This is a genomic window from Kribbella sp. NPDC050281, from assembly GCF_040655855.1.
Lineage (GTDB): Bacteria > Actinomycetota > Actinomycetes > Propionibacteriales > Kribbellaceae > Kribbella.
In genome coordinates this window covers 1-109,808 of the sequence record NZ_JBFAKS010000018.1, presented here as the reverse complement: position 1 = coordinate 109,808, position 109,808 = coordinate 1, and the positions used below count along the sequence as shown (strand labels likewise).

At 67.4% G+C, this 109,808-nt stretch carries 115 protein-coding genes and 1 tRNA gene (1 of these 116 running past the window's edge); 44 read left to right on the top strand and 72 right to left on the bottom strand.

Translation table 11 applies throughout. The features are described 5' to 3' along the window. Positions 1-1,122, bottom strand: partial view of a SulP family inorganic anion transporter gene (locus AB0I34_RS20990; protein ID WP_360447295.1) — the 5' portion only. 405 nt of this gene lie to the left of the window's left edge; the window shows 1,122 of its 1,527 coding nt (coding positions 1-1,122); the start codon lies at positions 1,120-1,122; its stop codon lies beyond the left edge, outside the window. Positions 1,123-1,309: 187 nt separating this feature from the next. Between AB0I34_RS20990 and AB0I34_RS20985 the strand changes: the two genes are divergently transcribed. Next, the gene (locus AB0I34_RS20985) at positions 1,310-1,642 is read left to right on the top strand and encodes a hypothetical protein (RefSeq protein WP_360447293.1); all 333 of its coding nucleotides are present in this window, start codon (positions 1,310-1,312) and stop codon (positions 1,640-1,642) included. A 19-nt stretch (positions 1,643-1,661) separates the two neighbouring features. On the opposite strand, the gene AB0I34_RS20980 is transcribed toward AB0I34_RS20985, so the two are convergent. Then, the gene (locus AB0I34_RS20980) at positions 1,662-2,150 is read right to left on the bottom strand and encodes a GNAT family N-acetyltransferase (RefSeq protein ID WP_360447291.1); all 489 of its coding nucleotides are present in this window, start codon (positions 2,148-2,150) and stop codon (positions 1,662-1,664) included. 111 nt (positions 2,151-2,261) lie between these two features. Here AB0I34_RS20980 and AB0I34_RS20975 point away from each other — a divergent pair, with 111 nt between their 5' ends. Beyond that, positions 2,262-3,023 carry a class I SAM-dependent methyltransferase gene (locus tag AB0I34_RS20975; protein ID WP_360447289.1) on the top strand — a complete coding sequence of 254 codons (762 nt, stop codon included), beginning with the start codon at positions 2,262-2,264 and terminating at the stop codon, positions 3,021-3,023. Here the strand turns inward: AB0I34_RS20975 and AB0I34_RS20970 are convergent. From AB0I34_RS20970 to AB0I34_RS20955, 4 genes are all read right to left on the bottom strand, one after another. Next, positions 3,016-3,447 (bottom strand): hypothetical protein, encoded by a 432-nt coding sequence (locus AB0I34_RS20970; RefSeq protein WP_360447287.1) that lies wholly within the window; start codon positions 3,445-3,447, stop codon positions 3,016-3,018. The genes AB0I34_RS20975 and AB0I34_RS20970 overlap by 8 nt on opposite strands. 5 nt (positions 3,448-3,452) lie before the next feature. Next, positions 3,453-4,826, bottom strand: coding sequence for a DUF4331 domain-containing protein (locus AB0I34_RS20965; protein ID WP_360447285.1), 1,374 nt, complete (start codon positions 4,824-4,826; stop codon positions 3,453-3,455). Between the two features lie 36 nt (positions 4,827-4,862). Further along, complete coding sequence (locus AB0I34_RS20960) at positions 4,863-5,138, bottom strand: hypothetical protein (protein WP_131350022.1); 276 nt, start codon at positions 5,136-5,138, stop codon at positions 4,863-4,865. 67 nt (positions 5,139-5,205) lie between these two features. Continuing rightward, the gene (locus AB0I34_RS20955) at positions 5,206-5,853 is read right to left on the bottom strand and encodes a TetR/AcrR family transcriptional regulator C-terminal domain-containing protein (protein WP_360447283.1); all 648 of its coding nucleotides are present in this window, start codon (positions 5,851-5,853) and stop codon (positions 5,206-5,208) included. A gap of 97 nt (positions 5,854-5,950) precedes the next feature. On the opposite strand from AB0I34_RS20955, the gene AB0I34_RS20950 reads away from it, so the two are divergent. After that, positions 5,951-7,432 (top strand): FAD-dependent monooxygenase, encoded by a 1,482-nt coding sequence (locus AB0I34_RS20950; RefSeq protein ID WP_360447281.1) that lies wholly within the window; start codon positions 5,951-5,953, stop codon positions 7,430-7,432. A gap of 21 nt (positions 7,433-7,453) precedes the next feature. After that, positions 7,454-7,993 carry a DinB family protein gene (locus tag AB0I34_RS20945; protein ID WP_360447279.1) on the top strand — a complete coding sequence of 180 codons (540 nt, stop codon included), beginning with the start codon at positions 7,454-7,456 and terminating at the stop codon, positions 7,991-7,993. 17 nt (positions 7,994-8,010) lie between these two features. Here the strand turns inward: AB0I34_RS20945 and AB0I34_RS20940 are convergent, their stop codons facing one another. After that, positions 8,011-8,499 (bottom strand): NUDIX domain-containing protein, encoded by a 489-nt coding sequence (locus tag AB0I34_RS20940; protein WP_360447277.1) that lies wholly within the window; start codon positions 8,497-8,499, stop codon positions 8,011-8,013. A gap of 166 nt (positions 8,500-8,665) precedes the next feature. Between AB0I34_RS20940 and AB0I34_RS20935 the strand changes: the two genes are divergently transcribed. Together AB0I34_RS20935 and AB0I34_RS20930 are read left to right on the top strand one after the other, a co-directional pair. Next, on the top strand, positions 8,666-9,928 hold the full coding sequence (locus tag AB0I34_RS20935) for an ATP-grasp domain-containing protein (RefSeq protein WP_360447275.1): 1,263 nt from the start codon (positions 8,666-8,668) through the stop codon (positions 9,926-9,928). Continuing rightward, on the top strand, positions 9,925-11,145 hold the full coding sequence (locus tag AB0I34_RS20930; RefSeq protein ID WP_360447273.1) for an MFS transporter: 1,221 nt from the start codon (positions 9,925-9,927) through the stop codon (positions 11,143-11,145). The genes AB0I34_RS20935 and AB0I34_RS20930 overlap by 4 nt, the downstream gene beginning before the upstream one ends. A 177-nt stretch (positions 11,146-11,322) precedes the next feature. On the opposite strand, the gene AB0I34_RS20925 is transcribed toward AB0I34_RS20930, so the two are convergent. Beyond that, complete coding sequence (locus tag AB0I34_RS20925; RefSeq protein ID WP_360447271.1) at positions 11,323-12,081, bottom strand: alpha/beta hydrolase; 759 nt, start codon at positions 12,079-12,081, stop codon at positions 11,323-11,325. Between the two features lie 228 nt (positions 12,082-12,309). Between AB0I34_RS20925 and AB0I34_RS20920 the strand changes: the two genes are divergently transcribed. Then, complete coding sequence (locus tag AB0I34_RS20920) at positions 12,310-13,194, top strand: alpha/beta fold hydrolase (RefSeq protein WP_360447269.1); 885 nt, start codon at positions 12,310-12,312, stop codon at positions 13,192-13,194. A gap of 9 nt (positions 13,195-13,203) precedes the next feature. Here AB0I34_RS20920 and AB0I34_RS20915 read toward each other — a convergent pair whose 3' ends face one another. Then, a complete protein-coding gene (locus AB0I34_RS20915) occupies positions 13,204-14,070 on the bottom strand; it encodes an aminoglycoside phosphotransferase family protein (protein ID WP_360447267.1) in 867 nt (288 codons plus the stop codon). A 128-nt stretch (positions 14,071-14,198) separates the two neighbouring features. Between AB0I34_RS20915 and AB0I34_RS20910 the strand changes: the two genes are divergently transcribed. Further along, complete coding sequence (locus AB0I34_RS20910; protein WP_360447265.1) at positions 14,199-14,717, top strand: hypothetical protein; 519 nt, start codon at positions 14,199-14,201, stop codon at positions 14,715-14,717. Between the two features lie 16 nt (positions 14,718-14,733). Here AB0I34_RS20910 and AB0I34_RS20905 read toward each other — a convergent pair whose 3' ends face one another. The 5 genes from AB0I34_RS20905 to AB0I34_RS20885 form a co-directional block, all read right to left on the bottom strand. Then, positions 14,734-16,557: a long-chain fatty acid--CoA ligase gene (locus AB0I34_RS20905; protein ID WP_360447263.1), complete on the bottom strand. Its 1,824-nt coding sequence runs from the start codon at positions 16,555-16,557 to the stop codon at positions 14,734-14,736. A 143-nt stretch (positions 16,558-16,700) separates the two neighbouring features. Then, entirely contained in the window at positions 16,701-19,466 is a 2,766-nt protein-coding gene (locus AB0I34_RS20900; protein ID WP_360447261.1) for a BTAD domain-containing putative transcriptional regulator, read from the bottom strand. 91 nt (positions 19,467-19,557) lie between these two features. Then, entirely contained in the window at positions 19,558-20,583 is a 1,026-nt protein-coding gene (locus AB0I34_RS20895; protein ID WP_360447259.1) for an aspartate-semialdehyde dehydrogenase, read from the bottom strand. A 96-nt stretch (positions 20,584-20,679) separates the two neighbouring features. Beyond that, the gene (locus AB0I34_RS20890) at positions 20,680-20,865 is read right to left on the bottom strand and encodes a tautomerase family protein (RefSeq protein ID WP_360447257.1); all 186 of its coding nucleotides are present in this window, start codon (positions 20,863-20,865) and stop codon (positions 20,680-20,682) included. A 53-nt stretch (positions 20,866-20,918) separates the two neighbouring features. After that, positions 20,919-21,122 carry a hypothetical protein gene (locus AB0I34_RS20885; RefSeq protein ID WP_360447255.1) on the bottom strand — a complete coding sequence of 68 codons (204 nt, stop codon included), beginning with the start codon at positions 21,120-21,122 and terminating at the stop codon, positions 20,919-20,921. Positions 21,123-21,270: 148 nt separating this feature from the next. Here AB0I34_RS20885 and kduI point away from each other — a divergent pair, with 148 nt between their 5' ends. From kduI to AB0I34_RS20870, 3 genes are read left to right on the top strand one after another with little or no spacing between them, the layout of a single operon-like run. Next, positions 21,271-22,107, top strand: coding sequence for a 5-dehydro-4-deoxy-D-glucuronate isomerase (gene kduI, locus AB0I34_RS20880; RefSeq protein WP_360447253.1), 837 nt, complete (start codon positions 21,271-21,273; stop codon positions 22,105-22,107). Next, positions 22,104-22,865, top strand: a complete 762-nt coding sequence (locus tag AB0I34_RS20875) for an SDR family oxidoreductase (protein ID WP_360447251.1) — start codon at positions 22,104-22,106, stop codon at positions 22,863-22,865. Before kduI ends, AB0I34_RS20875 begins: the two co-directional genes overlap by 4 nt. Before the next feature lie 32 nt (positions 22,866-22,897). Next, positions 22,898-23,662, top strand: coding sequence for an IclR family transcriptional regulator (locus tag AB0I34_RS20870; RefSeq protein WP_360447249.1), 765 nt, complete (start codon positions 22,898-22,900; stop codon positions 23,660-23,662). Here AB0I34_RS20870 and AB0I34_RS20865 read toward each other — a convergent pair. From AB0I34_RS20865 to AB0I34_RS20855, 3 genes are read right to left on the bottom strand one after another with little or no spacing between them, the layout of a single operon-like run. After that, positions 23,659-24,432 carry an ABC-2 family transporter protein gene (locus tag AB0I34_RS20865; protein WP_360447247.1) on the bottom strand — a complete coding sequence of 258 codons (774 nt, stop codon included), beginning with the start codon at positions 24,430-24,432 and terminating at the stop codon, positions 23,659-23,661. The two genes, AB0I34_RS20870 and AB0I34_RS20865, sit on opposite strands and share 4 nt — an antisense overlap. Continuing rightward, positions 24,433-25,200, bottom strand: coding sequence for an ABC-2 family transporter protein (locus AB0I34_RS20860; RefSeq protein WP_360447245.1), 768 nt, complete (start codon positions 25,198-25,200; stop codon positions 24,433-24,435). Beyond that, on the bottom strand, positions 25,197-26,027 hold the full coding sequence (locus AB0I34_RS20855; protein ID WP_360447243.1) for an ATP-binding cassette domain-containing protein: 831 nt from the start codon (positions 26,025-26,027) through the stop codon (positions 25,197-25,199). Before AB0I34_RS20855 ends, AB0I34_RS20860 begins: the two co-directional genes overlap by 4 nt. A gap of 50 nt (positions 26,028-26,077) precedes the next feature. On the opposite strand from AB0I34_RS20855, the gene AB0I34_RS20850 reads away from it, so the two are divergent. Further along, a complete protein-coding gene (locus AB0I34_RS20850) occupies positions 26,078-26,815 on the top strand; it encodes a MerR family transcriptional regulator (RefSeq protein WP_360447242.1) in 738 nt (245 codons plus the stop codon). On the opposite strand, the gene AB0I34_RS20845 is transcribed toward AB0I34_RS20850, so the two are convergent. The 4 genes from AB0I34_RS20845 to lepA all read right to left on the bottom strand — a co-directional run bounded on the left by AB0I34_RS20845 (position 26,800) and on the right by lepA (position 31,635). Continuing rightward, positions 26,800-28,011: an MFS transporter gene (locus tag AB0I34_RS20845; RefSeq protein ID WP_360447240.1), complete on the bottom strand. Its 1,212-nt coding sequence runs from the start codon at positions 28,009-28,011 to the stop codon at positions 26,800-26,802. The genes AB0I34_RS20850 and AB0I34_RS20845 overlap by 16 nt on opposite strands. Then, on the bottom strand, positions 28,008-28,634 hold the full coding sequence (locus tag AB0I34_RS20840; protein ID WP_360447238.1) for an MOSC domain-containing protein: 627 nt from the start codon (positions 28,632-28,634) through the stop codon (positions 28,008-28,010). Before AB0I34_RS20840 ends, AB0I34_RS20845 begins: the two co-directional genes overlap by 4 nt. A gap of 209 nt (positions 28,635-28,843) precedes the next feature. Then, on the bottom strand, positions 28,844-29,749 hold the full coding sequence (locus AB0I34_RS20835; RefSeq protein ID WP_360447236.1) for an aminoglycoside phosphotransferase family protein: 906 nt from the start codon (positions 29,747-29,749) through the stop codon (positions 28,844-28,846). After that, on the bottom strand, positions 29,749-31,635 hold the full coding sequence (lepA, locus tag AB0I34_RS20830) for a translation elongation factor 4 (RefSeq protein ID WP_360447234.1): 1,887 nt from the start codon (positions 31,633-31,635) through the stop codon (positions 29,749-29,751). The genes AB0I34_RS20835 and lepA overlap by 1 nt, the downstream gene beginning before the upstream one ends. 114 nt (positions 31,636-31,749) lie before the next feature. Between lepA and AB0I34_RS20825 the strand changes: the two genes are divergently transcribed. Continuing rightward, entirely contained in the window at positions 31,750-32,649 is a 900-nt protein-coding gene (locus tag AB0I34_RS20825) for a hypothetical protein (protein ID WP_360447232.1), read from the top strand. A 107-nt stretch (positions 32,650-32,756) separates the two neighbouring features. Here the strand turns inward: AB0I34_RS20825 and AB0I34_RS20820 are convergent, their stop codons facing one another. Further along, positions 32,757-35,753 (bottom strand): S8 family serine peptidase, encoded by a 2,997-nt coding sequence (locus tag AB0I34_RS20820; RefSeq protein WP_360447230.1) that lies wholly within the window; start codon positions 35,751-35,753, stop codon positions 32,757-32,759. A 93-nt stretch (positions 35,754-35,846) separates the two neighbouring features. Here AB0I34_RS20820 and AB0I34_RS20815 point away from each other — a divergent pair, with 93 nt between their 5' ends. Next, positions 35,847-36,299: an SRPBCC family protein gene (locus AB0I34_RS20815; RefSeq protein WP_360447228.1), complete on the top strand. Its 453-nt coding sequence runs from the start codon at positions 35,847-35,849 to the stop codon at positions 36,297-36,299. 215 nt (positions 36,300-36,514) lie between these two features. Next, positions 36,515-36,775 carry a 30S ribosomal protein S20 gene (rpsT, locus tag AB0I34_RS20810; RefSeq protein WP_360447226.1) on the top strand — a complete coding sequence of 87 codons (261 nt, stop codon included), beginning with the start codon at positions 36,515-36,517 and terminating at the stop codon, positions 36,773-36,775. Positions 36,776-36,951: 176 nt separating this feature from the next. Here rpsT and holA read toward each other — a convergent pair whose 3' ends face one another. Further along, a complete protein-coding gene (gene holA, locus AB0I34_RS20805) occupies positions 36,952-37,950 on the bottom strand; it encodes a DNA polymerase III subunit delta (protein ID WP_360447224.1) in 999 nt (332 codons plus the stop codon). A 73-nt stretch (positions 37,951-38,023) separates the two neighbouring features. Between holA and AB0I34_RS20800 the strand changes: the two genes are divergently transcribed. Then, entirely contained in the window at positions 38,024-38,587 is a 564-nt protein-coding gene (locus AB0I34_RS20800) for an isochorismatase family protein (protein WP_360447222.1), read from the top strand. A 23-nt stretch (positions 38,588-38,610) separates the two neighbouring features. On the opposite strand, the gene AB0I34_RS20795 is transcribed toward AB0I34_RS20800, so the two are convergent. The 3 genes from AB0I34_RS20795 to AB0I34_RS20785 all read right to left on the bottom strand — a co-directional run bounded on the left by AB0I34_RS20795 (position 38,611) and on the right by AB0I34_RS20785 (position 42,931). Further along, positions 38,611-41,064, bottom strand: a complete 2,454-nt coding sequence (locus tag AB0I34_RS20795; RefSeq protein WP_360447220.1) for a ComEC/Rec2 family competence protein — start codon at positions 41,062-41,064, stop codon at positions 38,611-38,613. After that, positions 41,051-41,971, bottom strand: a complete 921-nt coding sequence (locus AB0I34_RS20790; RefSeq protein WP_360447218.1) for a helix-hairpin-helix domain-containing protein — start codon at positions 41,969-41,971, stop codon at positions 41,051-41,053. The genes AB0I34_RS20795 and AB0I34_RS20790 overlap by 14 nt, the downstream gene beginning before the upstream one ends. Positions 41,972-42,088: 117 nt before the next feature. Further along, positions 42,089-42,931 carry a DegV family protein gene (locus tag AB0I34_RS20785; protein ID WP_360447216.1) on the bottom strand — a complete coding sequence of 281 codons (843 nt, stop codon included), beginning with the start codon at positions 42,929-42,931 and terminating at the stop codon, positions 42,089-42,091. 48 nt (positions 42,932-42,979) lie between these two features. Here AB0I34_RS20785 and AB0I34_RS20780 point away from each other — a divergent pair, with 48 nt between their 5' ends. Further along, a complete protein-coding gene (locus AB0I34_RS20780) occupies positions 42,980-43,507 on the top strand; it encodes a pyridoxamine 5'-phosphate oxidase family protein (RefSeq protein ID WP_360447214.1) in 528 nt (175 codons plus the stop codon). Between the two features lie 663 nt (positions 43,508-44,170). Here the strand turns inward: AB0I34_RS20780 and AB0I34_RS20775 are convergent. The 5 genes from AB0I34_RS20775 to AB0I34_RS20755 all read right to left on the bottom strand — a co-directional run bounded on the left by AB0I34_RS20775 (position 44,171) and on the right by AB0I34_RS20755 (position 50,940). Beyond that, the gene (locus AB0I34_RS20775; protein WP_360447212.1) at positions 44,171-46,732 is read right to left on the bottom strand and encodes a helix-turn-helix domain-containing protein; all 2,562 of its coding nucleotides are present in this window, start codon (positions 46,730-46,732) and stop codon (positions 44,171-44,173) included. Positions 46,733-46,901: 169 nt separating this feature from the next. Then, on the bottom strand, positions 46,902-47,108 hold the full coding sequence (locus AB0I34_RS20770; RefSeq protein ID WP_360447210.1) for a hypothetical protein: 207 nt from the start codon (positions 47,106-47,108) through the stop codon (positions 46,902-46,904). Positions 47,109-47,208: 100 nt separating this feature from the next. Then, entirely contained in the window at positions 47,209-47,628 is a 420-nt protein-coding gene (locus AB0I34_RS20765; RefSeq protein WP_360447208.1) for a YjbQ family protein, read from the bottom strand. A gap of 48 nt (positions 47,629-47,676) precedes the next feature. Further along, positions 47,677-50,157: a leucine--tRNA ligase gene (leuS, locus tag AB0I34_RS20760; RefSeq protein ID WP_360447206.1), complete on the bottom strand. Its 2,481-nt coding sequence runs from the start codon at positions 50,155-50,157 to the stop codon at positions 47,677-47,679. A gap of 168 nt (positions 50,158-50,325) precedes the next feature. Next, complete coding sequence (locus AB0I34_RS20755) at positions 50,326-50,940, bottom strand: TetR/AcrR family transcriptional regulator C-terminal domain-containing protein (protein ID WP_360447204.1); 615 nt, start codon at positions 50,938-50,940, stop codon at positions 50,326-50,328. 81 nt (positions 50,941-51,021) lie between these two features. On the opposite strand from AB0I34_RS20755, the gene AB0I34_RS20750 reads away from it, so the two are divergent. Then, positions 51,022-51,480: a hypothetical protein gene (locus tag AB0I34_RS20750; RefSeq protein WP_360447202.1), complete on the top strand. Its 459-nt coding sequence runs from the start codon at positions 51,022-51,024 to the stop codon at positions 51,478-51,480. Between the two features lie 4 nt (positions 51,481-51,484). Here AB0I34_RS20750 and AB0I34_RS20745 read toward each other — a convergent pair whose 3' ends face one another. The 6 genes from AB0I34_RS20745 to AB0I34_RS20720 form a co-directional block, all read right to left on the bottom strand. After that, positions 51,485-52,369 (bottom strand): LLM class flavin-dependent oxidoreductase, encoded by an 885-nt coding sequence (locus AB0I34_RS20745; RefSeq protein WP_360447200.1) that lies wholly within the window; start codon positions 52,367-52,369, stop codon positions 51,485-51,487. 34 nt (positions 52,370-52,403) lie between these two features. Then, on the bottom strand, positions 52,404-53,303 hold the full coding sequence (locus AB0I34_RS20740; RefSeq protein WP_360447198.1) for an AraC family transcriptional regulator: 900 nt from the start codon (positions 53,301-53,303) through the stop codon (positions 52,404-52,406). Continuing rightward, a complete protein-coding gene (locus AB0I34_RS20735; RefSeq protein WP_360447196.1) occupies positions 53,300-54,067 on the bottom strand; it encodes a phytanoyl-CoA dioxygenase family protein in 768 nt (255 codons plus the stop codon). The genes AB0I34_RS20740 and AB0I34_RS20735 overlap by 4 nt, the downstream gene beginning before the upstream one ends. Positions 54,068-54,246: 179 nt before the next feature. Continuing rightward, positions 54,247-54,516, bottom strand: a complete 270-nt coding sequence (locus AB0I34_RS20730; RefSeq protein WP_360447194.1) for a hypothetical protein — start codon at positions 54,514-54,516, stop codon at positions 54,247-54,249. 14 nt (positions 54,517-54,530) lie between these two features. Continuing rightward, complete coding sequence (locus tag AB0I34_RS20725) at positions 54,531-56,210, bottom strand: sodium:solute symporter family protein (protein WP_360447192.1); 1,680 nt, start codon at positions 56,208-56,210, stop codon at positions 54,531-54,533. Positions 56,211-56,345: 135 nt separating this feature from the next. Continuing rightward, positions 56,346-57,341 carry an endonuclease/exonuclease/phosphatase family protein gene (locus AB0I34_RS20720; protein ID WP_360447190.1) on the bottom strand — a complete coding sequence of 332 codons (996 nt, stop codon included), beginning with the start codon at positions 57,339-57,341 and terminating at the stop codon, positions 56,346-56,348. A gap of 151 nt (positions 57,342-57,492) precedes the next feature. On the opposite strand from AB0I34_RS20720, the gene AB0I34_RS20715 reads away from it, so the two are divergent. Beyond that, positions 57,493-58,107, top strand: coding sequence for a hypothetical protein (locus tag AB0I34_RS20715; RefSeq protein ID WP_360447188.1), 615 nt, complete (start codon positions 57,493-57,495; stop codon positions 58,105-58,107). Between the two features lie 74 nt (positions 58,108-58,181). Here the strand turns inward: AB0I34_RS20715 and AB0I34_RS20710 are convergent, their stop codons facing one another. The 5 genes from AB0I34_RS20710 to AB0I34_RS20690 are packed head-to-tail and all read right to left on the bottom strand — an operon-like array spanning position 58,182 to position 65,163. After that, complete coding sequence (locus AB0I34_RS20710; RefSeq protein ID WP_360447186.1) at positions 58,182-59,198, bottom strand: iron-siderophore ABC transporter substrate-binding protein; 1,017 nt, start codon at positions 59,196-59,198, stop codon at positions 58,182-58,184. Between the two features lie 26 nt (positions 59,199-59,224). Then, positions 59,225-61,507 carry a glycoside hydrolase family 95 protein gene (locus AB0I34_RS20705; protein ID WP_360447184.1) on the bottom strand — a complete coding sequence of 761 codons (2,283 nt, stop codon included), beginning with the start codon at positions 61,505-61,507 and terminating at the stop codon, positions 59,225-59,227. A 6-nt stretch (positions 61,508-61,513) separates the two neighbouring features. Next, the gene (locus AB0I34_RS20700) at positions 61,514-63,175 is read right to left on the bottom strand and encodes an ABC transporter substrate-binding protein (RefSeq protein WP_360447182.1); all 1,662 of its coding nucleotides are present in this window, start codon (positions 63,173-63,175) and stop codon (positions 61,514-61,516) included. Between the two features lie 48 nt (positions 63,176-63,223). Then, a complete protein-coding gene (locus AB0I34_RS20695) occupies positions 63,224-64,168 on the bottom strand; it encodes a carbohydrate ABC transporter permease (protein WP_360447180.1) in 945 nt (314 codons plus the stop codon). Then, positions 64,165-65,163, bottom strand: a complete 999-nt coding sequence (locus tag AB0I34_RS20690; protein ID WP_360447178.1) for an ABC transporter permease subunit — start codon at positions 65,161-65,163, stop codon at positions 64,165-64,167. Before AB0I34_RS20690 ends, AB0I34_RS20695 begins: the two co-directional genes overlap by 4 nt. Before the next feature lie 435 nt (positions 65,164-65,598). Between AB0I34_RS20690 and AB0I34_RS20685 the strand changes: the two genes are divergently transcribed. Continuing rightward, positions 65,599-66,372 (top strand): GNAT family N-acetyltransferase, encoded by a 774-nt coding sequence (locus AB0I34_RS20685; RefSeq protein ID WP_360447176.1) that lies wholly within the window; start codon positions 65,599-65,601, stop codon positions 66,370-66,372. On the opposite strand, the gene AB0I34_RS20680 is transcribed toward AB0I34_RS20685, so the two are convergent. Then, positions 66,369-67,106, bottom strand: coding sequence for an SDR family oxidoreductase (locus AB0I34_RS20680; RefSeq protein WP_360447174.1), 738 nt, complete (start codon positions 67,104-67,106; stop codon positions 66,369-66,371). The genes AB0I34_RS20685 and AB0I34_RS20680 overlap by 4 nt on opposite strands. 343 nt (positions 67,107-67,449) lie before the next feature. Between AB0I34_RS20680 and AB0I34_RS20675 the strand changes: the two genes are divergently transcribed. Continuing rightward, on the top strand, positions 67,450-68,724 hold the full coding sequence (locus AB0I34_RS20675) for an MFS transporter (RefSeq protein ID WP_360447172.1): 1,275 nt from the start codon (positions 67,450-67,452) through the stop codon (positions 68,722-68,724). A gap of 68 nt (positions 68,725-68,792) precedes the next feature. Here the strand turns inward: AB0I34_RS20675 and AB0I34_RS20670 are convergent, their stop codons facing one another. Beyond that, a complete protein-coding gene (locus AB0I34_RS20670) occupies positions 68,793-69,779 on the bottom strand; it encodes a TerC/Alx family metal homeostasis membrane protein (protein WP_360447170.1) in 987 nt (328 codons plus the stop codon). Positions 69,780-70,381: 602 nt separating this feature from the next. Between AB0I34_RS20670 and AB0I34_RS20665 the strand changes: the two genes are divergently transcribed. The 5 genes from AB0I34_RS20665 to AB0I34_RS20645 all read left to right on the top strand — a co-directional run bounded on the left by AB0I34_RS20665 (position 70,382) and on the right by AB0I34_RS20645 (position 73,119). Then, entirely contained in the window at positions 70,382-70,615 is a 234-nt protein-coding gene (locus tag AB0I34_RS20665; protein WP_360447168.1) for a hypothetical protein, read from the top strand. Positions 70,616-70,628: 13 nt separating this feature from the next. Beyond that, positions 70,629-71,231: a cell wall protein gene (locus AB0I34_RS20660; RefSeq protein ID WP_360447166.1), complete on the top strand. Its 603-nt coding sequence runs from the start codon at positions 70,629-70,631 to the stop codon at positions 71,229-71,231. Between the two features lie 13 nt (positions 71,232-71,244). After that, positions 71,245-72,081 carry a MauE/DoxX family redox-associated membrane protein gene (locus tag AB0I34_RS20655; RefSeq protein ID WP_360447164.1) on the top strand — a complete coding sequence of 279 codons (837 nt, stop codon included), beginning with the start codon at positions 71,245-71,247 and terminating at the stop codon, positions 72,079-72,081. 88 nt (positions 72,082-72,169) lie between these two features. After that, positions 72,170-72,517, top strand: a complete 348-nt coding sequence (locus AB0I34_RS20650; RefSeq protein ID WP_360447162.1) for a helix-turn-helix domain-containing protein — start codon at positions 72,170-72,172, stop codon at positions 72,515-72,517. Further along, on the top strand, positions 72,514-73,119 hold the full coding sequence (locus AB0I34_RS20645; RefSeq protein ID WP_360447160.1) for a mobile mystery protein B: 606 nt from the start codon (positions 72,514-72,516) through the stop codon (positions 73,117-73,119). Before AB0I34_RS20650 ends, AB0I34_RS20645 begins: the two co-directional genes overlap by 4 nt. Here AB0I34_RS20645 and AB0I34_RS20640 read toward each other — a convergent pair. Further along, on the bottom strand, positions 73,112-73,636 hold the full coding sequence (locus AB0I34_RS20640) for an NUDIX hydrolase (protein WP_360447159.1): 525 nt from the start codon (positions 73,634-73,636) through the stop codon (positions 73,112-73,114). The genes AB0I34_RS20645 and AB0I34_RS20640 overlap by 8 nt on opposite strands. Before the next feature lie 39 nt (positions 73,637-73,675). Between AB0I34_RS20640 and AB0I34_RS20635 the strand changes: the two genes are divergently transcribed. Beyond that, complete coding sequence (locus tag AB0I34_RS20635) at positions 73,676-74,071, top strand: VOC family protein (RefSeq protein WP_360447157.1); 396 nt, start codon at positions 73,676-73,678, stop codon at positions 74,069-74,071. Here the strand turns inward: AB0I34_RS20635 and AB0I34_RS20630 are convergent. From AB0I34_RS20630 to AB0I34_RS20620, 3 genes are read right to left on the bottom strand one after another with little or no spacing between them, the layout of a single operon-like run. After that, on the bottom strand, positions 74,056-74,601 hold the full coding sequence (locus AB0I34_RS20630; protein ID WP_360447155.1) for a GNAT family N-acetyltransferase: 546 nt from the start codon (positions 74,599-74,601) through the stop codon (positions 74,056-74,058). The genes AB0I34_RS20635 and AB0I34_RS20630 overlap by 16 nt on opposite strands. Beyond that, entirely contained in the window at positions 74,598-75,464 is an 867-nt protein-coding gene (gene sigJ, locus AB0I34_RS20625) for an RNA polymerase sigma factor SigJ (protein ID WP_360447153.1), read from the bottom strand. Before sigJ ends, AB0I34_RS20630 begins: the two co-directional genes overlap by 4 nt. A 53-nt stretch (positions 75,465-75,517) precedes the next feature. Further along, positions 75,518-76,042, bottom strand: coding sequence for a cupin domain-containing protein (locus AB0I34_RS20620; protein WP_360447151.1), 525 nt, complete (start codon positions 76,040-76,042; stop codon positions 75,518-75,520). Between the two features lie 134 nt (positions 76,043-76,176). Between AB0I34_RS20620 and AB0I34_RS20615 the strand changes: the two genes are divergently transcribed. Next, positions 76,177-77,283, top strand: coding sequence for an FAD-dependent oxidoreductase (locus AB0I34_RS20615; RefSeq protein WP_360447149.1), 1,107 nt, complete (start codon positions 76,177-76,179; stop codon positions 77,281-77,283). A 2-nt stretch (positions 77,284-77,285) separates the two neighbouring features. Here AB0I34_RS20615 and AB0I34_RS20610 read toward each other — a convergent pair whose 3' ends face one another. Continuing rightward, positions 77,286-77,891, bottom strand: a complete 606-nt coding sequence (locus tag AB0I34_RS20610) for a TetR/AcrR family transcriptional regulator (protein WP_360447147.1) — start codon at positions 77,889-77,891, stop codon at positions 77,286-77,288. Positions 77,892-77,926: 35 nt separating this feature from the next. Continuing rightward, positions 77,927-78,931 (bottom strand): NAD-dependent epimerase/dehydratase family protein, encoded by a 1,005-nt coding sequence (locus AB0I34_RS20605; RefSeq protein WP_360447145.1) that lies wholly within the window; start codon positions 78,929-78,931, stop codon positions 77,927-77,929. Positions 78,932-79,098: 167 nt separating this feature from the next. Here AB0I34_RS20605 and AB0I34_RS20600 point away from each other — a divergent pair, with 167 nt between their 5' ends. Beyond that, positions 79,099-79,545, top strand: coding sequence for a DUF1801 domain-containing protein (locus AB0I34_RS20600; RefSeq protein WP_360447143.1), 447 nt, complete (start codon positions 79,099-79,101; stop codon positions 79,543-79,545). Between the two features lie 3 nt (positions 79,546-79,548). Here AB0I34_RS20600 and AB0I34_RS20595 read toward each other — a convergent pair whose 3' ends face one another. Then, positions 79,549-80,040 carry a cupin domain-containing protein gene (locus tag AB0I34_RS20595; protein WP_360447141.1) on the bottom strand — a complete coding sequence of 164 codons (492 nt, stop codon included), beginning with the start codon at positions 80,038-80,040 and terminating at the stop codon, positions 79,549-79,551. A gap of 98 nt (positions 80,041-80,138) precedes the next feature. Here AB0I34_RS20595 and AB0I34_RS20590 point away from each other — a divergent pair, with 98 nt between their 5' ends. Beyond that, complete coding sequence (locus tag AB0I34_RS20590) at positions 80,139-81,023, top strand: LysR substrate-binding domain-containing protein (protein WP_360447139.1); 885 nt, start codon at positions 80,139-80,141, stop codon at positions 81,021-81,023. Positions 81,024-81,200: 177 nt separating this feature from the next. Continuing rightward, a complete protein-coding gene (locus AB0I34_RS20585) occupies positions 81,201-84,326 on the top strand; it encodes a BTAD domain-containing putative transcriptional regulator (protein WP_360447137.1) in 3,126 nt (1,041 codons plus the stop codon). 28 nt (positions 84,327-84,354) lie between these two features. Here the strand turns inward: AB0I34_RS20585 and AB0I34_RS20580 are convergent, their stop codons facing one another. Both AB0I34_RS20580 and AB0I34_RS20575 read right to left on the bottom strand, forming a co-directional pair. Beyond that, positions 84,355-85,104 carry an ABC transporter permease gene (locus AB0I34_RS20580; protein WP_360447135.1) on the bottom strand — a complete coding sequence of 250 codons (750 nt, stop codon included), beginning with the start codon at positions 85,102-85,104 and terminating at the stop codon, positions 84,355-84,357. Then, positions 85,101-86,036, bottom strand: a complete 936-nt coding sequence (locus tag AB0I34_RS20575; protein WP_360447133.1) for an ATP-binding cassette domain-containing protein — start codon at positions 86,034-86,036, stop codon at positions 85,101-85,103. Before AB0I34_RS20575 ends, AB0I34_RS20580 begins: the two co-directional genes overlap by 4 nt. A 236-nt stretch (positions 86,037-86,272) precedes the next feature. On the opposite strand from AB0I34_RS20575, the gene AB0I34_RS20570 reads away from it, so the two are divergent. Continuing rightward, positions 86,273-87,559, top strand: coding sequence for an MFS transporter (locus tag AB0I34_RS20570; protein WP_360447131.1), 1,287 nt, complete (start codon positions 86,273-86,275; stop codon positions 87,557-87,559). An 18-nt stretch (positions 87,560-87,577) separates the two neighbouring features. Further along, complete coding sequence (locus AB0I34_RS20565) at positions 87,578-88,162, top strand: dihydrofolate reductase family protein (protein WP_360447129.1); 585 nt, start codon at positions 87,578-87,580, stop codon at positions 88,160-88,162. A 46-nt stretch (positions 88,163-88,208) separates the two neighbouring features. On the opposite strand, the gene AB0I34_RS20560 is transcribed toward AB0I34_RS20565, so the two are convergent. The 3 genes from AB0I34_RS20560 to AB0I34_RS20550 are packed head-to-tail and all read right to left on the bottom strand — an operon-like array spanning position 88,209 to position 90,659. Next, entirely contained in the window at positions 88,209-89,690 is a 1,482-nt protein-coding gene (locus AB0I34_RS20560; RefSeq protein WP_360447127.1) for a serine hydrolase domain-containing protein, read from the bottom strand. Positions 89,691-89,706: 16 nt separating this feature from the next. After that, positions 89,707-90,141 carry a VOC family protein gene (locus AB0I34_RS20555; RefSeq protein WP_360447125.1) on the bottom strand — a complete coding sequence of 145 codons (435 nt, stop codon included), beginning with the start codon at positions 90,139-90,141 and terminating at the stop codon, positions 89,707-89,709. A 32-nt stretch (positions 90,142-90,173) separates the two neighbouring features. Then, positions 90,174-90,659, bottom strand: a complete 486-nt coding sequence (locus AB0I34_RS20550; protein ID WP_360447123.1) for a CGNR zinc finger domain-containing protein — start codon at positions 90,657-90,659, stop codon at positions 90,174-90,176. A gap of 64 nt (positions 90,660-90,723) precedes the next feature. On the opposite strand from AB0I34_RS20550, the gene AB0I34_RS20545 reads away from it, so the two are divergent. The 3 genes from AB0I34_RS20545 (at position 90,724) to AB0I34_RS20535 (ending at position 93,198) form a co-directional block, all read left to right on the top strand. Beyond that, a complete protein-coding gene (locus AB0I34_RS20545; protein ID WP_360447121.1) occupies positions 90,724-91,404 on the top strand; it encodes a hypothetical protein in 681 nt (226 codons plus the stop codon). Positions 91,405-91,508: 104 nt separating this feature from the next. After that, positions 91,509-92,642, top strand: coding sequence for an FAD-dependent oxidoreductase (locus AB0I34_RS20540; protein ID WP_360447119.1), 1,134 nt, complete (start codon positions 91,509-91,511; stop codon positions 92,640-92,642). Between the two features lie 169 nt (positions 92,643-92,811). Beyond that, the gene (locus AB0I34_RS20535) at positions 92,812-93,198 is read left to right on the top strand and encodes a PLDc N-terminal domain-containing protein (RefSeq protein ID WP_360447117.1); all 387 of its coding nucleotides are present in this window, start codon (positions 92,812-92,814) and stop codon (positions 93,196-93,198) included. Between the two features lie 104 nt (positions 93,199-93,302). On the opposite strand, the gene AB0I34_RS20530 is transcribed toward AB0I34_RS20535, so the two are convergent. Then, positions 93,303-93,971 carry a GPR1/FUN34/YaaH family transporter gene (locus AB0I34_RS20530; RefSeq protein WP_360447115.1) on the bottom strand — a complete coding sequence of 223 codons (669 nt, stop codon included), beginning with the start codon at positions 93,969-93,971 and terminating at the stop codon, positions 93,303-93,305. Between the two features lie 424 nt (positions 93,972-94,395). Here AB0I34_RS20530 and AB0I34_RS20525 point away from each other — a divergent pair, with 424 nt between their 5' ends. Together AB0I34_RS20525 and AB0I34_RS20520 are read left to right on the top strand one after the other, a co-directional pair. Next, a complete protein-coding gene (locus AB0I34_RS20525; RefSeq protein WP_360447113.1) occupies positions 94,396-94,848 on the top strand; it encodes a hypothetical protein in 453 nt (150 codons plus the stop codon). A 28-nt stretch (positions 94,849-94,876) separates the two neighbouring features. Further along, positions 94,877-95,320 (top strand): hypothetical protein, encoded by a 444-nt coding sequence (locus AB0I34_RS20520; RefSeq protein ID WP_360447111.1) that lies wholly within the window; start codon positions 94,877-94,879, stop codon positions 95,318-95,320. Positions 95,321-95,380: 60 nt separating this feature from the next. Here the strand turns inward: AB0I34_RS20520 and AB0I34_RS20515 are convergent, their stop codons facing one another. Both AB0I34_RS20515 and AB0I34_RS20510 read right to left on the bottom strand, forming a co-directional pair. Beyond that, complete coding sequence (locus tag AB0I34_RS20515) at positions 95,381-95,845, bottom strand: DUF4395 domain-containing protein (protein ID WP_360447109.1); 465 nt, start codon at positions 95,843-95,845, stop codon at positions 95,381-95,383. 128 nt (positions 95,846-95,973) lie between these two features. After that, a complete protein-coding gene (locus AB0I34_RS20510) occupies positions 95,974-96,561 on the bottom strand; it encodes a GNAT family N-acetyltransferase (RefSeq protein ID WP_360447107.1) in 588 nt (195 codons plus the stop codon). A gap of 247 nt (positions 96,562-96,808) precedes the next feature. Between AB0I34_RS20510 and AB0I34_RS20505 the strand changes: the two genes are divergently transcribed. Both AB0I34_RS20505 and AB0I34_RS20500 read left to right on the top strand, forming a co-directional pair. After that, positions 96,809-97,426 (top strand): GNAT family N-acetyltransferase, encoded by a 618-nt coding sequence (locus AB0I34_RS20505; protein ID WP_360447105.1) that lies wholly within the window; start codon positions 96,809-96,811, stop codon positions 97,424-97,426. A gap of 127 nt (positions 97,427-97,553) precedes the next feature. After that, entirely contained in the window at positions 97,554-98,165 is a 612-nt protein-coding gene (locus tag AB0I34_RS20500; RefSeq protein WP_360447103.1) for a macro domain-containing protein, read from the top strand. A gap of 141 nt (positions 98,166-98,306) precedes the next feature. Here the strand turns inward: AB0I34_RS20500 and AB0I34_RS20495 are convergent, their stop codons facing one another. Genes AB0I34_RS20495 through AB0I34_RS20485 form a run of 3 tightly spaced genes read right to left on the bottom strand, consistent with a single transcriptional unit; the run spans position 98,307 to position 101,808 of the window. Beyond that, positions 98,307-99,110, bottom strand: a complete 804-nt coding sequence (locus tag AB0I34_RS20495) for a TRIC cation channel family protein (protein WP_360447101.1) — start codon at positions 99,108-99,110, stop codon at positions 98,307-98,309. Between the two features lie 5 nt (positions 99,111-99,115). Next, complete coding sequence (locus AB0I34_RS20490) at positions 99,116-100,264, bottom strand: hypothetical protein (RefSeq protein WP_360447099.1); 1,149 nt, start codon at positions 100,262-100,264, stop codon at positions 99,116-99,118. Beyond that, the gene (locus AB0I34_RS20485) at positions 100,261-101,808 is read right to left on the bottom strand and encodes a sulfatase-like hydrolase/transferase (RefSeq protein ID WP_360447097.1); all 1,548 of its coding nucleotides are present in this window, start codon (positions 101,806-101,808) and stop codon (positions 100,261-100,263) included. The genes AB0I34_RS20490 and AB0I34_RS20485 overlap by 4 nt, the downstream gene beginning before the upstream one ends. A 268-nt stretch (positions 101,809-102,076) precedes the next feature. On the opposite strand from AB0I34_RS20485, the gene AB0I34_RS20480 reads away from it, so the two are divergent. Further along, a complete protein-coding gene (locus AB0I34_RS20480) occupies positions 102,077-102,199 on the top strand; it encodes a hypothetical protein (protein WP_360447095.1) in 123 nt (40 codons plus the stop codon). Between the two features lie 273 nt (positions 102,200-102,472). Here the strand turns inward: AB0I34_RS20480 and AB0I34_RS20475 are convergent, their stop codons facing one another. The 5 genes from AB0I34_RS20475 to AB0I34_RS20455 form a co-directional block, all read right to left on the bottom strand. After that, positions 102,473-102,901 carry a hypothetical protein gene (locus AB0I34_RS20475; protein WP_360447093.1) on the bottom strand — a complete coding sequence of 143 codons (429 nt, stop codon included), beginning with the start codon at positions 102,899-102,901 and terminating at the stop codon, positions 102,473-102,475. Positions 102,902-103,173: 272 nt separating this feature from the next. Further along, positions 103,174-103,971 (bottom strand): DUF1883 domain-containing protein, encoded by a 798-nt coding sequence (locus tag AB0I34_RS20470; protein WP_360447091.1) that lies wholly within the window; start codon positions 103,969-103,971, stop codon positions 103,174-103,176. Positions 103,972-103,974: 3 nt separating this feature from the next. Beyond that, positions 103,975-104,418 (bottom strand): HIT family protein, encoded by a 444-nt coding sequence (locus AB0I34_RS20465; RefSeq protein ID WP_360447089.1) that lies wholly within the window; start codon positions 104,416-104,418, stop codon positions 103,975-103,977. Next, the gene (locus AB0I34_RS20460; protein WP_360447087.1) at positions 104,418-105,278 is read right to left on the bottom strand and encodes a macro domain-containing protein; all 861 of its coding nucleotides are present in this window, start codon (positions 105,276-105,278) and stop codon (positions 104,418-104,420) included. The genes AB0I34_RS20465 and AB0I34_RS20460 overlap by 1 nt, the downstream gene beginning before the upstream one ends. Beyond that, positions 105,275-105,784 carry a TIR domain-containing protein gene (locus tag AB0I34_RS20455; protein ID WP_360447085.1) on the bottom strand — a complete coding sequence of 170 codons (510 nt, stop codon included), beginning with the start codon at positions 105,782-105,784 and terminating at the stop codon, positions 105,275-105,277. The genes AB0I34_RS20460 and AB0I34_RS20455 overlap by 4 nt, the downstream gene beginning before the upstream one ends. 239 nt (positions 105,785-106,023) lie before the next feature. Here AB0I34_RS20455 and AB0I34_RS20450 point away from each other — a divergent pair, with 239 nt between their 5' ends. Genes AB0I34_RS20450 through AB0I34_RS20440 form a run of 3 tightly spaced genes read left to right on the top strand, consistent with a single transcriptional unit; the run spans position 106,024 to position 107,334 of the window. Further along, a complete protein-coding gene (locus AB0I34_RS20450) occupies positions 106,024-106,215 on the top strand; it encodes a helix-turn-helix domain-containing protein (protein ID WP_360447383.1) in 192 nt (63 codons plus the stop codon). Next, positions 106,199-106,786 (top strand): Arm DNA-binding domain-containing protein, encoded by a 588-nt coding sequence (locus tag AB0I34_RS20445; protein WP_360447083.1) that lies wholly within the window; start codon positions 106,199-106,201, stop codon positions 106,784-106,786. The genes AB0I34_RS20450 and AB0I34_RS20445 overlap by 17 nt, the downstream gene beginning before the upstream one ends. After that, positions 106,756-107,334: a site-specific integrase gene (locus AB0I34_RS20440; RefSeq protein ID WP_360447081.1), complete on the top strand. Its 579-nt coding sequence runs from the start codon at positions 106,756-106,758 to the stop codon at positions 107,332-107,334. The genes AB0I34_RS20445 and AB0I34_RS20440 overlap by 31 nt, the downstream gene beginning before the upstream one ends. A gap of 70 nt (positions 107,335-107,404) precedes the next feature. Here the strand turns inward: AB0I34_RS20440 and AB0I34_RS20435 are convergent. From AB0I34_RS20435 to AB0I34_RS20415, 5 genes are all read right to left on the bottom strand, one after another. Then, positions 107,405-107,477, bottom strand: a tRNA-Ala gene (locus AB0I34_RS20435). A 352-nt stretch (positions 107,478-107,829) separates the two neighbouring features. After that, complete coding sequence (locus tag AB0I34_RS20430) at positions 107,830-108,477, bottom strand: histidine phosphatase family protein (protein WP_360447079.1); 648 nt, start codon at positions 108,475-108,477, stop codon at positions 107,830-107,832. Then, positions 108,474-108,851, bottom strand: coding sequence for a ribosome silencing factor (gene rsfS / locus AB0I34_RS20425; protein WP_131349814.1), 378 nt, complete (start codon positions 108,849-108,851; stop codon positions 108,474-108,476). Before rsfS ends, AB0I34_RS20430 begins: the two co-directional genes overlap by 4 nt. 9 nt (positions 108,852-108,860) lie before the next feature. Then, the gene (nadD, locus tag AB0I34_RS20420) at positions 108,861-109,472 is read right to left on the bottom strand and encodes a nicotinate-nucleotide adenylyltransferase (protein ID WP_131349812.1); all 612 of its coding nucleotides are present in this window, start codon (positions 109,470-109,472) and stop codon (positions 108,861-108,863) included. 20 nt (positions 109,473-109,492) lie between these two features. Continuing rightward, positions 109,493-109,651: a hypothetical protein gene (locus AB0I34_RS20415; RefSeq protein WP_165553658.1), complete on the bottom strand. Its 159-nt coding sequence runs from the start codon at positions 109,649-109,651 to the stop codon at positions 109,493-109,495. Positions 109,652-109,808: the final 157 nt, after the last annotated feature.

The following is a 109,808-nucleotide window of genomic DNA, read 5'->3' as shown; positions in this document are numbered from 1 at the left end:
CATCACGATCGTTTCACTGCGCGGCATCCGGCGCAGCGTCTTGGGCTGAATGCTGTGCCAGTCGAACGTGCCGACCGAGACCATGATCATCACCGCGACCAGCGCGGCCATCGGGATGTCACCGACGAGGTCTCCGAGGCCGACGACGAGGATCAGCAGGAACACGCCGGCCAGGAACGTGGAGATCCGGGTCCGGGCACCGGAAGCCTTCACGTTGATCATCGTCTGGCCGATCATCGCGCAGCCGCCCATCCCACCGAAGAAGCCGGTGATGATGTTCGAGACGCCCTGCCCCCAGGCTTCGCGGGTCTTCACCGAGTGCGTGTCGGTGATGTCGTCGACGAGCTTGGCGGTCATCAGGGATTCGAGCAGCCCGACGAGAGCCATCGCGACGGCGTACGGCGCGATGATGCGCACCGTGTCGAGGTTCAGCGGCACGTCCGGGAAGAAGAGTGACGGCAGGCTGTCGGGCAGTTTGCCCTCGTCCCCCACGGTCGGCACAATCACCGAGGTCAGCGCCACGAACAGCGTGACGGCGAGGATGGCGATCAGCGGGGCCGGGACCGCCTTGGTCAGCTTCGGCAGGAACACCATCACCGCGATGCCGGCCGCGACCAGCGGGTAGACCAGCCAGGGGACGTGGGTCAGGTGTGGAAGCTGCGCCAGGAAAATGAGGATCGCGAGCGAGTTGACGAAGCCGACCATGACCGAGCGAGGGATGAACCGCATCAGCCGGGCGACGCCGAGGACGCCCAGGACGACCTGCAGGATCCCGGCCAGGATCACCGTGGCGACGAAGTACTCGAAGCCGTAGTTGCGCATCACCGGCGCGATCACCAGCGCGACCGCTCCGGTGGCCGCGGAGATCATCGCCGGGCGTCCGCCCAGGAACGCGATCGACACCGCCATCGTGAACGAGGCGAACAGCCCGACCCTCGGGTCCACGCCGGCGATGATCGAGAAGCTGATCGCCTCGGGAATCAGCGCCAGCCCGACGACGAGGCCGGCCAGCACCTCCGTCCGCAGGCGCCGTGGGGAACGCAGCGCCGCCAGGACGGACGTGACGTCGGTCGGGGACGAAACGGATTCGGGCGTGGCTGACTCAGGCGTCAGCGAGGTCATGCGGTCTCCAGACACAGGCACAGGCGGGCCTCAGGGCAGACCGGCTCCTGCGCGTCCTTGCGCGGGCGTCACAGCTCGAGGGTCGCTTGATCGGGACAGGCGGGGTGAGGTGCAGACAGGCAGGTGAGGAGCACCAGATCGCCTCACTGTCCCAAACTCTACCCTGACGTGTGAGAGGAGAGTTGTGATGTCGAGAGTCAAGATCGAGGTCTGCGTCCCCGACGACCATGTGTCCGCGATCCTGGCGGCGCTGGAATCCGCCGGTGCCGGACGGGTCGGCCGCTACGACCAAGTGACCAGCTTCTGGCAGATCGGCGGAACCTGGAAGCCGATGCCCGGCGCCGAACCCTTCGACGGCGAGATCGGGAAGCTGATGCACGGGACCGAGACCCGAGTCGAGTCCGAATGCGATACCTCAGCGGCAGCAGTCGTCCTGAAGGCGCTGAAGGCGGCCCATCCTTACGAGGAGCCGATCATCCGGTTCATCCCGCTGTACCAACCCACCGAGCTCGAGCCCTGACGCTGAGAAGCAAGTGCTCTCACGTCTGTAGCGCGTCGAGGACATAGACGTACTCCTGGATGCCGTCGTCGGATGCGGGTGCGGTTGCTTCCTGGGCGTGGTCTCGGTGGAAGCCGCACTTTTCCAGGACGCGGATCGAGCCGGCGTTGTGGGCGACCACGTGGGCCGTGAGGGGCCTGGTTCGCATTTGGGTCAGGAACTGCGTGACGGCCTCCGTGGCGATGCCCCTGCCCCAGAGTTCGCGGCCGACCCAGTAGCCGAGTAGTTGCTGGCCGTCCTGTTCCCAACTCACGACGTTCCCCGCCACCGCGCCGTCCGCCACGATCGTCCAGTGGATCTTGGTGTCGTCGCCGCGGATCTTCGCCCAGTGCGCGGTGAACTGATCCTTGTCGCGAGCCGGGACCGCCGCCATCTCGTTCGCGATCGGATCGGCCTGGTGGTCGAAGAACACCTCGACGTCCTGATCCTCGACCGGCCTGAGGCGAACCTCGTGCGTCACTTCGGCCATCTCCCGCTCCCTTACCTCGGTCCCGTACGTCGACCACCCGATCGTCGCACCGGCCACCGACAGTTTGCGCGACGATCAGATCGACCCCGGCGAACTGCGAAGATGGCGGCCATGCGTTCATTCGAGGAACTCGTCGCAGAAGGTGAAGCCGTCTCGGTCGAGGGCTGGGACTTCTCCTGGTTCGAGGGCCGCGCCACCGAGGGACGTCCGTCCTGGGGATACCAGAAGCTCATCGGCACCCGGATGGCGACCGCCGAGGCGGCCCTCGACATCCAGACCGGCGGCGGCGAGGTGCTGGCCGGAATCCCGACTGCGCCGCCACGGCTCGCCGCGACCGAGTCGTGGCCACCCAACCTGGCGATTGCCCGGCGCAACCTCGCGCCCCACGGCGGCACCGTGGTCGAGGTTGCGGACGACGCCGCGCTGCCGTTCGACCCGGACTCGTTCGACCTCGTCGTGAGCCGGCATCCGACCGTGGTGATCTGGCCGGAGATCGCCCGGGTACTGCGGCCTGCTGGCGTGTATCTGTCTCAGCAGATCGGCTCCGGCACCGTGATCGAGTTGACCGAATACATGATGGGGCCACAGCCTGTCGGTACAGGACGCAGTACCGAGAAGGCTGTGGCCTCAGCAGAGTCCGTCGGGCTGTCCGTCGTACAGGTCCGGCCGGAGTCGTTGCGGATGGAGTTCTTCGATATCGCCGCGGTGGTTCACTTCCTGCGCAAGGTGATCTGGATCGTTCCGGACTTCACCGTGGAGCGATATCGCGACCGGCTGCTGGCGTTGCACGATCAGATCCAGCGAGACGGTGTGTTCGTGGCGACCAGCGAACGGTTCCTCTTCGAGGCACAGAAGCCGGAAGCCGTCAGCTAGGCCAGGTCGCCTCGGTGACTCGGCCGCCGTGGATCTCGACCGTCAGCTGCACCGGGCCGTGCGGGCGGAGGTACAGCTCATAGGTGCCCTGGGCAACTTCTGAGAAGACCGCGGAGTGCGCGGTCGTGCCATCGGGCTTCGGTCGAGGTACGACGGCCACATGCGGCGCAGACCCGTGCCCATGCCCGTGCCCGTGCCCATGTCCGTGGCCGTGCCCGTGGTCATGATCGTGGTCGTGGCCATGTCCGTGGTCGTGGTCGGCGGCGACCGATGACCCGGCCTTGCGGAGTTCGACCTCCTCGTCTTCGAGGTCGGCCGGCATGGCGATCACGAGGGCACCGATGTCCCCGCCGATGTCGAGCAGGACCGAGGATCCCTTCCCCGCATGGGGATTCTCGACCGCGTTGTTCCCTGGGCCGCTCATCGTGATCACGCGGCCGGGGTGCCCGGCAGCGACTGGTAGCCGCCGCCCGGAGTACCGAGGTAGGGGAAACGGTCGAGCAGCGGGCCGTTGGTGTTCGACGTACCGTCCTTGATCGCACCGGCCGCGTCGTCGGGCTTGAACGACTTGTCGACCAGCGGGATCGTGATGCCGGCGACGGCCCGCAGTTCGACCGTCACGACGTCGTCGATCAGGCGCCGGCCGTTCGGGAATCCGGCCGCGTCACCCGCGACCAGGCCGAGTGGGTTGGGCGACTTGGCCGGCGGTACGGCGACGTTGAGGCGCAACATGTCGGCCTGGACCGGACCGGTGTAGTTCTGGAAGCCGTCGACGACACCCTTCGGGATGCCGGTCAGCAGGATCGCCGCGAGGTCCGCACGTGGCTTCTTGTACGCCGCCAACCTCGGGAACACACCCGGGTACAGCACCGGCAGCAGGCCGGCGAGCTCGGGCTTGGTGACGAATCCGGCGAACCGCTTGTCGGCCGACGGTGGCAGGCTGTTCCAGCGATCCTTCTCCGCCATCGGCACGATGACCTCGTTGAACAGCGGGTTGCCCAGCCGGGAGACCTGCTTGTACGGGCCGTGCCACACCGAGGTGCCGTTGCCGTCGACGATGCGGGACTGCTGACGGCTGGCCGACGCGTAGACACCGATGACGGACTTGGGGTCCAGCACGTTCGTCGGCCGGCGGCCGTCGCGGGTCAGGTCGGTGATCGGGACCTGGATCGCGATGGTGTGCACGTTGGAACCCTGCAGCCCGTTCACGCCCATAGCGGCGGCAGACGGGATCAGGTGAGCCATCTGGAAAGGCCGCAGGGTGCCGAGGTCGAAGATGCTGCCGAGGTCGGCCCAGAACGCGTCGGCACGCTGCCCCGCGAACACCTTGCGACCGGTGCCGATGGTGTGGATCGCCTGGCGGGCGAGCCTGGCGTAGTTCGGCGTACTGCGGACTCCGACGTTGACCGGCGGGGCGGTCAGGTTCCGGGCGAGGGTCCGGGACCGGCCTTGTTCGACGCGGGTCACGGAGTAGTACTGCGGCCGGTTCCAGGTACGGTCCTTGATCGACGTGATCGGACCGGTGTTGTACAGGAACGTCTTCTTGTTCCGGATCTCGGCGCGGAAGCGGAACTGGTAGCTGATGTCGGCCTGCCCGGTTCCACGGTTGGAGATGTGGATCTGGTAGAGCACGTCGTCGCCGAACTCGTAGAAGTTCGGCCCGCCGAACGGGTTCTGGAACGGGATGAAGTTGGCGATGATCGTGACCGTGTCCGGTGCGTCCGGGCTGACGAACGCGTAGACATCGGTGTTGTCGGCCACCGGATCCTTCGAGATCTCCGGTGCCTCGCGGTGCGAAGACATGACAATTCCTCCAAGAACAGATGCTGAAAGGCTGGATCAGGCGGTCGTCACGCCGGCAAGGCGGGCCGCGAGTTCACGATCGGTCACGAGCACCTCGCGGTGGCCGACCATGATCGCCAGTTGACCGGACTTCACGTCCTTGACGTGGACGACGAACGACTCGGCGTCAGCCAGGTCGCCCGGTTCCAGCGATGTCTTCGCCGCGTCCGCGGCCTTGTCACCGACCGCACCAACCGCTGCGACCGCTCCCACCGCCGCAACCGTCCCCGCGCCCGCGAACACCAGGAACCCCCGGCGCGTTGCGTTACTCATGTGCTGACCTCCCACTGGTAGAAACCCCGTGCAGCCGACATTCGGGGCGTTCTCACCAGCGGATGGGTCAGACTTTCGGTCGCGTGGTCGCGCGGACTCCGGCAAGGATGATCCGCAGACCGTGGTCGAACTCCGCGTCGGGGTCGGCGGTGAACAGGTCTCCGACCATCCGTGCCGTCAACGGGTAGCGGTCGGGGTCGACGGCCTGGGTGATCTGCTCGGGGTGGTAGGGATTGCCGTCGGGATACGCGACGCCGGTCTGCGCCTGCTCTTCGAGGACGAAGCCGATCGTGTAGTGCAGGAGAATCGGGAAGATCCGTACGGCGTCCCGCATCGGGAAACCGGCGTCCTCCAGGGTGCGCAACGTCAGCTCGGTCACCCGCCACATCGAGTCGTCACTGACGTTCGTGCCGGCCAGCACCCGAGCGCCGTCGCGGTACCGCAGCAGCGCCGCGCGCAGGCGGCCGGCCAGCTCGATCAGCCAGTCCTGCCACTGCGTCCCGCGCCGCGGCGCCTCGATGCCGTCGACGGCGGAGACGAACAGCACGCGAGCCATCGCGTCCAGCAACTCCTGCTTGTTCTTGACGTGCCAGTAGAGCGCGGGCGCCTGTACGCCGAGCCCGGCCGCCACCTTGCGCATCGTCAGGCCGTCGACGCCCGTGTCGTCGAGCAGCCCCAACGCAGCCGTGGCGATGGCGCCGGCATCGAGCTTCACGTTGCCTCCTGGGTCTGCAGCTGCCTTGACAGCTTAACAGCGTTCTGTTCTCCTTAACAGCATTAAAGTGAATTTAACGTTGTTAAGGAGCGAACTCATGCAGACTCAGGTGCTCATCGCCGGCGCCGGACCGACGGGACTGATGCTGGCCGGGGAACTGCGGCTGGCCGGGATCGACGTGATCGTGGTGGACGCCCTGCCGGCCCGGACGGGCGAGTCCCGCGCGGGCGGCATCCACGCTCGGACCATGGAGGTGTTCGACCAGCGCGGTCTGCTGGAGCGGATGCTGCCGCACGGGCGACCGATCCAGGCTGGTCACCTAGCCGGGCTGCCGCTGGACTTCTCCGACTTCCCCACCCGCTACCCGCACACGCTGGCCATCGTGCAGGCGGAGATCGAACGGGAACTCGACGAGCACGCCACTTCTCTGGGAGCACCGGTGCGGTGGGCCTCCCCCGTGCTCGGGTTCCGCCAGGACGCGGCCGGTGTCGACGTCGAGATCGGCGGCCCGGACGGCGGCTGGATCCGTGCCGCATACCTCGTCGGCTGCGATGGCGGACGAAGCGCCGTACGGAAGCTGGCCGGGATCGGCTTCGACGGGACCGACGCGACCATGACCGGCATGCTGGCCGACGTCGAGCTGACCGACCCGCCTGCCGGTCCCCTCTTCTCGCAGCGCGGCGGTCCTGGCGACTTCTCCGTCCTCAACTTCCAGGAGGGCTGGTACCGGTTGATCGTGCAGCGGCACGACCGCGTTCTCGACCGTGCGGTCGAGCCTGGCTTCGAGGCCTTCCGCGAGTCGTTTCGTGAGGTCGCGGGCACCGACTTCGGTATGCACAGTCCGCGCTGGTTGTCGCAGTACGGCGATGCTGCGCGGCAGGCTGATCGCTATCGGGAGGGTCGGGTGTTCCTGGCCGGCGATGCCGCCCACATCCACTACCCCGCGGGTGGTCAGGGATTGAACATGGGCGTCCAGGATGCGGTGAACCTCGGCTGGAAGCTAGCGACTGTCCTGCGCGGCGAGGCGTACGACGACCTGCTCGACAGCTACGCGAGCGAGCGGCATCCGGTGGCTGCTCGCGTTCTGCACAACACGCGGGCGCAGACCGCACTGTCGCGACCCGGCCCGCACAGCGAGGCGTTGCGCGAGATCTTCGCCGGTTTGTTCGACATCGACGACGTACGCCGGCGGCTCGGACTGATGATCGCGGCACTCGACATCTGCTACGACACGAAGTGCGACCACCCGCTGGCCGGACGCCGGGTGCCCGATGCCGATCTCGTCACGGCCGCTGGAGCCGGTCGTGTCCACAGACTGCTGGCTGCGGGGCGTCCGATCCTGCTGGCGCTCAACGGCGGCGAGGTACCGTCGGTCGACGGCTGGGCGGACCGGATCGACTGCGTGACGGCCACTTGTGCCGCCGAGCGGTGGACGGTTCCGGGCGTCGGCGAGATCAGCGTGCCCGCATCAGTGCTCATCCGACCGGACGGGTACGTCGCTTGGGCCACCAACGGCACCGACGACGGGCTGACCGATGCTCTCAGCACCTGGTTCGGTCCGGCCCACCTCACGACCTGACGCGGGCATAGGCTGCTGAGCATGACCGGCCTGGACGAGCAGGGACGCCCGTTGCCTCCGTTTGCGGGCAACGAGACTGAGACGATCGTGGGCTTTCTGGAGTACCAGCGGGCGACGTTCGCCTGGAAGTGCTCCGGCCTGGACGCGGCCGGGCTACGGGCGACCGTGGGCGTGTCGACGATGACGCTGGGCGGGATGCTCAAGCACGTCGCGTTCTACGAGGACCACTGGTTCTCCTATTGCCTGCGGGGGAACGAGCGCCAGGCCATGTGGAACGACGACTACTTCGACGCGGACCCCGATTGGGAGTGGAACTCGGCCGCCGATGACTCCCCCGGGGAACTGCAAGTGCTCTGGCAGGACGCGGTGGCCCGCTCCCGCGATCTGCTCTCCGAAACCTTGGCGGACGGCGGCCTGGACCGCCCGGCAGGACGCACCCGGAGGGACGGCACCACGCCCAGCGCACGTTGGATCGTCATGCACATGATCGAGGAGTACGCCCGCCACAACGGCCACGCAGACCTCATCCGAGAGTCCATCGACGGCCACGTCGGCGAATGACAGGGAACCTCGAACGCCTAGCCACTGACCTCGCATGAACCATCCGCACCGATCGTGACGAAGCGGAGTGCCTCGTCCCGGCGGCCGTGGCTCAGCCAATGGGTGAAGGCGATGCGGGCCGTGGGCGGCATCTCTAGGTCCGAGGGATCCATGGTCAGGTCGAACCAGTGGAGATCGCCCTCGGCACAGTCGACGGGAAGCGGCACCTCGGGCCGGAGTGCGGCGGTGAAGTAGTAGGTCTGGCGTAGTTCGGTGCCGGTGTCCCTGAGTGCCACATACCGCAGGGCAAGATCAGAGATCTGGTCAGGACGCACGCCAATCTCCTCTTCCAGCTCGCGGAGAGCACCCGCTGTGGGGTCATCGATCTCCCCGGGTTCGAGGTGGCCGCCGATTCCGACCCAGGAGTCCTCGTCCATCGCACGGGAGCCCTTCCGGTACAGCAGCAGGACCTGGCCGCCGCGGACAAGGAATACCGACGTCATCAGCCGGCTGGATCTCGAGCCCACCCGCGGAGGCTACACGAGCGACCTGGGTACTTAGGCGGCCGCGCGCCGGACGGCGGATCCCTAGGTGGTTCTCGGGGATTGGGGATAGGGAGGAGTTCCGATATGCGGGGGCTACCTCAGACCGGCAGGGTTTGGGTCGCACGGATCCTCTCTGACAGGAGCCACGGTGTTCGACGATGTTGTGCCCAACACGCGGCCTCGCATTCTGGTTGTCGGCGGCAAGCTGAAGCATGTACGCAAGGCCCGGGAGCTCGGCCTGGATGTGGTTCACGTCCAGTACCCGCACGAGTACGACCGCGGCCACTGGCCGTACGTCGATCAGGCGCTGCTGCTCGACTACGGCGACATCGACCGGCTCCTGCCGCTGGTCCGCGCGCTGCACGCGGCGTACCCGTTCCAGGCGGCCGTGTCGCTGACTGAGCTCGGGCTGCTGCCGACGGCGCGGATCAACGAGGCGCTCGGCCTCCGCGGCGAGTCGATCGAAACGGTGGAACTGCTGCTGGACAAATGGCGGATGCGCCGACACCTGGCCGCAAGGGATCTCAGTCCGGTGGCCTCGGCGGTCGGCCGGTCCGGGCAGGACATCCGGGAGTTCGTGAAGGCGCACGGGCTCCCGATCATCGTCAAGCCGGTCCGCGAATCGGGCAGCCTCGGCGTCTTCCGGGTCCGCGACCAGGCCGACGTGGACGTCGTCGCCGACCGGTACCGATCCCTCGACGACGTGCAGTGGACCGCCGGCGACCTGGCCTTTGCCGACTCGTTCCACGAGTTCCTCATGGAGGAGTTCCTGGACGGCCCGGAGATCAGCGTGGAGACCCTGTCGTTCGACGGCCGGCACGTGATCGTCGCGGTGACCGACAAGGAGGTCGGCGGCGCCGGTTTCGTCGAGATCGGACATTCGCAGCCCAGCGGCCTCTCGGCCGGGACGCTGGGCGAGGTCAGGCAGTTGGTGACCGGCTTCCTCGACGCGGTCGGCCTGCGCAACGGTCCAGGGCACACGGAGGTCAAGTTGACCTCGCGCGGCCCGCGGATCGTCGAATCGCACAACCGCATCGGCGGTGACCGGATCAACGAACTGGCCGAGATCGCGTACGGCGTCGACATGGAGCACTACGCGCTGGACGCCGGCTTCGGCCTGGTGGAACCGCTGACCACCTCTCCCGAGCCTCAGGGCGGAGCCGCCGTACGGTTCATCACACCGGAGCCCGGACGGGTCATCGAGGTGACCGGGGTCGAGGCCGTCCGCGCGGACCCGGCGTATGTCGACCTCCAGTTGGACGTGAAGCCCGGCGACGAGGTACCACCGCTGACCTGGAACGAGGACAAGGTCGGTCACGTCATCGCCCGCGGTTCCACCGCGGCCGAAGCGATTGCCCACGGCAAGCGACTGGCCGCGGCGGTCCAGGTACGCACGGAGCCCATCCCGTGAGCACCGCGCCGTCGGACCCGCCGGGCGTCGACGAGGCGCGATTCCGCGACGCGCTGCGCGGCCTGCCCAGCCGGGTGTGGATCATCAGCCTCGGCATCCTGGTCAACCAGGTCGGCAACTTCCTGCCCGTGTTCATCGTGCTGTACCTGACCCAGCGCGGCTATTCCGCCGGCGCCGCGGGGCTCGTGCTCGGCGTGACGGGTCTGGGCAAGGTGCTCGGCAACGCCGTCGGCGGCTACCTCGCCGACAACCTCGGCCGTCGATGGACGATCGTGCTGTCGGCAGTGACCACCGCTGGGCTGACCGCGATCGTGCCGTTCCTCGGACCGCTCCTGGCCATCGTCGCGGTGGCCGGGCTCATCGGCGTGACGTCGCAGCTCTACCGGCCGGCCGCGGCCGCAGTCCTGATCGACTCCGTCACGACCAACCAGCAGCGGCTCGCCGCCGTCGGCGTGTACCGGTTCGCGATGAACATCGGCGCTGCACTGGGCGGCGTCATCGGCGGTGTGCTGGCCAGCACCTCCTATGTGGGGCTGTTCCTGGGCAATGCCGCAGCGTGCCTGCTGTTCGGCGTGGTCGTGGCGGTGCTGCTGCGGGATGCGCCCCAGGTGGAGTCTGACGATGCGGAACGGGAGGATGACCGGGCGGTCGGGTATCGACAGGCTCTGTCCGACCGCCTGCTGGTGCGATTCCTGCTGATGACCGTGGTCGCCGAGTTCGTCTACATCCAGTCGACCGTCGGCCTGCCCCTGCACGTCAACGACGCGGGTCTGAGCGCGCGAGACTTCGGGCTCCTGATCGGGCTCAACGGTCTGCTGGTCCTGGTGCTGGAGCTGCCCATCACCGGCTGGGTCTCGCGGTACCGGCCGGAGTACGTCCTGGCGATCGGCAACCTGATCGTCGGTATCGGTCTGGCGCTGACCGGGTTCGCGACCGACATGGTCCTGTTGTCGGCGACGGTGCTGATCTGGACATTCGGCGAGATGGTGACCAGCACGTACTCCCAGGCGTATCTGGGAAGTCTGGCTCCGCCGCAGATGGTCGGGCGCTACCAGGGGCTGCACGGCGTCGCGTACACGATCGGTACGGGCGCCGGACCGCTCATCGGGGGTGCCGTGTACGCGATCGGGCCCTGGGCGCTGTGGGTCCTGATCGGCGCCGCCGGACTGCTGTCGGCCCAGCTCTGCCTGCCGCGCCGTCGCGCAACGTCTCCTTGAGCAGACGGCCGGCCTCGCGTCCTGGAGCTGGGGGGGTGAGCTCGATCAGGTTCGGCGAAGTCGGCCGTCCGTACCTCCAGTGTTGCTCGTTGTTCGACTAGAGACCTGCCCAGTGCGTGTCTGATCGAGCACAGCTGTGCGGCGGCCGGGTATGAGCCGGCCGCCGACAGCTTCAGGTCAGGCCGGTGATGGGACGGATCGGCCCAGATGGCGGGCGAAGAAGTGGCCCGAGATCTCGGTCTCGAACCAGGGAACTTCGTGATGGCCGCCGGGGTTGGCGTGCAACGTCTTCTCCTTCGAGGCGAAGGCGTCGAACAGGGCGAACCCGGATTCGCGGTCGATCTCCGCGTCGTCCCACGGGAGGATGAACTCGACCGGGATGGTGATCTGCCGTGCCGCCTCGGTCAGGGCGTCGTACACGAACACCCCACCGAAGACCGCTGCGCTGATCCTCGGCTCGATCGCTGCCCACATCAGCCCGATCGTGCTGGCCAAGGTCATGCCGCTGTAGCCGATCGGCGCGTCGGGGCCGATCTCGGGCAGTGCCTGGAGGGCGTCGAGGGTCGCCTGCCATTCCGGTACGGCGCGCTCCGCCAGCGACGAGTTGTAGTCGATGACGATCGGGCCGATCGGTTGACCGGCCGCCCGAGCCTCGAGGAGAGCCGAGACCCACTTCCCGTCCCCCGCCGATCGCGGCCGGTCGCCGTGTCCGGGCGCGTCGATGGCGGCCACGGTGAAACCGCAGGTGGTCACGTAGTAGTGAGCACGGGCCACGAGCCCCTGCGCCTTCTTGTGCAGGCCGCCGCCGTGCCCCATCAGGTGCAGTGGCGCACCCTCGGATCCGGATTCCGGGGCCCAGAGGACGCCGGTGATGTCACCCAGGACGAAGTCGCGTTCGATGACGCCGTTCGATGAAGTCTGCGTAGTGAAATGCATGATGTGTCGCCTTTCGGAAGTGCCTTCAGATTCAGGCGCTCCCGGCGACACCTACGTCAGTCGCCCAACCGTGACCACGACCGGGGAGCACCCACGAGGATGCAGGTTCATGGGTCTCACCTCCCAGAGCAGTGTCACGTGCACCCCGGAAACTACCAGCCCCCACGCCCCACCGCCCAACCATTTTCCGGCCGGGGATGGGACGGGTTGGGACGTATGCTCGCGGGCATGTTGAGTGATGGGGTGCGGGTTGTGGTGGCGGGCGGGGTCGAGCACTGGGTTCGGGTTGCGGGGGCTCACAACGGCGGGGTGCCGTTGGTGCTGTTGCATGGTGGGCCGGGCGAGAGTTGCTACTCGGTCGAGCAGTCGGTCGGGGACGAGCTGGCGAAGGTCTCGACGGTGATCTTCTACGACCAGCGTGGATGTGGACGGTCGGCCAAGCCGTCCGAGCCGGCTACCTACACCATGAGTCGGTTGGTGGCGGACCTCGAGGAGATCAGGTCGGCGTTGGGGTTGGACCGGATCATCCCGTGGGGTGTCTCGTTCGGTTGTCTGCTCGCCGCGGAGTACGCCGTTGCCCACGCCAACAATGTCGAGCGCCTCGTTCTCCACGCTCCCCCGGTCGTCGGGCCGTTGCACCCCGGCCTCTGGTCGCTGCGACCCAATGCCGTCGACACGTTCCTCGCGCCGGGCGAACGGACAGAGCTGCGGACACAACTGGACGGCATGACCGATCCGATCCAGCGGACATTTGCTGCGATCGGAGCGATCTCGTCGAGCGAGCACGCCACCCGGTTCTTCTACTACGACCCGGCCAACATGCCTGCGCCCGACCCTGCCGCGCCGGGGATGAACATGGAGATGGCGCTCGCACTGGTCGGCACCGAACGTCTCGACCTTGCCGACGAGTTGGCCGCGATCACGACCCCCGCGCTGGTGATGATCGGACTCTGGGATCGCCACGTGGGCTTCGACATGGCCCGCGACCTCGCCGACCGCATGCCCAACGCCGTACTGTGGATCTTCGACCGCAGCGGTCACCTGATCGACGAGGAACAGCCGGCCGAGTACGTCGAAGCGATCAGCACCTTCGTCCGCGACGCCGCCAGGTGACGGCGGTTTCTACAGACCGTCCAGTCGCGTGGCCATCGTGTCGAGGGTCGGCCAAGGAGGACCCGTGCGCAGCGCGCGCAGGAATTCTTCTCCGAATCGCCTCCCGTTCGGGAACTGGTCGCCGATGTCCCAACGCCACGCTGCGACCATCGCGAGAACGAGCTGCCGGCACTCGTCCAGCAGTCCTTGGTCAACGCCCGGGTAGTGCTCGCAGACCGCCTCGGGAACATGGGCGAGATCGAACTCGACGGGTCCACGGCAGCACGTCTCGAAGTCGATGAACAACGGGCCGTTCTTCGTGCTGAGCAGATTGCCTGGATGCGGTTCGCCGTGGAGCAGCTGCTCCGCGGCACCCCGGTCGTCGATCGCCCGTCGCAGGCTTCCCAGCCTGCTGCTGAGGAACACACGGTCCGCGTCGGCGAGCTTCGGCGAGAGATCCGGGTCGGCAACGACTTCCTCCGCCTCCGCGATTCGATCCGTGAACCGTGGGCTCGCCACATCAACCTTGCGCATGCCGGCGTGCAGCTGCTCCAGCGCCTTGGCGTAGTCGACTGGCGAGACGTGAGGTGTCACGGGCTCGTAGTAGACCCACAGCGTCACTGCGAAGCCATCGCGGGTGTACACCAGCGGGTCCACCCGTGGCTCCAACGCACCCACCGGGCTTCCGGCCTCGGCGAGTCGTTGAGCGAGCTCGACTTCGAACTGGGCAACCTCTTGCCCCACAGGCGCGACCCGGGCGAAGACATCGCACGGCGTCAGCCGCAGCGCCAGCTTGTTCGAGTTGTGCAGAACGACGGCGGCGTTGACTGGAAGGTCGAGCGATGCGGCGATCGAAGTGGCAGCCGCTATCGCCCGGGTGATGTCGGACATCTCCATGATCTGGTGAGGCTACCTGCGTGATCTTGTTCTGTCCTTCGTATTTGGCCGGGCCGCAGTAGCCGAGAGTCCCGTGCAGCCTGGAAATCCGGTGGTACGCCGAGGCGCAAGGGTCCACTGTGGTGGTCATGCACCTGACGTTCCATCACGACCCGCGCGGCGAGTGCTTCACGCTGATCCGGCGAGCGGACGGCGCGGTGTTCACCCTGTCCTCGTACTCACGCAAGCATCGCGTCCCCCACGACCTCGCGCACGCGGTCACCGAACGCGAACTCGGAATCGCCGACGGCATCTTCGGCTGCATCGCGGCAGGCGCGGTGTTCGACAGCATGCAACAGACAGCAGGCAAGAAACGCCACGACGCCAAGGTTCGCAGCACCCGAATCCTGAAAGCGCCGAACAGCATCGGCGTGAGCGAGGTCCTCACAAGCGTCATCCACGAAGCCGTCGAGAACGATCGCCGTACGCCGTACGCCCAAGCCCGCGAGAGCTGGGGCATCTCCCGGGCGGACGCCTTTCCCTACGACGACACAGACCTCGACCGCGCCACCAACACACTCCGGGAACTGAGCCATTGCTGGCAGTCGAGCCTCGACCCCCTCGTGTTCCCCTGGCCGAACAAGCTGCAGGCCGCCGCCGCACGATAGGCAGGGTGGGTGAGAACTACTCGTACATCTTGTCCAGTACGTCGGCGTACTCGTTCTCGACGTGCTTGCGCTTCAGCTTCAAGCTGGGCGTCATCTCACCGGACTCGACCGTCAGATCACGCTCCAGGATCGTGAACTTCTTGATCGTCTCCCACCGGTTCAGCCCGGCGTTGAGCTCGTCGACGTACCCCTGCACCATCACCCGAGCCGCATCCGAGCCGACGATCTCCGCATAGGACTTTCCCTCAAGACCGTTGGCCGCGCCCCACCCGACGACAGCATCAGGATCCAGCGTCACCAACGCCGACACGAAGTTCCGCTTGTTGCCATGCACAACAAACTGGCTCGCGTACGGGCAGATCATCTTGAAGCGGCCCTCGATCACCTGCGGCGCGACGTACTTGCCGCCCGACGTCTTGAAAAGATCCTTCTTCCGGTCGGTGATGAACAGATACTCGTCCTCGAAGTGCCCGATGTCCCCGGTGTGGAACCACCCGTCGGCATCGATCACCTCGGCCGTCTGCTCAGGCTGATTGTGGTACCCGCTCATCACGCCGTCACCCTTGATCAGGATCTCGCCGTCCTCGGCGATCTTGAACTGCGTGCCGGGGAACGCGGGACCAACACTGCCGAGCCGGTACTGCGTAGGCCGGTTCAGCGTGGCCCCGGCCGCCGTCTCCGACAGCCCGTACCCCTCGAGAATCAGCAGCCCAGCGGCGTGGAACCACTCCGCCAGCTTCTTGTCCAGCGCCGCCGACCCGGACACGAAGAACCGGATCCGTCCACCGAAGCGAGCCCGGATCTTCGACAGCACGAGCCGGTCCGCGGCGGCGTACTGCGCCCCGAGCAGACCGCCCGGCTCCTTGCCCTGCTGGCGCAGCGCGGACACGCGAGCGCCGACTCCGAAGGCCCAGTCGAACAGTTTGGCCTTCGGCCCACCCTCGGTCGCGATCATCGTGACGATCCGGCCGTGCGCCTTCTCGAAGATCCGCGGTGCCGCGGCCATGAACGTCGGCTGGACGACGGCGGCGTTCTCGACGATCTTGTCGATCCGCCCGTCGATCGCGGTGGCGAACCCGAGCTGGAACTGTACGGCGAGCAGCACCTGACCGAACACGTGCGACAACGGCAGCCAGAGGAACTGCAGATCGTCCGGGCTGAGCACCCGCATCCCCTCGACGGCGGCGCCCTCGTACGTCCACACCGAGTGCGGCAGCCGCACTCCCTTCGGTCGGCCGGTCGTGCCGGAGGTGTAGATCAGCGTGCAGAGATCTTCTGGCTTGACCTTGGCGATCCGGCCGTCAACGGCGTCCACCTCATCCGCACCCAGCGCATCCAACGCGGCAAGACTGATGACCCAGTCTCCATCGCTGTCCAATGGTTCCCCGTCGATCAGCACCACCTTGCGCACCGACGGAATCTCCGCCTTGCGCTCCCGCAGCTTGTCCACCTGAGCCGCGTCCTCGGCGAACACGACCTGTACGTCGGCATCCGCGATGATGAAGGCGACGTCGACGGACATCGTGGTCGGATAGATCGTGGTCGTCGCGGCCGCGGCGAGGACAGCGGCCAGGTAGCACTCGACCCACTCCATCCGGGTGCTGGACGCGATCGCGACCCGCTGCTCCGGCTGGACGCCGAGGGCGACCAGGCCGGCCGCGCGGCGGCGCGCCAGTACATCCATGTCGCGCCAGCTGACCGACGTCCAGGCGTCACCCGACGGGTACCGGAAGGCCTCTCGGTCAGGAGTCGCGGCGACCCGGTCCAGGAACATCTGGGCCATCGTGTCCTTGCGGTTGCTGAGCAGCGCGAGCTGGCCGGAATCGGCGACAGGCGTCATAACTGGCCTCCATCGGGGGTCAAGTAACCGGAGAGTAATCGGTACCGGGCACCGCTGACCATGGGCACTCGCGTACCCACGTCAGCCTTCTGCATTACGTTTCCGCAACAGGTAACAGGTACCTACGGCCGGTGCCTCCAGTCTTACTGTCCGTTCAACCGCTGCTGATCCAGGGCGTGCCGAGCAGCCTCGGCATCGGGATGATCGAGCGCCTCGAGGATCTCCAATGCCTCGGTCCAGCTGGCGTGGGCCGCGTCGTCGTACCCGGCTCGCTCCTCCACGGCCGCCCGCGCCATCAGGCACTCGGCCGTCTCCAGCCGACGGCCCTGGGCGCGCACGATGTCGACCGCGGTCGTGTAGCTGGCGATGGCGTCGTCGAGCCGTCCGGCCGCGGCCAGCGCGAAGGCCATCGTGTCGCTGACGACGGCACGCCCGTACTCCGAGTCCTGCTCCTGGAAGAGCTTCAGCGCCTGCTGTGCATAGTCGACCGCGGCCTCGTACTCGCCGAGCTGCGCGTAGTACCAGCCGAGGTTGTTGAGCGCGGTCCCCCGCGCGTCGGTGTGCCCGGTCTGCTCGTAGATCCGCAGCGCCCGGACGGTCTTCTCGATCGCCTCCCGATGCTTTCCCATCCTGGTGAGCACACGGGCCAGGCTGAGCGACCCGTGCGCGATGGCGGGCTGGTCGTCGAGCTCCTCCGCGATCCCCAGCGCGAGTTCGTGATGCCGGATGGCGTCGTCCCACTCCCGCATCGCCATGTGGCCGCGGGCCAGATCGCGGCGCGTCTGGGCCTGCTTGCGCAGGTCACCGAGCCGCACGGCTGCCTCGAGCGCGAGCCCTTCGGCCTCCATGTACCCGGACCGGCCGCGGAAGTCGAGATAGTCCGCGATCGCCCACACATACAGCCAGAGCCACTGATCGGCCCGCCCGGCCGCGGATCGCAGTACGGCGAGATTGTTCGGCTGCTCCGAGTCGAACCAGGCGAACGCCTCGTCGCGACTGGCCGGCAACACCAGCTCCACCGCCGGCTCGAGCTTCGGCAACTCGACCGGCTCCCGGCTCGGAGCGAGGAGTAGCGCTCCGGCGAACCCGGTGTGCACCAGATAGCCGAGCAACCGCGTGAACGCTTCCGCAGCCTCGTCGGGCTCGCACAGCTCACGCGCATACGTCCGCAGCAGATCGTGCAGAACATAGCGATCCGGTGTGATCTCGACCAGCTGATGATTGGCCACCAGTACGGCGATCATGTTCCGGGCGTCGCGGATCGGCGTACCGGCCAAGGCGGCCGCGGCACCCGTGGTGATCTCGCTGCCGGGATGCTGCGCCAGCAGCCGGAACATCCGCGCCAGCTCGGGCCGCAGCTGCCGGTAGGACCAGGAGAAGATCGTCCGTACGTCGACCCCGTCGGTGGTCGCCAGCGCGTCGAGCGGCGCCTCGTTGACCAGTTCGACGAAGGACTTCAGCTCTCGCCGCGGCCGCAGTGCGATCTGGGCCGCGAGCAGCGACAGGGCCAGCGGAAGACCGGCGCAGCGGTCGATCAGGGTGTCGACGCTGGCCGGATCCTCGCGCAACCGCCGCTCGCCGACTCTTGCCACGAGCAACTGTCTCGACTGGTCCGGGTCGAGTACGTCGAGCCGGATCGGCTCGGCCTGCTCGGTCGCGACCAGACCGGCGAGTTCGTTGCGGCTGGTGACGAGCGTCATACAGGTCGCGCCGGTGGCCGCGAGCGGCCGGACCTGCTCCGCCGTACGGGCGTTGTCCAGCACGACGAGAACCGAACGGTCGACGAGCAGGCTGCGGTACAACCCGACCTGTTCGTCCGCGGTCAGCGGGAGGCGGTCGGCCGGGATTCCGAGTGCGGCGAGGAACCGGGGCAGCACCGAGCGCGGGTCTGCCGGCACCGCGGCGGGCGAGTAGCCGAGGAGGTCGGCGTACAGGATGCCGTCCGGGAATCGGTCCGCGACCTGCTTGGCCCAATGGATCGCCAGCGAGGTCTTGCCGATTCCGGCCGGGCCGATGACGAGCGCGACCCGCGAGCCCGGCAGGAGGTCGTCAAGCTGCCGGAGGTGCTCGGTGCGGCCGGCGAACGCCGGTGCGACGGACGGCAGCTGCCGCGGTACGACCATGCTCTCGGTGTCGGTCGCGGCGAGCAGTTCGGCATGCAGACGTTGGAGTTCGGCACCGGGTCCGACGCCGAGGAGATCGCGGAGCCGGCGCGACACCTCGCTGTACGTCGACAACGCGAGAGCCTGCCGCCCGGCCGCGTGATGGGCGCGCATGAGCTGGGCCCAGAAGCGCTCCCTGGTCGGGTATCGATGGACCAGCTCGGTGAGTTCGGGGATGACGTCGGCCGCGGCGCCCTGGGCGAGTCGGGCGTCGAACGACAACTCCTGCGCCCGGAGGTGCTCCTCGACGAGGCGCGGAGTCATCTCTCGGGTGAGAGCGCCCGTGTCGAGGCCGGCGAGCGGCTCGCCTCGCCAGAGCGCGAGGGCCTCGGTGAGGAGTTCGGCCCTGGCCGAGGGATCCGTGGTCTGGCCCGCACGCCGGGCCAGCACGCGGAACACCTCGAGGTCGAGACGGGACGGGTCCGCCCGCAGCGAGTAGCCGCCGTCGCCGGTCTGGATCATCGTCCGGTCCGTGTCGCCCAGCGCGGCTCGCAACCGGGACACGTAGATCTGCAGCGCCGCCCGCGGACTCGTCGGGAGATCGTCGTCGTCCCAGAGCACGTCGACGAGATCGTCGGCCCGCACGGTCCGGTTCAGCCGTAGCAACAGGGCGGCCAGCAGCACCGCCGGACGATGTGACGGCAGCGGAACGACGTCACCGTCGGCGGTCCGAACCTCCACCGTCCCCAGCAACCGGAACCGCAGATTCGCGGATCCGATCGCAGCCCCTTGCTCCAGCTCGGTCACCTCCGCACGAAGGAGACCTCACCCTATCCTCGCGGCTGGTCCATCGCGCCCCTCCGCACGAGGGCCGCGGATTCAAACGAATGCTCTCCGATCAGCGCCGGGCGAGGATCTCCGCGATCTGGACGGCGTTCAGGGCGGCGCCCTTGCGGAGGTTGTCGTTCGACACGAACAGCACCAGGCCGCGGTTGTCCGGGACGGACTGGTCCTGCCGGATCCGGCCGACGTACGACGGGTCCTGGCCGACCGCGAGCAGCGGTGTCGGCAGATCCGCGAGTACGACGCCGGCCGCGGAACCGAGGATCTCGGTGGCCCGCTCCGGGGTGATCGGCTCCGCGAACTCGGCGTGGATGCTGAGCGAGTGGCCGGTGAACACGGGCACCCGGACGCAGGTGCCGGCCACCGGGAGCTCCGGGATGTGCAGGATCTTGCGGCTCTCGTTCCGCAGCTTCTGCTCCTCGTCGGTCTCACCGGTGCCGTCGGCAACGATCGATCCGGCCAGCGGGAGGACGTTGAACGCGATCGGGCCGGCGTACACCTTGGGCTCGGGGAGGGTGACGCCGTCGATGCCGCGGGCCAGGCGGCCGCCGTACTCGATCAGTGCCTTCGCCTGGTCCTCGAGTTCGCTGACGCCGACGCCACCGGAGCCGGAGACGGCCTGGTAGGTGGAGACGACGAGCCGGGTGAGCGTCGCCTCGCGGTGCAGCGGGGCGAGGACGGGCATCGCGGCCATCGTGGTGCAGTTCGGGTTCGCGACGATGTTCTTCGGCAGGTGGTCGAGGTCGGCCGGGTTCACCTCGGACACCACCAGCGGTACCTCGGGGTCCATCCGCCAGGCGGACGAGTTGTCCACCACGACAGCCCCGGCCGCGGCCACCTTCGGCGCGTACTCCTTGGAGGCCGTCTTCCCGTTGGAGAACAGAGCCAGGTCGAGCCCGGCGAAGTCCGCGGTCGCCGAATCCTCCACCGTGATCTCGCGGTCCCCGAACGGCAGCGTGCTCCCCGCCGACCGCGCCGACGCGAAGTACCTGATGTCGTCCACCGGGAACTCCCGCTCGACCAGCAGCTCCCGCATGACACTGCCGACCTGTCCTGTGGCTCCGAAAACTCCTACTCGCATACCCAAGACAGTAATAGGTGAGCCTGTCCGGGCACCGGGAATTCCAGGATGCGGCGGCCCGGTGCCTCGGGGCGGGAGAGGCGCCGGGCCGGGCACTCAGGCGTCGGCGGCGAGGGTGCCGCCGTTGGCGACGTCGGTCTTCTCGATCTCGGTGAACACGATGCGGACGGACTCGCGCTTGGCGCCGAGGATGGCGATGGCGGATTCGGTGACGGCGGCGACGAACTCGCGGCGCTGGTCGAGGGTGCGGCCGGACAGGAGCTCGACGGTGATGTTCGGCATGCAGATTCTCCAGAGAGTTGGCGGTTCTGTGTTGTGGGACAGTGTTCCAGGGTTCAGCCGACGGCGGCGGCGCGTCTCGCGGTGACGTCGCCGGGGTCGGTGTCCAGCGAGGTGACCAGGTCGTCCACCTCCGGGCGACGCTCCGGGAGGAGCAGCCCGAGGCCGACGTACACCACCAGGGAAGTTGCCAGCGGCAACGCAACGACCAGCGTGGTGTCGGTGGAGTCCAAGCCCCACTTGACGATCGCCCAGACCACCAGGCCGATTGGAGATCCTCCCAGGGGCGATGGGCAGTGACTAGAAGGTTCCACCGAACAGAACTGAGTGTCAAGACACGGAACCCGGAACCGTTAACGGTCTTGTTCCACGATTGACAGGAGGTTCCGTCGATTAGAACCTTGTTCCGTGAATGCTCAGCCGCCCATCCACATCAGGCATGCCACCCACCCCGATCAGGTGCCCGGCTTCGACACCGCCGCCCTGCGCTCGCACTACCTCGTCGACGACCTGTTCACGCCCGACACGGTCACCGCGGTGCTCACCCACCACGACCGGATCGTGCTGGCCGGCGCCCGCCCCGCGAGCGGTCCGCTGACGCTCGGCACCTGGCCTGAACTGCGCAGCGAGTACTTCCTCGAACGCCGTGAGGCCGGCATCGTCAACGTCGGCGGCCCGGGCACAGTCACCACGGACGGCACCAAGTACGAGCTGCCCACCGGAGCCTGCCTGTACGTCGGGCGTGGGGTTCGCGAGGTCGTCTTCGAGGGCCCGGATGCGGCGTTCTACCTCTTCTCGGCCGCCGCGCACACCGAGTTCCCGACCACGTTGGTCAGTCCCGGTGAAGGCAACCGGCTCGAGCTCGGCGACCAGCAGACCGCGAACCGCCGCACGATCGACCAGTACATCCACGCCGACGGCGTCCGTAGCTGCCAGATCGTGCTCGGCGTCACCACGCTGCACGCCGGGAGTACGTGGAACACGATGCCCGCGCACACGCATGACCGTCGTACCGAGTGCTATCTGTACTTCGGCCTGCCCGAGACCGAGCGGATCGTCCACCTGCTCGGCGAGCCCGAGGAGACCCGGCACCTCCTGGTCGCGGACCGCCAGGCGATCATCTCGCCCAGCTGGTCGATCCACTCCGGCGCCGGCACCTCGTCGTACAGCTTCGTGTGGGCGATGGCGGGCGAGAACCAGGCGTTCGGAGACATGGACGGCGTCGACGTCCGGGACCTGCGGTGACGGCTGACCCGTTCAGCCTCCGCGGGCGTACGGCGCTCGTCACCGGAGCCCGGCGGGGTATCGGGGCAGCGATCGCGGCCGGGTACGCCGCGGCCGGCGCCGAGCTGATCCTGATGGCGCGCGACGCCGCGCTCGAGGACACGCTCGAAGCGATCATGCAGAACGGCGGCGGTGAGGCGACAGTCGTCATCGCCGACTTCGCCGACCCGGACGCGGTCGAAGCAACTGCGGTCGAACTGGCGCGGACGCGGCGGATCGACATCCTGGTCAACAACGCCGGCACGATCCGGCGCGGGCCGGCGGCCGAGACCAGCACCGCGGACTGGCGGCAGGTGATCGACGTGAACCTCAACTCCACCTGGGCGGTGACCCGGCCGATCGGCGCCGCGATGGCCGAACGGCGTACCGGCAAGATCGTCACGATCGCCTCGTTGCTGAGTTTCCAGGGCGGGATCAGGGTTCCAGCCTACACTGCCAGTAAGCACGCGGTCGCGGGACTGACCCGGGCACTGGCCAACGAATGGGGTCCGGCCGGGGTCCAGGTGAACGCGATCGCACCCGGCTACATCAGTACCGACAACACCACCGACCTGCGCGCGGACCCTGCCCGCGACGCCGCCATCCGGGAGCGCATCCCGGCCGGTCGCTGGGGGCGGGCGGAGGATCTGGTCGGCGCCGCGGTCTTCCTGGCCTCGGCGGCGGCCGACTACGTCAACGGGCACGTGCTCGCGGTCGACGGTGGCTGGCTGGCCCGGTGATCGGCGCAGGAGGTGACGTGAGGAGTGGCAGGATGACCGACATGAGTTCGCCCTCGGCCATCGACAAGACGCTGATGGTGCTCGACGCCGTCCTGGAGCACTCGCGCTTCACCGACGTCGTGAACGCGACCGGCCTGGCCAAGTCGACGGTGCACAGGATCATGGCGTCGCTGGTGGAGCACGAGTTCGTCGCCCAGGCCGACGACGGGTCGTACCACCCGGGACCGAAGGCGCTCCGGCTCGCCGGTCACGCCCTCACCAACGTCGACCTGGCGACCGTCGCCCGGCCGGTCCTCGCGGATCTCGTCGCGCAGACCCGCTGCACGGTGCACGTCGGCCTGCTCAACGGTGACGAGGCGATCTACGTCGCTCGCCTCGACGGCCCGAAGCCGTACCGGATGCCGTCTCGCGTGGGCAAGGCGTTCTGGCTGCACTGCACCGGCATCGGCAAGGCGCTGCTGGCCGAGAAGGACGATGAGGCCCTCGACGCGCACATCACCCGCACCGGCCTGCCGGCCCGCACTCCCCTGACCCATACGACCGCGGCCGCGCTCAAGGCCGACCTCGCCCAGGTCCGGACCCGCGGCTACGCGTTGGACGACGAGGAGAACGAACCGGGCATCCGCTGCGTCGCTTCGGTCATCCACGACCACACAGGTACGGCGATCGCCGCCGTCAGCATCTCCACCCTGTCTCTGGAGCAATCCATCGCCCAGGTGGCGCTGATGGCTCCCGCCGCGATCGAAGCCGCGCGCAAGATCTCCGCGGCCCTCGGCTACATGGAGCCCACAGGCTAACTCGTGACGCTGGTGTAGCGGCGGAGTCCGCGGCGCCAGATCAGCCACGTCACTGCGCTGGTGCCACCGGCAACAGCGACTGCGGCAACCACGCCTCCGCCCATGAGTGCTTCGACCGGCACGGTGGCGATCAATGCCACGGGCAATGCGTAGGTGAAGGCAACCCGCAGTACAGGGCTGTAAATCTGGACCGGGTACCGAGCGAATTGCCAGACCGCGTCGTACAGCACATCGAGGTCGAGCCCGAACGCCCAGAACACCACTGACGCCAGCATCAACCGCGTCGCCCACATGACGACGGTCGCCGCGGCCACCACCACGAGCCAGCCGAGGACTCCGGTCGCCGTGATTGTCAGGCCCGCCCGCGCGATCCCGCCGATCACGATGCACAGCCCGACTCCGACCTGGATCAACGCCAGCGGAGCAAAGGCTCCGAAGCTGGCCAGGAAGATGGCCGGCGCCGGCTGCAGCAGCACGGCGTCGAACTGCCCGTTCTTCACCTGGCCGCCGAACCACGCCAGGTTCGGTTCGACGAACGTACTGCGAAGTCCGGTGACGACCTGGAATGTGCCGAGCAGCACTGTCGCCTCACCCGCAGACCAACCGCCGAGCGAGGCCGTGCGGCTGAAGACCATGCCGAGAGCGGCCAACGATGCGGCAGCGCCGATGCAGGTGGTGACGAGTTCGAAGAACATGTCCGCGCGGAACGCCAAGGTGCGCCGCAGCGACAGGGAGAACAGCGCCCCGAAGAGCCTGATGAGTCTGAACACCTATCCTCCGAAGGCAGTGAAACGACGGACCGCGCGCCGCCAGACGACGACGGCGATCACGATGAAGGCGACCAGCCAGCCGGCCTGTGTCGCGTAGACGTGGAGCGGCTCCCGGATGTTGCCAGCGGCAACCTCGGCCGGGGCACCCAGCATCGACCAGAACGGCAGGACCACGCCGATCTCCCGGAGCGGACCGACCAGGTAGGTCAGCGGCGCCGCGGTGCCACCCAGCAGGAAGATCAACGTCTCCCCCACCCCGACCGCACCGTGCGCGCGCTGCATCCACACGGCCGACAGTGCCAGCGTGTAGGTGAAGACGAAGCGCAGCGCCGCGGCCAGTACGACGGCAGGCAACGCCAGCAGGAGATCGAGGCCACGCAAGGAGACGCCGGCGAACAGACCGACGATCACGATGACCGGCAGGCCGAACAGCAGATGCCAGAACCGCAACGCGAGGTTGGTGGCCAGCAAATCGAGGACCACCGGTCGCGGCTTCACCAGTTCGGCCGCGAACTCACCGCCGTAGATCGCGTTCGCCAGCGTGTGGTGCTCGAACGAGACCGTCACCAGTTGAACGGCGAGGAGGACAACGTAGTACGTCGTGATGCCGCTGCTCCCGGGGACGGCGGAGGACCAGACGAAGAGGCCTAGCAGCGGCGTCACCGTCTGGCCGGCCACCAGGGTGATCACGAAGGACCGGAAGCTCCACCACTCCACCGAGCTGCGCCAGATCCCCGCCCGAAGCAGACGAAGGGTGCGCGCGGTCACCGAGCCCCGTCCCGATACAACCGGTCCAGTACGACGTCGAGCGCCGGATCCACGAGGTCCGGTGCAAGGGTCATGCTCAGCGCGCCGAGGTCGCCGTCGTACCGGATGCGGCCGTGGTCGATCAGGATGACCCGGCGGCACAGCGCCTCCACGTCGGCCATGTAGTGACTGGTCAGCAGGATCGTTGCCCCGGTCCGGGCGGCGTACTCGGCGACGAACCGGCGGAGCGTCGCGGCGGCCGAGACGTCGAGTCCCAACGTCGGTTCGTCGAGGAACAGGACCTTGGGCCGGTAGACCATCGCCATCGCCAAGCCGGCCCGCATCCGCTCGCCGAGGCTCAACGCCCGCACCTGGCGCGGCAGCAGCGCGCTGATGTCGAGCAGGTCGACGAGTTCGTCCACGGCAACCCGGAAGTCCTCGCGCGGCACCTCGTACAGCAGTTGCTGATAGCGGAGAGAGTCCATGACCGTCAGCTCCGCGGGACCGCCGATCGGCTGGCTCCCGCGGATCAGGGCGATCGTTCGCAGATAGCTCCGGCGCCGCTGCCAGGGCTCGGAACCAAGCACCCGGACGTCTCCGGTGGTGGGATGCAGGATGCCGGCGAGGATCTTCATGGTCGTGGTCTTGCCGGCGCCGTTCGGCCCGAGGAAGCCGACCACCTCGCCCGCGGCCAGCCCGAAGGTCAGGTCCGTCACCGCGTCGATCTCGCGGTACTCGCGCCGTACCACCGAGCGGAGCGCTGCCCGCAGACCGGCCGGGCGGACCGGTGCGCGGTACCGCATCCCCAGCCGGTCGACCCACACTGTTCTCGCCTCGTCAACACTCATAGGCTCAACCTAGAAAGCTGATGCAAGATGAAGGGTTTGGTGGGATCGAGGTGCGTCACCCAGGCGCTGAGGAGGCGAAAAGCCTTCATCTGCACTCGAAGCAGTACCTGCGCCCGATCGACCTGGCACGGGTGGCCGGCCTATCGGTCACGCAGATCCGCACCTACGAGAAGGTCGGCTTCCTGCCACCGGCCGAGCGCGGACCGAACGGATACCGCCGCTACACCGACGAGCACGTCGAGGCCTTGCGGGTCGCTCGCATCGTGATCGCCGGCTACGGCTGGCAGCCTGCCCTCGACGTCATGCGCGCGATCCACGCGAGCGACCGAACGGCAGTGCTCGACCTGGTCAACGCCGCCCACGCCGCCCTGGACCATCAGCGCGTCCGTACACAGGCCGCACTCGACGCGATCGAGTCAGCCCTTCGCCCGACCACCTCGCATCTGCGGACCCGCCGCCTCCGGATCACGGAAGCTGCCGCGATAGCCGGCGTCAGGCCGTCGGCGGTGCGGTTCTGGGAGCAGCAAGGGCTCCTGCAACCGGAGCGCGAGGCGTCCACGGCGTACCGGATCTACAGCCCGGAGCAGTTGAGACGGTTGACAGTCGTTGCGCTGCTGCGGGACGTCGGGCAGCGGTTCGACGTGATTCGAGACGTCCTGGACGAGCTCTCACAGGGCCGCCCCGACCAGGTCAGACGTGCTCTGCACGAGCGCCTCGACATCCTCGAGGACCGAACGTGGCGCTGCATCGAAGCAACCGCCACGATCCACCGCTACATGACCAACTGAGCCGTACGCCGTGCGCCGGCCCACCTGACGACGGGGACGAAGAGGACGCCGGCCACGGCGAACCAGACGCCCAGGATGATCCAGCCGGGGACTCCGAGGCCGAGTGGGAGCAGGGCCAGGACGGTTGGGGCGACCATGGTGCTGATGGACATGCTGGTGTTCCAGACGCCTTGGTACTGGCCTTGGGCGTGCTCGGCGGCGAGTTCGAAGCCGAGCAGGAACGAGCCGGAGGACTGCAGGAGCTCGCCGGCCACCTGGACCAGAGCACCGAGGGCGAGCAGGCCGACCGCGACCGCGGCGTTCCCCCAGGAGGCGCCGGCGAACAGGATCATCGATGCCAGGAGCAACAGTCCGGCGGTCCGGGTGGCCCGCGCGGCCGTGGTCAGATCCGAGATCCCGCGCGAGGACCGGACCTGGAAGAGCGCGACCACCACGGTGTTGATGATGAGCGTCACGGCGACCATCCAGCGCGGCGCCTCGGTGTGATCGACCACCCAGAGCGGGATCGCGACGTCGAAGATGGCGTAGTGGATCGACATCGCGGCGTTCAGCGCGGCCACCGCCAGATACCCACGATCGCGCAGGGCGACCCAGACCGGTCCGTCGTCGCTTCGTTCAACCGGTGGCACAGCAGGGACCGCCAGTACGACGAACGCCGCGATCGCACTGAGCATCGCGTCGAGCACGAACATCAGGCGGTACGCCGTACCTGTGTCGAAGTGCAGGGCGAACGCACCGATTCCGGCGCCGGCCATGATGCCGATGTTGGTCACCGCCCGCAGGTAGGCACGGGCGGCAACCCGGCCTGCGCCTTGCGTGATCGCGGCGATCAGCGCGCCCCGGACGGCCCCCGCTCCCCGGTCGAAGGCAGTCAGCACGATCGACACGATCAGGAACTGCCAGAAGGTGTCCACCAGCAGGTAGAGCAGCGACACCCCGCAGAGCATCAGGCTCAGGACGACGAACAGAGTGCGCGGACCCCGGCGATCGGCCAGATGCCCCATCGGCACCGCTGACAGCAGACCGAACAGGCCGGCGACGGTGAGCCCGAGTCCGACCTGCGCGATGGACAATCCGACGATCCGGGTGAAGTACAGCACGCTGACCGTCATCAGCAGCCCGTTGCCGACCCGGCTGAGCAGGGTGGCCAGTGCGAGCGGGCGAAGCGGTCCAGGTGCGGGCAGCAGGCCGCTCATGCGCGCGCCGCGACGCGCTGCGCGGTCTCACGGAGCTCATCCATCAGATCGACGCCGGAGTCCAGCATCCGCTGCATCTTCTCCGGTTCCTGCCGGCCGAACATGACGCCGATGGTGACCTCATGCTCCGGCCGGCTCAGCACCTCGACCGGATCACCGGCACCGATCGATCCGGTCCGCAGTACCTTCAGATAGGCGCCCGGACGGCCGGCCTGATGGAATCGCCTGACCCAGTGCGGCTCCTGCATCCTGTGCTGGAACGTGATGCACGGGATCCGCGGCGCGCGGACCATCACCTCGACCTCGGCACCGATCCGCCAGGTCTCGCCCAGCAACGCGCCGGTGATGTCGAGGCCCTCGGTGCGCAGGTTCTCACCGAACAGACCGGTCGGGATCTCCCGGCCCAGTTGCGCGGACCACCAGTTCGCGTCCTCGTCGGCGTACGCGTAGATCGCCAGGTCCGGGCCGCCGTGGTTCTTGGTGTCGCACACCCTGTCACCGGTCAGCCCGAGCTTGCCGACCTGTACGCGGCCCGCCTGCGGTCGTTTGTCGATGGCGGTGAGTCCGGTCTCCTTCGGACCCGGAATCAGTTTCTCCACAACGTTGACCGTCAGCACCCGCATACCGGGCATACTCCCTCGCCCGGCGTGCGGTCTCCACCGAATTTCTAGGGCGTGTCTCCCAATTCCACGCCGTAGCGAGCAGGTGCTCGGCGGAGTGCCTCGGTGAGCTGGAGCGGAGGGTTCGATGTGGTTCCATCGTGCCCTTCGCTCCAGCTCAGCGAGGTGCCCGCCGAGTGCCGCGCAGTAGGCGTGGGATTGGGAGACACGCCCTAGGCCTGGATGGCTTTCACGATCGCGATGTTGCGGGTGAGCCAGTCCTGAGGCAGGGACTCGTCGGCATCCTCCAGCGTCCACAGGACGTTGAGCATCTGCCGGACGATCACCCAATCGCGGGCGCGCTCCTCGTCCAGGCCGGCAGCGTCGATCGCCGTGTAGAAACGCTGTTTGACCGCGAACCGAAGGTCGCCGGAGGCAACGATCTCGTCCCAGCGGTTCCAGATCAGCGGCGCGACCTCGAAGTGCGGGTCGCCGGACAGCGGCTTCGGGTCGATCACCAGCCACGGCTCGCGTTCTGCTGCCAGCATATTCTCGTAGTGCAGATCGGTGTGGATCAGCCGGCCGTCGGTGTCCGGGTCGGCGACGAAGTCCTCAGACAGCGCGATCGCCTGCTCGACGTACCGATGCGGCACCGGCGCCGAGGCCGGCAACTGCCGGAACCGCTCGAGCCACCGCTTCAACTCACCCGACAACGTCCGGAACTGCGGTCCGGCCGGGACATGCAACCGCTTGTAGGTGCTGCCAACGATCTCGCAGGCGTCGAGGGCATCGATCGTGGTCAGGTCCCGCGGTTCCAGCCGCTCGAGCAGCAACGCGAACCGCCGCGGATCGGCCCGCAGCAACTGGACCACGCCGTTCCCGGCCCACGCCCGCAGCGCGAGATGCTCGGTCTCCGCCTCCCAGTGCGGGAACTGCACCTTCAGTACGGCGCGCTGCCCGTCCGCCGTCGTCACCGGGACGACCAGAGCACAGTTCCCGTACGCCGGCGTACCGTCGACGCGCAACTGCCACTCGTCGAGCAGTTCGCGGGTCAGCCGGGGCAGACGATCGAGCCAGTCCGCCCAGTCCTGACCTCGCGACGCGACGACCAGCAACCCGGCGGGGATCTCGACCGGCACTACTTCTTGGCCTTCTCCCCGGTGTCGGTGGTACGCAGAGCGGCGATGAAGGCCTCCTGCGGTACCTCGACCCGGCCGACCATCTTCATCCGCTTCTTGCCTTCCTTCTGCTTCTCCAGCAGCTTGCGCTTACGGGTGATGTCACCGCCGTAGCACTTGGCCAGCACGTCCTTGCGCATCGCGCGGATCGACTCGCGGGCGATGATGCGGGACCCGATCGCCGCCTGGATCGGCACCTCGAACTGCTGCCTGGGGATCAGTTCCTTCAGCTTGCCGGCCAGCGCCACGCCGTAGGAGTACGCGTTGTCGCGGTGCACGATCGCCGAGAACGCATCGACTGTCTCGCCCTGCAGCAGGATGTCCACCTTGACCAATGCGGCGGCCTGCTCACCGGTCGGCTCGTAGTCGAGCGACGCGTAGCCCTTGGTCTTCGACTTCAGCTGGTCGAAGAAGTCGAAGACGATCTCGGCCAGCGGCAGCGTGTAGCGGAGCTCGACCCGGTCCTCGGACAGGTAGTCCATGCCCTGCAGGTTGCCCCGCTTGGTCTGGCACAGCTCCATGATCACGCCGATGAAGTCCTTGGGGCTGAGGATGGTCGCCTTCACCACCGGCTCGTAGATCTCGGCGATCTTGCCTTCCGGGAACTCGCTCGGGTTGGTGACGACATGCTCCTTGCCGTCCTCCATCTCGACCCGGTAGACGACGTTCGGCGCGGTCGAGATCAGGTCGAGGTCGAACTCACGCTCGAGCCGCTCACGGACGATCTCCATGTGCAGCAGCCCGAGGAAGCCGCAGCGGAACCCGAACCCGAGCGCGCCCGAAGTCTCCGGCTCGTACTGCAGGGCCGCGTCGTTCAGCTGCAGCCGCTCCAGCGCGTCCCGCAGCGTCGGGTAGTCGTCGCCGTCGATCGGGAACAGCCCGGAGTACACCATCGGCTGCGGATGCTTGTATCCGCCGAGTGCTTCCGTCGCACCGTGCACGGCCGCGGTGACGGTGTCACCGACCCGGGACTGGCGGACGTCCTTCACGCCGGTGATCAGGTAACCGACCTCACCCACACCGATACTCGGCGTCTTCATCGGCTCCGGCGAGATCACCCCGACCTCGAGCATCTCGTGCACCGCGCCGGTCGACATCATCTTGATCCGGTCGCGGTGGGTCAGCTCGCCGTCGACCACCCGGACGTAGGTGACCACGCCGCGGTAGGTGTCGTAGACCGAGTCGAAGATCAGGGCCCGCGGCGGCGCGTCCTTGACGCCCTTCGGCGGCTCGACCTGCGCGACGATCTCGCTGAGCAGGTCCTCGACGCCCTCGCCGGTCTTCGCCGACACCTTCAGGACGTCGGACGGGTCGCAGCCGATGATGTGGGCCAGCTCGGCCGCGTACTTCTCCGGCTGTGCGCTGGGCAGGTCGATCTTGTTCAGCACCGGGATGATGTGAAGGTCCGCGTTCAGCGCGAGGTACAGGTTCGCCAGCGTCTGCGCCTCGATGCCCTGCGCGGCGTCGACCAGCAGCACCGCGCCCTCACACGCCTCCAGCGACCGCGACACCTCGTAGGTGAAGTCGACGTGCCCGGGGGTGTCGATCATGTTCAGGATGTACGTCGTACCGTCCGGGGCGAGCAGACCGCCCGGGGTGTCCGGTCCAGGCGCGAACGGCAGCCGGACCGCCTGCGACTTGATCGTGATGCCGCGTTCGCGCTCGATGTCCATCCGGTCCAGGTACTGCGCCCGCATCGAGCGGTCGTCGACCACCCCGGTGATCTGCAGCATCCGGTCGGCCAGCGTCGACTTGCCGTGGTCGATGTGGGCGATGATGCAGAAGTTCCGGATCAGCGACGGGTCGGTACGACCTGGCTGAGGCACGGTCGTGGGGCCAGCGGGCACGGAGGGGGTCCAGTTCAGCTCGGGTGACGGACAATCGGTCAATCATCCCATGCAGGGCCAGCGGATTCGAAAATCGCGAGCGGTCCGGGGCCTGGCGACCTACCGTTTGTGGGCATGGCGCACGCAGCTGGGGTCCGGTTGCCCTTCGAGGAGGTGCCCGCAGATGTGCGGGCGTGGGTCGAACGCGCGCTCGGGTCGGCGGTGGTCTCCGCCACGACCCAGCAGGGCGGGTTCTCCCCCGGCGTCGCCGCCCGCCTGGTGACCGCATCCGGCCGCCGCGCCTTCGTCAAGACCGTCGGTACGTCGCTCAACCCGAAGACCCCGACGCTGTTCCGCAACGAGATCGCCGCGATCCAGGGCGTCGGCCCGTTGCCGACGGCCCCGGCGCTGTACGACGTGTACGACGACGGCGACTGGGTCGGGCTGCTCCTGGAGGACATCGAGGGCTGGTTGCCGTCCCACCCGTGGGACCAGCACGAGGCCGACCGTGTCCTGGACGCTCTCGCCGAGCTGACCGCAGCGCTCGACCCTTCGCCGTGGCTGGCGGCGCCGGTCGCCGCCGTACGGAGTGAGGAGTTCCTGAGCCGGTGGGACAGCGTCATCTCGGACGGGCTCGACGTACCCGACTGGGTGGGCGGACGCGAGGAAGAGCTGGCAGAGCTGTCGCGGATCGGGCTGCGGGCTCTGGCGGAGGGCAAAGCGCTGGCGCACTGGGACCTGCGGGCCGACAACATCATCCTCACCGACGACCGGGTGGTCTTCATCGACTGGGCGCACGCAGCGTTGGCGCCGCCCTGGACCGACGAGGTCATCCTGCACGCGGACATGCGTGAGTCGGTCCAGTTGCCTGAGCTGCCCGACGACGTGGGGATCACTGGGTTCCTGGCCGCCATCGCCGGCGGGCTGTGGTGGGGCGCGGCCCAGCCGGCCCCACCCGGCCTACCAACCATCCGGTCCTGGCAGCGCAAACACGCCCTGATCCACCTGGACTGGGTGCGGGAGCGGCTGTCCTGAACCGGAGTGCAGCCGCTCGTGACCGCCGAGCACGACGAGGTCATCGCCGCAGTACAGCCCTGATTCCTGGACATCGGCTCAGCATGTGACAACGTGCTGAGCCGATGTCAGCTGTCGACCCGGACGAGGGTCGATCCGGAGCCGTCGGCGCCGTCGGAGTAGTGCAGCTGGCCGAGGTACCGCATGCCGGCGGTCAGACCGGTCCAGGAGGCTGTGACCGTGGTCTGGCCGGCTACCTGGACCTGCTGAGTGGCTGGGGTGACGGTCAGGTTGTCCTCGGACTTCTGGAGCTCCCAGTGGTTGAGCTTCACCTGCTGCTGGTCGGCTCCGGCGAACAGGTCGACGTATACGTCCACTGGTCCACCGGCGGGCTGTGCGAGGTCGACCTGTTCCTCGGCCGAGCCGCCGGTGCTGCTGCCGAGCAGCGTCGCCGTACCGGCCTTGTAGACGAAGACATCCAGGTCCGTGCCGGCTGGGTAGTCCGCGTCGAACGTGGAGAACCGGGCGTACTTCACACCGGCCTGGACGCTCACGGTGAACTTGGCGACGTGGTCGTTGACCTGCGGGTTCGCGGTCGGGAACGACACCCCGCCCGGGTTCTTCAGGTCGGCCTCGGCGGTGGTCGCTGCCGTCAGGCCGGCCGCGGTCGTGTTGAGTGTGCCGGAGTACCCGGCGGTGATGGGCACCTGCACGGACCCTGCGGTCCCGGTCCCCGTGACCTGCGTTGGTGCCTTGACCGTGAGCGGCTTGATCGCCAGCGTGCTGGTCACCGCATGCTGGTTCGACTTCCAGGTCAGCTTGCCGAACGAGTACTGCTCGAGCGGCGCACCCGTGTTTTCGAAGGTGACCTTGTACGTCGCCGTGTGGCCGGGCAGCGTGATCAGGATGCGCGGTGTCACGGTCACCTTGACCTTGGCCAGACCTTCGACCTTCGGGGAGTAGATCTCAGGGAGTTGGCCGACGTTCGTCACGGTGCGGGTCACGGTCTGCTTGCCGGCCAGGTCTCCGACCGCGATCGTCGGGTAGTTCAGGTCGCTCGGATCGATCTTGCCGCCCGCACACAGCTCGTGCGTCGCCGGCACCTGGCCGGAGCCGCAGACGAACTTGGCCCAGTCGGCGTACGACGAGTCGTAGACCAGGCCAGGGTCCATCGCCTTCTTCGGCTGCACGAGGCCGGCGCCGTACCCGAACGGGTTGGCCTCTGAGCCCGACTCGTTGCGGATCGGTTTGCCGCTGGTGTCCTGATCGGTGCCGGTGGTCAGCAGCGCCGACTTGATCGCCATCGGCGACCAGTCCGGGTGCCGGCCCTTCAGCACCGCCGCGGCACCGGCGATGTGCGGCGACGCCATCGACGTACCGCTCATGAACGCGTACTCGCCACCGGCCGCGCTGAAGGCGGTCGTCGCGGCGAGCACATTGGTGCCCGGCGCCATGATGTCCGGCTTGAGCAGGTCACCGTTGCCGGCCGGGGACGGCCCGCGGCTGGACGAGGTCGCGACCTTCGGTGCGGTCACGCGGACCGGCGTACCGGGGCCGATCGTGGCGGTCGGGTTCGCTGTACCGCCGACGTACGCCTTGACCGCGGGCGCGACCTTGTCGTCGAGGTGCACGGTCGGCACCGTGTGCAGGTCAGCGTCCAGCGTGCCCGGGGTGATGTTGAGCAGGATCATGCCGACGCCGCCGGCGGCCTTGACCTGCTTGCTCTTGTCCACGCGATCGCTGACGCCGCGGTCGCAGACGACGATCTTGCCTTTGGCCTTGGCGGGGTCGAGCGTGCCCGGCTGGCAGCGCGCGAGGGTCGCCGGGTCAGCTCCGGCGAGTCCGGCGTCCTTGGCAAGCGTCACGGGTGCTTGTGGTGTGCCGGCGCCGATGCCCGCGCCGGTGTACGTCTTGCCGTCGCCGAGGGTGACAGTGGTCTGGATGTCGCGGTCATGGGTGCCGTTGGCAACCGTCGTCACCCAGGGGTAGTTCTTGCCGACGGTGCCGACGCCCGGACCGGTGTTGCCGGCGCTCGTGGCCACGAACACGCCCGCCTTCGCGGCCCGCAGGAACGCCAGGCCGGTGGCGTTCACGTACGTCGAGCCGGAGCCGGAGACCGAGTAGTTGATCACGTCCACACCGTCCGCGACCGCTGTGTCGATACCGGCGACGATGTCCGCGTCGGTGCCGGTGCCGCCACCACTCTGGTCGACTGCCCACAGCACCTTGTAGATCGCCAACCGCGCGTGCGGGGCGATGCCGGAACCCTTGCCGTAGTCCCGGCCCATGACGCTCATCTCGACGCCGTGGTTGCCGCCCGCCGTACTGGCCGTGTGGGTGCCGTGACCGCCGTAGTCCCGCGGCGACTTGAACTCCTCCGCGATCGGGCGGCTGCCGATGCCTTTGTCGAAGTACCGGGCGCCGATCACCTTGTTGTTGCAGGTGACGGGCGCCTCCTCACCGGCCTGGCAGGTGCCCTTCCACTTCTTCGCGACGATCGCGTCCGACCGCTTGCTGGTCTTCATCGGCGCGAAGCTCTCCCGCTCGGGGACGAAGCCCGAGTCGATGACGCCGATGATCACGCCGTCGCCGGCCCGGTCGACCCCACCGGCCTGCTGCCAAGCTCCACCCTCGCCGGACATCCCCAGGAAGCGTGGGGTGTCCACGGTGTCCTGCCGTTGGAGCTCGTTCGGCTCGACGCTCTTCACTCCGGACGACCTGGCCAGCTTGACGGCTTCGTCGTACGACATCTGCGCGGAGAAACCGGAGTACGTGTAGCTGTAGTCGTACAGCTTCCTCACGCCGGGGACCGTCTCCAGAAGCGTTTGGCGCTCCTCGGCCAGGTGCTTGACGTACCTGACGACCTGGCTGGCCGTCTTCACCAACTTCCCGCCCGGCAGCACGCGTGTGGCAGGCAGTCCGGCGATGTCACCGCCGTACTCGGCCACCGGTGCGTCATCGAGCTGGACGATGTACGAGCCGGTGTCGGATCGCTTGACCAGTGGATCAGCCGCCGCCGGTGTCTCACCACTCTGCAATGCGTTGGCCGCACGGGCGATGAGCGGAACACCAGCCAGCGACGCAACAAGCGCAGTGACCACGACGATCGGCGTACGACGAAACACAAATCTCCTCCGGGAGCGACGGAGCGCCCGAGTATGCCGTCCGGTAGTCGCTATGTCACGCTCGGGCAGAATGCGTGGCGGCGGAGGAGACTGATGGCGGACTTGGCGGAATCCATTGCGGTGGGGGCGTCGGCGGAGCGGCTTTATGGGCTGGTCAGTGATCTGCCTCGGATGGGTGAGTGGAGTCCGGAGTGCACTCGGGTGAGTTGGGCCTCGGGTACGGCGGGGCCGGTGGTGGGGGCACGGTTTGTCGGGCACAACCGGGTGGGTGCGCTGCGGTGGTTCACGCAAGGGCGTGTGGTGGAGGCTGAGCCGGGGCGGCGGTTCGCGTTCTGGATTCACTTCGGGCCGGTGCCGATCTCGCTGTGGGCCTATGAGTTCGCGGCGACCGCCGACGGGTGTGAGGTGACCGAGTCGTGGACGGACCGTCGGCCGGTGGTGATGCGGACGGTGTTTCAGCGTGTGTTCGGGGATCGGACGCGGCTCAACCGGCGCGGGATCCGGGTGACCCTCGAGCGGCTCAAAGCCGCGGCAGAGGTGGACTGACGTCGCCGCTCACGTCGCCGCTCACGTCGCCGCTTCCGTCGCCGCTTCCGTCGCCGCTTCCGTCGCCGCGTAGGTCGCCGCCGGGGTGGCTGGGTTTGGAGCTGACGGTGGCTTGTTGGTAATCTGGCTCTTCGCGCACCCACGGGTGGTGTTCAGCCGTGCGCGCGACACCTTCCTGTTAATGACCGCATACTCCTGATCGAGGCTCTGCTCACGTGGCGAACATCAAGTCCCAGATCAAGCGCAACCGCCAGAACGAGGCTGCGCGACTTCGCAACAAGTCGGTGAAGTCGACCCTCAAGACGGCTGTGCGCCGCTTCCGCGAGGCCGCCGAGACCGGCGACTCCGCGAAGGCGCAGGAGCACGCCCGCGTGGCCGGCCGCCTGCTCGACAAGGCCGTCAGCAAGGGCGTCATCCACGCCAACCAGGCCGCCAACCGCAAGTCGGCCATCTTCAAGAAGGCCGCCTCTCTCTGAGGCAGCCCGCCAACGATCGGCCCGTCCTGAGACCGGCCGATCGTTTTGCGTGCCCGAACCTCTACGCTCGCGCGCCCGGCACTCCTCGGCTTGCGTGCTCGGACTCGGGTCGCGCGCCCGGCAGTCTCGGCTTGCGTGCTCGGAGGCGCCCGGCGTGCGCGGCCGAGCGGCCGCGGTCACCGGCGGCCGTGGGAGCGGCTGACGGTGATGACCATCCGCTCGAGGGCGTAGCCGGCGTCGCCTGAGGCACCCTTCACGTCGGCGTCGGCCTGGGCCACCGCCTTGATCGCGGTCGCCAGCCCGCCCGGGGTCCACCCGCGGACCTGCTGCTTCAACTGCTTCAGCTTCCACGGCGGTACGCCGACCTCCCGGGCCAGGTCCGCCTCGCGAAGCCCGCCCGGGGCACTCGAGAACTTCGCCAACCCGCGCAGACCGCCCGCCATCGCGCTCGTCACCAGCACCGGCGCGACGCCACAGTCCAGCGCCCACCGCAACTGCTCCAGAGCCGGCTCGGTCCGGCCCGCGATCGCCGCATCCGCGACCGCGAAGCTCGTCACCTCAGCACGACCACCGAAGTACTGCCCGATCAGCTCGGCCGTGACCGCCTGCCCGCCCGAGTCCGACACCAACTGGGAACACGCCCCCGCCAGCGCGCGCAGATCATGACCGACCGCGTCGACCAGCGCCGAGGACGCCCGCTCGTCCACGCTGCCGCCGAGCAGCCGGATCTCCCCGGCCACGAACTGCGGCAACTCCCACGCCTTCGGCGCGGTCGCCACGACCTCGCTGACCGATGCCTTGCGCAACTTGTCGAGGACGCCTTTGCCCTTCTGACCACCCGAGTGCACCAGCACGACCAGCACGTCGTCCGACGGGCTCCCGGCGTACTCCAGCAGGTGCGGGACCATGTCGGACGGCAGGTTCTCCAGCGCTCGCATGACCAGGACGCGCTCGCTCGCGAACAGCGAAGGCCCGGTCAGCTCCGCGAACACCCCTACGTCCAGCCCGGTCGCGTCGACGTCCGTCACCTCGATGTCGGCCTCGCCTTTGGACGCCGCCTCCTTGGACACCGCGGCGATCGCCGACTTGACGGCCCGGTCCGCGAGGAACGCCTCGGCACCGGTCACCAGCAGTACGTCGCCCAGCTTGGGCGCGGAACCCCTACGAGCAGCCACCCGGCCAGCATCCCATGTCGCGTCGACAGAAACTCGCTGGAGGTCGCTTGCACCAACCGGCAAGGATGGCGGCATGACCGACCCCGTTGCCCCTGTCGACGCCCTGATCCTGGTGGACCTGCAATCGGCCTTCGTCTCCGGCGAGAACGCCGTACCCGGAGCCGATCGTCTACTGGACCGGACGACCGAACTGCTCGACCGTGCGCGGGAGGCCGGGGCGGTCGTTGTGCACCTGCAGAACGACGGTGCGCCCGGCGCGGCCGACGAGCCGGGGACGCGGGGCTGGGAGTTGTACCTGCCGGTGAAGCCGGGGCCGCGTGAGCAGGTGATTCGCAAGCCCCGGGACGACGGCTTCGACGCGACACCGCTCGGTCAGCTCCTGATCGCGGCGGGCGTGAGGTCGATCGCGATCTGCGGCGTGATGTCCGAGATGTGCGTACAGGCCACCGCGCGAACTGCCCTGGCCCGCGGCTACCGCGTCGTCCTCCCGTACGACGCGCACGGCACCTACGACATCCCCGCTGTCACTGGCATCAGCGACGAAGTCCCGGCCCAGGTGGTCTCCCGAGTAGCCGCGTGGTCCCTCGGCGACGAACCGGAAAGCACAGTCCCAGCCGCGGCCGTCACGTTCTCCTGACGCTCCTGGCGCCTGGCTCGTGCTCATGGGTCGTGGGCGGTGGTGAGGGTCAGGTGGTTGGCGGGGTTGGTGACGGTCAGGGGGCCGTTCGTGCTGGTGGTGGCGGTTCGGGTGGATTGGTGGGCCAGGAGCGACAGGGTCCTGGGTGCCGGGTGGCCGTAGTCGTTGTCGCGGCCGACCGAGATCAGGGCGAGGCGGGCGCCGGTGGCGGCGATGAAGGCCGGGTCCTGCTGGGCCGAGCCGTGATGCGGAACCTTGAGGACGTCGGCTCGGAGGTCGGCGCCGGAGGCGAGGATGGCTCGCTGGGATTCGGGTTCCAGGTCGCCGGTGAGGAGGATCCGGAGGCCGGACGCCTCGACCATCATCGCGATGCTGGCATTGTTCTCCGGTGAACCCTCGTCGCTGGAGGTCGCGGACGACGTACCCGGTGGCGGAAGTGCCGGCACGCGGGCCGGCCAGAGCGTGGTCCAACTGAGGGCGCCGACGACGCGCGTCTCGTGATACGTGACCGTCCGCAGGCTGATGCCGTGCTGCGCCGCGAGGTCGACGACGCGGTCGTACTCCGCGCGCGGCGAGAAGTACGGCGTCACCTCGATCTCGCCCACGCGCCGGTCCTTCAGTACGCCGGCCAGCCCGCCGGCATGATCCGCGTGAAAGTGCGTGAGCACCAGCACCGGGATGTACTCGACACCGAGATCCCGCAGGCATCGATCCATCGCGGCCGGATCCGGGCCGGTATCGACCACCACCGCCGAGTTCTCACCTGCTCGTAGCGCCAAGCCGTCACCTTGTCCGACATCGCACATCACCAGCAGCCAGTCGCCTGGTGGCCAGCCGATCGAACCCACCGGACGCAGTACGACGACTGCCAACAGGACGAGCGCGAGGAGTGTCGCGATCGGGCGGGCCAGGATGCGATGCAGGCCGATGACGGTGGCCAGGCAGAGCACCGTGAGCACGGCGACGCCGATCATCGTGGCCGGCCAGGGATTGGATGCGCCAGGGAGGTCTGCGCCTTCTCGAGCTATCAGGATGATCCAGCGGGCCGGCCAGCCGGCGGCCCAGCCGACGAGCTGGGCTACCTGTGTGCTCACGAGTGCGACGCCGGCGGCTGCGAAGCCGAGGATGGTTGCCGGGCCGACTGCGGGACCGGCGAGCAGGTTCGCAGCGACAGCGACGAGTGAGACCTGGCCGGAGAGCCAGGCGACGATCGGCGTACACGCGAGTTGGGCGGCGAGCGGGCACGAGATCGCCTCGGCGAGCCAGGTCGGAAGCCATCGGGAGAGCGCGTCCCGCCAGCTTGGACCGAGCAGCACGATGCCTGCGGTTGCCAGCACGGACAGCGCGAACCCGGCCGATCGCGCGAGCGAGGTGTCGAGGAGCAGGAGCACGATGACCGCGACCGAGAGGCTGCGTGCCGCGCGGCGCCGGCCGCCTCCGCTGGACATCGCGGCCAGCGCGATCAGGCCCATCGCGGCTGCTCGCAACACGCTCGGCTGAGGGCGCGCCAGGATGATGAACACGACGACCGTCATCAGGCCGACCGCAGTCAGCCCGCGCGCCCGCACGCCGATCAGCCGGCTGAACGGCAGGACGAACGCCAGCAGCAACGTCAGGTTGGTGCCCGAGACCGCGGACAGATGGGTCAGACCGGTCGTCCGGAAGTCGTCCGCGAGTTCGTCGGAGAGCCCGGACTCGTCACCCATCACGAGTGCGGGGACCAGACCCTTCACGTCATCCGGCTCTCCCGCCACCGCTCCCCGCAGGCCGGCCCGGACCCGCTCGGCCGCGCGCAACCACCAAGCGGGCTCCTCCACCACCCGCGGCTCTCCGCGAACCGACAGCATGGCCGCAACATCACCACCACGCTCAGCTGCCTCCAACCGCCCCCTTCCGTCCACCCGCTCCCCGAACCGCACTCCTCTCCAGGCCTCGGCTCCCACCACCAACACCCGAGTCCGAACCCGAGTAATGACTTCCCCACCAGCCTGCGGGCTCGAGGTCCCGTTCCCGGGCGATGACGTCGTACTCCGAGTTCGAACCTCCTCGATGGTTGCCTTCACCACCACATACGGCGGGCGCCGGTTGCCCGGACTCCGGCGTACGGCGGGGTCACTGTCGATCTTCAACCGGACGCCAACCGTTGCGCCCTCCGCCGCCAACCCCTGGACCGGGCCGGCCTGCAACCCCTTCACCTGAAGGGCGGCTCCGACTCCCATCCCTGCGACCACCACGAGCACTCCGACGACAGCCCAGACCGCGCGCCTCCCGACGGACGTCGCGGACTTGAGCCGACCTCGCAGGAACGTGGCGGCCGCGCAGGCGAGGGCAAGTGACACGGCTGCCGTCACCACACCTGCGAGTGGCCGCTCACCGACCAGTACGACGGACGCCAACCAACCCGCACCCGCGGGCACCAACAGCCGTAGATCAAGCGTCTCCCCCGGCTGCTCGGGAGTCTCGTCAGATGCGGACATGGGACTTCAGGGAGTCGAACTTCTTGGGGCCTACGCCGGGGACTTCTTGGAGTTGGTCGATGGTGGCGAAGGGGCCGTTCTGGGTGCGGTAGTCGAGGATGCGTTGGGCCAGGACTGGGCCTACGCCGGGGAGGGTGTCCAGTTGGGTGAGATCGGCGGTGTTGAGGTTGACGGGGGAGTTGGCGGCGGACGGGGACGTTGGAGTGTTGCCTGGGGCGGTGGTGGCGCCGGGTGGGGTGGGGATGCCGACGAGGATCTGTTCGCCGTCGGTGACTGGGCGGGCGAGGTTGAGGGTGGTCAGGTCGACGCCCCGGAGTGGGCCGCCGGCGAGGGTCAGTACGTCGGCTACGCGCGAGCCGGCGGGGGCTCGGACGAGGCCGGGGCGGCGGACCTTGCCGGCGACGTCTACAACGACCACGCCGGCGGGCGACTGGCCGGTGCCCGAGCCCTGGCCGGTGGCCGAAGGCTGGCCGATACCCGACGATGGCTGGCTCGCGCCGGTGGACGGCTGCACGGCTCCGGGTGAGGGGTTCGCGCCTGGCTGGCCGCTGCCGGGTGAGGACGCGGCGCCAGGTTGGGTGACGGGTGAGCCGGAGGTGACGGTCGTGGGTGGGCGGGCGTCGGGGAGGGTTTCGGGGCGGGCGCGGAAGACTTGCCAGGCGGCCCAGGACAGGCCGATGGCCAGTACGGCGGCCAGGACCACGACATGCCGTGGGGACAGGGTCCAGCGGGCGTCTCGTAATCGTTCGGGCCGGATCGATTCGGGGATCCATCCACCGCGCACGTCCTCATCACGCTCCTCCAGGTGTTCGTCGGGTGCGTGCTCGCGTGCGTTGGCGGCGAGCCGCGCCAGCGCACGCTCACGGGCGCCCGGGGCGGGCGCTGGAGCACGACGTGTGACTTTCACGCCAGAGAAAGTACGAGTCCGTGCGCCCTAGAAACTCCCGAATTTGAAAGCTGTGGAAAACCACAGAAGGAGGTCGCCCGCCCGCTGCGCGGGCGGGCGGGAGGCGGAGGGTGGGTGTTAGCGGGGGGCTACTACTACGGCTAGGAGGCCGGGGCCTACGTGGGCGCCTATGACGGCTCCTACTTCGCGGAGGACTATTTCTTCGGCTGCGGGGAGGCGGTCGGAGAGGCCGTCGGCGAGGGTTTGGGCCTTTTCCAGGTTGGCGAGGTGGTGGACCGCGATCTGGACCGGGGTGTCACCGGCGCGCTGGACGGCGATGTCGGCGAGGCGGGCGATCGCTCGGCTGGAGGTGCGGACCTTCTCGAGCGGGACGATCCGGCCGCCGCTGATCGTCAGCAGTGGTTTGACGGCGAGCGCCGTACCGAGAAGGGCTTGAGCCGCGCCGATGCGGCCGCCGCGGCGGAGGTACTCGAGGGTGTCGACATAGAAGTACGCCGAGATCGACGCCATCCGCGCGCGGGCCGCGGCCTCGACGCCGGCCTGGTCCTCCCCCGCGGCGGCTGCGGCAGCCGCGACCAGGACGGGGAACCCGAGGCCCATGCCCAGCGAGCGGGAGTCGACCACGCGGACCGGGATGGGCGACTCCTTGGCGCCGATCATGGCGGCCTCGACGGTGCCGGACATATCGCCGGAGAGGTGGATCGACACCACCGACTCCGCTCCGTCCTTCGCACAAGCGGCGTACGTGTCCGCAAAGGTCTGCGGCGCCGGACGGCTGGTCGACACCGGGGTGAAGGTCTTGAGTGCCTCCGCGACCGCGTCGGTGGAGGTGGCGCCGTCGTCGTACGAGGTCCCGCCGATGACGACCTGGAGTGGCACGACGGTCAGCGGGTGGCGGAGCACCTCGTGCGTGGCCAGCCCAGCCGTGGAGTCGGTGACGACGTGCACGCGGGCTGACATGAAGCGAGGTTACCGGACAGTTAAGTGCGTGTCTGCCAGACTGCGGAGATGAAGGAGACAGCGGCAGAAGTCACCCAGCTGCAGCAGCTCCTCGACGCGGCGTACCAGCGCTCGACGGAGCATCTGCAGAACATCATCACGGACTCGCGCCGGCTGGACGCCGGCGAGCTGGTGCGGGTTCTGACCGGCATGTGCACGCTGAACCTGGCCACCGTCACCGCCCGCGGCGAGCCACGGATCAGTGCGGTCGACGGCCACTTCCTGCACGCGCGGTGGGTGTTCACGACCTCCGGGTCCGCGGCCAAGGCGCGGCACCTCAAGGTCCGGCCCGCGGCCAGCGTCTCGTACGTCGACGGCGAGCGGATCGGCGTGTTCAGCCACGGGCAGGTGGAGACGTTGACCCCGGACGACCCGGACTTCGCGGAGATCGAGGCGCACCTGGTCAAGCACTACGGCAGCTCACCGTCGAGCTGGGGTGACGACATCGTCTACTACCGCCTCCAGCCGACCTGGATGGTCGGCTACGCGTTCGACAAGAAGGCGGTCCTCGAGCAGGCGGACTCCCCCAAGCACTGAGCGAGGTGGAGGCCAACCCCTCCGGTGGCCTCCACCTCGTTGCGCCGGCTCCCCACTGCACCGACCCCCCAGTTCGTCACGCTGACTCCCCTCGTTGCCAGCGTTCCAACTTCTTCTGCTGACTCCCCCTTGTTGTCAGCTGAGCTCAGAAACCTCGGCGAGCTACTCCCCGTGCCGGTTCCGCGAAGTACCGGTCTGACCGCGAGCCCGTCGAGGTCCCGGGAGGTCCCAGCAGCCGACCCACCGCGGCGGGTGACCAAACCCGCCACTTCCCCGTGTCAGCCGGACCGGCACTCGTCCCCTGTGTCGTGTGCCCGGCCCAATACTGGGACCCCGCCCCGGGTCCGGTGCCCTGACGGCGCACGGCACCCGGTTCAGGCAGGACAGATCCGCACCGTGCAGCACTCCGGAGCTCTCGGCAGCCGATCGGCGCCCCCACCACTCGGCCACCGGATACCCTCCGCGTTGCCGCTCCCGAGCTCGACGGCAGTGCTGCGGTGAACCAAGGCCTCGTCATGGCTCACCACCCCTTCCCTGCCGCCGCTGCCGGTGTCGGACTCTGCTTCGTGGAACCTGTCCTACGGCTGTAATTCTTGGTCCGGCAGCCATGTCAGGACGAGGCAGAAGAACCGGCAGTTGCCCGGCAGCTTCAGCGGATCGGCGTCACGAAAGCGCAGCGAGTACGTCGTTCGCCAGCCGCAGCACCGCTGCAGCGGGGTCGGGCTCCGGCCAGCCAGGAGCCACCGAGGCACTCTCGCAGGACTCCTGCAGCACCGCCCACGCGGTCGGGAGCATCGGCGGGTCCATGGACCGCTGCCAGGCCAGCAACTGGCCACACAGGGCGTCGCCGTCCTCGGACTTCCCGAGGGCGTGCAGCACGGCCACGGCCTCCGGCAGGACCTCGAGCAGGTACACGACCCGCCCCTCGACCAGCAGCCGGTTGACCGCGTCGCGGATGCAGATGCGGGCCTGCTCCGCGTCGCCGGCGTCTCGGGCCATGCGGCTGCGGTAGCGCATGACCTGGTAGTCGAAGTACCCCCGGTGCCCGCGGATGTCGGCATCCGCCTCGTCGAGCAGCGCCCGGGCCTCGTCGTACTGGCCGTCGTGGTACTCGACCATGGCCAGGCAGCCTGCCACCTTGGTGCGCTCGGGGTCATCGGACGCCTGGCTGCCGCGGGCGAGCAGCGCCCAGCGCCGCGCGTCTGACAGGTTGCCGAGCTCCAGCTCGACGCGGCTGAGCGCCATGTACGCGATCTCGTCCGGGTACACGCCCGGGTTGACCAGTGCGGCCTCCCAGGCGAGCAGCAGCTCCTTGGCCTCGGGCAGGCGACCCCATCGCAGCAGGGCGAGCCCGCAGATGGCCTGCACCGTCGCGGACCGCTGCACGTCGCCGTGCTTGCGCGCGTCATCCACCAGCGCCGGGATCTCAGCCAGGCTCTGGGTGTCGAGCAGATGCGAACCGGACGACACCCACCCGCCGCGGGCGACCAGGCCCATCTCGGTCTCGCCGGGGATCAGTGTGCGGGCCTCGCCGTAGTGCCGGCGCGCACCACGGACGTCACCGGTCAGGCTCGACAGCCGCCCGGCGATCGCGCGCAGCATGCCGCTGACTTCCTTGTCCGCGACGTTGTCCGCGCACAACGTCGCCCAACGGATCCCGCTCTCGGCCACACTCGCCTGGTACTGCCACGCGATCCGGAACCCGAGCACGATCCGCGCGGCCACGTCCCACTGCCCGAGCTCGGCCGCGCGAGCCAGCGCCACCTCGAAGAGCGCCGAGTTGGCGTTCGCAGCCCGGTAGCGCCGGTCCCGATCGGGCGAGGACCACGCGCCCTCGAGCCCGGAGACGTAGTTCGAGCACCACGCCACCGCGCGGTCTCGGAACTCGATCAGGTCGTCCCCCTGCGACGACAGACCGGCGTACGCGTGCTCGCGGATCGTCTCCAGCAGCTTGTAGCGGGCGCCGTACAGCTGCTCGAACTCGTGCACCGGCTGCAGCAGCGACTTGTCCACCAGCTCGGCGAGCAGCATCGGTACGTCGGCCGCGTCGATCGGATCGCCTGTACACACACCGGCCACCGCATCCAGCGTGAACGGCGACCCGAGCACCGAGGTGCGGTAGAGCAACTGCCGCGCAGCGTCGGACAGCGCGTCCACGCTCCAGGCGATCGTGTCCGCCAGCGTCCGCTGATGCGGCGCCCCGAACCGCCTCGGCCCGGAGAGCAGCCGGAACCGGTCGTCCAGCGCGGCCAGGATCGTCTCCACCGACAGCGAACCGGCCCGCGCAGCCGCCAGCTCCAGTGCGAGCGGCAGCCCGTCCAACCGGCGGCACAGCCGGGCGACGATCGACGCGTTCTCCTCGGTCAGCACGAAGTCGGACCGCACGCGAGCCACCCGCCGGCAGAACATCTCCACCGCCGGGCTGGCCGCGATGTCCGCGAAGTCCCTGTCGTTGTCCGGTACGCCGAGCACCTGCACCCGGCGGACCACCTCGTCCGGCAGCCCGAGCGGGATCCGCGACGTCACCAGCACGCCGATCCCCGGGAAGCTGCGGACCATCCGGTTCGCCACTGTCGCGACCCCGTCGAGCACATGCTCGGCGTTGTCCTCGACGATCACCAGGTCACCCGGCCGGCGGCCGGACAGTACGTCGTCCAGGTCCGACGTACCGGGAGCCGTGCCGAACGCGTCCAGGATGGCCGACGGTACGGCGGCGTCCCGCTGGACAGTCGTGAGGTCGACAACCACCACCGTCGTGTCAGCACCGGAGAACTTGTCGGCCGCAGCCAGCGCAAGCTCGGTCTTGCCGACTCCACCAGGGCCGACGAGCGTGACCAGCCGGTTCTGCCGCAGCAGCCCTTCCAGCTCCAGCAGCTCCTGCTCACGGCCGACGAGGCCGTCCGGGATCGGCCGCGTCCCGCGCCAGCGCAGGCCGGTCGGTGCCGGGTCGGCCACCGAGATCACCGGTCGTACGGCGCCGTGCCCGGCCGCGGCGAGGAAGCGGTCCGCGTCGCTGGATCCGAGCCCGAGGCCCTCGGCGAGCAGCCGGACGGAGTCCTTCCGGGGACGCGCCACCCGGCCGGCTTCCATCTCACGGATGCTCCGCACGCTGAGCCCGGCCCGCTCGGCCAGCTCCTCCTGGGAGAGGCCCGACTGGACTCTCAAGTCGAGCAAGACATCGGCGAAGCCCCGCCGCCCCTCAGCCCGGCCATCCGTGTCCGACAAAGCCCGTCACCCCTCTAGAGCCTCACGTTCCTGTCACAACATAGCGTGACTGAGCGGTCGGTGCCGGGTGCGTCCAGTGAGCGGTATCACACAGAACTGTTGACCAAGGCAACGGGTTTACTTCAGAACGCAATTACTGAACGCGCAGAAAATCATCCGGCCCGGTGATTCAAGCACTTGCGCGAACCGAAACGGATTCATTGTCGCCGGCGTAGAGGGAAAGGATTCCGGCCCAGTCGTCGAGCCGGGCCCGGGTGTCCGCACGGCCGGAATCGGCATTCGTCAGGCTGCCGTCACAAATACCGCGGGTGGCGCGGATGAGGAGTTCGGTGCCGAGGCCATGCCAGTGGTCCCGCAGAGTCTCAAGGGCTGCCATACGGGCAATTCAATCGGAGCCGTGTTTCGCGAACGTAACGCGATCGGCAACATCACGATAAGTCACCGAAATCCCTCCCGGCGAGTTACCTGGTAGTCCGTTAACCGGGAAGCCAGGAAAGCCGGACCTGCCGCCGGGGATTGTCGACATTGGTATCGACCAGGCAGATCGACTGCCAGGTGCCGAGCATCATCCGCCCGTCCAGCACCGGGATCGTCGCGTACGGCGGCATCAGCGCGGGCACCACGTGGTCGCGCCCGTGTCCCGGCGTACCGTGCCGGTGCCGCCACTCGAGGTCGCGCGGCAGCAGTTGCTCGAGCACCGCGAGCAGGTCGGTGCCGCTGCCGGCCCCGGTCTCGAGGATGGCGATCCCCGCCGTCGCGTGCGGGACGAAGATGTGCAGCAGTCCGTCGCCCTGGGCCTGATGAGCCTCGGAGCTGACGTACTGCTCACACCTGCTCGTCAGGTCGAAGACGACTTCCGCACCGCCGGTCGTGACATCGATCAGCTCAGAACGCATCTGAGCAGCCTAGCCCGTGCCACTTGGACACGGGCCAGGCCGCAACGATCAGGCCGGAACGATGTTGACCAGCTTCGGCGCGCGGACGATGACCTTGCGGATACCCCGGCCGTCCAGCGCCTTCTGCACCGCATCGGAGGCCAGCGCCAGCTGCTCCAGGTCGGCGTCGCTGATGTCCGGCGCGATCTCCAGCCGGTCCCGCACCTTGCCGGCGATCTGGACCACGCAGGTGACCGTGTCCTGGACCAGCAGCGCCGGGTCGACCTTCGGCCAGCCGGCCTTGGCGACGGTCGGCTCGTAGCCCAGCGTCTCCCACATGTCCTCGGCCGTGTACGGCGCGACCAGGCTCAGCAGCACCGCCACCGTCTCGACCGCCTCCCGGACCGCCGGGTCGGCCGCGCCCGGTCCAGCGTCGATCGCCTTCCGGGTGGCGTTCACCAACTCCATGATCCGGGCAACCATCACGTTGAACCGCATCGAGTCGATCAGCTCGGCCGAGTCGGCGATCGTCCGGTGGGTGATCCGGCGCAGCTCGACATCACCGGTCGAGGGATCCGAACCCAGCGGCGCCTCGACCGATCCCGCCAGCCGCCAGGCCCGTTGCAGGAACTTCAGCGAGCCTCCAGGCGACATGTCGGCCCAGTCGATGTCGTCGGCCGGCGGACCGGCGAACACCATGGTCAGCCGGACCGCGTCGACGCCGTACAGGTCGATCTGGTCGCCCAGGTTCACGCCGTTGCCCAGCGACTTGCTCATCGACTTGCCCTGGTTGATCACCTGGCCCTGGTTCAGCAGCCGGGTGAACGGCTCGACGACGGTCAGCATGCCCATGTCGTGCAGCGCCTTGACGAAGAACCGCGCGTACAGCAGATGCAGTACGGCGTGCTCCTTGCCACCGACGTACTGGTAGACCGACATCCACCGCTCGGCGGCGGCCGGGTCGTACGGGCCGTCGGTGTACTCCGGCGACAGGTAGCGCAGGAAGTACCAGGACGAGTCGACGAAGGTGTCCATCGTGTCGGTGTCACGCTCGGCCTTGCCACCGCACTTCGGGCAGTCGACCTCGACCCACTCGCGGTCCGCGGCCAGCGGCGACACGCCCTTCGGCGCCAGGTCGGCACCGCGCAGGTCGGGCAGCTCCATCGGCAGCTGGTCGTCCGGGACCGGCACCTCGCCACACGTCGGGCAGTGGATGATCGGGATCGGCGCGCCCCAGAACCGCTGCCGGCTCAGCAGCCAGTCGCGCAGCCGGTAGTTGATCGTCCGCTCGCCCAGCCCCTTGCTGTCCAGCCAGTCGATGATCCGGGCCTTGGCCTCGTCGACCCCCAGTCCGTCCAGGCTGATCTCGTCGTTCGCGCTGTTGATCGCCGGGCCTTCGCCCGTGTACGCCTTGCCGTCGAAGTCGGGTGACGGCTGCACGGTCCGCACGATCGGCAGGCCGAACTTCTCCGCGAACTCCCAGTCCCGGGTGTCCTGGCCGGGCACCGCCATGATCGCGCCGGTGCCGTAGTCGGCCAGCACGTAGTCGGCGGCCCAGATCTGGATCCGCTCCCCGGTCACCGGGTTGATCGCGTACGACCCCAGGAACACACCGGTCTTGTCCCGCTCGGTGCTCAGCCGCTCGATCTCGGTGGTCGACTTGACTGCGGTCAGGTACTCGTCGAAGGCGGCCTGCTGGTCAGGGGTGACCAGCTCGGCGGCCAGCTTCGCATCCGGTGCGACCACCATGAAGGTAGCGCCGAACAGCGTGTCCGGCCGGGTCGTGAAGACCCGGATCGGCTCTTCGCGGCCCTCGACCTGGAAGTCCGCGAACGCGCCCTCGGACCGGCCGATCCAGTTGCGCTGCATCAGCAGGATCTCTTCCGGCCACTGCAGCAGCTCCATGTCGTCCAGCAGCCGCTGGGCGTACTCCGTGGTCTTGAAGTACCACTGGGTCAGCTCGCGCTTGGTGACCTCGTGCCCGCACCGCTCACAGCGGCCCTGGATCACCTGCTCGTTGGCCAGGACGGTCTGGTCGTGCGGGCACCAGTTCACGAACGACGCCTTGCGGTACGCCAGCCCGCGCTCGTAGAACCGCAGGAACAGCCACTGCGTCCACTTGTAGTACTCCGGGTCGGACGTGTGCAGCCGGCGCGACCAGTCGAAGCTCATGCCGTAGCGCCGGATCGACTCGGCCTGCGTCTCGATATTGGCGTAGGTGTAGGTCGCCGGGTGCTCGTTGCGCTTGATCGCCGCGTTCTCGGCAGGCAGCCCGAAGGAGTCCCAGCCGATCGGGTTCAGTACGTCGTACCCCTGCTGGAACCAGTACCGCGACAGCAGGTCGTGCAGCGCGAAGACCTCGGCGTGGCCCATGTGCAGGTCGCCGGAGGGGTAGGAGAACATCGTGAGCGCGTAACGCCGCTCGGCCGAGCCGTCGTCACGTGCCTTGAACGGGTCCAGCTTCTCCCACACCGGCCGCCACTTGGCCTGCATGACGTTGAAGTCGTACCCACCCCGGTCGATAGGGGCGTCCTCCACCTGCTCGCTCACGGTCCTACTCCCGCACTCGTGTGTTGTTGAGCCTAAATCTGCCAGACGGCGTTCCCAGAAATGAAAAAGCCCCTCACACAGGAGGGGACGCCGCACTGACCGGCGCTCATCGGCGCCTGGATGCCAGTACGGCTAACTAAGGAGCAGGCTCACTCGCATACCACCAGTCTAGCGCCTCGAGCCGAGACCGGACACCAGGGCGTCCAGCGCGAACACGAAGCGTGCTTCCGCATCTCGCGGTCCCTTCGCCGCCTCGGCCAGCAACGGGAACTCGGAGAGGTCGAGCGGCGCCAGCTGATCGACCGGATCGCCCTCCGACGCGGTGACGACCTGACCGACGACGAAGCCGGTCACCGCGTAGATGACGTCCAGTGCGTCAGCGGGTGCGAGACCAGCAGACCGCAGGCTCTCCAACGCGGTCTCCAGCGCCTGAAGGTTCTGTGCGGTGATGGCCGGCCGGGACGCGATCAGCGGGACCAGATTGGGATGCGCGAGGAGTGCGGCCCGCAGACTCTGCGCATAGTCGCGCATGCCCTCCTGCCAAGGCGTCTCGAACACCGGAGGGGCGATCGAGGCGACGAGTTGCTCGACCAGGCCGTCCAGCAGGGCGTCCTTGTTCGGCACGTGGTGGTAGATCGTCATGGCCTCGACGTCCAGCTCGGCGCCGAGCCGGCGCATCGACAGCGCCTTCAGCCCTTCGCGATCGGCCAACGCGAGCGCGGCCCGCAGTACCGCCTCACGGGTCAGCCCCACGCTGTGGCCACGGGTACGGCGTGCAGTCATCGGGACCCTGATTCTCGTTTGATGATTCTTACGGCGTAAGTATACCCTGAAACATACATCGTAAGAATCAGGAGGATCGCGATGACCACCATCGCCGCACCACCCCGCTCACCGGCGTACGTCAGGCCGGCTCTGTACGCCGGCCTGCTGCTGACCGTCCTGGCCACGCTCGCGCCGCTGATCGACATCGTCACGATCGACGTCATCGCCGACCACGTCCGGGCGGCGTACCCGGCCTGGCCGCAGAAGTCGGTCCTTGCCGACCGCAACGCGATCGCCATCTACCTGGCCGCCGTCGGAGTCCTCGGGCTCGTCGGCTGGCTGTACGCGATCTGGGGCGTCGCCCGAGGCAAGCGCCGGGTCCGCGCGGTCAGCACTGTGCAGTTCGTCCTCGGCGCGACCATCCAACTCATCGGTCTGTCCGTCGGCGGCGAGGCTTACACCACGATCGTGCCGCCACTGCACGGCATCATCGGCGCCCTGCCGTCCCTGGCCGGACTGGTCGCCGTTGTGGGTCTCTGGCGCCGCCGTCGGGACTGACCGGTCAGAGCAGTGCGCGTACGGCGGCGAGGTGGTCGACCTGGGCTCGCCACTCGGTGCCACCAACACCCAGTACGGCGTGACTCGCACCGGCTTCGGCGTACCGACCGAGTCGATCGGCCGCCTGCTCGGCAGTGCCCGTGAGCGGCAGGGACACCGCTCGGTCGTACGGCATGCCGTAGCCGCCGGCGAGCCCCGCTGCCAGCCCTCGGATGGCAGCGTCATCGGCGCCTCCGGCCGACACCCCGCCGATCGCGATCGTGGGCACAGGCCTCGCGTACCGGTCCGCGAGCTCCTCGAGCTGGTCCCGGCCGGTGGCCACCTCCTCGACCGGCACGAGCGAGGGGAACCAGCCGTCACCCAGTTGCGCCGCCCGCCGCCGAGCCACCGCGGAGTCGTTGCCAACCCAGAACCGCGGCCTCGCGACGGCGGGCGCCAACTGCACCGCCGGGCCGTCGGCACCGAGGTCAACGGGCTTCCCTGCCAGTAGGTCGGGCAACGCGCGCAGTGCCCGGTCGGTACGTCGCCCGCGCTCGGCGAACGGAACCTCGGCCGCCCGCCACTGCTCGTCGCCACCACCCGATCCGACGCCGAGGATCAGTCGTTCGCCGGAGACGTACTGCAGGGAGGCGATCTGCTTGGCAGCCCAGGCCAGCGGGCGGATGGCCGGCACGAAGACGCTGACTCCGATCGCGACCCGCTCCGTGACGGCTGCCGCGGTCGCCAGCCCGATCGTCGCCTCCAGGGTCGCGGCACCGATGGCGAGGTGGTCGCCCATCCAGACGCTGTCCAGCCCCGCCTCTTCGGCGTACCTGGCGGCCGCGCGCAGGTCGAGGTGCTCGGTTCGCTGGACATCTACGGAGGGCAGGATGACACCGATCTTCATCATGGCAGCCAGCCTGAGACCTCAACCGAGGTTCAGGTCAAATCTCCTGGACGAACTCGGTGCCGCCGGCGCGGCGGTGCTCGCCGGGAGTGCGGCCGTAGTGGCGGCGGAACGCAGTGGAGAACGGACGTACGTCGGAGTACCCGCAAGACCGGGCTACCTCGGTGACGGTGACCGTGGGGTCGAGGAGTAGCTGGGCGGCCAGTTCGAGGCGGAGGCGGCGGAGAGTGGTCATGATCGAAGCGCCGGTCTGCTGTTGGAACAGTCGCTCGGCGTGGCGCTCCGAGAGGTGTGCGGCGGCTGCTACATCCCGCACGGTGATCGGGCGAGACAGGTTGTCGCGGAGGTGGCGCTGCATCGCCTCCACGACCAGGGGGCCGCGGTCACGCCGTACCGGCTCCACTGCCAAGTCCCCGTCGAGGGCGAAGGCTCGGGCGGTCTCCATGACCAGAGTGGCGCCCAGAGCGCCCAGTGCGGTGCTGTAGCCGGACACCGGTGCAGCCGCCTCAGCCGCCAGCGCTGTGATCAGTGCGGGGAGTGAGCCGGTCCGGTCTGACATCACGGGCCCGTCCGAACGTGTCAGTCCGGACCACCAGCCGGGTTCATCAGAGCCTGGCCGGAACGTGAAGCCCCAGAACGCGATGCCGAGTGGCTCGCTCCGGCTGGACTCGATCTCGTGGACGTCGCCAGGGCGGGCCAGGAACACCGAGCCCGGCTGAACGTCGTACCTCAGGTCTCCTGAGTTGAAGCGGCCCGCGCCGGAGTAGGCCAGGCAGACCTCGTGGAACGAGTGGCTGTGCCAGTAGTTGCGCCAGTACTCCGGCCGGTAGTGCCCCCAGCTCAGGAAGTCAGCGCGGAACCCGTCGACCTCGCAGGACTCGAGCAGTCCGGCGAGGTCGACGAAACGGTCCGCGATCGCGACATCCGCGAGGGTCAAACAGCGCTCCTGCCGGTCGGGTCGACTCCTCGCAGCATCATGCCCTGCCCGAGCGAGTGGTCGTGCGTCTTCACCGTCGGCGGGTCCGCCGGGTCGCGGTACTGGATCAGCCAGGTGGTCCGCGCCTCGTCGCTGGTGTTCACCCCGGACCCGTGCACGGTCAGATAGGTGAAGAACAGTACGTCGCCCGCCTCGGCCGGCTGCGGCGTCGCCGCCTCGAACGGCGGGTCGATCAGGTGGTACGAACCCTCCGCCTCGTGCTGGCGCGGCCCGTCCTTGTGGCTGCCCGGGATCACCCGGACGCAGCCCTTCTCCACCGGCGCGTCGTCGAAGTGGAAGATCGCAGCGCCGACCCGGTGGTACTTGTGCGGGAAGAACGGGTAGTCCTGGTGCAGCGGGAACGGCGAGCCGTTCTCCGGCGGCTTCACGAACAGCTTGGTGTGGTGCAACTGGACGTTGTCCACCCCCATCACCGCAGCGGCCACGTCGGTGAACCGCGGGTCGATCACGAGCTTGCTGAACTCCGCGTCGTAGAACTGCGCGTCGTGCAGATGCTGCAGCCGGGTCGCGCCGTCGGACAGTCCCATCGCGGACTTCCAGGTGGCGTCATCGTTGCGGTTCAGCTGGGCCAGCAGCTCGTGGCTGCGCTGCCGGTAGTAGGCCGCCTCCTCCTTGCTGAGCAGGCCTTTCACCAGGACGAAGCCGTCCTCGGCGTACTGCTGTGCCAAGGTCGACAGATCGGGCTTGGCAGAGGTGACAGTCATCTCGAAGTTCCTCCTCCTCGGGTACTTCGAGACTACGAACACCGACGTCCGGACGGCAGGATCGGACCGGACGCCGATGTTCGTCAAACGGACACGATCACAGTCCGAGCTGCCCCAGCCGAAGGGCGTCGGCTCGAGTGCCGCCCTGTTGGTCCCACGACGAGTCGTGTGGATCGGGGTTACTCCTCGGACTTGGCTGCCTCGGCCCTTGCCTGCTCCTCGACCGGCACGACGATCGGCCGGAGCCGGGCCCAGAGGACGAACAGGGCCGCGAACACGATCATGGCGAGGCCGCCCCACAGGTTGATGTTGATGCCGGCCGCCTTGGCGACCTCGTGCGGGTCGGCGATGATCCCGAGGATGGTCAGCACCAATCCGTAGATCCCGACCAGCGCCGCGATCACCACCCGGATGTCGAACGCGCCGGTCTTCTTCTGCTGCTCAGCCATTTCTGTACCTCCCGTCAGCCGAAGACGATGTTGAGGGCGATGACCATGACCAGTGAGATGCCGGCCAGCAGCACCGGCTTGCGGTACCAGCCCTCGTCGCCTGCCTGCGCCACCTCGGTCCGCTGGTCCTTCGGTGTCAGCGAGTAGACCAGGCCGACCAGTTCGGAGTCCCGCTTGGGCGCCGTCGCCAGGCTGACCAGCACACTGACCAGGATGTCGACCACGAAGGCCGCGCCAGCACCGACGAAGCTGGCTCCCTGACCCGGCAGGTCGATCACGCCGTTCTCGGACAGGATGAAGACCAGGACCGCCGTCGCCGTACCGCTGACCAGACCGGTCCACCCGGCGGTCGCGGTCATCCGCTTCCAGAACATACCGAGGATGAACGTCGCGAACAGCGGTGCGTTGAAGAACGAGAACAGCTGCTGCAGGTAGTCCATCAGGTTGCTGTAGCCCGACGCGATCGCCGCCGTCCCGATCGCGATCAGCGTGCCGGCGACCGTGATCCAGCGACCGGTGCGCAGGTAGAAGTCGTCGCTGCGTTCCTTGACGATGTACCGCTCGATCAGGTCGTACGTCATGACGGTGTTGAACGAGCTGAGGTTGGCCGCCATACCGGCCATGAATGAGGCCAGCAGACCGGTGATGGCCAGGCCGAGCATGCCGTTCGGCAGCAGGTCGCGCATCAGCAGCAGCAACGCGTCGTTGTAGGTGACCTCGCCACTGCCGTTGGCCTTGAACTGGGCCAGCTCTGGCACGAGCACGGCCGCGATGATGCCGGGGATGATCACGATGAACGGGATGAACATCTTCGGGAACGAGCCGATGATCGGAGTACGCCGGGCCGCCGACATGTTCTTCGACGCCATCGCCCGCTGCACCTCGACGAAGTTCGTCGTCCAGTAGCCGAACGACAGCACGAAGCCGAGACCGAACACCAGACCGATCACGGAGAGGAAGTCCGAGGTGAACCCGCTCAGCGCGTTGCCCGGCCAGGCGCTCATCTGCTCCGCGCCGCCCGGCGACGCGCTCACCTTGTCGACCAGGCCCTCCCAGCCACCGACCTTGTGCAGGCCGACCAGCGTCAGCGGCAGCAGCGCGGCCACGATCACGAAGAACTGCAGCACCTCGTTGTAGATCGCCGCGGACAGGCCGCCCAGCGTGATGTAACTGAGCACGATCGCCGCAGCGGCCATCACGGACACCCAGATCGGCCAGCCGAGCAGCACGTTCACGATGGTCGCCAGCAGGAACAGGTTCACACCGGCGATCAGCACCTGGGCGACGGCGAAGCTGATCGCGTTCACCAGGTGCGCGGGCTTGCCGAAGCGACGCAGCATGAACTCCGGCACGCTGCGCACCTTGGAGCCGTAGTAGAACGGCATCATCACGACGCCGAGGAACAGCATCGCCGGGACCGCACCGATCCAGAAGTAGTGCACGGTCGGCATGCCGTACTGCGCGCCGTTCGCGGACATGCCCATGATCTCGATCGCGCCGAGGTTGGCCGAGATGAAGGCCAGACCGGTCACCCAGGCCGGCAGCGTGCGGCCGGACAGGAAGAAGTCCAGGCTGTTGGAGACCGCGCGTTTGGCGAGGTACCCGATCCCGAGCACGAAGACGAAGTACGTCGCGATGATGATGTAGTCGATCGCCGTGGCATCCAGCCTCAGGATGGATTCAAGTGCGAGCATCGGCCCTCCGGATCCTCGATGTGACGCATCGTGGTGTTACCGGTGAGGAACGTTACTCCTGCTTTCAACTACAGTCGCGCCGACCCACCAACAAGCTAGTGTGCTGAGTCGCCGTCGACCTTCCGGCTCAGGGCACTAGATCCGGATCTCGGCGACGACGGGTCGGTGGTCGCTGCCGGTGGAGCTCATCACCCAGGCCTTGGTCGGGGTGACGCCCCGCACCATGATGTGGTCGATCCGCGCCATCGGGAACTTGGCCGGCCAGGTGAAGCCGAACCCGTAGCCGGCCGCACCCTGGGCCGAGCGCAGTCCGGTGGTCAACGGGGCCAGGCTGCGGTCGTTCGCCGTACCGTTGAAGTCGCCCATCACGATCACCCCGGCGAGTTTCTCGTCCGAGATCTGCCGGCCGAGCGCCTCGATCGTGTCGTTGCGCTGGCCGGAGGTGAAGCCGCTGGTGCCGACCCGCACGGAGGCGAGGTGGGCGACGTACACCGCCACCTTTCCCTGCGGGGTGCTCACCTCGGCCCGCAGCGCGCGGGTCCACTTGAAGCCGACGTCGACCGACTCGCTCTGCGCCACCGGGAACTTCGACCAGAGCCCGACGGTGTCGCGGGCCACCTGGTACGGGTACGTCTTGGCGAACGCCGCCTTGTAGACCTTCATGTCCGCCGCGGTGACCTCCTCGAGGGCGATCACGTCCGCGTCGGCGGTGAGCAGATCCTGCGCCGTCGCCTTCGGGTTCGGGTTGTCCGCATCGACGTTGTGCGACAGGACACGCATGTCGTACGCACCGCCACCCTTGCCGGGGATCAGCAGGTTGCCGAACATCAGGCCCCACACCACCGCGGGCACCAGCAACGCGACACCGGCGATAGCGGAACGTCGTACCAGGGCCGCGATTCCGAGGATGGGTATGGCGACGCCCACCCAGGGCAGGAAGGTGTCGAGCAGGCTGCCGAGGTTGCCGACCGAGTTCGGCACCCAGCGGTGGAAGAGCAGTGGAAGGGCGGACAGCACCGCGAGGACGGCGATGAACCAGCCGCGACGCCACTTGCCGTTCTTCCGGCGCCCACGGCTGTTGGCCCGCGACGGCGGTTTCGGTGCTGCGACAGCGGTCTGGCGGTCCGACATGCAGTGATTGTTGCGGACACACGGTCCGGACCAAAGCCGCCGCAGGGTCCGGCGTGGCTTTTCATCCCTAGGAAGGACCGGTCCGGACCGAAATGATTAGCATTCTGTGAGGACGGTGGTGCGAAGGGCTGAGAGCCCTGACAATGCGACTATGCCGTCTGTGCAGACCGCCGAGCCGTTCGTCGTCAAGCGTCGCGGACTCGGGACGACGAAGACAGTCCTGTACCTCGGCACGCTGCTGTTCGCGCTGATGGTGCTGCTCACCGTGCTCTGCGTCGTCGTGCAACTGATCAGGGGCGAACCGGTCCGCGAACCCCTCGAGGCCATCTGGCTGTCCTTCGGCGGAACGCCGCTGATCTTCGCGGTCGGCCTTCCGGTGCTGCTGCTGGTCGGCGCCGTGACAACGATCGAGGAACGGCGCGAGGCCGACTCGGACGACGTACTGCTGTCGATCGACGCGGCCGGGATCCACCTGGGCGGTGAGCAGCGCCGCATGATCGCCTGGCCCGACGTACACGGTGTCTGCCGGGTGGAACGGCACGAGGTGAACGCCGAAGGCGACGAGGTCTGGGAACCGTATCTCGTCGTCCTGGTGCACGACGAAACCTCGCTCGCCCGGAGTTCGAGAAGCTGGGGTCCGTCCTGCCGATGGCCCGGCACCGTCGAGATCCTCGGCCGGCCCCTCCCCTACAACGACCTCGTCGCAGCCGTCGCCCGCTACGCCCCCGACGTCACCGTCACCGACCGCGGCCGCACACTCGACTGATCCCGGCCCCGGTCTCGGACGCGAGAGTTCCTCCTACCTCCCCGCCCTGAGCGAACCGAAGGGCGGGGAGCTTCTCAGCCCTTCGGGCTCAGGAGTTTCTCCAGGTCGGTGAGGACGTCCATGGCGCCGAGCGGGCCGAGGCCGAGGAACCAGACTTCGTCGTCGACGCGGGCCACGTGGCCGTCCTTCACCGCGGGCAGCGCCTTCCAGAGGTTGCCGTTGACAACGGTGTTCTCGGCGGTGGTGTCCGGCTTGCCGTAGCTGGAGTAGAAGATCCAGTCACCGGCCGCCTGCGAGATGTTCTCCTGCGACACCTCCACCGCGAGGTCCTGCACGTCCTGGATCTTCGGCCGCGGCAGCCCGACGTCCTTCAGGATCACGCCGATGAACGACAGGTTGCCGTACAGCCGGATCTCGGCCGGCCGGAACCGGACCAGCGAGATCGTCGGCGAACCGTCCACCTTCGACTTCACCTCGTCGGCGCGCTTCTGGTAGTCGTTCAGGATCCCGGTGGCCTTGTCCTCCTCGCCGACCGCGTCCGCGACCAGCAGGAAGTTCTCCTTCCACGGGAACCCGGGCCGGATGCTCATCACCGTCGGCGCGATCGCGCTCAGCTTGTCGTACAGGTCGTTCGCGCGCAGCTTGCTGCCGAGGATCAGGTCCGGCTTCAGCGCCGCGATCGCCTCCAGGTTCAGCTCGCTGATCCCGCCGACGGTCTTGATCCCCTGCGCCTTGTCCGCGAGGTACGACGGCACGCCGGCCTGCCCCGCGGTCGTCGCCATCCCGACCGGGGTGATGCCGAGCGCCAGTACGTCGTCCAGCTCACCGCTGTCCAGTACGACGACCCGCTCGGGCTTCTTGTCCAGCTTCGCCTCGCCGAGCGCGTGCTTCACCGTCCGCGGGAAGACGCCCGGCTGCGCGTCCGAGCCGAGCTTGGCGGTGTCCTCGTCGGCGGTCTTGAACAGCCGTCCGCCGGTCGCGACGTCGGTGTCACCGACCCCGGTGTCGGCACTGCCGGTGTCGGTGCCACCACCACACCCGGCCAGCACCAGCAGGGCTGCTGTAACGACTACCACGATGCGCGTCTTCACGGACGTTGAGACTACAACAACTTTGGTTAGGCAGTCCTAACCAGGTCCACTTGTTGGGCGGCCGGCAACTCCACCGTCACCTCGCCGTCGGGCCACGCGATCCGGTATGTACCGCCCTGCGCCGCGACCACGGACGCGGCCGTCAGCCGACCACCGCTCCAACTGACATCGAAGCTCAGACCACCCCGAGCCCGCAGGCCGCGGAACGATCCATCCGGCCAGTCAGCAGGCAGCGCCGGCAGCAGCCGAATCGTGTCGGTGTGACTCTGGATCAACAGTTCGGGGATGCAACCGGTCATGCCGAAGTTGGCGTCGATCTGGAAGATGTCGCCGTCGCGGTGCAGCAGGTTGTCCGACACCAGTCGACTCAGATAGTCACGGATCACCTCCGCCGCCTTCTCCGGGTCGAACAGCCGCGCCCACAGCGCGACCAGCCACGCGGCCGTCCAGCCACCGTTGGTCGCACCCGCGGTCCGCAATTCCAGCGAAGCACGAGCGGCCGCGGCCAGTTCCGGCGTACGTGTCGGGTCGATCTCCGCGCCCGGGTAGAGCCCGTAGAGATGCGATTGATGGCGGTGGTCGGGCTCGGACGGCGGCCAGTCGGTCGGCCATTCGAACAGCCGTCCGTCAGGCGTGATCCGCACCGCGGGCAGACGGTCTCGTGCGGCCGCGGCTTGTCCGGCGAGCCCCGAGCTGAGCCCCAGTGCCTCCTCGGCCTCGTGCAGGTTCGCGAACAGCTCGCGGATCAGCCAGATGTCGTACGTCGAGGTGAGGTCGACGGACGCCTTCTCGCCGGACGGAAGGACGAAGTGGTGCTCGGGCGCGGTCGATGGGATGAACTGCAGCCGGCCGTCGCCGTCCTCGACCAGCATCGACAGGACGAACTCGGCCGTGCCCGCGATCAGCGGATACGCGCGGTCCCGGAGAAACCCGAGATCCTGCTGGAAGCGGTAATGCTCCATCAGATGCGCGGTCAGCCAGACGCCACAGGTCGCACACATCGACCACACCGGGTCGTCGCCACCTTCACCGACGGGCCAGGTCGCACGCCAGATGTCCGCGTTGTGGTGCGACACCCAGCCCGGCGCGTCGTACAAGATTCTCGCTGTCTCCGCGCCCGACGACGCGAGGCCCTCCAGCAGGTCGGTGAGTGGGTCGAAGCACTCCCCCAGGCCGGTCAGATCGGCCGGCCAGTAGTTCATTTGGGTGTTGATGTTGTTGGTCCAGTCGCTCGCCCACATCGGCCGTCGGTCGGTGTTCCAGATGCCTTGCAGGTTGGCGGCCTGGGTCCCGGGCCGGGACGACGCCATCAGGAGATACCGGCCGAAGCCGAACATCAACGCGACCAGGTCCGGATCGTTGCCCCCGGCAGCCACCGCCTTGATCCGCTCGTCGGTCGGCAGTTCGCCAGGCTCACCCAGGACCAGTTCGGCGCGGTCGTACAAGGCGACGTGGTCCTCGACGTGCCGCCCACGAAGCTTGTCCAAGGCAACCGCGTCCAGTACGCCGATCGCCTCGCGCAGCGCCACCAGCGGATCGCGGCCGGGCGGCACCGACCAGCCGGCGAACGTACTTGCCGCCGACAACAACACCGTCACACTGTCGGTACCGCGAACAGCGACACCGGCGTCGGTCACGTCCACGGCACCGCCCAGGTTGTCCACGCGCAGGGCGACACCGAAGCCGATGCCGTGACCGTCGCGGTACCGGATCGGGTCCGGACTCTGCCGGTACTCGATCGTCAGATCCGAGGGCGCGTGGCCGACGACACCATAGGTGCCGTCGGCAACTTCCACGCGCACCGGATGCTCACTGTCCAGGCTCAGGTCGAGGTCGATCGCACCCGGCCGGTCGGCCGTGATCGTCCACACCATCACCTGGTCCGGCGTCGACACGTACGTCTCCCGCCGGAACCGGGTCCCATCCACTGTGTAGTCCACACCGACGATCCCGGTCCGTAGATCGAGGCTCCGGCGGTAGTCCCGAGCCTCACCGGAGGACCGGATCAGCAGGTCGGCGAGCGGCTGGTACGACTCCACCAACGGACCCTGCAACGCCCGGGTCCGCTCAGTCGCGGCCAGCCGATCACCGTCCTCCAGCAACAACCGTCGTACGTCGGCCAGCACCTCGGGACCGTCCGCCACCGTCAGCTCGCGCGGGCCGTCGCCGGACCACACGTCGTCCAGGTTGAGGGCGATCCGCTCCACACCGACCCGGCCGAACACCTTGGCACCGAGGTGACCGTTGCCCAGCGGCAATGCCTCGAACCAGTCCGGCGCGGGGGTGCGGAACCACAGTTCGTGGGACATAGCGGGCTACTTGCTCCCGGACTTGTACTTGTCGTACGCCTGCTGCTGGATCTCCAGGTACCGGGTCATGCCGGTGCTGTCGAGACCCTTCACGTAGGCGTCCCAGTCGGTGTCGATGTTCTTCGACCCGGTGATGAACGCCAACTGGTTCTGGTTCACGTAGGTGCTGAGGTTGGTCTGCAGGGTCGCAGTCTCACCGCTCAGGCTGGGGTCCGGCCAGACCGAGGTCTGCGGGAACCACTGCGCCTTGTCCTCGTGGCCCTCGTACTGCTTGGTTGCCTCGAACAACCGCCGCTCCAGGCCGGCACCGGTGTAGATGTCCTTCGGAACCACCTGCGCGTTCCGGTAGGCCAGCGTGTTGTTGTACTGCCCCAGCGCGCCCCAACTGATGTTCTTCGGAGCGTTCTGGACCGGGTTGTACAGCGGCTTGGTGCTCGCGTCGAGCGCGATCTCACCGGTCTTCGGCTTGTTCCAGCCGACACCCTCCGGACCCATGTTGGAGATCATCTGGCCCTCGTCGGTGAAGATGTAGTCGAGCATCTTGACCGCTGCGACCTGCGCCTCCTTGCTGGCCTTGTTGGTCAGCATGAAGGTGTAACCGGTCGAGGTCGGGTGGTTGTAGCCCGTGTAGCTCTTGCCCTCAGGGCCGGTCAGCGGCGGCACCGAGTCGTACTGCTTGTCCCGGCCGTCCTTGGAGTCGAGCTGGACGAAGATGCCCGGCCACAGCACCGGCACCGATCCGAGCACGACCGCCTTCGGGTTGTTGCCCTGCGCCTGCAGCGCCTGCGCGTTCTGGGTGAACGCGGCCTGGTCGATCAGGCCTTCCTTGTAGAGGGAGGCGATGTACTTGAGGCCTTCCTTCCACTCCGGGCTGCTGACCGGGGTCACGACCTTGTCGCCGTTCAGGGTGAGCAGCGAGCGCTGACCGTTGTTGGCGCCGACCGGGTCATACGCGAACGCGTTCATCAGGTACGCGATCAGGCTGCTGTCCTGGACGTCGGTGGTCATCGGGATCTCGTCGGCCTTGCCGTTGCCGTTCGGATCCTGGGTCTTGAACGCCTGCAGCACCTTGCGCAGGTCCTCGGTCGTCTTCGGCGGCTGCAGATTGAGCTTCTTCAGCCAGGTGCTGTTGATCCACAGCTTGTCCGGGTAGGTGCAGTGGAAGCAGTCCGCCCACTGCGGCAGCGCGTAGATGTGACCGTCCGGCGCGGTCGACATCTCCTTGTACTCCTTGTTGGAGTCCAGCACCTTCTGGATGTTCGGCGCGTTCTCCTTGATCAGGTCCTCGAGCGGGACCGCGACACCCTGCTGACCGAGCTTCAGCACCTCGGCCTGGGTGAACGCGTCCACCCACGGGATCAGGAAGAACAGGTCCGGGTAGTCGCCGCTGGCCAGTGAGATCTGCCGCTTCTCCTTGGCCGGACCCGCGTCGTACGTCGTGGTCTGCCAACGGAACTGGATCTTGAACTTGTCGCTCATGATCTTGGTGACCTGGTTGGTGTCCAGGTTGGTGCTGGAGTCGGACGGGGTGAACGTGTCGATGATGACCTTGCCGTCGGCCGAGGTCTCGTTCGCTGCACCACCCTTGTCCTTGTCCGAGCTGCACGCCGCCAGGGCGAGCGCACCGGCCGCGGCCAGCGCGACGACCTTGCTCACGGATGAGCGCATTGCTGTGTTCCCTTCTGAAGTGGGCCCATTCAGCCCTGAATGGACCCGTTAGCCCTTGACCGCGCCGACCATCACGCCCTTGGTGAAGTGGCGGGCGACGAACGGGTAGATGATCAGTACGGGCAGGCTCGAGATGACGATGAGCGCGTACTTGAGAACGTTGGCCAACTGCTGCTGTTCGAGCTGCTGGGCCAAGCTGGTGGTCGTGGTCGAACCGGTCATCGTGTTCAGGATGAGCACGTTCCGCAGCACGATCTGGAGCGGATACAGGCCCGGGTCCTTGAGGTAGACCAGTGCGTCGAAGTAGCTGTTCCACTGGAAGATCGCGTACATCAGCGCGATCACCGCGATCACCGGTTTGGACAGCGGCAGCACGATCGACCAGAGGAACCGCAGATCACTGGCCCCGTCGATGGTCGCCGCTTCGTACAGCTCGTCCGGGATCGTGCTCCGGAAGAACGTGCGCGCGATGATCACCTGCCAGACCCCGATCGCGCTCGGGATCACCATCGCCCACCGGGTGTTCAGCATGCCCAGGTCCTGCACCACCAGGTACGTCGGAATCAGGCCGCCGGAGAACAGCATGGTGAAGATCAGCAGACTCATGATCACGTTGCGGCCGAAGAACGTCCGGCGCGACAACGGGTAGGCGATCGCGATGGTCAGCGTGACGCTGATCAGGGTGCCACCGATCGCGTAGATGAAGGAGTTCAGGTAGCCCTTCATGATCAGCGGATCGCTGAAGGCCTCTTTGTACGCACGGATGCTGGGCTCGACCGGCCACAGCAGGACCCGGCCGGCACTCACCGCGGACGCACTGCTGAACGAGTTCGCGACGATGTAGATCAACGGCACCGCGACAAGGATCAGCGCGATCCAGAGCATGATCTTCACGCCGATCAGGAAGATCCGGTCGGTCTTGGTCTCCTCGATCGCGGTGCGCTCCGACCGCCCGGACGCCGTACGCCGGAATCCCTGCAACGTGACACTCATGACCAGAGTCCGTTCCCTGTGATGCGCTTGGCGGCGAAGTTCACGCCGAGCAGGAGGAAGAGGTTGACCACCGAGTTGAACAGCCCGATCGCGGTGGCCATGCTGAAGTCGGCGTTCAGCAGTCCGGTCTTGTAGACGTAGGTGGCGATGATCTCGGACTGTGCGGTGTTCAGCGGGTTCTGCAGCAGGAAGGCCTTCTCGAACCCGATTGACATGATGTTGCCGACTCCGAGCACCAGGATGATCACCGCGGTCGGCATGATCCCCGGCAGGTCGACGTGCCGGATCCGCTGCAGCCGGCTGGCCCCGTCGATCCGGGCCGACTCGTGCAGCGCCGGGTCGATGCCGGACAGCGCGGCCAGATAGATGACAGCGGAGTAGCCGGTGGTCTGCCAGACGTCGGACCAGACGTAGATGTGGCGGAAGTAGTCCGGCTTGCCGAGGAAGTCGATCTGCGGGACCCCGAACAGGCCGATCGCGTCGTTGACGAATCCGAGCCGCGGCGACAGCACCAGGATCGTCATCGAGACGACCACCACGGTGGAGATGAAGTACGGCGCGTAGGTGACCAGCTGGACGGTCTTCTTGAACCGGCCGTTGCGGATCTCGTTCAGCGCGATCGCCAGGATGATCGGGATCGGGAAGCTCGCGAGCACGGTGTAGGCGGCCAGGATGAAGGTGTTCTTCACCAGCGTCCAGAACACCGGGTTCTGGAAGAACAGCTCGAAGTTCTTGAAGCCGACCCAGTCGCTGCCCCACGGGCCCTTGATCGGGCTGTAGTTCTTGAACGCGATCACGCCGTTCGCGATCGGGATGTACTTGAAGATGACGAAGTAGGCGAGCGGTACGACGATCAGCAGATAGAGCTGCCAGTGCCGGCGCAGGCTGCGGCGGGCCGCGGTCCGCCGGCTCGGGCGAGGCGGCGGGGTGCGTTTCACCGCCTCGGTCCTGGCCGGGGCCGCCGGCGCCGGCTTCACCTCGAAGGTTGCGCTCACTCCGCATCCTTTCCGTCACGCTCTGGGGTGGAACCGATATCCGATAGGATCTCGGGTTTCGCTATCCCGGAGAATGACACAGAACCCCCGGCAGTGGAAGACTTCTGCACCGGGTCGATACCGGACCTTGACCGATGCGCTCAGATCGCTTGCCTGCAAGGGTTCCCTCGTGTTGCTGAGAGCAACGACCCTCGGCGAACGCCGAATGATCCACTGGCATCGCCAGCGGATCCGGGCGGACAGCGGTCCCGGCAGAAGTCGCTCTGAGCCAGCGGCTTCGGTCCGGACCGGAATTTATTTCTCCTGTGAACTATGTCGCAGTCAACCCGCCGTAACCCGCCCATGTCAAGACCTGACCGAGCAGTTGCCGCTCGAGCATCGCTTGCCGCGCGCTGAGCGAGGCAGTGCGGACCCGAGGGTTGCGATAGTGCGGGTATGGAACTGGTGGTGCGGGGTGAGCTGGTCGAGGTCGACGGGACCGTGGTGGGAGCGGCCCGGATGCGGTGGTGGGACGAGGCGGACGGGACTCGGCTCTATCTGCTGACCGGATCGGTGGAACCGGCGTGGCAGGGGCAGGGAATCGGGCGGCGCCTGCTGGCTTGGCAGGAGGACCGCGCCCGGGAACATGCGGCGGCTGACGCCGGGATCGGTACGCCGATGTTCGGCGGGAATCCGGAGTCGGAGCGGCAGTTGGCGTTGCTCGAGGCGGCCGGGTACCGGGTCGCCTTCACCAGGGTCCGGATGACGATGCCACTCAACGCGCCCACAGAAGTCGCGTTACCCGCCGGGGTCGAGCTGCGGCCGGCGTCGGCGGGCGATCATCGGGCGGTGTTCGAGGCGAACGCCGACGTGTTCGGGCGGAGCTCGCTCGGGTACGTCCAGGACACCTTCGAGGAGTTCGAGACCGATGTGGCCGAGGACTTCCCGAAGTACGCGCTGTGGACGCTGGCCTGGGATGGCGATCGTCTCGCCGGATGGGTGGTCAGCGGCGTCGACGACACACCCTGGGTCGGAGTCCGCCCCGCCTGGCGCCGACGCGGCTTGGCGTCCGCGCTGCTGCGCTCCAACCACGCCGGCCTCTGGGAGTACGGCGTACGCACGGCGTCGCTGTGGACAATCCTGGAGAACCCAACCGGCAGCGTCGCCCTGTACGAAAGCCTCGGCTACCGCATCGCGGAGAGGCAGCCGAGGTATCGCAAACCGTTCTAGTCGACGATCGAGCCGCAGCTGAGGTTGAGGACGGCGCCGGTCATCGGGCCGGCGTGGTCGGATGCGGCGAACGCCGCTGTCCGCGCAACCTCGGCCTTCCGCGGGAGCCGCCCGAGGGCGGTGCGCTCGAGCAGGTGGTCGAGACCGTCCTCCGGGATGTCCCACTCCGGGTGGGTGTCCGGGGTGAAGTTCGGCCGCAGCGCCACCACGCGTACGCCGTACTTGCCGACCTCGCCGGCCATGGACCGGGTCAGGCACTCGATCGAAGCGCAGGCCAGGCTGAACCCGCCCATCTCGAACCCGGACTCCCGCGCGGCCGACGAGGACAGCAGGATGATCACGCCGGAGCGCTGCGCGATCATCCGGCGGGCGACCGCCGTCGACGTGACGAAGTTGGTCCGGGCCGCGTCCTGGACCGGGCGGACGAAGTCCTCGACGTCCATGTCGACCAGCGGGATGTCCTGCTTCACGCGGATACTGACACCGTTGAAGACGACGTCGATCGGGCCCTCGATCGACGCCACGTGATCGTTCACCGCCTGTACGTCGTACGCGTCCAGCACCGTGACCGAACCGACCGCCGTACCGATGTCCGCGGCGACCTTCTCAAGGTTGGCGAGGGTACGGCCGGCCAGGTGGACGGTGGCTCCTTCGGCGGCGAACGCCCGCGCGACCGCGCCACCCATCGCGCCGCCGGCGCCGTACACGATCGCGACCTTGTTCTCGAGCAGCATGGCTGTTCCTTCCGGTAGGACTGACTGTCTACCGGGGGACGAAGCCGACAGGCCGTTCTCGACATCCCTGACACAGAAAAACCTGACCCGACCATCACGGGGGAACGGCCGGGCCAGGCATTACTGATGGTACTCCTCAACACCACTCTGAGGCGGGAAATTGAGCGGCGGACTCGCCGCCGGTGGCCTACTCTGAGCCCCATGCAACGTAGCTCCTGAAAGCGCACCACCGCCGCTGTTCCGGGCCACTACCGGTAGGCCGCCGTAGTGCGTCACGTCAAGCGTTTGACCTACTCGGGTCGCGCCTTGTCATGCCCGCACACGCTTTCGGGAGCTACCCGCGATGTCTCACCCTGTCTTCCGGTCCGCCGACCCCGTTCGGACCTACTACGCCTACAACGCCGCCTGGGCGTTCTTCGGTGCGCTGACCTCCACGCTCAGCATGGTGTACTACGTCCGCGAAGCCGGACTGAACCCACTCCAGATGGTCCTGGTCGGGACCACGCTGGAACTGGCCTGCTTCCTGTTCGAGATACCGACCGGCATCGTCGCCGACCTGTACAGCCGACGACTGTCGATCATCATCGGCGTCGCGCTGATCGGCGCCGGCTACATGCTCCAAGGCCTGATGCCGGCCTTCCTCGCGATCCTCGCCGCCCAGGTGCTCTGGGGCCTCGGCTATACCTTCACCTCCGGCGCCGACCAGGCCTGGATCACCGACGAGATCGGCACCGACCGGGTCGGCCCGGTCATGGTCCGCAGCCAGCAGGTGAGCCTGGCCGCCACGATCGCCGGCATCGTGTCCGCGGGTGCGCTCGGCCTGATCAGCCTGCCGCTCCCCCTCGTCCTGTCCGGCGCCGGGATGATCCTGGTCGCGCTGGTCCTGGCGGCGTTCATGCGCGAGGCCAACTTCCACCGGACTCCGGCCGCGGAGCGGGAGACCTTCCGGGAGATGGCCGACACCTTCAAGCACGGTCTTTCGGTCGCCCGGCGGCGTCCCGTCGTCCGGACGCTGGTCCTGATCAGCCTCATTTCCGGCCTGTCGAGCGAGGCGTTCGACAGGCTGTGGTCGGTGAAGATTCTGAACTTCACCTTCCCGACGGTCTTCGGTACGTCGGACCCGGCGTTCTGGTTCGCCGTGCTCGCGCTGGTCGGGACGCTGCTGTCGCTGATCAGTTCGCTGGGGTTGAACAAGCTGTCTCCCGAGCGGGTCGGTGCCTCGCATCCGAACGGCGTACTCGCGCTGCTCAGCCTCCTGCAGGTGGTCGGCGTCATCTCGTTCGCGCTGCTCGACCACCTCTGGCTGGCGCTGGCCGCGATGTGGCTGCGGACGATCGCCGACACCCTCGCGTGGCCGATCGAGTCGGCCTGGCTGAACCGCCACGTCGACTCCCGGTCGCGGGCGACGGTGATCTCGATGGTGTCCCAGGCGAACGCGATCGGTCAGGTCGCCGGCGGCCCGCCGCTCGGTGCGCTGGCGGGCCGGTCCGGCCTCCGCGCCGCCCTGCTCACCTCCGGGCTGATCCTGACGCCGATCCCGGCCCTCTTCCTACGCCTGAAGGAGGAACGCCGTCCGGAGGAGGCGGACGCCCAGCACTCACCAACCACACTCCCCTGAGCGGCTCACCGCTCAGCGGAAGCCGTCGGACCGCCGTTTGTCGAGGTTGGTGAGTGGTGGCGGTCCGGTCAGTCGTCGATCCGGACCTTCACCTCGACCTGGCGCCGGTCGTACGACGACTTGATCAGGCTGGCGACCGTGGTCACGAACAGGGTGCCGGCGATGAAGCCGAGCGAGGTCAGGATGCCGATGTGCGGCAGGTGGATCGCGCCGATGTCGTCGATGTGCGAGCCGTGCAGGGCCTCGATGATCAGCTTCACACCGATGAAGGCGAGGATGACCGACAGGCCGACGTTCAGGTAGATGATCCGCTCCAGCAGACCACCGATCAGGAAGTACAGCTGGCGCAGGCCCATCAGGGCGAACGCGTTGGCGGTCAGCACGATGTAGGCGTCCTGGGTGAGCCCGAAGATCGCCGGGATCGAGTCGAGCGCGAAGATCACGTTCGCCATCCCGATCGCGGAGATCACGATCACCAGCGGCGTCAGCATCCGCCGGCCGTCGACGCGGGTGGTCAGGTTGGAGCCGTCGTAGTCGTGCGACAGCGGCAGGATCCGCCGCAGCCCGCGCAGTACGGCGTTCTCCTGGAAGTCGGTCTCGTCGTTCTCACCCTCCAGCGCCAGCCGGATCGCGGTGTAGACCAGGAACGCGCCGAAGATGTAGAACACCCAACTGGCCGCGGAGATCGCGGCCGCGCCGGCCAGGATGAAGATCGCCCGCAGCAGCATCGAGACCACGATGCCGATGTAGAGCACCTTGTCCTGGGCCAGGCTCGGTACGGCGAACCGGGCCATGATGATGACGAAGACGAACAGGTTGTCGACACTCAGGCTGTACTCGGTGATGTAGCCCGCCACGAACTCGCCGCCGGTCTGGCCCGGACTGAACACGAACAGGCCGACCGCGAACAGCGCGGCCAGGCAGACGTAGAACAGCACCCACCGGGTCGCGTCCTTGATCGTCACCGTGTGATTGCGACGCGCGATCACGATCAGGTCGAAGGCGACGATCGCCAGCAAGCCGATGATGGTGAAGACCCAGACAGCAGGGGACATGACAGAGACCATGACTAACCTCCGGACGACGGCACACAGCTTGGTCCGGAGGTCTCTTCCGCCCGGAACTCCGGGCCGGCAGCACCGGTTCGGCCGCCCAGGCCTCCCGTGATGACGACGCTGCCGCTTCGGGCGCACTGGGGGCGGCGCCCGAGAGGAATACTCCCCTCCACAAACACACCGATCCTATCCGGTACCGATGCATCACACCGTGCACCAGGTCACAACCAGCGCGTTCGCCAGGATCGTATACCGCATACAGACTCCAGCGCCAGGGGTTGAAGCATTCGACTCCGATCGAATACCTACCCCGGGTTCTGGGCAAAAAGTTTCCGTTTCGACCTGAGCTCTGGGAGATTCCCCCTCGGCAGAGTACAAAGTTTCTGTAGGTCTTACCGCCCCTAGACCTGGAGGAATCTGTCATGGCCGGACTCAACGGCGAAGTCTCATGGTTCTGTTGCGGCAACGCATGGGGACCCTGCGCGAGCACCGGACGAGGTGCTTGCGGAACCTGCCACTCGGGCAACTTCCAGCACGCGTGGCCGAACGCCTCGGCCGCCTGTTTCGCGATCACCCACCCCGACACCTGCGGAGTCACCGGGATGTCCCGGCGGACCTGCGGGTTCCGCCACTCCACGACCAACCTGTGCAACGGATCACGGGTGGTCACGTCGATCGCGGACTGCGGTCCGCAGACCGACCTGTTCTGTGGTGAGCGCGCCTGCTGCGGCGGCAAGTGCGCCTCCAACCGGATCGTCGACCTGACTCCGGCCGCGTTCTCCGCGATCGCGAGCCTGAGCGCCGGCCTGATCCCCTGCACGATCGACGTCGGCTGAGAGGTGAGCTGAGATGACCACAACGATGGACCGCAGGTCCCTGCTCACCCGCGCCGCACTCGGCGCCACCGGCCTGGTCGCCGCCAGCGCCATGGGCTCACTCGCCCCCGAGACCGCGTTCGCCGCGGCCACGCAGTACCCCGAACCCGGACAGCCGGACCCGAACTTCGCCGAAGGCCTGATCATGGGCCGGAACCAGGATCTCCTGCAGGTACAGGGATCCGACGGCCGGCTGCACCGGATCCAGCTGACCGGAGTGACCAGTGTCTGGAAGCTCCGGCCCACCACGCTCGACCAGGTCCGGGTCGGCGACGGCCTGTACGCCCGCGGCGTACTGATGCCGGACGGCACCCTGGCTGCCGAGTCGGTCTGGGTGAACATCGTCAACCTGACCGTCAGCATCACCTCGATCGGGCGGTCCGCGTTGCAACTCGAGCACCACGGCCAGAAGGTCGTTGGGCATGTGCAGCCCGGGCTCACCGCGGCCGTCTACAACGGCACGCCGGCGGTCTCGGATCTGTCGATGCTCAAGGTCGGCCGGCATGCCCAGGTGATCGGTGCCTGGCGACCGGGCACCAACGAGATCGACATCGCGACCGTCTACGCCTCGAACTGACCGGGAGGCCGTGATGTTCGCACATCAGGTGGCGGCTGCCCAGCCGCTACTCATCGGATTACTCCTGCTCTGGTCGTCGTACGGCAAAGTCGCTGGGCGGGACAGCGCGGAGCAAGCACGACGGACCGCCTTGCCTCGGCTGGTCGGCGAGACGCGCGCGGCACCGGCGTACCGCGCGGTCGGTGCGATCGAAGCCGTGATCGCCTTGGCCCTGTTGTTGCCGCCGGCATTGATTGTCGAGACGGTGGCGGCTGTGGTGCTGGCGGCAGGGTTCACCGGGTACTTGATCTACGCCAAGATCGTGGTGCCGGATGCGTCCTGTGGGTGCATCGGTGCGTCGGCCAAACCCGTTGGCCGGCGGGCGATCGGGCGCGCGGTGTTGCTGCTGGCAACGGCTTCGGCGGCGACGGCTGCAGGTGATGGATGGTGGTCGGTCGGCTCCGTCGCGGTTGTGGCGGTGCTGGTGCTGGAGGCTGCCGCGTTCGTCATGCTGTCGGCCGAACTGGATCGGTACTGGTTGCTTCCGCTGCGTCGGCTGCGGGTGGAGATCACGCATCCACTCGCCGGCACCGCGACCAACGACGTACCGCTCGCCGCTACTCAGCGACGGCTGTTGCTCAGTCCGGCGTACCGCGCGGTCAACGGGTTGCTGCGATCCGACATCCACGACTACTGGGACGACGAGGACTGGCGGTTCGTCAGCTACACCGCCAGGTACGACGGCCGCCCGGCAACCGCCGTCTTCGCCGTACCGCATCACGACAACACACCGGAATCGGTCCGCGTCGCCGTCGTCGACGAGACGTCGGGCCAGACGCTCTATCGGCCGACTCTGCTAGCCACCGCCTAGGAGACCCTTCTCCGGCAGTGCTCGGTTGTGATGGTACTGTCACAGCAACAAGGCTGTGACAGTACCATCACACAAGAGAGGCGCTGAGATGGCGATCGGGCAGATGGACGACCTCGGTGCGGCCGTTCGAGCCGAGCGCCGGCGGCGGCAGCTGTCGCAGGCTGCCCTGGCGGCGCAGGCCGGAGTCTCCCGCGAGTGGCTCAGCCGCTTGGAGAACGGAGCCCCTCGACTGGAAGCAGACAAGGTCATCAGCGTCCTGCGGATTCTTGATTTCAGCCTCCTCGCGCAGGACGAGCAGCCGACCCAGTCGGACATCGCGAAGGCGCAGAAGATCGCCTGGACGATGGCCCTGGAGGCTCAGCCGCTCACGGATGACGGCTTCCAGCGCGTGCTACGCAAGATTGTCGCGCATCGGATCGGTCGCTCCGCCGCGTGACGGAGCTCGGCGGCTCGGAGGACGGCCAGACGCCGGTCGACGCCGACGATGCTCAGCACCTGACCGAGGAGTTCTCGTGGATCCGAACCCGGGACGAGCTGAACGAGGCCGAGGCGTCGAACATCACCGACGGGCTGCTCTGGCTTGGCGATCAGGACCTCGAGCCGAGGGATCTGCTCAACCACACCTTCCTTCGTGAGACTCACCGCCGGATGTTCGGTGATGTGTGGACCTGGGCGGGACGGCTTCGTCAGCGCGACACCACCATCGGTCTTCCACCGGCGCGCATTCAGGAGGAGTTGCAGGTCCTGCTCGGCGATGCCGGATTCTGGATCGAACAGGGAACCTTCGGTTCTTCGGAGACCTGCGTTCGATTTCACCATCGGCTCGTGTTCATCCACCCGTTCGTGAGCGGCAACGGCCGGCATGCCCGACTCGTCGCGAGCGCACTCGCGGATTCGCTGGGCCTCGGTCCGGACCATCTCACCTGGGGCGCGCGCAGCGGCCTTCCGGCGAGCGAGGCCCGCCGCCACCATCTCGATGCTCTGCGTGCTGCGGACGGTGGAGACTACGCAGCTCTCCTCGCAAACGCTGTCAGGTGAAGGTTGGGCGGCCGAAGTTGGCGTAGGTGGGGGTGGGGTGGGTGAGGGCTTGGAGGGCGAGGGTCAGGCGGCGGGTCATGGAGGGGCGGAGGTTGGGGGTGGCTTCGGGGAGGGTCAGGAAGTGGTGGGTGCGGACCTCGGTGGGGTCCGGGGTGAGGGCGGACAGGTGGTGGTCGTCGAGGGTGCCGCCGTCGAAGACGAAGGCGAGTGCGTCGGTCCAGACGCCGAGGACCGGGACCCAGTCGACGACGAGGAGACGGCCGATCTCCAGGTCCAGGCCGATCTCCTCCTTGACCTCGCGACAGCAGGCGTCGTACGGCGATTCGTCGTACTCGGCGATGCCGCCGGGGATGTCGAGGGTCGGTTTGTAGGTCGGTTCGAGGAAGAGGATGCGGCCGGCCTCGTCGCGGATCAGTGCGCCGCCGGCCACGGTCTTCCGCGGCAACCGCGCCGCGATTCCGGGGTTGAACTCCTTCTCCGGTTCACCTTCGGCGGCCAGATCGTCCTGTCGGTTCACGGGTCTAGTCTCGTACAGACTTCAGCAGGAGGAGGGCACATGCTCCGGGGACGTTCGTCGAAGGGTCATTGGTTCGGGACGGTGATCGACGCACCGGATCCGCAGGCGCTCGGGTTGTTCTACCACGCGGTGCTCGGCTGGGAGATCCACAAGAACGAGCCGAGCGAGTTCACCCTGGCCGTGCCGGGGAACTCCGAGACCTACCTGGCCTTCCAGTCCCAGACGTCGGCCGAGTGGGTCCGCCCGACCTGGCCGGCCGAGGACGGGAAACAGCACATGATGATGCACCTCGACATCGAGGTCGGCGATCTCGAGGAGGCCGTCGCGCATGCCCTGGAGCTCGGTGCCACCCTGGCCGAATTCCAGCCGCAGAAGGACGTCCGCGTCCTGCTCGACCCGGCAGGCCATCCGTTCTGTCTCTACGCCGACGGCTGACCGAGCTCGCGGGTCATCCAGATCAGGTCGCCGCGTTCCGGGTCCTCGGTGACCCGGTCGCTGCGGTGGAAACCGAGCTTCTCGAGCACTCGGAACGACGGCCCGTTCCACTCCCGCACCGTGGCCCACAACCGCCGCCGGCCGGTGGCTTCGGCCGCCTCAACGACCGCTCGACCCGCCTCGGTGGCGTAGCCGTGACCGTGCGCCCGCCGGGCCAGCTCGTAGGCGATTTCGGGCTCGTCGAACGACCCCTGCCCCACCGTCAGCCCGCAGTACCCGACGAACTCGCCGGTGTCGCGCCGCTCGATCGGCAGCAACCCCAGCCCGGGCTCGGTGCCCAGCGGGTTCGCCACCAGCCACCCGCGCATCTCCTCGACCGTCGGCCGTCCGTCGGCGTCGATCCGGCGTACCGCTCGTTGATCGCGCTCGATCCACAGTCCGCGGTGCTCCTCGGCGTCCGACGGCTTCCATCGCCGGAGTCGCAGGCGCTCGGTCAGCAGTTCGGCCGGGAAGTCGCTGTACGTCGTCATGCTGCGAGCTGTCCTTTGACGTAGGCGAGCTTGTCGGGGTTCAGGACGGCGCGGATGGTGCTGATCCGGTCGTCACGGACTTCCGGGACAAGTATGACGGTGAGCTCGCCGGACTCGTGGACCAGGATCGCGGGCTCTCCGTTGATCTCGCCCACGGCAACGGTCGCCTCCAGCGCCCGCTCGGTCTTCCCAAGGCCGGTCAGGTAATGAGCGGCTTCGACGCGGCCGAAGATCGGATGGCGGGCAGCGGTTGCCTTCCCGCCGCCGTCGGCCCACACCGACGCGTCCTCGGTCAGGATTTGTTCCAGCCCGGCCACATCGCCCTCGACGGTTGCGGCCAGGAAGCGCTCCACCAGCTTCACCCCGTCCGCGGGACTCGCGGAGAAACGGCGCCGCGCATCGCCGATCCGGGCGAGCGCCCGGTGGTAGAGCTGCCGGGCGTTGGCCTCGTCGATCCCGAGTACCTCGCCGATGTCACGATGCGAGTAGTCGAACGCCTCCCGCAGGACGAACACGGCCCGCTCCGGCGGCGTCAGCTTCTCCAGCAGCACCAGGAAACCCATGGTCATGGTGTCCCGGCGTTCCGCCAGCTCCAGCGGGTCATTGCCCGTGGCAACAGGCTCTGGCAGCCACGGGCCGACGTACCGCTCCCGCCGGGCCCGGGCCGACGTCAGCCGGTTGATGCACAGGTTGGTGACGACCGTGGTCAGCCAGGCGGCCGGCGTACTGACACCCTCGGCCGACCGCCAGCGCAGGTACGCGTCCTGCACGACGTCCTCGGCCTCAGTCGCCTCACCGATGATCTGGTAGGCGATGCCGAACAACCGGGGTCGCTGTGCCTCGAACTCGGCCAGGCCATCCATGACCCCGATTGTGCCGGTCGGCATCAGGTCCCCGGGAAGGGGATGCGTCGGCATCAGGTCCCCGGGAAGGGGATGAACTGTCGCCGCTCACCTTCCCGCGCGGCGAGCTCGTGCCGCCACACCTCATTGTCGACAAAAGTATTGTCGAACCTTTCCGCCGTCGCGAGCACCTCGGCCGGTTCCGCCTGACCGCGCCGGATCCGGTCGCCCAGCCGGAAGTAGTCGAACCGGTTGTTTCCGGGCGCCTTGACGATCAGCACGTCCGCTCCGACCTCCTGCGGCGTACCCCAGGCGTGCGGCATCAGCGGCGGGACGAGCAGGTAATCGCCCTTCTCCACCGTGACGATCTGGTCGCCGGCCAGGATCCGCAGCACGCCGTCGAGCAGGTAGAACATCTCCGGCGATTCCTTGTGGAAGTGCGGCGGCGGACCGTCCACGCCGGCTCCGAGCGTGGTGCGGACGACGTTCATGATGCCGTTGGTGTGCTCGGCGTCGGCGATCAGCCAGGTCATGTTCGGCGGATCGCCGAGCCGCTCGGCCTCCGCGCCGCGCATCAGGACAGCCTTCTGCTGTGGCATGTCTTCCTCCTCGTAGACGATGCCGACCTGACCAGACAGCCCGCGGAGTTCGTGACAGCCCTGGACGTGACCGTCGTCACGTCACATTCGGGCCGCCTCGCTGTGTCAGGAGTCATGTCGAGAGGAGTGCGCACATGTCACCGCACATCGTCGTACTGGGAGCCGGGTACTCCGGGATGATCGCGGCCAAGCTGGCTGCTCGCCGTACCGGTGCGCCGGTCACGCTGGTCAACGCCCGCGACACCTTCGTCGAGCGGGTCCGGATGCATCAACTGGCGTCCGGCCAGGAGCTGCCGGAGCGCCCGATCAAGGACTTGCTCGAAGGCACCGGGGTCGACTTCGTCGCCGATCGCGTCATCCACATCGACGCCGACCGGCGGACCGTCGTACTGACCGGGCGGGAACTGCGGTACGACGTACTGATCTATGCGCTGGGGAGTCGCACCAGCCTGAGTTCGGTGCCTGGGGCAAGTGAGTACGCCTACACCGTGGCGGATGTCGACAATGCGACGCGGCTGCGGGAGCGGCTGGAGAAGGAGGGGTCTGTCGCGGTCGTGGGCGGTGGGCTGACCGGCATCGAGGTCGCGACCGAGATCGCCGAGACCTACCCGGGTCGGGAGGTGCGGCTGGTGACGAGTAGCGAGCTCGGCGCCGGGTTGTCGGATCGTGGGCGACGCCATCTCCACAAGACCTTCAAGCGTCTCGGGATCTCGCGCGTCGAAGGTGTGCGAGTGGCGTCGGTCGATGATTCGGGTCTGCCCCTGGCCGGCGATGATCGGCTCGAGGCCGATGTGGTGGTGTGGACGACCGGGTTCGAGGTGTCGAGGCTGGCTGCGGAGGCGGGGTTCGCAGTCGACTCAAGGGCCCGGATGATCGTGGACGGGACATTGCGGTCGGTGTCGCATCCGGACGTCTACGCGGTCGGCGACGCGGCCGCCGTACGACGGACCACCGGCCAGGAACTGCGGATGGCCTGCGCAACCGGCATCCCGGCTGCGGCGCATGCGGTCCGTGCCCTGACCGATCGTCTGGCCGGGCGCGAGCCGCGGGATCTGCACTTCCGCTACTTCAACCAATGCATCAGCTTGGGTCGCAACGACGCACTGATCCAGTTCGTCCGGGCCGACGACTCGCCGGTCGAGGCCGTACTCACTGGACGCGCGGCCGCGAGGTACAAGGAGACGATCGTCCGCGGCGCCTACCTGGCCCAGCGCCATCCAGCGCTGACCGCCTTGACCTGAGGTCAGGTGCGTTTGCCGGCGCGGAGGATGAGGTCGAGGGACTCGACGGGTGGCGGGCCGACGGGGAGGGCCGGTTGGTTCGCTGGGCGGAGGCCGTCGAGGAGGAGAGCCAGGTAGCGGCGCCACAGGTTGGGGTCGATCGCGCGGCTCAGCTCGAACGCCGGTCCGAGCAGGGCGAAGATCGCGGCGATGTCCTGGACCGCGGCATCGGGGCGGATCGCGCCGGCGCGGTACGCACGATTGAAGAGTTCGGTGACTGCGGCAACGATCTCGGGCCAGATGCGGGCCTGGACCTCGTCATCGCCTTGCCCGGTGAGGGTCTCGTACAGTCCCCGGTCGGCGGCCTGGCGGGCGCCCGTGCGCTCGAAGAACTGCACGAGCGCATCCCATGGGTCCTCGACCTCGAGCGCCTCCCGTGCGTCGACCGCGATCTGTTCGGTGGCTTCCCGCAGTACCTCGGAAGCGATCGCGCGCTTGTTCGGGAAGTTCCGGTACGCCGTCCCGGTGCCGAGGCCCGCATGCCGGGCGATGTCGTCGAGCGTGGCGCCGAACCCGTGCTCGGCGAACACCTCCCGCGCGGCATCGACCAGCCGCTCACGGTTCCGCACGGAGTCTCGCCGGGCGCTCCTTGGCGTGGCGTCGTTCACGCGGCAACCACGCCGTGCGCGATCAGGCTCTGGGCACACTCCACGACCGTCTGGGCTGCGGGACGCGCCTTCCAACCGAGCACACGCTCAGCCTTGGCCGTGGTGTGCCGGTTCCGGCGTCCGAGCGAGATGGCGATCGCCCGCAGCGATGGGTCGGTGATCGCGGCAAGCCGCACCACGAAGTTCGGGAGCCGGCGGCTGGGCACCTTCGCTGCCTGCGGGCCGAGCGCCTCCTTGAGCGCCGCCGCGATCTCGCGCATCCAGACGAACTCGCCGGTGCCGAGGAACCGCTGACCCGCCGCCTCCGGCGCAACCATCGCGCGGAGGTGCAGATCCACCAGGTCGCGAACGTCCACGACCTCCAGACCGATCTTCGGCGTACCCGGCATCTTGCCCGTCAGCATCCGCTGGATGATCTGCGTCGTACCGACGTTGTCCGCCGTCAGGATCGGCCCGAACACCGCACCAGGGAGCACGGTCGTCAGCTCGGTCGGGCCGTCGTACCCCTCCATGAAGTCCCAGACCGCCTTCTCCGCAAGGGTTTTCGAACGCCGGTACGCCGGCAGCGACGGCGAGTCGACCGTCCACAGTGTCTCGTCCGTGACGCCGTCGTCCGTGTACGACGCCGGACTCGCGGCGTTCGCGGCCGAGGTCATCACCACGCGCTTCACCCCCGCACGAGTCGCGGCCCGCAGCACCCGCAACGCCCCATCGCGCGCCGGCACGATCAGCGCATCCGGATCCTTCGAACCCTCATCCCCGAGCGGCGAGGCGACATGCAGCACATAGTCGACACCCTGCATCGCCGCATCCCACCCGTCATCCCGCATCAGATCCGCAACCGCGAATCCCACCCGCTCCCCCACCACATCCCGGACCGACTGCTCCTTGCTCGCGGCACGAACCGTCGTACGCACGTCGTACCCGGCATCGAGCAGCACGACGATCGCCCATCCCCCGACGTACCCCGTCCCACCGGTCACGAGCACCGTCTCAGCCATCTCCACCCTCCAGTTCCCTGAACGGAGATCCCATCTCCGCTTTCACCGTAGCACAGAACCGGAGACGACCTCTCCACTTAGATCGATCAGGTTTGAAGAAGCTCAGACCGCGGACGGGTTCCTAGCATGGGAAGTGTTCTCAGCGGATCTCGTAGACAGGAACTCCGATGAACGCGAAGAAGGCCGCAGGCTCGAAGGGCAAGTCGTACGAAGGGTTCACCGCCGAGGAGCGGGGGGCGATGAAGGAGCATGCGCGGGAGATGAAGGCGGCCGCGCTCGGGGCGGACCAAGAGGCGGCCCAACTGGAGAAGATCGCCGAGATGCCGGAGGCGGAGCGTGCGATGGCCGAGCGGATTCACGCCATCGTCAAGGAGAACGCGCCTGGGCTCATGCCGAAGCTCTGGTACGGGATGCCCGGGTGGGCCAAGGACGGCAAGGTCGTCTGCTTCTTCCAGAACGCGGGCAAGTTCAAGTCGCGGTACAGCACGTTCGGCTTCAACGACTCGGCGAACCTCGACGACGGCGAGATGTGGCCGACCGCCTTCGCGTTGACAAAGCTGACCGCGGCCGGCGAGAAGCAGATCACCGCGCTCGTGAAGAAGGCCGCGAGCTGATCCCTACGGCTGGGGTGGCGGGGCGAGAATCGTGATGCCGTGCCGCGCGGCTGTCTCGGTCAGCGCAGCCAGATCCGGCGGTACGGCGGGTGCCGGCGGCAGCGTGAGCGCCTGAGCGGGCTCTCCGACCTCGGCTGCGAACTGCTCGAACCCGCCAGGCATGTGCAGCGTGATGAACCGTGCCGTGGGGGACGTGACGACGTACGCGTGGCTGATTCGCCGCGGCAGCACCGCTACGGTGCCGGGGCCGGCGGTGTGTTCCTCTTCGCCGGCGAAGACGCGCAGGTCGCCGTCGAGGACGAAGATGGTCTCGTCCTCATCGTCGTGGAAGTGGACCGGGCTGCCGTTGCCGCGCCGGGCGAGGTTCTCGGTCAGAGAGAAGGCCCCGCCGGTCTGTTCGCCACTGACACGCACCTGCGACAGGACGCCGAGGAACCACAGGGCCGTCTGGGTGTCCTGACTGGAGATCACGCCTCGAGTCACGGGCTGGGTCATGGCTGGGGATCCTTTCGGGGATCGCAGGGATCACCAGCCAACCGTGCCGCATCGATGTTGTCCAAGGCCGATCTATTCTTGATTGATAACCTCAGTGCATGGATGTGGACGCGCGGTTGTGGCGGTCCTTCGCCGCGGTGGCCGACGAACTGCACTACGGCCGGGCCGCCGAGCGCTTGCACATCACGCAGCCCGCTTTGTCGCGGCAGATCCGCGACCTCGAACGGATTCTGGGCGTCAGGCTGTTCGACCGGACCAGCCGACGGGTCGTCCTCAGCCCGGCCGGGCAGGCGGTGCTCGGGCACGCACGGCGCGCGCTGACCGAGTCCGACCGCGCAGTTCGGCTGGCCCGACTCGCCGCCGAGGGTGACTGGGGTGAGCTCGCCATCTCGGCGCTTCCGGCGGTCACGCTGGCACTGCTGCCCGCGATCATCCGCTCGTACCGCGACGCCCACCCTGCGATCGAGGTCCGGATCAGCGAGAGCTTCGACGACGAGCAGTTGGCGGCACTGACGGTCGGGCGGATCGACGCCGGGTTCCTGCGGGCGGCGGCGGCTCCGCCGGGCATCCAACTGGAGACTTTGCTGACCGAGCCGGTCCTGGCTGGGCTGCCCGCCGATCACCGGCTCGCCCGGCGCGCTCGGATCGACTTGTCCGAACTCGCTGACGAGCCCTTCGTGTTCTTCCCGCGTCACCGCTCGGTGCTCGCGTACGACGAGTTCATCGCCTCCTGCCGCGGTGCCGGCTTCAGCCCGGCCGTCGTGCAAGAGGCGAGCGGCATCTCCGCGTTGGGGCTCGTCGCGGCCGGACTCGGGGTGACCATCGTGGCAGCGTCGTACCAGGCGGTGTCGCTGGAGGGCGTCCGGTTCGTACCTGTCGTCGGGCACGAGCTCACGCTCCAACTCGCCTGGGCTGCCGACAACGCGAACACCGCCCTTCCCGGCTTCCTGGAGACGGCCAGACAGATAGCAGTCAAAGCATGAGCCACTCGATGGACACCGTTGCCAGGTGTCCTCCGTAAGGAGTCGTGCTCCTCGGTCAGCGCCCCTGACCTCGGCTTTCCGGAACGTTCTCGCCACCTGGCGCCTCTTTGTTTCCGTTGATCCCACGTCGCGAAGCAACCGGCCGCCCATGGCAAGATCGGGCGGGTGCAGATCGGGATGCTGGGATCATTCGAGGTTCGTTCGGACGACGGGGTCGTCGCCGACGTGCCTGGCGCCCGGTTGCGGGGGCTGTTGATCGCCCTTGCGCTCAGTCCGGGGCAGGTGGTTCCGAAGGCGACGCTCGTCGACTGGATCTGGGGTGAGCAGCCGCCCACCGAAGCGGCGAATGCCTTGCAGCGCTTGGTCTCCCGGCTCCGGAAGGCTCTGCCGGACGCATCGGTGGAGGGCCAGACCGACGGCTACCGGCTGATGGTGGAGCCCGACACCGTCGACGCCATCCGGTTCGAACGCCTCCTCAACCAGGCCCGCACCGACCAGGGTCCAGCCCGGATACGACTGTTGCGCGAGGCCCTCGCCTTGTGGCGCGGCGCGGCCTTGCAGGACGTCGGTTTGCAGGACAGTACGGCGTACGACGCGGCAGTCACGCGGCTCGAAGGGCTGCGCCTGACCGCCCTCGAGGATCGCTTCGACGCGGAGATCAGCCTCGGCAACGGCGCGGAGATGGTCACCGAACTGACCGACCTGGTTGCCGCGCACCCGGTCCGGGAGCGGCTCGTGGCGGCGCTGATGCGAGCCCTCGCCGCGGCCGGCCGCAACGCCGACGCGCTCCTCCTGTACGAGAGCACGAGAGAAGCCCTGGCCGACGAGTTGGGCGTCGACCCCTCCCCCGAGCTGTCCGCGGTACACGTCGCGCTGTTGCGGGGCGAGTTGGGACGGCGGGAGGAAACCCGGACCACCAATCTGCGCGCCGAGCTGACCAGCTTCATCGGCAAGGACGCCGACGTCGCCACGGTTCGCGATCTCGTCGCCGGCCATCGGCTCACCACCTTGGTCGGGCCGGGCGGCGCGGGGAAGACCAGACTCGCGGCCGAAACCGCGCGCACGCTGGTCGGTGACCTGGCCGACGGTGTGTGGTTCGTGGAACTGGCGCCCATCGGCGCGGACGGCGACGTGGCGCAGGCGACGCTCGCAGCGCTCAGCCTGCGGGATGGTCTGCTCACCGACGCGTCGGACACGGAGCCGACGGATCGGGTCATCACCGCGTTGCGTGAGCGCGAGGTGCTGCTGGTCCTGGACAACTGCGAGCACGTGATCGAATCGGCCGCGACGTTCGCGCATCGGGTGCTCGGGGAGTGCCGCCGGCTACGGATCCTCGCAACGAGCAGGGAGCCGCTCGGCATCACCGGTGAGGCGCTGTGGCACGTCGTACCGCTGGCCCTGCCCACGAGCGACGCCGACCTGGACGCGATCGAGTCTTCTCCGGCCGTCCAGCTGCTGCGCGACCGGGCAGCCGCCGTACGCACGGATATCGCGGTGGATGCCCACACCCTGTCGACTATGGCGCGGGTCTGCCGCGCGCTGGACGGGATGCCGCTGGCGATCGAGCTGGCCGCGGCCAGGCTCCGCACCATGTCCCTTGATCAGCTCGCTGACCGGCTCGATGACGTCTTCCGCCTGCTGACCGGCGGCAGCCGTACGGCGCTGCCGCGGCAACGGACTCTCCGCGCGGTGATCGACTGGAGCTGGGAACTGCTGTCCGACGCCGAACGGACGGTCCTACGCAGGCTGTCGGTGTTCTACGGCGGCGCGAGCCTGGAGGCGGCCGAGCGAGTTTGCGCCGGCGATGCGGTCGAGGCGGGTGAGGTGCTCGAGTTGCTGACCGCACTGACCGAGAAGTCCCTGCTGGTCGCCGACACCGACAAGGCGCCGCGATACCGGATGCTCGGCACCATCAAGGAGTACGCCGCGCAGCGGCTCGCGGAGGCGGGTGAATCGGAGCTGGCGCGGCATGCGCATCTCACCTATTTCACCGAACTCGCCGAGACCGCGGAGCCGCACCTTCGCCGCGCCGAGCAGCTGGAATGGCTCGCCACCCTCGCGGCCGAGCACGACAACATCAGTGCCGCGATGCGTGCTGCGGTGGCGGCCGGCGAGGCGCAGGGGGCGATGCGGTTGGCCGCGTCCGCCGGCTGGTACTGGTGGCTCGCCGGGGACAAGACCGAGGGCAACGAACTGATCATGGCGGCCATCGAGACACCCGGCGAGGTGACCGACGAGATCCGCGCCATGGTGTACGCCCTGGTCGTGCAGTTCCTGACCTCCGGGCCGGGCGACGAGCACCAGGTCGCGGAGTGGATCCACAAGGCCTACCGATACAGCCAGCAGAGTAAGGATCCTCATCCGGTGCTCGGGTTGATCGCGCCGCTGGAGATGATGTTGCAGGCCCCGGACCAGATCCTGCCCGCGTGGGAATCGCTGCTCGGCCACGAGGACCCCTGGGGACGTGCGATGGCCCGGCTGCAGCTCGGCAAGATGAGGATCATGCTCGGGCGCGACGGGCGGGATGCGGACAAGGATCTCCAGCTGGCACTCGCCGAGTTCCGGGCGGTCGGCGAACGGTTTGGGATCTCGTTCGCCCTGGCCGAGCTGGCGGACCGCATCGCCACGCGGGGCGAGTTCGCTGCCGCGTGCGAGTACCTCGAACAGGCGGTCGGCGTCGTCACCGAATTCGGTGCTGTCGACGACGTCATTCGGCTGCGCGCGCGACAGGCTCAGCTGTACTGGCTGCTCGGCGACGAGGCGTCCAGTGAGGTGGCAATGGCAGACGCGCAGCGCTACGCGGACCGGATCCCCTGGCCGGGTGCGCTGGCCGTGCTGGCACTCGCGAAGGCGGAACTGGCCGGCTGGCGCGGAGACGCCGAGGAGGCACGTCGGCAACTCGACGTCGCGACGACCGTTCTGGGAGACGAAGCGGATCAGGCGAACATCCGCGCGGTCGTCCAGAGTCAGCTCGGCGACTTCGCCGACGATCTCGAGCAAGCCCGCGGACACCGAGCCGCCGCCTTCCAAGCGGCGTCCGAGGCCGGCCACGCACCCACGCTCGCGCACGCCATCCTCGGAGTCGCGGATCTGGCGATGCGCCGCGAACAGTACGAGCAGGCAGCGCGGCTGCTCGCGGCGAGCAACGGCGTACGCGGTCTGCCAGATCTTTCCAACCCGGCCGCGGTCAGGATCGAGCACGACGTACGACGTCACCTCGGCGACGCACGGTTCGCCGAGGTGACGCAGGTAGGTACGGAGTCGAACTGGTCTGAGCTGGTCGAGGTCACGCTGGCCTCGTGAGGGCGCGCCACGGCACCACCCGAGTTCGTCAGGCTCGCTTCGCGAAGGTCGAACGAGCCCACAGATAGCCGACCAGAGCGATTCCGACGCACCACGCGAGGGCCGGGATCACGTCGCCGGCGGCCGGTGCGCCGTTCAGCAGCCCACGCAGGGTTTCGATGATCGGGGTGAAGGGCTGGTACTGCGCGAACTGCTTGAGGCCGGCCCCCATCTTGTCCGCCGGGACGATCGCGCTGCTGAAGAACGGCAGCATGACCAGCGGCACCGCGGCCAGTCCCGCGGTTTCCGGAGACTTCGCAAACAGTCCCAGGGCGACGGTGAACCAGCCGGCCGCGAATCCGAGCAGTACGACGAGACCGATCACACCGAGCCAGTCGACGAAGCTCGCCGACGGGTTGAATCCCAGCAGGAACCCCACCCCGACGATCGCGGCGATGGCGATCAGATTGGTCAGCACACTGGCGATCACGTGCCCGGTCAGCACGGCACCGCGGGAGACGTCCATGACCTTGAACCGGTTGATGATGCCCTTGGTCATGTCGGAGTTCACCGCGGTCGCGGTGGCCCCCAGCCCGTAGCAGACGGCCAGCAGCATCAGTCCCGGTGTCGCATAGTCGACGTAGTCGACGCCGACGTTGAACGCGTCGCCGAGCATGTACACGAACATCAACATGATCACGACCGGCATCAGGACCGCGTTGAACACCGAGGTCGGGTTCCGGGTGATGTGCTTGAAGTTGCGACGCAGCATGACGATCGAGTGGTTCTGGGCGCTCATTTCGCGACTACCTCCGTGTTGTGGCCCGTCAGGGCGAGGAAAACGTCATCAAGATCGGGTGTGTGGACGGAGAACTCCTCGGCGCTGATCGAGTACTCGTCGAGCCGGTCGAGCACGGCCCGCAGCGACCTCGTCCCGCCGTCGCTCGGAACCCGCAGGTCCATCGCTTCGTCGTCTCGCGTCGAGTCGGTGAAGATCCGCGCGGCCGCGTCGAGTTCCTCGACGGTGCCGAACCGGAGCCGGACGTGCGTCCCGGGCAGCTGGCGCTTGAGCTCGTCCGGGGTGCCCTCGGCAACCAATCGGCCCTGGTCGAGTACGGCGATCCGGTCGGCGAGCTGATCGGCTTCGTCGAGGTACTGGGTGGTCAGGAAGATGGTCACGCCGTCGGCCACCAGCCCGCGGATGATCGTCCACATCGTGCGCCGGCTGCGCGGGTCGAGGCCGGTGGTCGGCTCGTCCAGGAAGATGATCTCCGGGTTGCCCACGAGCGTCATCGCCAGGTCCAGCTTGCGGCGCATACCTCCGGAGTACGTCGACACCGGCTTCTGCGCCGACTCCACCAGATCGAACCGCTCCAGCAGGCCCGCGATGACCTGCTCGCCGGAGTTCACCCCGAGCAGATCCACCATCAGCTGCAGGTTCTCCTGCCCGGTCAGCAGCTCGTCCACCGCCGCGAACTGACCGGTGACCCCGATGACCGACCGCACGACCTTGGCCTCGGTGTCGATGTCGTGGCCGGCAACCCGTGCCGTCCCACCGTCCGCCTTCAGCAAGGTGGTCAGCACGTTCACCGTGGTCGTCTTGCCCGCGCCGTTCGGACCGAGCAGCGAGAACACCGTCCCGGCCCGCACCTCCAGATCGATGCCATCGAGCACGACCTTGTCCCCATAAGCCTTACGCAGTCCCGAGACTGCAATCGCTGAGCTGTTCATGGAGCAACCATCGCGACCCGCCCAGACACCCCCCTGACACGCCACTGACACGCCCACTGACACGGCTTCGTCCCTGTCTGAAGGCGGCTGAAAGGTTGTTGAAAGTGGCGGCGCTCAGGATCGGCGTACAGAGGATCTCGGGAAATCCGCGGGGCGATGTCGGATCGGGGGTGGGGGTGTTCGTGGAAGGGGTGTACCCGCAGTGGGCGGACACGATCGACCGGGAGGAGTGAGACATGAGGCAGGGATTGAAAAAGCTCTCCAGAGCCAGACAACTGCTGACGATTCTGTCAGCGCAGTCCGCGTCCACCTATGCCAACCAGGTGATCGCCCTGGTCATCCCGTGGCTCATTCTGACGCGCACTGGCAGCGCCGCCAGTGCCGGCACCATCGCCTTCGCCATCGGAATCGCCGCGGTAGCCGGCACCTTGGTCGGAGGTTTGGTGACCGACCGGATCGGTGGTCGGCGGGTATCGATCCTGGCTGACGGCCTGAGCCTGATCACCGCGTTGACACTGGCCGTGGCGCTGTGGTTCGGCTTCTTCTCGCTCTGGTTCGTCGCCGTCACCCAGATACTCGGTGTCTTCTTCGATGGGCCGGGACAGATTGCCAAGACTACGAGAGTGCCGGCAGCCGCCAGGGAAGAAGACGTACCGATCACCCGCGCGATGGGCCTGACGCAGACGCTTCAAGGGGTGGCGATGTTCATCGGACCGATTACCGCCGGTCTGCTGATCGCCGCCTTCGGCGAGGCCAACACGCTGTTGGTCACCACCGTACTTTTCCTGCTCAGCATCATGCTTGTCTCACGTCTGCGGAAGCAGGTCATGACGCATGAGCACCCCATGTCGGCCCGCCAGACGTACCTCGACCTGCGTGAAGCGGTGCACTTCCTCGTCAAGGAACCTTTCCTTGGCAAGATGCAGCTTCTCGGGCCGCTCATGGGCGCTGTGATCGTGCCGATCTCGGCGCTGATCTATCCGGCCTGGTTCATCTTCGCGCACCAGGACTCCCGATCTCTCGGCATCTTCCTGGGTGCAGGTGCGGTTGGCGGCATGGTCGGAGGTGTCAGCTTCGCCGCCTTGGCGCAGAAGCTGGCTCAACGGACCTGGCTCGTCGGCGCGACCGCCCTGTACGCCGTGGCTCTGCTGGGCATGCACTTCCTCCAGCCCGGTTCGATACCTGCGGTCGGCGTGAGTTTCCTGGCCGGTTCGATGCTGAGTGTGATGTTCGCGGTTCCGTACACAGCCTTCTACAGTCGTACGCCGCAGAAACTGCTGGGTCGCGTAGGCAGCCTGGGAGCCGCTTACGGCACCCTGATCGGTGCACTGTCCGCACTCGGCTTCGGTTGGCTGATCCACACCGTATCCGCACCGAGCGCCCTCTTGGTCTCTTCCCTGGTCATGGGTGCTGTTGCGGCATCCTTGGCCTTGGCGCCGTTCATGCGCCTGCTGGACAACCCATCTGAACCGGCTGACCCCGAACCAGAAACCACTGCCGTCCCGGCAGCAACCCAGCTTTAGCTGTTCAAGGAGGACATCATGACCGCTATCTACACCTTCGACGTCTTCGCCACCCTCGACGGATTCGGCTCGTACGGCGAAGGTGGCGACTGGGGAGGCTACTGGGGTAAGCAAGGGCCTGAGTTCCTCGACCGCCGCCTTGCCTTCTACGGCGAGACGCCGCGGTTGGTGCTCGGGGCAACCACCTACCGGCAGTTCCTGGAGATTCTGGGCCCGACCATCGAGGAGTCCGACGTCCGTGACCCGGTGAACACCAGGATGAGGAGCCTGCCGACGACGGTGGTGTCGAAGACACTGGAAGGACCCCTCGCCTGGAAAAACGCGACGCTGGAGAACGGCGACGCCGTCGAGGTCGTCGCCCGGCTCAAAGAGGAGTCCGACGTACCGATGTGCTCGGCCGGCAGCCTGTCCCTGAACCGGTCGCTGATGGCCGCCGGCCTGGTCGACCGCGTCCAACTGACGATCTTCCCCGTGATCTCCGGTCAGACCGGAGTTGACCCCGTCTTCCAGGGTGCGGCCGACTTCGACCTCGAGCTGATCGAGCAACGGACCCTCGACGGCCACACCCAAGAGCTCACCTACCGCCCCACCCTGCACACCTGAGCCGCCCGCCCGCGGCGCCGCCTCAACCCGCTCTGATCTTCATCGGTCACGCTGACGGGAGGGTGCTCATGAGCTGCGCGGCGTCGTCGTTCTCGGGGTCGAGGTCAACGGCGCGTCGGAGCGCACTCCTCGCCAGGTCGAGCTGTCCGTCGAGCTGATGGGCCCATCCGGTCATCGTCCAAGCGGCGGACGAGTCCGGACGCAACTCGGTCCACACTCGCAGCAGCGGCCAGACCAGGTCTGTGCGGCGCAGCTCGATCGCTCCCCACACAGCCTCGTCGAACCCCTCGTCGTCGAGATCGAACTCGGCCGGCTCGAGCGCAGCCAGTCGGTGGTACGCCGCCTCTGCGGCATCCGGACCCGATGTTTTCAGCGCCTCGGCGACAGGGCCGACGACCGGGGGCAGCAAGGCGCGCATGGCCACCACCCCCTCGGGCGTCGCACCGGAGAGGTGGTGATCGGCGAGGGCGACGTCGAGCGCTGCCTTCGCGATCAGCGAGGCAGGGATCGCGTTGGAGTTCGCGAGTACGACGACGCCGGTACGCCGCTCCGGAACCAGCACGAGCCTCGACCTGAACCCAGGGTCCATGCCACCGTGACTCACCGTTCGGTGCCCGCGGTAGCTGCCGATGGCCCAACCGAGTGACCTCGCCTCGTCCGACGGAGGGTTGCCCACCGACACCACGGGCTGCCACATCAGGTCGAGCAGCCCAGGATCGAGCCGCGCCCACCGCCCGTCGGAAGCCACTGCGGCCGGCTCGAAGTGCGCCACCATCCAGCGACACATCTCGACCAGGTTCGAATGCAGGGTCGAGCTCGGGGCATGACGCCTGGTGTACGGATAGGAGCGACCGGGCACCGACAGCGGCATCCCGACGTGCGGTGGGGCAACCAGGTGCGCGGGTACCTCGCTACGCAGGAACGTGCTGTTCCGCATCCCGAGTGGCGCCAGGACATCGCGCCGTACGGCGTTCTCGAACGTCGTCCCCGTGACCCTGGACAGCAGGAGGCCGAGAAGCTCGAACCCGGCGTTGGAGTAGGAGAACGCCGAGCCGGGCTCCGCCTGCAGCCGCCAGTCCGACAGGCTGCGAGCGAACTCGCTCAGGGCGTCGTCGCCGAGCTGAGGGTCGTGCCAGCCGTAGTCGACGACGTCGGGAAGACCGCTCGTGTGGCTCAAGAGACGCCGGGCTGTGACGTCGCCTGCGCGACCGTCGGCCAAGGTGAACTCAGGCACCCAATCGGTGATCGGAACATCCAGATCGAGCACCGGTTCGCCGGTGTCCCGAGCGATCGCCAGCGACACGACCGCGGTCGCGACGAAGGGCTTGGACACCGACGCCAGGTGGAACATCGTCTCCGGCGTGACCGGCGCACCGGTGCCGACGTCACGAACGCCGAACCCACGCGCGACGACCTCCTCGTCGCGCACCACCGCGATGGCCAGGCCTGCCACGTCGTGCGAGCCGAGAAAGGACTCGACCAGCGGCCACAACCCTTCCTCAACGCTCCCCCGAAGACCCATCTCCATGCCCACCCTCCCCGACTCAGTCCAGACAGAACTCGTTGCCCTCGACATCCAGCATGGGAAGGCACGACTCGTTGAAGCCATCGGCCCGCAGTAGACCTACGCGGGTCGCGCCGAGCGCGACCAGCCGTGCGCATTCGGCCTCGAGCACAGCCACGCGCTCTTCACCCACAAGCCCGGTGCCGACCCGCACATCAAGATGCACCCGATTCTTGACGACCTTGCCTTCGGGAACGCGCTGGAAGTAGAGCCGCGGGCCTACACCGGTGGGATCGCCGCAGGAGAACCCCGCCCCCTGACGCTCAGGCGGCAGCGACCGATGGAAATCGGCCCACGTGGCAAACCCCTCCGGTGGCGGCGGTACGACGTACCCCAACACCTCGCACCAGAAACGAGCGACGCGCTCGGGTTCCGCGCAATCGAAGGTGACTTGGAACTGCCGGACCGATGCCATCCGTCCATCGTGCTGGACATCGAGCGACTGTGCTAGGAGTTATTCGCCGCCCGGGCTCGGTACGCCGCGACCGTCGTACGACTCGCGCACGCGTTGGAGCAGAACCGGCGCGTCCGGTTCCGTGACTGGTCCACGAAGTAGTTTCCGCACCCGGCCGCGGCGCACCGCCCCAGCGTCACCGCCGGATCCCCCGCCGCGACCAGGGCGAGCTTGGCGGCGATCAGCTGGCCGGCCCAGCGCTTGGCCGGGGTGCCGTTGCGACTGAAGTGGATGTGCCAGCCGCCGTCGTGGTCGGACAGGTGCATGTCCGGCGGATAGTCACGCAGCAGGCGGTGTACGGCGTCGGGGGCGGCACCGTCGACTGACTGCGCCAAGGCCGTACGCACGAGGTCCGGCAGGTCGCCGTAGTCGCCGTCGGGCGGCGGAGTGATCTCGTGCTCTGCGAAGAACGCGGCGACCAGTTCACCGTCCTGGTTGAGCGTGCCAGTGTTGGCCAGCTCGACGGCCAGGCGCGTCACGTTCCCAATGTAGTCGCCGTACTCCACTTGACCACCTACATCATCGATTCCTATGGTAGGCGTCATGCTAACTGATGACGCCTACGTAGCCCGACGCCTGCACCTGCTCGGGGAGTGGGATGCCGCACTCGCCGTCGTGGACCCCGACGCCGAGCCCGAACTACACGCCGAGATCGCCGTCGACCGCTGGTTCTTCCAGATCGAGGGCCATGAGGAGGCCGAGAAAGCGGTCGCGGCACTCGATCCCGCGTCGCCGACGGCGCAGTTGCTCACGGCCCGAATGGCGTACAGCCGCCTGCTGTTCCAGCGCGACCCCCGCGCCGACGACCGCGCCGTGGCCGAGGCCGGCTACCGCGCGGCGGCACAGAGCGACGACGAGAAGCAGCGCGGTTGGGCGGAGTACCACTGGGGCGTTTTGCTGGACAACATCGACGAGGACCCGGCCGGCGCCCTCGCACGCTACGAGACAGCACTCGAGATCGCGACGAGGTCCGGCGACGGCTACTTCGAGTCGTACATCATCCGGCACCTCGCGCATCTCAAGGAGCCCGCGGAGCGGATCGCGATGCTGCGCCGCTGTCTCCATCTGCGCGCCGCGCTCGGAGCCAGGCCCCAGACAATCGCCGCCCAAGCCGCCCTCGCCGAAGACCTCCCCGAAGACGACCCCGAACGCGCCGAGCTCATCCGGACGTTCCGCCCCAGCGCGGAAGAACTACGCATCGGCTGGCTCCTGCCCACGAACTGATCCGCCCCGAGGTGACCTCCTGGCGCCAACGCGTCAGGTAGAGGATTGTTGGCCTCACCGCCCACTCGTTCTCGTTGCCACCGGCCACACCTTCAGGAGGCACGATGCCGGACCGGACGGATCTGCTGGTCGTCGGCGCGGGGCCTTATGCCTACTCCGCGGCGGCCCTTGCCCGTGACAACGGCATCGAGACCCGGATCGTGGGCCACCGGATGGCGTTCTGGCGGAAGAACATGCCGGTTGAGATGTTTCTGCGGTCAGGCCCCGACTGGCATCTCGACGGAAACGGCGAGTACACGTTCGAGGCGTTCTTCGAGGATCGGGGCCTGCGCCCCGCAGACTTCGACCCGATCCCGATCTCGGTCTTCCTCGACTACACGGAGTGGTTCCGCGAGTGCAAGAGGCTCGACCTCGACGAGCGGCTCGTGACCGGCCTGACCAAGCCGAACGCGGGCTTCGTGGCAACGATGGACGACGGTACGACGATCACCGCGGACAAGGTACTCGTCGCACCTGGCGTCGGCTCCTTCCTCAACCTGCCGGAGTGGTACGCCGAGGTTCCCCCGGCTCGCCGCTCGCACACGTGTGAACTGGTCTCCTTCGATGCCCTTGCCGGTGCGCGGGTCGTGATCATCGGCGGCCGGCAAAGCGCCTACGAATGGGCGGCTTTGCTGTGTGATCACGACGCCGCGCAGGTGCACGTGGTACATCGCCACAGCACACCGTCGTTCGCCAAAGTGAGTTGGCGCTTCGTCGACCAGTACGTCAATCAGACGCTGACACACCGCGGATGGTGGCGAGGACTCCCGGTCGAGCGGCAGCGAACGATCGCGGCCGAGTTCTGGCAGGTCGGCCGTCTCACCCTCGAGCCCTGGCTCGTACCGCGGATCCCGGACGCCGTCGTGACCAGTCATCCGGGGTGTGCGGTGGTCGGCACGGCAGTCAGCGAACACGACGTGACGCTGACTCTCTCCGACGGCGCGGCGCTGACAGCCGATCACGTGGTCTTCGCTTCCGGCTACCGGGCCGACCTTGCTCGCGTGCCTTACCTGGGCGATGTCGTGGATCGGATCTCGGTGACCGAAGGCTTCCCCGCCTTGTCCGAGGGCCTCGAGACGTCCCTGGCCGGGCTCTACATGACAGGGTTCGCGGCGACCCGCGACTTCGGCCCCTTCTACGGCTTCACCAAGGGCTGCCCGTCAGCCGCCCGCATCGCCGTCGACGACATGCTGGGATGATCTCCCTGCCGATGGCAACGGAGTTCATCCACCATGGGTGACGCCCCGGACAGTCCGGACCTGCTGCAATGCGACCGAGACGCCCATCGGAGGCGCAGGTCATGAAGCTCGACCTGGGTGAGCCGGCTGGCGCGTCCGCTCATCTCTGGAGGGAATGACCGTGGACGCAATGACGAATGACTTCGGGGAAGTTCTTCTGTGGAGCTTCTGGTTCTTCATCTGGATTGCCGCACTGATGGTGTGGTTCCGTTGTCTGTGGGACCTGTTCAGCGACCGCTCGCTCAGCGGTTGGGCCAAGGCCGGCTGGGCGATCCTGCTCATCTTCGTGCCGTGGGTGGGGGCACTGATCTACCTCATCGCTCGGGGCCGGAGCATGAACGAGCGCCGGCGGACGCAGTTCGAGGAGCAGCAGGCCGAGCAGAAGAAGTACATCCAGGATGTCGCAGGCACGTCCAAGAGCCCGACCGACGAGATCGCCAGCGCCAAGGAACTGCTCGACTCCGGAACGATCACGCAGGCGGAGTACGACTCCATCAAGACCAAGGCACTCGCCTGACCACGTACCAGCGCGAGGCTTAGCCTCCCGGGGCACAGGTCGGAGGCCCTTTCCCGAACGGGACAGGGCCTCCGACGTGCGGTGAAGCTCAGGGGCGAGGCGGCTCAACCATGGACGAGCGGTGGTCCGAGCGGAAGCGCGCCACCGCCTGTGGCCTGCGAAGCCGAGTTGAAGAACAGGTAGACACCCACCGCGGCGAAGAGGAACACCACCACACCTGCGATGTGGAGCACGCTTGCTGATTCCTGCAGGGTGCCGATCAGGACCAGCACCAACGCGATTTCGATGAGCGCGAAGAGCACCGTGTACGCGCTCGGCAGGCGGAGTGTGGCCAGGGTCAGCATCCCGATCACGACCAGCCACGAGATCAGGAACAAGCCTTGTGTGTCGATGGCGTCCGCGGCGACGATGCCGAGCCAGTTGTGTGTGAGGCCCAGTACGAGCATGGCGTAACTGAGCCAGAACCCCGCGAAGATGCCGAACACCCCGGCTACCGCGCTCTGGCCGACGCCTGCCGCCCAGACGGCGGCGATCACCAGGCCTAGTCCGGTGGCCGCGACGATGATGGAGAGCGAGGCCCCGACCGCCGCCGCCGGCACGTAGCCGACAAGGACGAGACCGAGCGCGACCGATCCCACGATGAAACTGGGGAGACCGATCAGAGACGGGTCTCCAGTCACCGCTGGAACCGCGGCCTCAGCCTCAGCGGCCACAGCGGCAGGTTGGGCGCGTTCCTCGTGAGCGCCGAACGCATCGGCGTCGATGGTGGTCATGGCGAACTCCTTTCGGGCGTATCCCGGATGGAATCAGTCTCTCCACTTCCCACCCGGCAATCTGTCTCGTTTTGAGGCACTACCCGCCCCACGCTCACGCTCTGCTGATCGAGTTGGCCGCCTGGGCAACCGAGATCGCAGCCACGCTGATCGCAAAGTGCTGGTAACCAATCAAGCCGCGCACGAGCAAGTGCTCCTCACCACGGCGCCCTGACCTCCGCGGCGACCCGACAACTCCGGCACGCACTAGTTGACGTACCGGTCCTGCGGAGCGTTGTTGTCGGCAGCAAACAATCCGCGCGAACAAGTACCGTCCGTTGAGCAAGCCGGTGCTGCGGTCCGAGCTGAGTTCATCAAGTCCGCTAGATTCACCGGTCAGTGGGGATGGCAAGGCCCACGATCGAGAATCGGAGTTCGCAGGACGATGAACGGCCGAATCGACTATCACGAGGTGGAGCCACTCACGGTCTGGCTCGACGGCAAGGAGCAGCAGTGCTCCGTCGACGAGACCTCCACCACCGACTCTCACTGGACGCTGGTCCTGACAACGCCGGACGGCAGGGCCTGGACCGGCTCCGGCCAGGGTCTGTGGACAGCGTCCGTCGACCTGCGCCGCCAAGTGGAACCCCTCGGCTACAGACTCTGCTGCGCCGGCGCCCGAACCGACGCCTTCATGCGCCAGGGCAAATCCGTGGGCGGCTACATCGTCGGCCTCTGGACCCGCCGAACCTTCTTCGGCATCCGGCACGAGGCCTCGTTGTTCGACTACGCCCCCGCAGGCAAGGTCACCACCATCGATGAACAACTGGCCCGCTACGCCCGCTGGACAGACACGCCTTGGTGGCGAGCCCTCCTCCCCGGGGACCCGGTCCGCTGATGTCACTTCGTACAAAGGCCGGTGGACGATGATCGACTACCACGTCGTGGAGCCGGTCACCTGCTCGATCGACGGAATCGAGCAGGTGTGCTCCCTGGAGCGGACCTCGACGCCGGACTCGTACTGGACGCTGGTTCTGACAACGCCTGACGGTGCAACCTGGACCGGAGCAGGGCATGGCTTGTGGACCGCGTTCCTCGAGCTGCGACGTCAACTCGAGCCGGTCGGCTACAAGTTGTGTTGCGCGGGGGCGAGAGTCGACGCCCACATGCGCGGTGGCCGATGGACGGACGGCGACATCGTCGACATTCTGAGCCGGCGGACCATGCTCGGGATCCAGCACAAGGTTTTCATCTTCGACTACGCCCCGCCTGCCAGAATCGCCACCGTCGACGAGCAGTCGGCCCGCAACGACCGATGGTTCGACACCCCCTGGTGGCGAGCCCTTGTCCCCGGCAACCCAGTCCGCTGATGTCACTTCGTGCACATTTCGGCGGCCGATGAGCGACTGTCACGACGGCTCCGGATGGGCTCAGGCCGGTTTCGGGCGACGGATCAGTTGGTAGGCCTTGCAGCCCAAACACAGCCCGGTGGATGCGTTGAGGGCTGCCACGCCGAACGCGAGAGCGGTGAGGCCGTAGCCAGCGACATCGACGCCGAGTACAAAGGTGGTCAGCGCCAGAGCGGTGAACACGAAGCCGACGAACTGGGCGAATCTCGGCGGCCGAGCATCCTCCAACTCGGCTGGCGCTCCGATCCGCGGCCAGATGACACGGGCGAAGAGCTGCGCCCACAACGACCACTGAAAACTCACGAACGCGGTGAACGCGAACACGGCGACCTGGGAGGCGAGCAGGCCGAGACCCAATGGTCGAACAACGTCAACGATGAGCAGCACGACGGCGAGCACGCTCGCTGTGGCCCCGGCGCTGAATCGCAGGAGGCGCGGATCGACATGGGCACGCAGCGGGCACGCGCCAAAACTGCTGCCGGGCATGTGGTTCTCCAGAACGTGAGATGCCAGCTAGTCCGATCCAAGTCAGGCTACCCGGCCCACACCACCTCAGCCGTGCGTAGCATCAAAGGTCAGCTAGCCGTCGTCTCCGCGTGGAGCGAGGGATCGCTTCAGTCGCGCGTGCTCGGGGCGACCTCGCGCACCATCACGCAGTTGCCCAGGCCCTTGGGCCGGTCGTAGGTGAAGCCCTCGCGCTCGTACATCGTGCGGGTGCCGTTGTAGAGGAACGACGAGTTCTTCTTCCGGACCCCGCCGGTGTCGTGCGGGTAGCCCTCGACGAGGCCGCCGCCGGCCTGCGCGATCAGCTCGACGGCTCCGCGCAGGGCGATCGCCGCCAGGCCGTGACCGCGAAAGCTGCGCTCGACCAGGATGCAGGTGACCCGGTAGTCGGGCAGTCGCTCGGCAGTGGCGACGTACTCCTTGCGGTGCTGGATGTTGGGCAGCTCCTCGGGTGATCCGTACTCCGCCCAGGCGACGGCCCGATCGTCCTCGTAGACCAGCGCCGCGTGCGCGATCCCGTCGGCCACCAGACGTTGCTTGAGCGCCCGGTTCCCCTCGGCGGTCTGGCCCTTCTCCGCGCAGTCGGGATGGAAATGCGTACACCAGCAACTGGCGAACATGCCCTTGTTCCGCTCGACGAGAGCGGCGAAGTCGTCGAACGTCTCTGGCGTGAGCGCCTTGATCCTGAAGTCGGACATGGCGACAACGTACCCCCGATTGCGGACGTTCTGCGTCCGGTAGCGATGGACGAAATCCTGCCCGAACCGGCAGACACTCAGGTCATGCAAGAGGCCGGTCTCCCCGGTGGTTGCCTCCCGGTTTGCCTCCCGAACCGGCGGCTCCGACTCACTCGCCTCCCGCCGGAATGACATCTGAGGGTTCAAGGGCTCGGGGTAACCTCCGAGTTCGACGTGTGCAGGGTCAAAACGGAAGGGGCCGATAGACGTGCGTGAAGCGGATGCCGACATTCCGGTCGTGTCGCTCTCGGATGGCGTGGTCACTCTGCGACCTTGGTCGAGAGATGACGCCGGGTTCATGGCGGAGGCGTTCGCCGATCCAGCGATCCGACGCTACAACGGGCCCCACGACCGACTCGGACGACCGGGTCCGCCGCTCTCGATCGAGGACGCTGAAGCGATCAGCGACGAGTTCACGTCGAGCTGGCAGGCGTTCGGCGCAGCGGAGCCACCATCTGGTGTTGCCTTCGCGATCACCGACTCAGCCTCCGGTGGCCTGGTCGGCTGCTGCGGCGTCGATGAGTGGTCGCAGGGAGACGTAGCGCAGTTCGGCTACTGGATCGGGCCGAGCGCGCGAGGGCGCGGGTACGCGACTCGGGCGGTGGTTCTGCTCACACGGTGGTTGTTCGAGCTCGGCGCAGCTCGTGCCTTCCTGACGGTCGAGGCGGACAATGCAACGTCAGCTGCGGTGGCCCGCCGAGCGGGGTTCGTGCACGAGGGAACGATGCGCGCACACAGCGTGTGGCAGGGCGAGCGCATCGACGTGATGTGGTTCGCAGCGCTGCCACACGAATGGACGATCCACGAGCCAGCCGAACCAACGTGATGTCGTAACGTCGGCGCATGTTCCATCAGGTGAGCACCGGAGTCGTCAACAGCTGCCGAGACCTTGACGTGAGTCCCGCAACATCATCGGCCCAAGCGAGCTACAACTTCGCCCGCGGGACATCGGCGTGACGGCGCCCCAATTGCTCCTTGTCGACCTCGACGCCGCTCTCGTCTCAGCGTGGCGCGATGTCTTCGCCACGCAGATCGACGAGGGCGTGATCGAGGTGCAGCAAGGATCGTTGCTGGACGTGCTGCCGGAAGTCGACGCCGTACTGACGGCAGGGAACAGCTACGGGCAGATGGACGGCGGTGTCGATCGAGCACTCGCTAGCTACTGGCCCGATGTTCAGCGGTCAGTCTGGGCAGCGGTGGCTGACGAGTATCACGGCTACCAACCGGTCGGGGCAGCGAGTGTGGTTCCCACTGGCGGCGCGCCCTGCCGTTGGCTTGTCTACGCACCGACCATGCGCGTGCCGATGCCGCTGACAGGCGGGATGGATATCGCCGTGCATGACGCCTTCTGGGCCGCTCTGTTGGCCGTCGGCCGTCATTCTGCGGCCAACCCGGTCACGAGAGTTGCCGCACCTGGTTTTGGTACGGGATACGGCCGCGTCCCGGCTGGCCGGGCCGCACAACTCATGGCCGCCGCCTACACCATGTCGCGTCTGCCAGCCGCCACGCGCATCTCGCAACGCGAGGAACTGCTTCACCGAGTTGGACCGGAGAATGCCGTCTGAACACTTATTCGGTAGTCATGCGGTGGCGGGGCGCGGTTCACATGGTCGGCCCAGAACCGGCCCGAGGCGATGGACGAACTGCGATGCGACTGCGAAGCATGGCTGCCCTGCTGCAGCCACGGCACCACGCTGCGGTGACCCTCATTCTTTGATCTCTCCAGGCTTACTGACCGTGAGTCCGAGGTCCTTCATCTCCCGTACCGACTTGCCCTTGAGCTTGCGTCCGAGCAGCGGTCGGCCGTCGGAGTGCTGGTAGACGCCGGCCGGCTCCTTGGCCAGTGGCTCCTCCCAGCCGCGGTACAGGGCGAGCAGGCGGAGCGCGAGGCCGATCGCGAAGGAGATCCCGGCCGAGGCCCAGGTCCCCAGTCCCACGGCGTAGCAGACGAGCCAGACGGCGCCGGTGAGGAGCGCGATGGACACGAACCACTCGCCGCGGATGAACTGCTTCGGCGGCACCCCGCTGGTGATGTCGATGTAGAAGCGCCCTGCGGTAGGCCCGATCACCGCAATGGCCAGAATGCCGACGACGGGCAGCCCGGCGGTTACCGCGGCCTGGGCGCCGGCGATCGCGTACCAGGGCAGCGAGAACGAGGTCATGAACTGGAACAGGCCCTCGCGGAACAGCTGCCCTTCGGCGAAGGCGAGTTGGTACCCGATGATCCCTGCGATCAGGCACACGGTGATGTAGGCGGGGTTGGTGAACGCGCCCGGAATCTTGTTCAGGAGCACGTCGCGGGTGATTCCGCCGCCGAGACCGCCGAACAGCGCCATGAGCAGGATCCCGACGATGGTGAAGTTGCGGTAATGATCAGGCCGGCGGGCCAGCAGCGCGCCGTTGAGCGCGTTGGTCGAGGCGGCGATCAGGTCGATCAAGACGAAATTGCCGCTGAATTTCCAGCCGCCGTAGTCGATCCCGGCAGCGAGGACTCCGAGGTCGATGCTCATGGTCTCTACACCTCCATCACGGCGCCGTGCCCCAGCGGGTTGAAGCGCAGGATAAGTCGCTGCGACCCGGGCGCGGCCCACCGCTGGATCGTTTCCTGGCTGGGCCGGCCTTCCGCCCAGGCGAGCAGCAGCGAGGTGCCGGGCGGCACGAACGCGCCCAGCCCCTTCAGCCGCCGGGCGGACAGCCCGCGGCCCGCCCACAGGCCGTACAGGGCCCCGGCGACGACGCCGAACAGGGCCCACAGGATGCCGGTGACCAGCCCGCTGTCGATGGCGCCGAGAACCCCTCCGTCGCCGATGAAGCCGACGATGATCCCCCACACCAGTCCGAAGAGCCCCCAGCTGATCGTGTCGCTTTTCGCGAAGGCGGCTGTCCCGGTGGTGGGATCGATCACCCGGCGCCGGCCGTGCTCGTTCGCCTCGATGACCAGCTCGACCTGCGGCACCTTCTGGTCCTGGTGGCTGGCAGAGCCGGACTTGCCCAGGACCCGCCGCGCCCCTCGCTCACCGGCGAACCGCACCAGCAGCATGCTCAGTTCGGCCGCCTGCTCCGCGGCCACCGTCGGTGCCGAGCTCGCCGGCGCAGCGGAGGTTTCCACCGGGTTCGGCGCGCCGCCGTAGGCCCGCGCGGACAGGTCTGCCCCGATGACCGCCGCGCTCGCGGTCGAGGGCTCGAAGGAGGCGGTGGCCGACAGGACCCGCCGGGGATCGGTCCCCCGGACGAAGGCCAGCACGGCCGAGGAATCGCCCGGCAGGCGGCCGCCGATGCGCGTGAGCTCGTCCTTGGCGAGCAGGTGCTCGGTGTAATAGGCGTACAGGCCACCACAGACGGCGCCGAGCACCGCCCAAACCCCCAGGCCCTCCAAACCCCCGGCGAGCAGGCCGAAGATGCCCCACGTCAGCGCCGACGTCAGGCAGCCGGCCAGTGTCCGGCGCGGGTCATAAACCTGCGCCTTGTGCTTTGCGTCGACCTTGAGAACCACCTGGTCCAGGACGGTGTCTCCGCCACCGACGAGGACCTTGTCCAGCTGCCTGCGGATCTTCGTGGCCCGCTTGGCCCCGGCGAAGCACGCGAGCAGAACGCACACCTCGGCGGCCGCGCTGCCCTCGTCCGATGGCTTCGCAGGGACCGCGCCCGCCGGGCCGCCGCTCATCCGGACTGGTGCTCGATCCCGTGACCGGGGTCGGGAAGCTCGTCATGAGACCTGACCAGCGTGGTGATGTACTGCACGATGGGACCGATCTGCAGGTGTGTCTGCGGAAGCAGCTCACCGGGCTGGGGAGGCACGTACGGGTCGGGCGTGCCCGGCTTGATCGGTGGCTCCACCACCAGTGACTTCAGGAACGCCCCGGCCGCCGCGGCAACCGGGTGCAGCACCCAGGCATGCGGGAAGTCGACCGGATGCTCCTCACGCGGATCCCACTCCAGGTTGTAGAGGATCGGCACGTTGTTCGGGGACCACGTGGAGTAGAAGTCGTCCTGCTTGAAGAGATGAACCTTCCACTGACGCCATTTCGCCGCCTGCAGCCGGTTGCCCTGCAGGCACAGCACCATGTCGCGGCCCGATTCCTCAGCATCACCCAGCAGCAAGCCGGTCATGTCCATGCCATCGATCTGCCGGTCACCCGGCACGGTGCCGCCACCGGCTTTCACCAGCGTCGTGAAGAAGTCCACCTCGTGCACCAGTTCATTGCTGACCCTGCCCGGAGGGACCTTGCCCGGCCACCGCACCATGCACGGCGCCCGGTTGGAACCCTCCAGCGCGGTGAAGAGCCCACCGCGCCACGGTCCCGAGAATCCGCTCCACTGACCGCCGAGCGGATCCGGGTCGGCCACCGGGAGCCGGTAAGTGGTGTCGGCGCCGTTGTCGGAGGCCCACACCACGATCGTGTCCCCGGCGATCCCCAACTCCTCGAGCTTGTCGAGAATCACACCGGTGAAATCGTCCATCTGAGTCAGGATGTCGGCCCAGTTACCCCGCTTGGTCTTACCCGCGTACTCCGGGTCCGGGATCGGCGGGATGTGGACCTGCGTGTAGGGCAGGTAGACGTAGAACGGCTTGTCGGCCTCGTGGGAGCGGGTCATGAAGTCGCAGGCCCAGTCGGTGATCCTGCGGTCGAAGCCGGCCCGGAACTCTGCGTCGTACGTCGAGACGACCTCGGACTTCTCGCCCTTCTTCCGCGAGTAGATCGGCTCCGGTTCCAGCGGGATCTGCGCCTGGCCGGCGTACGGGGTGGCGGTCACCGGGCCGTCCGGGAAGTAGGACTGCATGGTCCACAGCACCTCATCGGCGGTGCGCGGGCTCCATACCGCATCGTCGAACCCGAAGTCCACCGGGCTTCGCGCCTCGGGGTCGCTGCCCAGGTGCCACTTGCCCCACATCCCCGTGGCGTACCCGGCGTCGGACAGCGCCTGGGCAATCGTGACCTCCCACCGCGTCATCCCGTCAGGCCCGCCGCTGAGATCCACCGTCTGGGTGCCTGAGCGGATCGCATGCCGCCCGGTCAGCAAGGCAGACCGGCTCGGCGTGCACTGCGCCTCGACGTTGAAGTTCAACAACTTCAGACCCTCACCGGCCAGGGCATCGATCCGCGGAGTCGGCGCGCCACGCAGCACACCACCGCCATAACAACCCAGCTCGCCCCACCCGAAGTTGTCCCAGAAGAAGAACACGATGTTCGGCTGCTGATCGCTCATGCCTTACCTCCCCCGCCCCCGGGCATCTCCCGCAAGCCAGATCAGGAAGCGCGGAATCGAGCGGTGCGGCATGCCCAGGTTCACATCGCCGGTGACGTCTGCCGCGCTGCTCCTCCCCATCGAGCAGTGCTCCCCCACTCAACCTAGAGCGCGGCCAGCCGAGGGCTCATCACCCCGTCCGGATGATCCGGTGCGGCCAAACCAGTGTCGTCACAGTGAAGCGGGCACGGACCGTGACATGGGGTTCTTGGTGCGATCAACAGGCCACATGAGTACCAACACCACAGAGGCCTACCGGCACGGGCTGCGGCCGGTGATGACAAGAGGGGCCGCGACGACGGATCAGATCTTCGAGCAGATGGGCGACCACACGAAGGACCTGGAGTCCTAGCCGCCCGGGTCAAACGTCAGAGGCCCTTTCCCAGACGGGAAAGGGCCTCTGACCTGCGGTGGAGCTTAGGGGATTCGAACCCCTGACCTCTTCCATGCCATTCACACCCGGGCACCAGACGACGGTCGTTGTGCAACTCGCCGCAGTCCTTGAACGTCCGTGGTTGTCCGGCTCGCCCCGGCCCCGTTGTCACTCAGTTAGTCACTCAGCACTCAACCCACGATCCGCGCCTGGCAGCGCCGCGCTGGTGCTAGTACGACGTCCGGGATTGGTTCAGCGACGCCCCTTCGGCACCTCAATCAACCATCGCACCGCGCGGTCTGATGTCTCCAGGTCAACGATGCGACCCAGCGCTCGCTTCGTCAGGAGTGTCTCCAGGTCGCTTTCGTACCTCGCTATGACGTCGGCGGTCTCCGAGAGACTGAGGCCCGGTGGCAGCTCACGGGTGATGACGAAACAGTCCGCCTGGTCCTCCACGTAGGGCATCGGGTTCTCGATCAGAGGTCCTAACGGAGCCGCGCGCAGCTCACCTCCCGCGCCGACGGGTACCAGCGGCCCGAGCCCCTTCCGCTCCCCGGCAAACTCAAGGGGTTCCAGCACGACCGGCTTCAGGTACTCACGGATCTCGGGGACAGTCGCGTTCGCAAGCTCCGGCCAGACCACCGAATACTCCGCATCAAGCAGCCGGCCGATCTCGGCCACGGACCGGCGCTGACGTCCCGTGATACGAGCCTCCGGTCAGTTGGAACCATCGAATCGTCATCGGCAAACTCTCCCAGCGACCTGGCGGGCACACACCGTATCGCGCCTCATAAGTCGCGACCATGTCATTCTCCCAATCCAGCGCCCTCGCTCAGTCACCGAAGAGCAGCGTCGGTCGCGCCTCACGCTTCGGCTCCCTGAGTGAAGATGCGGGATACACACGGGCGGTACCAGCCAAGCAACTCGCCAACTTCGCGGGCGTCACAGATCGGTTACTCGTGCTCCTCGCTGTCGACACCCAGAATCAGCCCAGCGATCTCAGCTGCGATCTCGGTCACCGTGTATTGAGCTGTACTCCGCGCGATCTTGTCAACGAGCGATGGGGCTTCGGCCATGATCTCGTCTTTCGTAATCTCGTGCCAGATGGGCAGCATCTGCTGCTCACCGGAAACGGACCGACTCACGATGCCATCGAGCTCGTATTGTGGCCAGCCCTTCGCGAAGAAGCTGCGCGACATGACCACGATCGCGAACCTGCTCCGAGCCAGGCCTGAGTCGATCTTGCGACGGAGACTGTCACCGATTCCCAGTTCGTAGTCATCGAGCCACACCGAAACCCCTGCCTCGCGAAGTGCGTCGGCCAGAGGGCGAGCGACGGCGGCTTTGTCCTCGCTGGCATGCGAGATGAACACGTCACGCACCTCACCATCGACACCAAGTGTCGGCGGATCATTCATGACAATCTCGCCAAGCGCGCCCCCAGACAGCCCTTGACGTGCGGTAGGTAACGCTCCGGGCAGTACTCGAACAGCCGAACGTGTCGTTCCGCGTAGTCCGTTCATGTCCACCGTCACGTACCAATGCCCACTGTTGGGAATCGACATCCGATAGGGAGAGCGCTTGACGAGACCGCCGACATAGCGATGACGCCGCCCGTTCTTGTAGGCGTTGAAATTGCTCTGATTCATCAGCCGGACATTTGCAGCGCTACCTGACAGCGTGACTTCGACAATCTCGCCGCGCTGTCGATTCTTCAAGTCGTAGACGTTGAACTGGCCCTCGCTTGCCATTAACTATCCTTCCTCGTCTGCCTTCCGCAGCTTCTCGGCAAGAGCATCAGTCTCCTCCACCGAGAGCTCCGGCACGTCGCCCCACTCTGTTCGCCCACCAGGCAGCGTTCCAGCCACGTGGAAGTGAACGTGACTGATTGACTGTCCAGCAGGTACGCCGTTGTTCTGCCAGACGGCGATGCCCGGTCGACCCTCTGCTCGATCGATGATGCGTGCTGCCTCTCGAACGGCAACCATCAGCGCACCCGACTCCTCGTCATCAAGATCAAGGATCGTCTCAACGTGGCGCACCGGGATGACGAGCAGGTGCGCAACGCCCCGCTGCTCCCGAGTCACCAACGTTGCCGTCACATCGCCGCGACTCAACATGGTGTAGGGACGCGTTCCATTGAGGTAAGCACAGAACGCACAAGAGACGTCATCCGGGAGTTGGATCGAGTCCGCCATCACGAACCTCTCAGCGACATTAGGAACGCCTGGATCTCCAGGCGGTCAAGCCGGTCATACTGCGCCGGCTGTACGACGATCTTGAGCTCATCGCACACCCGCTCTCGGCGACAGGCGAACATGAACGACAGAATGATGAACCGGATTGAGTCCTGTGCGGGAAGGATCTGCGACAGCCGCGCCAAGCCACCACCAAGTACCGGGACGGCAACTGTTCCACCGTTGGCGTGATCAGTCACCTCCCGCCACAGTCGATCGAGCCCTCGCCAGACGTTCTCAATCGAACTTCGGGCTACGTTCTTGCTGTCCATCTCCGAGTACGCCACGCAGAAGAAGCATCGAGTGGGGTGCTCCAGCACGGCGACGGTACCTACCTCGTAGACCTTCGTCTTGCCGGGCTTCGAGATGACACTGATCGGCGTTGTACTGCTGAGCGCCTGGTCGAGGTCCGCATCCAGCCGCCTCACGTCCCCGCCGTAGACCCGATCAACCAACTGCCCCTGAAGGCTCTTACGCTCGATGATTCGCGGCGTCTCGGTGTCAAAGGTCGTTTGCATGCCGATCACCAGGTGGTCCGCATCTTGCTTCAGGATGTCACCGCGCACAAGCGTGATCTTCACGTTCGGCGTCTCGTACTGCTGCTCGATCGGCCGCGGCCATGAACGCCAGGCCGCATAAACCAGCGCAAGCACGATCGTGCCGACAGTCAGCCACGTCCCGGCACCTTCGGCGATGTCAGGGAAGAAGACATCAAGAAGACCCGCTAAGAGCGCGACCAGTCCGATCGCAGACAGAGTATGGATCGCGTAGTGCCGCCAAAAGCGCTGACGCTTTAGATCATGGAGCAGCGCCTGACTCATAGCCCCAGATCCGTATAGACGTAAGGCTTGTATTGATATGGTCCAACTTTGTCAGTGCCGGCAAAGTTAGCGGCGTAATCATCAAGTGCATACTTGATGATCGCAGTCTGGAACGAAACCGACATCGTATAATAGTCGGAATCGAGCAATGGGGTCGGAATCACAGTTCTATCGATCTTTCGGCCTTGGTCGAGGTTCGCCACCACGACAGGAAGACCGAGGTTGACCATCGTCTTGACTTCATAAGCAAGGAACGATCTACCGTCCCCGCCCTTCTTCTTAGCCGAATCACTACCTAGCAGGACAAATTGCTTGGCGTTCTTCATCCGCTCGCGGAGTTGCGCTTTAATGGATTCGTCCAAACTTGTATCGCGAGCGGGAAACAGATCATGCGCGTCATAAAAGTTGAAATCGATGTTCTTGTTGTCGCGCCATGCCTCCATCAGCCGGTAGAACTTGATGTCTTCGCTGGCGAAGGCGACGTATGTCTTGTTGCGGTAACTCACGGGAAATTCCCCTACTAGTGTTGTATTTATTTTACCATTCCGTGATATGGAAATGGTGAAGAACATTTCCACCCCTTGCAGAGAGGACTATGCCTGTTTCACGCTCCGTTGCCCCGATCTGCTTCCATAGGCCGGACCTTCGTAGAGGCGCACGCTCATGCCGACAGTCTCGTCATCGCTGCTCCGTTGCGGCGTCAGACATGCCGGTGGCCAGGATCTGAACTTGCGCCGCCCCCGTTCTGTACCGGGTCGAAGACGTGGTGACCATCCTCAACCTGAGTAGGAGTGTGGTGTACGAGCTGATCCGTTCCGGCCGGTTGAAGACGGTCAAGGAGGGACGTTCCCGGCGTTTCCCGGCGCTGGCAGTGTCGGAGTACGTCGCCCTGCTGATGGACGAGGCGGGGGTGATCAGCAGTGAGCAAGCGGCGTAGTCGCGGAGACGGTGGCCTGCACGGGGATGCCAAGCGCGAAAGGTGGACCGCAACCGCAACGGTGGGATTCACACCGGCCGGGAAGCGGATCACGAAGAAGGCCAGCGGCAAGACCAAGACCGAGGCGAAGAACAAGCTGAAGGAGGTTCTGCGCGACCTGGACGACGGTCTTGGGGTCGGGCAGCACGGCTACACGGTCGCGGATGCGACGGCGGCGTGGCTCAAGACGGGACTGCCGAACCGCGACAAACACACCGTGGAGAACTGCACGAGCCTGGCGAACACCCACATCGTGCCCAAGCTAGGGAAGCGTCGGCTGCGCGAACTGACGGCCGACGAGGTTGACGACTGGCTAGCGGACCGGAGCCAGCTCGTGGCGCGGTCGACGCTCATCAAGCTGCTGTCGATCTTGCGACGCGTCATCAGGCGCGCGCAGGCTCGGGATCTGGTCAAGCGCAACGTCGCGCTGCTGGCCGCCCGTCGAAATCGCTCACGCTTGAGCAGGCGTCACGGCTGCTCGACATTGCGACAGCGACCCGGATGCACGCCTACATCGTGCTGTCTCTGCTGACTGGAGCCCGAACGGAGGAGATGCGCGCCCTCACCTGGGATCACGTGGACTTGAAGGGAGCGCCGTACGACGATCCACCCCGGCCGCCGTCGATCGAGGTATGGCGGTCGGTGCGCGAATGCGGCGACACGAAGACGCGCAAGTCTCGCCGAACCCTCCGCCTGCCGGAACGATGCGTTGACGCGCTGACCGACCACCTGGCACACCAGGAGATCGCAAGGACCACCGCTGGGGATCGGTGGAGGCATCACAACCTGGTGTTCTGCACATCGATCGGCACGGAGCTGGACGCCGCCAACGTCCGGCGTGCCTTCCGCCGCGTGGTCGATCTGACACCTGGGCTGAACGCTGCGGACTGGACGCCTCGGGAGCTGCGACACAGCTTCGTGTCGTTGCTCAGTGCCAAGGGTGTGAGCATCGAACAGATCTCGCAGTTGGTCGGGCACAAGAGCACGCAAGTGACCGAGACGGTCTACCGTCACGAGCTCCGACCGGTCCTCACCGAGGGGGCCGAGGCGATGAACGAAATCCTGCCCCGAAACCGGTAGTCACCCAGTTAGTCACTCAGGTCATGCAAGAGGCCGGTCTGCCCGAGGGGAAACCGGCCTCTGACCTGCGTGGAGCTTAGGGGATTCGAACCCCTGACCTCTTCCATGCCATGGAAGCGCGCTACCAACTGCGCCAAAGCCCCGCGGTGTCTTGCGACTCCGGAAGTTTAGCGGATGGGTGGTCGAGAAGAAAAATCGGATACGAGGCGTACATGCAGGTGATGTCGCAGGCACCCGTGAGCTCCGGAACTGGGGAGTTCTGCTGGCTGATTTGGGGGAGGTGGCGCTCCCCGGTCTCGCTCAGGCTCCGGCGGACGACCCCGACGCCGGCCGATCGCTCCGGGTGAACGATCCTCTCCTCGGCCATGGACGACACCGATGTGGTGGCGACTCCTCACCCAGTTCACCCGCCGAGGGCGGTACGCCGGACAGCGCTCCGCGGCACCGCCGAAGGCGGCCGGCAAGACAGCCGCCGCGGAGCGGTGTCCTGAGAACTCAGCGTTGGGGGTCGTCGCTCATGACTGGTTCGGGGAGGGAGCCGGCGTTCCATTCTTCGATGCGCCAGCCGTTGTTGCGGCTCGGCAGAAGCGAGATCCAGTTGCAGTTGGCGAGGCCACCGAACGCCGACCAGTGCGCCTGTGGGATGCCGAGGAACTGGCAGATGCCGACGCGGGCGGCGAAGCCGTGGGTGGTGATGACGATGGTGTCTTCCGAGGTGCCTTCGGCGGAGATCCTGGTCAGGGCGGCGGAGAAGCGGTCGGCGACTTCTTCGGTGGTTTCGCCGGCGGTGCCGCGGCGCTGGGTTTGGCCGGCGCGGACGCGGGCGAGGGCTTCGGGTTGGGTGGCGGCGATCTCGGCCGAGGTTTTGCCGGCCCAGTCGTCGACGTGGATCTCGCGCAGGGCTTCGTCGTACTCGATTTTGAGGCCGGTCAGCGCTGCCAGTGCGCCGGCGGTGGCGGCGGCGCGCTGGAGGTCGCTGGCGAAGAGCCGGGTCGGTGCGAGGGAGGCGAGCCGTGCGGCTGCCACGCGGGCCTGTTCGATGCCGACCTCATCGAGAGGGATGTCGGCCTGGCCTTGCATCTTGTCCTGCAGGTTCCACTCGGTCCGGCCGTGCCGCCAGACGATCAGTCGCCCCGCGCTCATTCAGCCGAAGGGATCGGAGAGGGCAGCGGGATGGCGGGGCAGTCGCGCCAGAGACGCTCGAGGGAGTAGAAGCTGCGCTCTTCGTCGTGCTGGACGTGGATGACGATCTCGAGGTAGTCGAGCAGCACCCAGCGGCCTTCCCGGGCGCCTTCGCGGCGGACCGGCTTGGCGTCGAAGTCGACCCGCAGCTTCTCCTCGACCGCGTCGACGATGGCCCGCACCTGGCGGTCGTTGGACGCGGACGCGACCAGGAACGCGTCGGTGATGGCGAGTTGTTCCGACACGTCGAAGGCGAGGACGTTCTCGGCCTTCTTGTCGTGGGCGGCCTCGGCGGCCGCGGTGAGCAGCTCGATGGCACGATCGCTTGCTGGCATAGGTTCCTTCTAACGGTTGGTGTAGAGCTCGCGCTTGGCGATGTACTGGACGATGCCGTCCGGGACGAGGTACCAGGTCGGGTTGCCCTTGGCGACCCGGGCCCGGCATTCGGTCGAGGAGATCGCCAGCGCCGGCACCTCGAGCAGTGTGATCCGATCCATCGGGAGCTTGTCCAGGGGCAGCTCGAGGCCTTCGGTCCCGGGCCGGGTGCAGCCGACGAACTGCGCCAGCTTGAACATCTCGTCCACGTCGCGCCAGGTGAGGATCTGGGCGAGCGCGTCGGCACCGGTGATGAAGAACAGCTCCGCGTCCGGGTACAGCGCCGACAGGTCCCGCAGGGTGTCGATCGTGTACGTCGGCCCGGGCCGGTCGATGTCGACCCGGCTGACAGAGAAGCGCGGGTTGGACGCCGTCGCGATGACCGTCATCAGGTACCGGTCCTCGGCCGGGGAGACCGCCCGGTCGGTCTTCTGCCACGGCTGGCCGGTCGGGACGAAGATCACCTCGTCCAGGTCGAAGTACGCCTGCACCTCGCTGGCCGCGACCAGGTGGCCATGATGGATCGGGTCGAACGTGCCACCCATCACGCCCAGGCGACGGACCCGCTCGACGGAAGCCATATCAGCCAGTTCTCAGCCGCTCAGGAGTGCGGCCGGCCCTTGCCCATGATGACGGTGACGAGGAGCAGCAGGACCAGTACGAACAGGGCAAACCCGCCGTACCACCACTCCGAGATGTGCTTGGCCTCGGAGCCGGCCTCTTCGACGGCCGCCAGCAGCGGCAGGATGTGCGATTGCATGCCCCAGAGCCTATCTCGTGGCCGGACACAGAAGCGCGACCGGTGGCCTCATGGGCCGGCCGGGGGCCCGGAGGGACTAAAGCGCGGCGAGCCCCACCCCGAGGCCGGGGCCGATGAGTGGGTTCGCGCCGGCACCCCCGCCCCCCAGAAGGGAAGA

What these genes read in the sequence shown, in the direction of transcription:
- AB0I34_RS20800 (WP_360447222.1), top strand. Translation starts at nt 38,024, where the DNA reads ATGACCGACCCCGTTGCCCCTGTCGACGCCCTGATCCTGGTGGACCTG.
- AB0I34_RS20480 (WP_360447095.1), top strand. Translation starts at nt 102,077, where the DNA reads ATGAGTACCAACACCACAGAGGCCTACCGGCACGGGCTGCGGCCGGTG.
- AB0I34_RS20945 (WP_360447279.1), top strand. Translation starts at nt 7,454, where the DNA reads ATGACCGGCCTGGACGAGCAGGGACGCCCGTTGCCTCCGTTTGCGGGC.
- AB0I34_RS20565 (WP_360447129.1), top strand. Translation starts at nt 87,578, where the DNA reads ATGACCGCTATCTACACCTTCGACGTCTTCGCCACCCTCGACGGATTC.
- AB0I34_RS20770 (WP_360447210.1), bottom strand. Translation starts at nt 47,108, where the DNA reads ATGGCAGCCCTTGAGACTCTGCGGGACCACTGGCATGGCCTCGGCACC.
- AB0I34_RS20570 (WP_360447131.1), top strand. Translation starts at nt 86,273, where the DNA reads ATGAGGCAGGGATTGAAAAAGCTCTCCAGAGCCAGACAACTGCTGACG.
- AB0I34_RS20910 (WP_360447265.1), top strand. Translation starts at nt 14,199, where the DNA reads ATGCACCTGACGTTCCATCACGACCCGCGCGGCGAGTGCTTCACGCTG.
- AB0I34_RS20920 (WP_360447269.1), top strand. Translation starts at nt 12,310, where the DNA reads ATGTTGAGTGATGGGGTGCGGGTTGTGGTGGCGGGCGGGGTCGAGCAC.
- AB0I34_RS20665 (WP_360447168.1), top strand. Translation starts at nt 70,382, where the DNA reads ATGTCCCGGCGGACCTGCGGGTTCCGCCACTCCACGACCAACCTGTGC.
- AB0I34_RS20840 (WP_360447238.1), bottom strand. Translation starts at nt 28,634, where the DNA reads ATGCGGGTGCTGACGGTCAACGTTGTGGAGAAACTGATTCCGGGTCCG.
- AB0I34_RS20555 (WP_360447125.1), bottom strand. Translation starts at nt 90,141, where the DNA reads ATGGCATCGGTCCGGCAGTTCCAAGTCACCTTCGATTGCGCGGAACCC.
- AB0I34_RS20520 (WP_360447111.1), top strand. Translation starts at nt 94,877, where the DNA reads ATGATCGACTACCACGTCGTGGAGCCGGTCACCTGCTCGATCGACGGA.
- AB0I34_RS20635 (WP_360447157.1), top strand. Translation starts at nt 73,676, where the DNA reads ATGCTCCGGGGACGTTCGTCGAAGGGTCATTGGTTCGGGACGGTGATC.
- AB0I34_RS20580 (WP_360447135.1), bottom strand. Translation starts at nt 85,104, where the DNA reads ATGAGCGCCCAGAACCACTCGATCGTCATGCTGCGTCGCAACTTCAAG.
- AB0I34_RS20680 (WP_360447174.1), bottom strand. Translation starts at nt 67,106, where the DNA reads ATGCTGCTCGAGAACAAGGTCGCGATCGTGTACGGCGCCGGCGGCGCG.
- AB0I34_RS20470 (WP_360447091.1), bottom strand. Translation starts at nt 103,971, where the DNA reads ATGGCAAGCGAGGGCCAGTTCAACGTCTACGACTTGAAGAATCGACAG.
- AB0I34_RS20590 (WP_360447139.1), top strand. Translation starts at nt 80,139, where the DNA reads ATGGATGTGGACGCGCGGTTGTGGCGGTCCTTCGCCGCGGTGGCCGAC.
- AB0I34_RS20675 (WP_360447172.1), top strand. Translation starts at nt 67,450, where the DNA reads ATGTCTCACCCTGTCTTCCGGTCCGCCGACCCCGTTCGGACCTACTAC.
- AB0I34_RS20540 (WP_360447119.1), top strand. Translation starts at nt 91,509, where the DNA reads ATGCCGGACCGGACGGATCTGCTGGTCGTCGGCGCGGGGCCTTATGCC.
- AB0I34_RS20490 (WP_360447099.1), bottom strand. Translation starts at nt 100,264, where the DNA reads ATGAGCGGCGGCCCGGCGGGCGCGGTCCCTGCGAAGCCATCGGACGAG.
- AB0I34_RS20615 (WP_360447149.1), top strand. Translation starts at nt 76,177, where the DNA reads ATGTCACCGCACATCGTCGTACTGGGAGCCGGGTACTCCGGGATGATC.
- AB0I34_RS20705 (WP_360447184.1), bottom strand. Translation starts at nt 61,507, where the DNA reads ATGTCCCACGAACTGTGGTTCCGCACCCCCGCGCCGGACTGGTTCGAG.
- AB0I34_RS20755 (WP_360447204.1), bottom strand. Translation starts at nt 50,940, where the DNA reads ATGACTGCACGCCGTACCCGTGGCCACAGCGTGGGGCTGACCCGTGAG.
- AB0I34_RS20660 (WP_360447166.1), top strand. Translation starts at nt 70,629, where the DNA reads ATGACCACAACGATGGACCGCAGGTCCCTGCTCACCCGCGCCGCACTC.
- AB0I34_RS20530 (WP_360447115.1), bottom strand. Translation starts at nt 93,971, where the DNA reads ATGACCACCATCGACGCCGATGCGTTCGGCGCTCACGAGGAACGCGCC.
- AB0I34_RS20620 (WP_360447151.1), bottom strand. Translation starts at nt 76,042, where the DNA reads ATGCCACAGCAGAAGGCTGTCCTGATGCGCGGCGCGGAGGCCGAGCGG.
- AB0I34_RS20765 (WP_360447208.1), bottom strand. Translation starts at nt 47,628, where the DNA reads ATGCGTTCTGAGCTGATCGATGTCACGACCGGCGGTGCGGAAGTCGTC.
- AB0I34_RS20535 (WP_360447117.1), top strand. Translation starts at nt 92,812, where the DNA reads ATGACGAATGACTTCGGGGAAGTTCTTCTGTGGAGCTTCTGGTTCTTC.
- AB0I34_RS20745 (WP_360447200.1), bottom strand. Translation starts at nt 52,369, where the DNA reads ATGATGAAGATCGGTGTCATCCTGCCCTCCGTAGATGTCCAGCGAACC.
- AB0I34_RS20750 (WP_360447202.1), top strand. Translation starts at nt 51,022, where the DNA reads ATGACCACCATCGCCGCACCACCCCGCTCACCGGCGTACGTCAGGCCG.
- AB0I34_RS20495 (WP_360447101.1), bottom strand. Translation starts at nt 99,110, where the DNA reads ATGAGCATCGACCTCGGAGTCCTCGCTGCCGGGATCGACTACGGCGGC.
- AB0I34_RS20970 (WP_360447287.1), bottom strand. Translation starts at nt 3,447, where the DNA reads ATGAGCGGCCCAGGGAACAACGCGGTCGAGAATCCCCATGCGGGGAAG.
- AB0I34_RS20545 (WP_360447121.1), top strand. Translation starts at nt 90,724, where the DNA reads ATGCTAACTGATGACGCCTACGTAGCCCGACGCCTGCACCTGCTCGGG.
- AB0I34_RS20460 (WP_360447087.1), bottom strand. Translation starts at nt 105,278, where the DNA reads ATGAGTCAGGCGCTGCTCCATGATCTAAAGCGTCAGCGCTTTTGGCGG.
- AB0I34_RS20605 (WP_360447145.1), bottom strand. Translation starts at nt 78,931, where the DNA reads ATGGCTGAGACGGTGCTCGTGACCGGTGGGACGGGGTACGTCGGGGGA.
- AB0I34_RS20715 (WP_360447188.1), top strand. Translation starts at nt 57,493, where the DNA reads ATGCCGTCTGTGCAGACCGCCGAGCCGTTCGTCGTCAAGCGTCGCGGA.
- AB0I34_RS20525 (WP_360447113.1), top strand. Translation starts at nt 94,396, where the DNA reads ATGAACGGCCGAATCGACTATCACGAGGTGGAGCCACTCACGGTCTGG.
- AB0I34_RS20950 (WP_360447281.1), top strand. Translation starts at nt 5,951, where the DNA reads ATGCAGACTCAGGTGCTCATCGCCGGCGCCGGACCGACGGGACTGATG.
- AB0I34_RS20870 (WP_360447249.1), top strand. Translation starts at nt 22,898, where the DNA reads ATGACCGACATGAGTTCGCCCTCGGCCATCGACAAGACGCTGATGGTG.
- AB0I34_RS20815 (WP_360447228.1), top strand. Translation starts at nt 35,847, where the DNA reads ATGGCGGACTTGGCGGAATCCATTGCGGTGGGGGCGTCGGCGGAGCGG.
- AB0I34_RS20595 (WP_360447141.1), bottom strand. Translation starts at nt 80,040, where the DNA reads ATGACCCAGCCCGTGACTCGAGGCGTGATCTCCAGTCAGGACACCCAG.
- AB0I34_RS20670 (WP_360447170.1), bottom strand. Translation starts at nt 69,779, where the DNA reads ATGTCCCCTGCTGTCTGGGTCTTCACCATCATCGGCTTGCTGGCGATC.
- AB0I34_RS20985 (WP_360447293.1), top strand. Translation starts at nt 1,310, where the DNA reads ATGTCGAGAGTCAAGATCGAGGTCTGCGTCCCCGACGACCATGTGTCC.
- AB0I34_RS20780 (WP_360447214.1), top strand. Translation starts at nt 42,980, where the DNA reads ATGAAGGAGACAGCGGCAGAAGTCACCCAGCTGCAGCAGCTCCTCGAC.
- AB0I34_RS20575 (WP_360447133.1), bottom strand. Translation starts at nt 86,036, where the DNA reads ATGAACAGCTCAGCGATTGCAGTCTCGGGACTGCGTAAGGCTTATGGG.
- AB0I34_RS20440 (WP_360447081.1), top strand. Translation starts at nt 106,756, where the DNA reads ATGCACGCCTACATCGTGCTGTCTCTGCTGACTGGAGCCCGAACGGAG.
- AB0I34_RS20685 (WP_360447176.1), top strand. Translation starts at nt 65,599, where the DNA reads ATGGAACTGGTGGTGCGGGGTGAGCTGGTCGAGGTCGACGGGACCGTG.
- AB0I34_RS20510 (WP_360447107.1), bottom strand. Translation starts at nt 96,561, where the DNA reads ATGTCCGACTTCAGGATCAAGGCGCTCACGCCAGAGACGTTCGACGAC.
- AB0I34_RS20915 (WP_360447267.1), bottom strand. Translation starts at nt 14,070, where the DNA reads ATGGAGATGTCCGACATCACCCGGGCGATAGCGGCTGCCACTTCGATC.
- AB0I34_RS20415 (WP_165553658.1), bottom strand. Translation starts at nt 109,651, where the DNA reads ATGCAATCGCACATCCTGCCGCTGCTGGCGGCCGTCGAAGAGGCCGGC.
- AB0I34_RS20855 (WP_360447243.1), bottom strand. Translation starts at nt 26,027, where the DNA reads ATGAGTGTTGACGAGGCGAGAACAGTGTGGGTCGACCGGCTGGGGATG.
- sigJ (WP_360447153.1), bottom strand. Translation starts at nt 75,464, where the DNA reads ATGGATGGCCTGGCCGAGTTCGAGGCACAGCGACCCCGGTTGTTCGGC.
- AB0I34_RS20650 (WP_360447162.1), top strand. Translation starts at nt 72,170, where the DNA reads ATGGCGATCGGGCAGATGGACGACCTCGGTGCGGCCGTTCGAGCCGAG.
- AB0I34_RS20430 (WP_360447079.1), bottom strand. Translation starts at nt 108,477, where the DNA reads ATGAGCGCGGGGCGACTGATCGTCTGGCGGCACGGCCGGACCGAGTGG.
- AB0I34_RS20700 (WP_360447182.1), bottom strand. Translation starts at nt 63,175, where the DNA reads ATGCGCTCATCCGTGAGCAAGGTCGTCGCGCTGGCCGCGGCCGGTGCG.
- AB0I34_RS20980 (WP_360447291.1), bottom strand. Translation starts at nt 2,150, where the DNA reads ATGGCCGAAGTGACGCACGAGGTTCGCCTCAGGCCGGTCGAGGATCAG.
- AB0I34_RS20695 (WP_360447180.1), bottom strand. Translation starts at nt 64,168, where the DNA reads ATGAGTGTCACGTTGCAGGGATTCCGGCGTACGGCGTCCGGGCGGTCG.
- AB0I34_RS20845 (WP_360447240.1), bottom strand. Translation starts at nt 28,011, where the DNA reads ATGAGCGGCCTGCTGCCCGCACCTGGACCGCTTCGCCCGCTCGCACTG.
- AB0I34_RS20560 (WP_360447127.1), bottom strand. Translation starts at nt 89,690, where the DNA reads ATGGAGATGGGTCTTCGGGGGAGCGTTGAGGAAGGGTTGTGGCCGCTG.
- AB0I34_RS20895 (WP_360447259.1), bottom strand. Translation starts at nt 20,583, where the DNA reads ATGCGAGTAGGAGTTTTCGGAGCCACAGGACAGGTCGGCAGTGTCATG.
- AB0I34_RS20905 (WP_360447263.1), bottom strand. Translation starts at nt 16,557, where the DNA reads ATGACGCCTGTCGCCGATTCCGGCCAGCTCGCGCTGCTCAGCAACCGC.
- rsfS (WP_131349814.1), bottom strand. Translation starts at nt 108,851, where the DNA reads ATGCCAGCAAGCGATCGTGCCATCGAGCTGCTCACCGCGGCCGCCGAG.
- AB0I34_RS20730 (WP_360447194.1), bottom strand. Translation starts at nt 54,516, where the DNA reads ATGGCTGAGCAGCAGAAGAAGACCGGCGCGTTCGACATCCGGGTGGTG.
- AB0I34_RS20965 (WP_360447285.1), bottom strand. Translation starts at nt 4,826, where the DNA reads ATGTCTTCGCACCGCGAGGCACCGGAGATCTCGAAGGATCCGGTGGCC.
- AB0I34_RS20515 (WP_360447109.1), bottom strand. Translation starts at nt 95,845, where the DNA reads ATGCCCGGCAGCAGTTTTGGCGCGTGCCCGCTGCGTGCCCATGTCGAT.
- AB0I34_RS20585 (WP_360447137.1), top strand. Translation starts at nt 81,201, where the DNA reads ATGCTGGGATCATTCGAGGTTCGTTCGGACGACGGGGTCGTCGCCGAC.
- AB0I34_RS20485 (WP_360447097.1), bottom strand. Translation starts at nt 101,808, where the DNA reads ATGAGCGATCAGCAGCCGAACATCGTGTTCTTCTTCTGGGACAACTTC.
- AB0I34_RS20630 (WP_360447155.1), bottom strand. Translation starts at nt 74,601, where the DNA reads ATGACGACGTACAGCGACTTCCCGGCCGAACTGCTGACCGAGCGCCTG.
- AB0I34_RS20725 (WP_360447192.1), bottom strand. Translation starts at nt 56,210, where the DNA reads ATGCTCGCACTTGAATCCATCCTGAGGCTGGATGCCACGGCGATCGAC.
- AB0I34_RS20465 (WP_360447089.1), bottom strand. Translation starts at nt 104,418, where the DNA reads ATGGCGGACTCGATCCAACTCCCGGATGACGTCTCTTGTGCGTTCTGT.
- AB0I34_RS20825 (WP_360447232.1), top strand. Translation starts at nt 31,750, where the DNA reads ATGGCGCACGCAGCTGGGGTCCGGTTGCCCTTCGAGGAGGTGCCCGCA.
- AB0I34_RS20925 (WP_360447271.1), bottom strand. Translation starts at nt 12,081, where the DNA reads ATGCATTTCACTACGCAGACTTCATCGAACGGCGTCATCGAACGCGAC.
- AB0I34_RS20975 (WP_360447289.1), top strand. Translation starts at nt 2,262, where the DNA reads ATGCGTTCATTCGAGGAACTCGTCGCAGAAGGTGAAGCCGTCTCGGTC.
- AB0I34_RS20735 (WP_360447196.1), bottom strand. Translation starts at nt 54,067, where the DNA reads ATGACTGTCACCTCTGCCAAGCCCGATCTGTCGACCTTGGCACAGCAG.
- AB0I34_RS20960 (WP_131350022.1), bottom strand. Translation starts at nt 5,138, where the DNA reads ATGAGTAACGCAACGCGCCGGGGGTTCCTGGTGTTCGCGGGCGCGGGG.
- AB0I34_RS20720 (WP_360447190.1), bottom strand. Translation starts at nt 57,341, where the DNA reads ATGTCGGACCGCCAGACCGCTGTCGCAGCACCGAAACCGCCGTCGCGG.
- AB0I34_RS20890 (WP_360447257.1), bottom strand. Translation starts at nt 20,865, where the DNA reads ATGCCGAACATCACCGTCGAGCTCCTGTCCGGCCGCACCCTCGACCAG.
- AB0I34_RS20785 (WP_360447216.1), bottom strand. Translation starts at nt 42,931, where the DNA reads ATGTCAGCCCGCGTGCACGTCGTCACCGACTCCACGGCTGGGCTGGCC.
- nadD (WP_131349812.1), bottom strand. Translation starts at nt 109,472, where the DNA reads ATGGCTTCCGTCGAGCGGGTCCGTCGCCTGGGCGTGATGGGTGGCACG.
- AB0I34_RS20795 (WP_360447220.1), bottom strand. Translation starts at nt 41,064, where the DNA reads ATGTCCGCATCTGACGAGACTCCCGAGCAGCCGGGGGAGACGCTTGAT.
- AB0I34_RS20600 (WP_360447143.1), top strand. Translation starts at nt 79,099, where the DNA reads ATGAACGCGAAGAAGGCCGCAGGCTCGAAGGGCAAGTCGTACGAAGGG.
- AB0I34_RS20655 (WP_360447164.1), top strand. Translation starts at nt 71,245, where the DNA reads ATGTTCGCACATCAGGTGGCGGCTGCCCAGCCGCTACTCATCGGATTA.